The 115343-nt window shown below is 34.3% G+C and carries 105 protein-coding genes (1 of these 105 running past the window's edge); 61 read left to right on the top strand and 44 right to left on the bottom strand.

Going from position 1 to position 115343, the window contains the following annotated elements; genetic code table 11:
- From G3A47_RS17085 to G3A47_RS17070, 4 genes are all read left to right on the top strand, one after another.
- Positions 1–2336 carry the 3' portion of an ATP-dependent Clp protease ATP-binding subunit gene (locus G3A47_RS17085; RefSeq protein ID WP_166924560.1) on the top strand. 211 nt of this gene lie to the left of the window's left edge, so 2336 of the gene's 2547 nt are visible here — the last part of the coding sequence; the start codon falls outside the window, past its left edge; it ends in the stop codon at positions 2334–2336.
- 139 nt (positions 2337–2475) lie between these two features.
- On the top strand, positions 2476–3843 hold the full coding sequence (gene rimK, locus G3A47_RS17080) for a 30S ribosomal protein S6--L-glutamate ligase (RefSeq protein WP_166924558.1): 1368 nt from the start codon (positions 2476–2478) through the stop codon (positions 3841–3843).
- A gap of 171 nt (positions 3844–4014) precedes the next feature.
- Positions 4015–5049 (top strand): serine hydrolase domain-containing protein, encoded by a 1035-nt coding sequence (locus G3A47_RS17075; RefSeq protein WP_166924556.1) that lies wholly within the window; start codon positions 4015–4017, stop codon positions 5047–5049.
- Between the two features lie 115 nt (positions 5050–5164).
- Complete coding sequence (locus G3A47_RS17070) at positions 5165–5683, top strand: DUF421 domain-containing protein (protein WP_166924554.1); 519 nt, start codon at positions 5165–5167, stop codon at positions 5681–5683.
- Positions 5684–5898: 215 nt separating this feature from the next.
- Here G3A47_RS17070 and G3A47_RS17065 read toward each other — a convergent pair whose 3' ends face one another.
- From G3A47_RS17065 to hutH, 3 genes are read right to left on the bottom strand one after another with little or no spacing between them, the layout of a single operon-like run.
- Positions 5899–7242: an inorganic phosphate transporter gene (locus G3A47_RS17065; protein ID WP_166924552.1), complete on the bottom strand. Its 1344-nt coding sequence runs from the start codon at positions 7240–7242 to the stop codon at positions 5899–5901.
- A gap of 32 nt (positions 7243–7274) precedes the next feature.
- Positions 7275–7919, bottom strand: a complete 645-nt coding sequence (locus G3A47_RS17060) for a DUF47 domain-containing protein (RefSeq protein WP_166924550.1) — start codon at positions 7917–7919, stop codon at positions 7275–7277.
- A gap of 48 nt (positions 7920–7967) precedes the next feature.
- Positions 7968–9482, bottom strand: coding sequence for a histidine ammonia-lyase (gene hutH / locus G3A47_RS17055; protein WP_166924548.1), 1515 nt, complete (start codon positions 9480–9482; stop codon positions 7968–7970).
- Positions 9483–10129: 647 nt separating this feature from the next.
- On the opposite strand from hutH, the gene thrA reads away from it, so the two are divergent.
- From thrA to G3A47_RS17025, 6 genes are all read left to right on the top strand, one after another.
- Entirely contained in the window at positions 10130–12577 is a 2448-nt protein-coding gene (gene thrA, locus G3A47_RS17050) for a bifunctional aspartate kinase/homoserine dehydrogenase I (protein WP_166924547.1), read from the top strand.
- A gap of 79 nt (positions 12578–12656) precedes the next feature.
- Positions 12657–13580, top strand: coding sequence for a homoserine kinase (locus G3A47_RS17045; RefSeq protein WP_166924545.1), 924 nt, complete (start codon positions 12657–12659; stop codon positions 13578–13580).
- A gap of 386 nt (positions 13581–13966) precedes the next feature.
- Positions 13967–15256, top strand: a complete 1290-nt coding sequence (thrC, locus tag G3A47_RS17040; RefSeq protein WP_166924543.1) for a threonine synthase — start codon at positions 13967–13969, stop codon at positions 15254–15256.
- A 178-nt stretch (positions 15257–15434) separates the two neighbouring features.
- Positions 15435–16385 carry an SMEK domain-containing protein gene (locus tag G3A47_RS17035; protein WP_166924541.1) on the top strand — a complete coding sequence of 317 codons (951 nt, stop codon included), beginning with the start codon at positions 15435–15437 and terminating at the stop codon, positions 16383–16385.
- A complete protein-coding gene (locus G3A47_RS17030; protein ID WP_166924539.1) occupies positions 16382–16885 on the top strand; it encodes a hypothetical protein in 504 nt (167 codons plus the stop codon). The genes G3A47_RS17035 and G3A47_RS17030 overlap by 4 nt, the downstream gene beginning before the upstream one ends.
- Complete coding sequence (locus G3A47_RS17025; protein WP_166924537.1) at positions 16873–18783, top strand: hypothetical protein; 1911 nt, start codon at positions 16873–16875, stop codon at positions 18781–18783. Before G3A47_RS17030 ends, G3A47_RS17025 begins: the two co-directional genes overlap by 13 nt.
- Before the next feature lie 146 nt (positions 18784–18929).
- Here the strand turns inward: G3A47_RS17025 and G3A47_RS17020 are convergent, their stop codons facing one another.
- The gene (locus G3A47_RS17020) at positions 18930–19400 is read right to left on the bottom strand and encodes a JAB domain-containing protein (RefSeq protein WP_166924535.1); all 471 of its coding nucleotides are present in this window, start codon (positions 19398–19400) and stop codon (positions 18930–18932) included.
- Positions 19401–19666: 266 nt separating this feature from the next.
- Between G3A47_RS17020 and G3A47_RS17015 the strand changes: the two genes are divergently transcribed.
- From G3A47_RS17015 to G3A47_RS17005, 3 genes are all read left to right on the top strand, one after another.
- Positions 19667–19927 (top strand): helix-turn-helix domain-containing protein, encoded by a 261-nt coding sequence (locus G3A47_RS17015; protein WP_166924533.1) that lies wholly within the window; start codon positions 19667–19669, stop codon positions 19925–19927.
- Positions 19928–20060: 133 nt separating this feature from the next.
- Entirely contained in the window at positions 20061–21590 is a 1530-nt protein-coding gene (locus G3A47_RS17010) for a S10 family peptidase (protein ID WP_166924531.1), read from the top strand.
- Between the two features lie 182 nt (positions 21591–21772).
- Positions 21773–23245 carry an FAD-binding protein gene (locus G3A47_RS17005; RefSeq protein WP_166924529.1) on the top strand — a complete coding sequence of 491 codons (1473 nt, stop codon included), beginning with the start codon at positions 21773–21775 and terminating at the stop codon, positions 23243–23245.
- A gap of 170 nt (positions 23246–23415) precedes the next feature.
- Here the strand turns inward: G3A47_RS17005 and G3A47_RS17000 are convergent, their stop codons facing one another.
- Entirely contained in the window at positions 23416–24348 is a 933-nt protein-coding gene (locus G3A47_RS17000; RefSeq protein ID WP_166924527.1) for a hypothetical protein, read from the bottom strand.
- A 386-nt stretch (positions 24349–24734) separates the two neighbouring features.
- Between G3A47_RS17000 and G3A47_RS16995 the strand changes: the two genes are divergently transcribed.
- Together G3A47_RS16995 and G3A47_RS16990 are read left to right on the top strand one after the other, a co-directional pair.
- Positions 24735–25241 (top strand): GNAT family N-acetyltransferase, encoded by a 507-nt coding sequence (locus G3A47_RS16995; protein WP_166924525.1) that lies wholly within the window; start codon positions 24735–24737, stop codon positions 25239–25241.
- A 38-nt stretch (positions 25242–25279) separates the two neighbouring features.
- Positions 25280–25828 carry a HutD family protein gene (locus tag G3A47_RS16990; RefSeq protein WP_166924523.1) on the top strand — a complete coding sequence of 183 codons (549 nt, stop codon included), beginning with the start codon at positions 25280–25282 and terminating at the stop codon, positions 25826–25828.
- Positions 25829–25906: 78 nt separating this feature from the next.
- Here the strand turns inward: G3A47_RS16990 and G3A47_RS16985 are convergent, their stop codons facing one another.
- The 4 genes from G3A47_RS16985 to G3A47_RS16970 form a co-directional block, all read right to left on the bottom strand.
- On the bottom strand, positions 25907–26290 hold the full coding sequence (locus G3A47_RS16985; protein ID WP_166924521.1) for a DUF3037 domain-containing protein: 384 nt from the start codon (positions 26288–26290) through the stop codon (positions 25907–25909).
- Entirely contained in the window at positions 26280–27062 is a 783-nt protein-coding gene (locus G3A47_RS16980) for a HipA family kinase (protein ID WP_166924519.1), read from the bottom strand. The genes G3A47_RS16985 and G3A47_RS16980 overlap by 11 nt, the downstream gene beginning before the upstream one ends.
- Before the next feature lie 362 nt (positions 27063–27424).
- Complete coding sequence (locus tag G3A47_RS16975) at positions 27425–28270, bottom strand: NAD(P)H-hydrate dehydratase (RefSeq protein WP_166924517.1); 846 nt, start codon at positions 28268–28270, stop codon at positions 27425–27427.
- 351 nt (positions 28271–28621) lie between these two features.
- Positions 28622–29560 carry a DUF6268 family outer membrane beta-barrel protein gene (locus G3A47_RS16970; protein WP_166924515.1) on the bottom strand — a complete coding sequence of 313 codons (939 nt, stop codon included), beginning with the start codon at positions 29558–29560 and terminating at the stop codon, positions 28622–28624.
- A gap of 671 nt (positions 29561–30231) precedes the next feature.
- Here G3A47_RS16970 and gcvT point away from each other — a divergent pair.
- The 3 genes from gcvT (at position 30232) to G3A47_RS16955 (ending at position 34776) form a co-directional block, all read left to right on the top strand.
- Positions 30232–31314 carry a glycine cleavage system aminomethyltransferase GcvT gene (gcvT, locus tag G3A47_RS16965; RefSeq protein ID WP_166924513.1) on the top strand — a complete coding sequence of 361 codons (1083 nt, stop codon included), beginning with the start codon at positions 30232–30234 and terminating at the stop codon, positions 31312–31314.
- Between the two features lie 344 nt (positions 31315–31658).
- The gene (locus tag G3A47_RS16960) at positions 31659–33689 is read left to right on the top strand and encodes a S41 family peptidase (protein ID WP_166924511.1); all 2031 of its coding nucleotides are present in this window, start codon (positions 31659–31661) and stop codon (positions 33687–33689) included.
- Positions 33690–34062: 373 nt separating this feature from the next.
- Entirely contained in the window at positions 34063–34776 is a 714-nt protein-coding gene (locus tag G3A47_RS16955; protein WP_166924503.1) for a YebC/PmpR family DNA-binding transcriptional regulator, read from the top strand.
- A gap of 1260 nt (positions 34777–36036) precedes the next feature.
- Here the strand turns inward: G3A47_RS16955 and G3A47_RS16950 are convergent.
- Positions 36037–37077: a PLP-dependent cysteine synthase family protein gene (locus tag G3A47_RS16950; RefSeq protein ID WP_166924501.1), complete on the bottom strand. Its 1041-nt coding sequence runs from the start codon at positions 37075–37077 to the stop codon at positions 36037–36039.
- 70 nt (positions 37078–37147) lie between these two features.
- Entirely contained in the window at positions 37148–39283 is a 2136-nt protein-coding gene (locus G3A47_RS16945) for a S9 family peptidase (protein WP_166924499.1), read from the bottom strand.
- Positions 39284–39351: 68 nt separating this feature from the next.
- Here G3A47_RS16945 and G3A47_RS16940 point away from each other — a divergent pair, with 68 nt between their 5' ends.
- Complete coding sequence (locus G3A47_RS16940; protein WP_166924497.1) at positions 39352–39672, top strand: YbaB/EbfC family nucleoid-associated protein; 321 nt, start codon at positions 39352–39354, stop codon at positions 39670–39672.
- A 513-nt stretch (positions 39673–40185) separates the two neighbouring features.
- Here the strand turns inward: G3A47_RS16940 and G3A47_RS16935 are convergent.
- Positions 40186–41205 carry a threonine aldolase family protein gene (locus G3A47_RS16935; RefSeq protein WP_166924495.1) on the bottom strand — a complete coding sequence of 340 codons (1020 nt, stop codon included), beginning with the start codon at positions 41203–41205 and terminating at the stop codon, positions 40186–40188.
- A 150-nt stretch (positions 41206–41355) separates the two neighbouring features.
- Between G3A47_RS16935 and prfB the strand changes: the two genes are divergently transcribed.
- The 9 genes from prfB (at position 41356) to hemN (ending at position 51337) form a co-directional block, all read left to right on the top strand.
- Positions 41356–42454 (top strand): peptide chain release factor 2 gene (gene prfB, locus G3A47_RS16930; protein WP_166924493.1). Its coding sequence is split into 2 segments (ribosomal slippage): positions 41356–41418 and positions 41420–42454, totalling 1098 coding nucleotides; the frame shifts between segments, so codons are not numbered across the junction.
- Between the two features lie 100 nt (positions 42455–42554).
- Positions 42555–43001 carry a peptide-methionine (R)-S-oxide reductase MsrB gene (gene msrB, locus G3A47_RS16925; RefSeq protein WP_166924491.1) on the top strand — a complete coding sequence of 149 codons (447 nt, stop codon included), beginning with the start codon at positions 42555–42557 and terminating at the stop codon, positions 42999–43001.
- Between the two features lie 1122 nt (positions 43002–44123).
- Positions 44124–45122: a UDP-3-O-(3-hydroxymyristoyl)glucosamine N-acyltransferase gene (gene lpxD, locus G3A47_RS16920; protein WP_166924489.1), complete on the top strand. Its 999-nt coding sequence runs from the start codon at positions 44124–44126 to the stop codon at positions 45120–45122.
- A 158-nt stretch (positions 45123–45280) separates the two neighbouring features.
- Positions 45281–46279, top strand: coding sequence for a UDP-3-O-(3-hydroxymyristoyl)glucosamine N-acyltransferase (gene lpxD / locus G3A47_RS16915; RefSeq protein WP_166924470.1), 999 nt, complete (start codon positions 45281–45283; stop codon positions 46277–46279).
- 338 nt (positions 46280–46617) lie between these two features.
- Complete coding sequence (locus G3A47_RS16910) at positions 46618–48246, top strand: acyl-CoA carboxylase subunit beta (RefSeq protein ID WP_166924468.1); 1629 nt, start codon at positions 46618–46620, stop codon at positions 48244–48246.
- 121 nt (positions 48247–48367) lie between these two features.
- Entirely contained in the window at positions 48368–48790 is a 423-nt protein-coding gene (locus G3A47_RS16905) for a DoxX family protein (protein ID WP_166924466.1), read from the top strand.
- A gap of 121 nt (positions 48791–48911) precedes the next feature.
- Positions 48912–49259 carry a hypothetical protein gene (locus G3A47_RS16900; RefSeq protein WP_166924464.1) on the top strand — a complete coding sequence of 116 codons (348 nt, stop codon included), beginning with the start codon at positions 48912–48914 and terminating at the stop codon, positions 49257–49259.
- 108 nt (positions 49260–49367) lie between these two features.
- Positions 49368–49838, top strand: coding sequence for a hypothetical protein (locus tag G3A47_RS16895; protein ID WP_166924462.1), 471 nt, complete (start codon positions 49368–49370; stop codon positions 49836–49838).
- 134 nt (positions 49839–49972) lie between these two features.
- Positions 49973–51337 carry an oxygen-independent coproporphyrinogen III oxidase gene (gene hemN, locus G3A47_RS16890; protein WP_166924460.1) on the top strand — a complete coding sequence of 455 codons (1365 nt, stop codon included), beginning with the start codon at positions 49973–49975 and terminating at the stop codon, positions 51335–51337.
- A gap of 2 nt (positions 51338–51339) precedes the next feature.
- Here hemN and G3A47_RS16885 read toward each other — a convergent pair whose 3' ends face one another.
- The 8 genes from G3A47_RS16885 to G3A47_RS16850 all read right to left on the bottom strand — a co-directional run bounded on the left by G3A47_RS16885 (position 51340) and on the right by G3A47_RS16850 (position 60218).
- Positions 51340–52041, bottom strand: a complete 702-nt coding sequence (locus tag G3A47_RS16885) for a sulfite exporter TauE/SafE family protein (protein WP_166924458.1) — start codon at positions 52039–52041, stop codon at positions 51340–51342.
- A 256-nt stretch (positions 52042–52297) separates the two neighbouring features.
- Positions 52298–52747, bottom strand: coding sequence for a FixH family protein (locus G3A47_RS16880; RefSeq protein WP_166924456.1), 450 nt, complete (start codon positions 52745–52747; stop codon positions 52298–52300).
- A gap of 12 nt (positions 52748–52759) precedes the next feature.
- Positions 52760–54178, bottom strand: a complete 1419-nt coding sequence (gene ccoG, locus G3A47_RS16875; RefSeq protein WP_166924454.1) for a cytochrome c oxidase accessory protein CcoG — start codon at positions 54176–54178, stop codon at positions 52760–52762.
- A 14-nt stretch (positions 54179–54192) separates the two neighbouring features.
- Complete coding sequence (locus tag G3A47_RS16870; protein ID WP_166924452.1) at positions 54193–55128, bottom strand: cbb3-type cytochrome c oxidase N-terminal domain-containing protein; 936 nt, start codon at positions 55126–55128, stop codon at positions 54193–54195.
- A 1-nt stretch (position 55129) separates the two neighbouring features.
- Entirely contained in the window at positions 55130–55324 is a 195-nt protein-coding gene (locus G3A47_RS16865; protein ID WP_166924450.1) for a CcoQ/FixQ family Cbb3-type cytochrome c oxidase assembly chaperone, read from the bottom strand.
- Between the two features lie 5 nt (positions 55325–55329).
- Complete coding sequence (gene ccoN / locus G3A47_RS16860) at positions 55330–57519, bottom strand: cytochrome-c oxidase, cbb3-type subunit I (RefSeq protein ID WP_166924448.1); 2190 nt, start codon at positions 57517–57519, stop codon at positions 55330–55332.
- 2 nt (positions 57520–57521) lie between these two features.
- A complete protein-coding gene (gene ccoS / locus G3A47_RS16855; RefSeq protein ID WP_047776152.1) occupies positions 57522–57713 on the bottom strand; it encodes a cbb3-type cytochrome oxidase assembly protein CcoS in 192 nt (63 codons plus the stop codon).
- A gap of 117 nt (positions 57714–57830) precedes the next feature.
- Positions 57831–60218 carry a heavy metal translocating P-type ATPase gene (locus G3A47_RS16850; protein WP_166924446.1) on the bottom strand — a complete coding sequence of 796 codons (2388 nt, stop codon included), beginning with the start codon at positions 60216–60218 and terminating at the stop codon, positions 57831–57833.
- A 208-nt stretch (positions 60219–60426) separates the two neighbouring features.
- On the opposite strand from G3A47_RS16850, the gene G3A47_RS16845 reads away from it, so the two are divergent.
- Positions 60427–61107: a Crp/Fnr family transcriptional regulator gene (locus G3A47_RS16845; RefSeq protein ID WP_166924444.1), complete on the top strand. Its 681-nt coding sequence runs from the start codon at positions 60427–60429 to the stop codon at positions 61105–61107.
- A gap of 248 nt (positions 61108–61355) precedes the next feature.
- On the opposite strand, the gene mazG is transcribed toward G3A47_RS16845, so the two are convergent.
- From mazG to def, 3 genes are all read right to left on the bottom strand, one after another.
- Entirely contained in the window at positions 61356–62126 is a 771-nt protein-coding gene (gene mazG, locus G3A47_RS16840; protein ID WP_166924443.1) for a nucleoside triphosphate pyrophosphohydrolase, read from the bottom strand.
- A 101-nt stretch (positions 62127–62227) separates the two neighbouring features.
- Positions 62228–62713: a DUF5606 family protein gene (locus G3A47_RS16835; RefSeq protein ID WP_166924441.1), complete on the bottom strand. Its 486-nt coding sequence runs from the start codon at positions 62711–62713 to the stop codon at positions 62228–62230.
- Between the two features lie 64 nt (positions 62714–62777).
- Entirely contained in the window at positions 62778–63368 is a 591-nt protein-coding gene (def, locus tag G3A47_RS16830; protein WP_166924439.1) for a peptide deformylase, read from the bottom strand.
- Positions 63369–63566: 198 nt separating this feature from the next.
- Here def and G3A47_RS16825 point away from each other — a divergent pair, with 198 nt between their 5' ends.
- Positions 63567–65789: an FUSC family protein gene (locus G3A47_RS16825; RefSeq protein WP_166924437.1), complete on the top strand. Its 2223-nt coding sequence runs from the start codon at positions 63567–63569 to the stop codon at positions 65787–65789.
- Between the two features lie 377 nt (positions 65790–66166).
- Here G3A47_RS16825 and G3A47_RS16820 read toward each other — a convergent pair whose 3' ends face one another.
- The 3 genes from G3A47_RS16820 to G3A47_RS16810 all read right to left on the bottom strand — a co-directional run bounded on the left by G3A47_RS16820 (position 66167) and on the right by G3A47_RS16810 (position 68954).
- The gene (locus tag G3A47_RS16820; protein ID WP_166924435.1) at positions 66167–67663 is read right to left on the bottom strand and encodes a malate:quinone oxidoreductase; all 1497 of its coding nucleotides are present in this window, start codon (positions 67661–67663) and stop codon (positions 66167–66169) included.
- A gap of 111 nt (positions 67664–67774) precedes the next feature.
- Positions 67775–68191, bottom strand: a complete 417-nt coding sequence (gene ruvX / locus G3A47_RS16815; RefSeq protein ID WP_166924433.1) for a Holliday junction resolvase RuvX — start codon at positions 68189–68191, stop codon at positions 67775–67777.
- A 136-nt stretch (positions 68192–68327) separates the two neighbouring features.
- Positions 68328–68954, bottom strand: a complete 627-nt coding sequence (locus G3A47_RS16810; RefSeq protein ID WP_166924431.1) for a PAS domain-containing protein — start codon at positions 68952–68954, stop codon at positions 68328–68330.
- A 556-nt stretch (positions 68955–69510) separates the two neighbouring features.
- Here G3A47_RS16810 and G3A47_RS16805 point away from each other — a divergent pair.
- Together G3A47_RS16805 and G3A47_RS16800 are read left to right on the top strand one after the other, a co-directional pair.
- Entirely contained in the window at positions 69511–71337 is a 1827-nt protein-coding gene (locus tag G3A47_RS16805; RefSeq protein ID WP_243860494.1) for an LTA synthase family protein, read from the top strand.
- A 127-nt stretch (positions 71338–71464) separates the two neighbouring features.
- Positions 71465–72205: a glycosyltransferase family 2 protein gene (locus G3A47_RS16800; protein WP_166924427.1), complete on the top strand. Its 741-nt coding sequence runs from the start codon at positions 71465–71467 to the stop codon at positions 72203–72205.
- On the opposite strand, the gene G3A47_RS16795 is transcribed toward G3A47_RS16800, so the two are convergent.
- A complete protein-coding gene (locus G3A47_RS16795) occupies positions 72197–72922 on the bottom strand; it encodes a polysaccharide deacetylase family protein (RefSeq protein WP_166924425.1) in 726 nt (241 codons plus the stop codon). The two genes, G3A47_RS16800 and G3A47_RS16795, sit on opposite strands and share 9 nt — an antisense overlap.
- A gap of 56 nt (positions 72923–72978) precedes the next feature.
- Here G3A47_RS16795 and G3A47_RS16790 point away from each other — a divergent pair, with 56 nt between their 5' ends.
- Complete coding sequence (locus G3A47_RS16790; RefSeq protein WP_166924423.1) at positions 72979–73755, top strand: glycosyltransferase family protein; 777 nt, start codon at positions 72979–72981, stop codon at positions 73753–73755.
- A gap of 155 nt (positions 73756–73910) precedes the next feature.
- On the opposite strand, the gene G3A47_RS16785 is transcribed toward G3A47_RS16790, so the two are convergent.
- Complete coding sequence (locus G3A47_RS16785) at positions 73911–74795, bottom strand: hypothetical protein (RefSeq protein WP_166924421.1); 885 nt, start codon at positions 74793–74795, stop codon at positions 73911–73913.
- Positions 74796–75304: 509 nt separating this feature from the next.
- On the opposite strand from G3A47_RS16785, the gene G3A47_RS16780 reads away from it, so the two are divergent.
- From G3A47_RS16780 to G3A47_RS16765, 4 genes are all read left to right on the top strand, one after another.
- Positions 75305–76120 (top strand): 2,3,4,5-tetrahydropyridine-2,6-dicarboxylate N-succinyltransferase, encoded by an 816-nt coding sequence (locus G3A47_RS16780; protein WP_166924419.1) that lies wholly within the window; start codon positions 75305–75307, stop codon positions 76118–76120.
- A gap of 110 nt (positions 76121–76230) precedes the next feature.
- Positions 76231–78120 (top strand): LTA synthase family protein, encoded by a 1890-nt coding sequence (locus G3A47_RS16775; protein WP_166924417.1) that lies wholly within the window; start codon positions 76231–76233, stop codon positions 78118–78120.
- Between the two features lie 87 nt (positions 78121–78207).
- On the top strand, positions 78208–79275 hold the full coding sequence (locus G3A47_RS16770; protein ID WP_243860492.1) for a glycosyltransferase family 9 protein: 1068 nt from the start codon (positions 78208–78210) through the stop codon (positions 79273–79275).
- Between the two features lie 4 nt (positions 79276–79279).
- Entirely contained in the window at positions 79280–80068 is a 789-nt protein-coding gene (locus G3A47_RS16765) for a glycosyltransferase family 2 protein (RefSeq protein ID WP_166924415.1), read from the top strand.
- Here the strand turns inward: G3A47_RS16765 and G3A47_RS16760 are convergent.
- Entirely contained in the window at positions 80049–80816 is a 768-nt protein-coding gene (locus G3A47_RS16760) for a Kdo domain containing protein (protein WP_166924413.1), read from the bottom strand. The two genes, G3A47_RS16765 and G3A47_RS16760, sit on opposite strands and share 20 nt — an antisense overlap.
- Before the next feature lie 83 nt (positions 80817–80899).
- On the opposite strand from G3A47_RS16760, the gene G3A47_RS16755 reads away from it, so the two are divergent.
- On the top strand, positions 80900–81976 hold the full coding sequence (locus G3A47_RS16755) for a glycosyltransferase family 4 protein (RefSeq protein ID WP_166924411.1): 1077 nt from the start codon (positions 80900–80902) through the stop codon (positions 81974–81976).
- A 193-nt stretch (positions 81977–82169) separates the two neighbouring features.
- On the opposite strand, the gene G3A47_RS16750 is transcribed toward G3A47_RS16755, so the two are convergent.
- Positions 82170–83033 (bottom strand): hypothetical protein, encoded by an 864-nt coding sequence (locus G3A47_RS16750; RefSeq protein ID WP_166924410.1) that lies wholly within the window; start codon positions 83031–83033, stop codon positions 82170–82172.
- 126 nt (positions 83034–83159) lie between these two features.
- Between G3A47_RS16750 and G3A47_RS16745 the strand changes: the two genes are divergently transcribed.
- Positions 83160–84176, top strand: coding sequence for a glycosyltransferase family 2 protein (locus tag G3A47_RS16745; RefSeq protein WP_166924408.1), 1017 nt, complete (start codon positions 83160–83162; stop codon positions 84174–84176).
- An 8-nt stretch (positions 84177–84184) separates the two neighbouring features.
- Here G3A47_RS16745 and G3A47_RS16740 read toward each other — a convergent pair whose 3' ends face one another.
- From G3A47_RS16740 to G3A47_RS16710, 7 genes are read right to left on the bottom strand one after another with little or no spacing between them, the layout of a single operon-like run.
- Complete coding sequence (locus G3A47_RS16740) at positions 84185–85153, bottom strand: glycosyltransferase family 2 protein (RefSeq protein ID WP_166924406.1); 969 nt, start codon at positions 85151–85153, stop codon at positions 84185–84187.
- Positions 85154–85189: 36 nt separating this feature from the next.
- Entirely contained in the window at positions 85190–85825 is a 636-nt protein-coding gene (locus G3A47_RS16735; RefSeq protein ID WP_166924404.1) for an acetyltransferase, read from the bottom strand.
- Positions 85825–86835, bottom strand: coding sequence for a ketoacyl-ACP synthase III (locus G3A47_RS16730; protein ID WP_166924402.1), 1011 nt, complete (start codon positions 86833–86835; stop codon positions 85825–85827). Before G3A47_RS16730 ends, G3A47_RS16735 begins: the two co-directional genes overlap by 1 nt.
- Positions 86836–86841: 6 nt before the next feature.
- Complete coding sequence (locus G3A47_RS16725) at positions 86842–87585, bottom strand: SDR family NAD(P)-dependent oxidoreductase (RefSeq protein ID WP_166924400.1); 744 nt, start codon at positions 87583–87585, stop codon at positions 86842–86844.
- Entirely contained in the window at positions 87585–88670 is a 1086-nt protein-coding gene (locus G3A47_RS16720; RefSeq protein WP_166924399.1) for an aromatic ring-hydroxylating oxygenase subunit alpha, read from the bottom strand. The genes G3A47_RS16725 and G3A47_RS16720 overlap by 1 nt, the downstream gene beginning before the upstream one ends.
- On the bottom strand, positions 88667–89722 hold the full coding sequence (locus G3A47_RS16715; RefSeq protein WP_166924398.1) for a ketoacyl-ACP synthase III: 1056 nt from the start codon (positions 89720–89722) through the stop codon (positions 88667–88669). Before G3A47_RS16715 ends, G3A47_RS16720 begins: the two co-directional genes overlap by 4 nt.
- A 6-nt stretch (positions 89723–89728) precedes the next feature.
- Positions 89729–89959, bottom strand: coding sequence for an acyl carrier protein (locus tag G3A47_RS16710; protein ID WP_166924397.1), 231 nt, complete (start codon positions 89957–89959; stop codon positions 89729–89731).
- A gap of 256 nt (positions 89960–90215) precedes the next feature.
- Between G3A47_RS16710 and G3A47_RS16705 the strand changes: the two genes are divergently transcribed.
- Both G3A47_RS16705 and G3A47_RS16700 read left to right on the top strand, forming a co-directional pair.
- The gene (locus G3A47_RS16705; protein ID WP_166924395.1) at positions 90216–91292 is read left to right on the top strand and encodes a DegT/DnrJ/EryC1/StrS family aminotransferase; all 1077 of its coding nucleotides are present in this window, start codon (positions 90216–90218) and stop codon (positions 91290–91292) included.
- 52 nt (positions 91293–91344) lie between these two features.
- On the top strand, positions 91345–91917 hold the full coding sequence (locus tag G3A47_RS16700) for an L-threonylcarbamoyladenylate synthase (RefSeq protein ID WP_166924393.1): 573 nt from the start codon (positions 91345–91347) through the stop codon (positions 91915–91917).
- A 305-nt stretch (positions 91918–92222) separates the two neighbouring features.
- Here G3A47_RS16700 and G3A47_RS16695 read toward each other — a convergent pair whose 3' ends face one another.
- Positions 92223–93347, bottom strand: coding sequence for a cysteine desulfurase family protein (locus G3A47_RS16695; RefSeq protein ID WP_166924391.1), 1125 nt, complete (start codon positions 93345–93347; stop codon positions 92223–92225).
- An 86-nt stretch (positions 93348–93433) separates the two neighbouring features.
- Between G3A47_RS16695 and G3A47_RS16690 the strand changes: the two genes are divergently transcribed.
- On the top strand, positions 93434–94411 hold the full coding sequence (locus G3A47_RS16690) for a hypothetical protein (protein ID WP_166924389.1): 978 nt from the start codon (positions 93434–93436) through the stop codon (positions 94409–94411).
- A 159-nt stretch (positions 94412–94570) separates the two neighbouring features.
- Here G3A47_RS16690 and G3A47_RS16685 read toward each other — a convergent pair whose 3' ends face one another.
- Together G3A47_RS16685 and G3A47_RS16680 are read right to left on the bottom strand one after the other, a co-directional pair.
- Positions 94571–95122 carry a Smr/MutS family protein gene (locus tag G3A47_RS16685; protein WP_166924387.1) on the bottom strand — a complete coding sequence of 184 codons (552 nt, stop codon included), beginning with the start codon at positions 95120–95122 and terminating at the stop codon, positions 94571–94573.
- Positions 95112–95297, bottom strand: a complete 186-nt coding sequence (locus G3A47_RS16680; protein WP_166924577.1) for a hypothetical protein — start codon at positions 95295–95297, stop codon at positions 95112–95114. Before G3A47_RS16680 ends, G3A47_RS16685 begins: the two co-directional genes overlap by 11 nt.
- 105 nt (positions 95298–95402) lie before the next feature.
- Between G3A47_RS16680 and G3A47_RS16675 the strand changes: the two genes are divergently transcribed.
- A complete protein-coding gene (locus G3A47_RS16675) occupies positions 95403–95681 on the top strand; it encodes a DUF2752 domain-containing protein (RefSeq protein ID WP_166924386.1) in 279 nt (92 codons plus the stop codon).
- Positions 95682–95701: 20 nt separating this feature from the next.
- On the opposite strand, the gene G3A47_RS16670 is transcribed toward G3A47_RS16675, so the two are convergent.
- Positions 95702–96403: a DUF1003 domain-containing protein gene (locus tag G3A47_RS16670; protein WP_166924384.1), complete on the bottom strand. Its 702-nt coding sequence runs from the start codon at positions 96401–96403 to the stop codon at positions 95702–95704.
- A 332-nt stretch (positions 96404–96735) separates the two neighbouring features.
- Here G3A47_RS16670 and epsC point away from each other — a divergent pair, with 332 nt between their 5' ends.
- The 3 genes from epsC (at position 96736) to G3A47_RS16655 (ending at position 99099) form a co-directional block, all read left to right on the top strand.
- Positions 96736–97527: a serine O-acetyltransferase EpsC gene (epsC, locus tag G3A47_RS16665; RefSeq protein ID WP_166924575.1), complete on the top strand. Its 792-nt coding sequence runs from the start codon at positions 96736–96738 to the stop codon at positions 97525–97527.
- A 1-nt stretch (position 97528) separates the two neighbouring features.
- Positions 97529–98416: a cysteine synthase CysM gene (gene cysM, locus G3A47_RS16660; protein ID WP_166924382.1), complete on the top strand. Its 888-nt coding sequence runs from the start codon at positions 97529–97531 to the stop codon at positions 98414–98416.
- Positions 98417–98655: 239 nt separating this feature from the next.
- Positions 98656–99099 carry a hypothetical protein gene (locus tag G3A47_RS16655; protein ID WP_166924380.1) on the top strand — a complete coding sequence of 148 codons (444 nt, stop codon included), beginning with the start codon at positions 98656–98658 and terminating at the stop codon, positions 99097–99099.
- On the opposite strand, the gene G3A47_RS16650 is transcribed toward G3A47_RS16655, so the two are convergent.
- Positions 99100–100149, bottom strand: coding sequence for a sensor histidine kinase (locus G3A47_RS16650; RefSeq protein ID WP_166924378.1), 1050 nt, complete (start codon positions 100147–100149; stop codon positions 99100–99102).
- A gap of 157 nt (positions 100150–100306) precedes the next feature.
- Here G3A47_RS16650 and rlmD point away from each other — a divergent pair, with 157 nt between their 5' ends.
- The 3 genes from rlmD to G3A47_RS16635 are packed head-to-tail and all read left to right on the top strand — an operon-like array spanning position 100307 to position 103052.
- Positions 100307–101719, top strand: coding sequence for a 23S rRNA (uracil(1939)-C(5))-methyltransferase RlmD (rlmD, locus tag G3A47_RS16645; RefSeq protein WP_166924376.1), 1413 nt, complete (start codon positions 100307–100309; stop codon positions 101717–101719).
- A 12-nt stretch (positions 101720–101731) separates the two neighbouring features.
- Positions 101732–102274 (top strand): DUF6452 family protein, encoded by a 543-nt coding sequence (locus G3A47_RS16640; protein WP_166924374.1) that lies wholly within the window; start codon positions 101732–101734, stop codon positions 102272–102274.
- Complete coding sequence (locus G3A47_RS16635; protein ID WP_166924372.1) at positions 102246–103052, top strand: DUF6048 family protein; 807 nt, start codon at positions 102246–102248, stop codon at positions 103050–103052. The genes G3A47_RS16640 and G3A47_RS16635 overlap by 29 nt, the downstream gene beginning before the upstream one ends.
- A gap of 362 nt (positions 103053–103414) precedes the next feature.
- Here the strand turns inward: G3A47_RS16635 and G3A47_RS16630 are convergent, their stop codons facing one another.
- Together G3A47_RS16630 and G3A47_RS16625 are read right to left on the bottom strand one after the other, a co-directional pair.
- On the bottom strand, positions 103415–103651 hold the full coding sequence (locus tag G3A47_RS16630) for a hypothetical protein (protein WP_166924370.1): 237 nt from the start codon (positions 103649–103651) through the stop codon (positions 103415–103417).
- A gap of 360 nt (positions 103652–104011) precedes the next feature.
- Positions 104012–105175 carry a THUMP domain-containing class I SAM-dependent RNA methyltransferase gene (locus tag G3A47_RS16625; protein ID WP_166924368.1) on the bottom strand — a complete coding sequence of 388 codons (1164 nt, stop codon included), beginning with the start codon at positions 105173–105175 and terminating at the stop codon, positions 104012–104014.
- 158 nt (positions 105176–105333) lie between these two features.
- On the opposite strand from G3A47_RS16625, the gene G3A47_RS16620 reads away from it, so the two are divergent.
- The 12 genes from G3A47_RS16620 (at position 105334) to G3A47_RS16565 (ending at position 114853) form a co-directional block, all read left to right on the top strand.
- A complete protein-coding gene (locus G3A47_RS16620) occupies positions 105334–106098 on the top strand; it encodes a class I SAM-dependent methyltransferase (protein ID WP_166924366.1) in 765 nt (254 codons plus the stop codon).
- A 71-nt stretch (positions 106099–106169) separates the two neighbouring features.
- On the top strand, positions 106170–106838 hold the full coding sequence (locus tag G3A47_RS16615; protein ID WP_166924364.1) for a ZIP family metal transporter: 669 nt from the start codon (positions 106170–106172) through the stop codon (positions 106836–106838).
- Between the two features lie 195 nt (positions 106839–107033).
- Positions 107034–107846, top strand: a complete 813-nt coding sequence (gene murQ / locus G3A47_RS16610) for an N-acetylmuramic acid 6-phosphate etherase (RefSeq protein ID WP_166924362.1) — start codon at positions 107034–107036, stop codon at positions 107844–107846.
- Positions 107847–108024: 178 nt separating this feature from the next.
- Entirely contained in the window at positions 108025–108246 is a 222-nt protein-coding gene (locus G3A47_RS16605; RefSeq protein ID WP_166924360.1) for a DUF6095 family protein, read from the top strand.
- Between the two features lie 27 nt (positions 108247–108273).
- Positions 108274–108504: a hypothetical protein gene (locus G3A47_RS16600; RefSeq protein WP_166924358.1), complete on the top strand. Its 231-nt coding sequence runs from the start codon at positions 108274–108276 to the stop codon at positions 108502–108504.
- Positions 108489–108803, top strand: coding sequence for a type II toxin-antitoxin system RelE/ParE family toxin (locus tag G3A47_RS16595; protein WP_166924356.1), 315 nt, complete (start codon positions 108489–108491; stop codon positions 108801–108803). The genes G3A47_RS16600 and G3A47_RS16595 overlap by 16 nt, the downstream gene beginning before the upstream one ends.
- A complete protein-coding gene (locus G3A47_RS16590; RefSeq protein ID WP_166924354.1) occupies positions 108791–109363 on the top strand; it encodes a pentapeptide repeat-containing protein in 573 nt (190 codons plus the stop codon). Before G3A47_RS16595 ends, G3A47_RS16590 begins: the two co-directional genes overlap by 13 nt.
- A 2-nt stretch (positions 109364–109365) precedes the next feature.
- A complete protein-coding gene (locus G3A47_RS16585; RefSeq protein ID WP_166924353.1) occupies positions 109366–109941 on the top strand; it encodes a DUF1572 family protein in 576 nt (191 codons plus the stop codon).
- Between the two features lie 66 nt (positions 109942–110007).
- The gene (locus G3A47_RS16580; protein ID WP_166924351.1) at positions 110008–110379 is read left to right on the top strand and encodes a DNA topoisomerase IV; all 372 of its coding nucleotides are present in this window, start codon (positions 110008–110010) and stop codon (positions 110377–110379) included.
- A gap of 18 nt (positions 110380–110397) precedes the next feature.
- Entirely contained in the window at positions 110398–111168 is a 771-nt protein-coding gene (locus G3A47_RS16575) for a TerC family protein (RefSeq protein WP_166924349.1), read from the top strand.
- A gap of 346 nt (positions 111169–111514) precedes the next feature.
- Complete coding sequence (locus G3A47_RS16570) at positions 111515–112996, top strand: alkaline phosphatase PhoX (RefSeq protein WP_166924347.1); 1482 nt, start codon at positions 111515–111517, stop codon at positions 112994–112996.
- A 69-nt stretch (positions 112997–113065) separates the two neighbouring features.
- Positions 113066–114853: a cytochrome-c peroxidase gene (locus G3A47_RS16565; protein ID WP_166924345.1), complete on the top strand. Its 1788-nt coding sequence runs from the start codon at positions 113066–113068 to the stop codon at positions 114851–114853.
- Positions 114854–115343 lie beyond the last annotated feature (490 nt).

The following is a 115343-nucleotide window of genomic DNA, read 5'->3' as shown; positions in this document are numbered from 1 at the left end:
AAAGCGTTGAAATCAATGCAGAAAAGAAAAATCTTCACCTTACCCGACAAGCTGAAAGAGCTCTGAAGACCACCTTTCTCGAAGCAAAAGTATTTCAAAGCTCCTCGATAAGCACGGCGCATCTGCTGTTATGCATCTTACGAAACGAAAACGATCCAACAACCAAGCTATTGAATAAACTAAAAATAGATTATGACATAGCTAAAGAACAATATTTAAATATGACTCCAAACGAAGAAGAATTCTTAGAAAACTTGCCAAGAAACGAATCATACAACGATGATTCAGGACAAGATGACAGTCTTAAAGAAAGTAGTTTTAACAATCCCGCCAATAAGTCAAACAAAAAATCAAAAACACCGGTTTTAGATAATTTTGGGAGAGATTTAACAGAAATGGCTGAGGAAGGAAAACTGGACCCGGTGGTAGGACGCGAAAAAGAAATCGAACGCGTTTCTCAAATCCTAAGCCGTAGAAAAAAGAACAACCCGCTTCTTATTGGAGAGCCCGGAGTTGGTAAATCTGCTATTGCAGAAGGTCTGGCGTTGCGCATCATCCAGAAAAAAGTATCTCGTATCTTATTCAACAAACGTGTAGTAACTCTTGATTTGGCGAGTCTGGTAGCCGGAACAAAATACCGCGGACAGTTTGAAGAAAGAATGAAAGCCGTGATGAACGAGCTTGAAAAAAACGATGATATCATTCTTTTTATTGACGAGATCCACACTATAGTAGGTGCCGGTGGAGCAACTGGATCATTAGACGCTTCCAACATGTTCAAACCTGCTTTAGCAAGAGGCGAAATTCAATGTATTGGAGCAACTACTCTTGATGAGTACAGACAATACATCGAGAAAGACGGAGCTCTGGAAAGACGTTTCCAAAAAGTTATTGTAGAACCAACTTCTGTTGAGGAAACAATTGCTATTTTGAATAATGTAAAAGACAAATACGAAGACCACCATAATGTTACGTATACGCAAGAAGCCATTGAAGCCTGTGTTAAACTAACCAACAGATATATGTCTGAACGTTTTTTACCGGACAAAGCTATTGATGCTCTTGACGAAGCAGGATCTCGTGTACACATTACCAATATTGATGTCCCTAAACAAATTTTAGATCTGGAACGTCAGTTGGAAGAAGTACGTGAGCTTAAAAATATGGTTGTTAAAAAACAAAAATATGAAGAAGCAGCCAAACTTCGCGATGATGAAAAACGCATCGAAAAAGATCTGGCTGTAGCTCAGGAACAATGGGAAGAAGACTCTAAAAACAACCGTATTGAAGTTACAGAAGACAATGTAGCCGATGTTGTTTCTATGATGACCGGAATCCCTGTAAACAGAATTGCACAAACAGAGAGTAATAAATTAGCCCAATTACCGGAATTAATTCAAAATAAAGTAATTGGTCAAAACGAAGCTGTTTTAAAAATTGCCCGTTCTATTCAGCGTAACAGAGCTGGACTTAAAGACCCGAACAAACCAATCGGTTCGTTTATTTTCTTAGGTCAGACCGGAGTTGGTAAAACACAATTAGCCAAAGTTCTGGCAAAAGAATTATTCGACTCTGAAGATGCCTTAATTCGTATCGACATGAGTGAATACATGGAGAAATTTGCTATTTCCCGTTTAGTTGGAGCGCCTCCGGGATACGTAGGATACGAAGAAGGTGGTCAATTAACAGAAAAAGTACGTAGAAAACCATACTGTGTTGTTCTTTTAGATGAGATCGAAAAAGCACATCCGGATGTATTCAACATGATGCTACAAGTATTAGATGATGGATATTTAACGGATAGTTTGGGTCGTAAAATCGATTTTAAAAACACGATCATCATCATGACTTCTAATGTTGGTGCCCGTCAGTTAAAAGACTTTGGACAAGGTGTTGGATTTGGAACTGCTGCAAAAATCGCTCAGGCAGACGATAACTCGAAAAGTATTATCGAAAACGCATTGAAGAAAACTTTTGCTCCTGAATTCTTAAACAGAATTGACGATGTAATTGTATTCAACAGTTTAGAAAAAGCAGATATCGATATCATTATCGAAATTGAACTTAAAAAACTGTACTCTCGCGTTGCCGAATTAGGATACCGTTTAAATCTTACTGATAAAGCGAAAGCATTTATCGCCGACAAAGGCTTTGACAAACAGTTTGGAGCAAGACCTCTAAAAAGAGCGATCCAGAAATATGTTGAAGATTTACTGGCAGAAGAAATCATCACTTCAAAAATACATTCCGGTGATGAGATCTTAATGGACTTAAAAGATGACTCTCAGGAACTTTCTGTAGAAATACACAAAGCCGAAGAGCCAACCAATCAATAACATACTTTTTTTTATAACAGAAATAACAAACCCGTTACGTTTTTATAACATAACGGGTTTATTCTTTAGCCCGAATCCTCGATTTATTAAAAGCAAATAGCTATTTTTGACTCTTAAATTCTATAACAAAAAACAACGTATGCTTCAAAACAAAGTCATTTTAGGTAGCGAAGAATGGTGCTCATTTCCTGAGTTGGGAATCCCGACAATTAAAGCTCGTGTGGATTCCGGTGCCAAGACATCGGCCCTGCATGCTATAAACATAGCACCCTTTATTAAAAATGATACTAATTGGGTAAAATTTGACATTAACCCGATACAAAACAACATCAAAACCATTATACATTGTGAAGCACCGTTGATTGACAAAAGAATTGTAAAAAGTTCCAGCGGCTTCAGAGAACATCGCTATGTAATCCAGACGCATCTTAAAATTGGCGATGCCAAGTGGCCTATCGAAATGACATTGACCAACAGAGATTCAATGGGTTTCAGAATGCTTTTAGGCCGCGAAGCCATGAGCGGACGCGTATTGGTAGACCCTGAAGAAAAATACATGTTAGGGCAACCCACACCGGAATCATTAAAAGAACTATATCAAAATTCAGAAAAAGCAACCTCAGGTCTACGAATTGGACTTCTGGCCAGCAATCCTGAACTCTACAGCAATAAAAGAATCATGGAGGCCGGCGAAATGCGCGGTCACGAAATGCATTTTTTGAACATCAAAGAATGTTACATGAAACTGGATGCCAAAACTCCTGAAATTCATTACAGAGGAGGAAAAATCCTCAATCAATTTGATGCTATTATTCCACGAATCCGACCAAGCATTACATTCTATGGCTGTGCTTTGACACGTCAGTTTGAAGCCTTGAAGGTTTTCTGTTTAAACTCAGCTACCGCCATCACTCAATCCCGTGATAAATTATACTCCCTTCAGTTATTATTAAACAGTGGAATCGACATTCCGACCACCGGTTTTGCCAATTCTCCATTAGATACTGACAACCTGATTAAAATGGTTGGAGGATCTCCGTTGATCGTAAAATTACTGGAAGGCACACAAGGAAAAGGAGTTGTTTTGGCTGAAACCAAAAAAGCGGCAGAAAGTGTTATCAATGCTTTCAAAAGTTTAAATGCCAATATCCTGGTTCAGGAATTCATTAAAGAAGCCAACGGAAAAGACATTCGTTGTTTTGTTATTGACGGAAAAGTAGTTGCTGCAATCCAACGCGAGGCTATGCCGGGCGAATTCAGAGCTAATATCCACCTTGGCGGAACCGCTTCTGTTATAAAAGTAACAGCCGAAGAGAAAAAAATCGCGATAAAAGCCGCCAAAGCAATGGATTTAAAAGTAGCCGGAGTCGATATTATTCGTTCTTCTAAGGGTCCATTATTACTTGAAGTAAACTCTTCACCGGGTCTTGAAGGAATAGAGGGTGCTACAAATAAAGATATTGCCGGAGAAATGATTAAAGCAATTGAAAAGAATTTTAAACTATAACGCTGTGAATTTTTAAAAATTCACTTCAAACTTACCGTAAACCTAACAGATTTTTAAAACCTGTTAGGTTTTTCCGGTGAAGTACTAAACTGATTTTTCACAAACATTAGCTTCGCGTTAGGTTCAAATTAATTTTAATTCTAATCCAACAAAATGTAAAAAAAACAGCATATGAGACTTCACCTATCCTTATTTTTATTATTTCCTTTATTTCTTTCCGCACAAAACAATCTTCAAAAAACAATCACCCAAGAATATAAAAAGGGGCATTTCAATGGAAGCATTTTATTTTTTGACGGAAAACAAACGCAAAAAATCAACAAAGGGTTTTCTAACATTCAGTTTGATGTAGAAATTAACAACAACACCCGATTTCCAATTGCATCCATAACAAAACTTTTTACATCACTCGCCATTTTACAACTTCAGGAAAAAGATTTAATCGACATCAAGGATGCAGTGGGAAAGTTTATTCCTGAATTACCGGAAAATTGCCAAAATATATCCATTAAAGATTTATTAACTCATCATTCAGGATTGGAAAACGAACCAATAAAGGCCGTTGTAAATAAATATACAATCGACAATTATATAAAAGAGTTTGTAAAAAAGTCGTCAAAGGATACTTTGAAATTCAATTATAACAACGTAGACTTTATCCTCCTTTCTAAAGTAATCGAAAAGATTACTAAAAAAGATTTTTCAAAATCAATAGAAGATTTGATTACCAAACCTCTAAAAATGACAAACACCGGATTTGTAAAAGAAAGTGAAGTTATCAAACATTTAGCATACGGTTATCATAACTATTCCTTTGGCAAAGGAGAAAAGAACAAACCTCTTTTTAACGACAGAAGATTTATTTCCAACTATTATGGAGCTGGCGCGCTTTACTCCACTACCGAAGATTTATACAAGCTCTTAATTGCCCTTAGAAATAATGAGCTAATTTCTGAGAAATCAAAAAACAACTTCCTACTAAAGCCACAAAACGACGAATTTGTAGATTGGATTTCAGGAAAACCTACATTTGGATTTTACTATGATGATAAGGCAAATGTCTATAGGAGAAGTGGTAATATTGACGGTTTTAATTCTGAAATAATTACAAACAAGGATTTCGACAAAATTTTGATCATTCTTTGCAACACCGACACCGCTGACTTACAAAACTTAGCAAACAACATATACTTCGAAAAACAATAAAAAACACTACTACTGACATCGTTACCAGATAATGACCTCGTTCTTTTTTTGATAATCATCATGACAATTTAATATTTAGCCGATACCGTTTTTTTCTTAACTTTAAAATAAAAACATGCTACTATTCCCTTACTCCGATATTATATTTAGAAGCATTGCAGTCTATTTTTTCATGACCATTGCCCTACGCATCTTTGGAAAAAAAGAGCTTTCCCAATTAAATACAGCCGATATTATCCTGATCCTGCTAATCAGTAATTCAGTACAAAACGCCATGGTTGGCCCCGACACAAGTCTTTCAGGAGGGCTGGTTGCCGCTTTGGTATTGTTTGCAATCAATTTTATTATTAAAAAACTAACACACAAATATAAAACCCTTAACGATCTGTTATTAGACAAACCTGAGATTCTAATCCACGACGGGAAATTAGACTTTAAAGCCTTAAGCAAACTGGATATTTCTGATGATGAACTAAAAGAAGCAATGCGGGAACACGGCGTAGAATTCTTTAAAAATGTAAAATTGGCCATGCTAGAAATTGACGGCACCATTAGCATTATCTCAAAAGATCAGAACAAATTAAAACAGACGCATTATAAACGAAAACACAATCATAAGAATTTTAGAAAATAAACGGTTTTGTTTCAGGTTTCAGGTTTAAACTGGCGTGTTTTTGGATCATGAAAAATACCTGCAAACTCAGTTTTAACCGCAAAGTGAGATACTTTTCACAGTGAGTTTAGCCGATTTATACAATACAAAAAGAAGCTGCTACAATCTGCAACAGCTTCTTTTTTATAAGTATTAAAATGTGACTTAACATCTCACATTTCACAAAAATCATCTCATTACGAAATAAAAAGACTCAATACGAAATACACTAAACCTGCTAAAAGGGCTGAAATAGGAATCGTTAATATCCAAGCCCAGATCAAACTTACGGTTACCCCCCAACGAACGGCAGATACACGTTTTGTTAATCCAACTCCGATGATAGAACCTGTAATCGTATGTGTGGTACTTACCGGAATTTTTAAATGCTCTGTAAAGTAAAGTGTCAAAGCACCGGCTGTTTCAGCAGCAACACCTTCAAACGAACTTACTTTTGTGATTTTAGACCCCATTGTTTTTACAATTTTCCATCCACCACTCAAAGTTCCCGCAGCAATTGCAGAATAACACGCTAATGGAATCCATCCCGGCATTACTCCTTTTATTCCCTTATCATCATTTGGTAAAACAACATCTAACCAAGCATCCAAATGAACCCCCGGATTGGTATTGATATAAACCGCTACAGCTGCAGCGATAATACCCATTACTTTTTGAGAATCATTTCCTCCATGTCCCAAACTGAAAGCAGCAGAAGACAATAATTGCATTTTTTTCAAAGCAGCATCGGCCTGATGCAAATTCAGACTACTGAATATCAAACAAAAAGCACTTACTGTTAAGATAATAAAAGCAACTAAAAACCATTTAATATTATGTGGATCAAAAGCTACACTCCAAAAATGAGACTCAAATCTTGGTTTACCGTGCTCCACAATTTCTTCGTAAGGAACCATTAAACTGCTTACTACCCATACTGTTCCAATCATTAAGGCTACAGTAAATATTTTAGGTCCAATACTTTTACGAGAAGCATTCAATAACCAAATCGATATTAAATAAGAGGCTAATACTCCCAATAATGGTGCTAAAACAATAAAGGCAATAATAATAAGAACTCCCGAAGGCATTCCACCATCTTTTCCTGCCTTGTACCAGCTTACAATTTCATACCAGTAATGTGTTGTTCCATCTTCACCTGCGTAACCCGAAAAACCATGAACTGCAATAGCATGTGCAATAGCCGCTCCTGCAAAACCACCAATCAAAGTGTGTGATGAACTTGAAGGTATTCCAAGCCACCAGGTCAATAAATTCCAACAAATCGCTGCAATAACACCCGCCAAAATTACAACCAGGTTAATCTCCATGGTGTGCGCTGTTTTTGCAACGGTATCTGCTACACCGAATCCGAAAACCCAATAAGCCAGAAAATTAAAAAATGCTGCCCAAACTACGGCCTGGAAAGGTGTTAATACCTTTGTGGCAACAACTGTAGCAATAGCATTTGCCGCATCATGAAAACCATTGATGTAATCAAAAATTAAAGCTAATACTATAATAATTATAAGTAGCGTCATAAATTATAACTTCAGAATGAAATAAATTGAATTTAAGAATGTTTTACAGAAATCGATTCCAATATGTTCGCAACGCTCTTACATTTGTCTGTAGCTGATTCTAAAACAGATAAAACTTCTTTATACTTAATAATGTTTTTAGCATCTGTTTCGTTTTCAAAAATTTCAAAAACCGCTTTGTTGTAAACGTTATCTGATTTGTTTTCCAGTTTGTTAATTCTGGCACAAGCATCTTTAATAACATTCATGTTTTTCAAGTTACTCAATTCTTTTACTGCACTATCAATATTCTGACAAGCTTCAAGATTGATTTCTGTCATCTTTCTGATTGATTTTGTAATTTTATCAACCTGATATAATTTCATTCTGCTTGCAGCTCCGTGAAGGTAATCTGCTACGTTATCAATAGACGTAATTAACGTATGAATATCTTCTCTGTCAAACGGAGTAATAAAATTTCTACTCAATTCAAGATTGGTCTGACGTGTAATGTCTTCTCCTCTTTGCTCTAATTCATCAATTTTTTGAAAAAGAACTTCTCTTTCTTTCAACGGAAGGTTTACAGCCTCATGTAAATTAGAAGCTAATTCAATTAAATTACTTGAAGCCTCTTCAAAAAGTGGAAAGAATTTCTTGTCTTTCGGCACTAAAAATTGGAAAATACTGTTTATTGACATTTTTATATTTTTGATAGTGCAAAATTACTTCAATATTATTTTGCAATGTTAAGCCATTGTTAACAAATCATTTTCAATTTGGAAACTATTAAGAAATGTCACTGTCTTTTCGATATCATAGTGTAAAATTCTGTCTTCTTTTACCAAAGGTACCACCTCTCTGTAGCTTGTCAGGAACATTTCGATAAAATCACTTGATTTTAAGGGCTCTCTGTACGCAATAGCCTGTGAAGCATTTAACAACTCAATTGCCAGAATACGCTCCAGATTGTCCATAACACGTAATGCTTTGGTAGCACCATTTGCCCCCATACTTACGTGATCTTCCTGTCCGTTACTCGAAACAATACTGTCAATACTTGATGGAGTTGCCAATTGTTTATTTTGACTTGCAATACTTGCAGCTGTATATTGTGGAATCATAAAACCGGAATTCAACCCAGGATTATCAACCAAAAACGCCGGAAGATTACGTAATCCTGAAATCAATTGATAGGTTCTTCTTTCTGAAATACTTCCTAATTCAGCCAAAGCAATTGCCATAAAATCTAATGCTAATGCTAAAGGTTGTCCGTGGAAATTCCCACCGGAAATAATCTGATCGGATTCAACAAAAATATTTGGATTGTCCGTAACAGAATTGATTTCTGTTTTGAATACTTTTCTAACATAATCAATCGCATCTTTTGAAGCTCCGTGAACCTGAGGAATACAACGGAAGGAATATGGATCCTGAACATGTTTCTTTTCCTGAGCTATGATTTCGCTTCCTTCCAAAAATTCACTGACACGTTGCGCGGTCACAATTTGCCCTTTGTGAGGACGTATAAAATGGATCAATTCGTTAAAAGGCTCTATTCTTCCGTCAAAACCTTCCAGTGAAATGGCTCCGATTAAATCTGCCAAATATGAATACTTATAAGCTTTAATTAAAATGTGAGCTCCATACGCACTCATAAACTGAGTTCCGTTTAACAATGCCAAACCTTCTTTAGATTTTAAAACGATTGGTTCCCAGTTAAAATGTTTCAAAACATCAGCAGAAGCCATTCTTTTACCTTCAAAAAGCACTTCACCTTCTCCCAATAACGGCAAAGATAAATGCGCCAAAGGAGCTAAATCTCCTGAAGCCCCTAAAGAACCTTGCGTATAAATAACTGGTAAAATATCATTATTATAAAAAGCAACTAAACGATCTAAAGTCTGCAATTGAACTCCTGAATGTCCGTAACTTAAAGATTGAATCTTAAGCAACAACATCATCTTTACAATTTCTGCCGGCACTTCTTCTCCTGTTCCGCAAGCGTGTGATTTTACAAGGTTTTCCTGAAGTTTTGACAGATTTTCATTTGAAATTTTCACATTACAAAGCGATCCAAAACCAGTGTTGATTCCGTAAATAGGCTCAGAATGTGACGCCATCTTTTTATCTAAATAATCGCGACATTTCTGAACGTTTACCTTTGCTTCTTCTGATAATTCAAGTGTTTTTTGATTTACGATTATTTCCTGTAAATCTTCTAAAGTTATGGTTTCAGTACTTATATAATGAATCTCTCTCATGTTGTTTAAATATTTTAAGATGTCAAAATTCCGCAAATCAATATTAAAAAGCAACATTTGTTCATAATAATTAAAATTGTAATGGTCTAAAATTATCTATTCTAATCATTTCACAACATTAACCATACAAATCTCATGTTTTTATGTTACTTAAACAGCCTCATTTTTAGTAGCACACAGAAAATCAAAAAACTAAAAAGTCTATTAAATTCATAGACTAATCGCCTTTTTTAACCGTATTTACCATTAAGGATAAGCATTTTATAACTTAATGGCCTCAATAAAAAGCAAATAATTATATGAATAACCTTATTTTATTTATTGAATTTTATAAAATACTCAATATTGAATTTTATATTTTTGAAAAAATGAAATATTCGTAAAAAGAGAACAAAGATTTTTAACTCTTATAAAAAACTGTACTTTTGAAAAACGAAAATGAAAAGTAACAGCACTACATATCAATCTTCTATGACAACTCCAATCGGAGTTGCAATTGCTGTTACCATTATTTCTACTACAACTACTACTACCCCTTAGGGGTATACACTTTTACATATAATCCTGATTGTTCCTACTTTTTTCTAAAAAGAAGAAAGCTATTGGATAGATAAAAATATTTGCATAAAAGAAAAAAATCATCAAAAATGAAAGTATTAAAATTTGGCGGAACTTCGGTTGCCAATGCACAAAATATAAGACTCGTACTCGACATTATAAATCAAAATTCTAAACAGGAAAAAATAGCAGTAGTTGTTTCTGCCTTAAGTAAAGTAACAGACCTATTGCAATTGGCAGCTGCAAAAGCGGCAGCCAATGACGAAAATTTCAGAGAAATTATCGCCGAAATAGAGAAAAAACACCTCGACACTTTAAAAGAACTAATTCCCGTAAGCGAACAAAGTAGCTTGTTAAGTCATATTAAAAGAATTATCAATCATTTAGAAACATTATTAGACGGTTGTTTCTTATTGGGAGAATTATCCCCGAGAACAGCGGATACTATTTTAAGTTTCGGTGAATTGCTTTCGTCCTTTATCATTGCACAAGCCTACGCACAGATTGATAAAAACGCAGCCTACAAAGACAGCCGTGAGCTTATTAAAACCAACAATAACTTCGGAAAAGCTGCTGTTAACTTTGAAGTTTCCAATCAATTGACGCAAGAATATTTTGCTGAAAACGCATCACAAATCACTATTTTACCGGGATTCATTGCTTCAACTCCTGATGGAATTACTACCACTTTAGGTCGTGGTGGCTCGGATTATACTGCTGCTATCATTGCAGGAGCTGTAAATGCTACTCAATTAGAAATCTGGACTGACGTAAACGGAATGTTTACAGCAAATCCTAAAATTGTTAAACAAGCCCGACCAATTGCGACGATCTCTTATCAGGAAGCTATGGAGTTATCTCATTTTGGAGCAAAAGTGCTTTACCCGCCAACTATTCAGCCTGTTTTAAGAAAAAACATTCCAATTTTAATCAAAAATACTTTTGAACCCGAAGCCGAAGGAACTTTAATTTCAGATCAAGTCTCCTCAAAAGATACAGTTGTAAAAGGAATCAGCCATATTGATCACATCTCTTTGTTGACACTGGAAGGTTCCGGAATGATTGGTGTCTCAGGTTCGTCAAAACGTTTGTTTGAAGTACTGTCTCAGGAAAAAATAAATGTTATTTTCATTACACAGGCCTCTTCAGAGCATTCTATCTGTATCGGAATCCTAAATTCAGATGCCGAAAATGCGGAAGCTGCGATCAACAGAGCTTTTGAAATTGAAATCCTTCAAAACAAAATTGATCCCTGCATTGTAGAAAAAGACCTTTGCATTATTGCTTTGGTTGGCGAAAACATGAAAAATCACCAAGGTTTAAGCGGTAGAATGTTCAGCACACTGGGTAAAAACAATGTGAACATCCGTGCTATTGCGCAAGGAGCTTCTGAGCGTAATATCTCTACTGTAATCAACGAAAGAGATGTAAAAAAAGCATTGAATACTTTGCATGAAAATTTCTTCGAAGAAAACACCAAACAGCTTAACTTATTTGTAATGGGTGTTGGAAATGTTGGAGAAAAATTCATCGAACAAATCCACAATCAAAAGAAATTCTTAAAAGATAATCTTAAGATTAATGTTCGTGTTATCGCTTTGTCCAATTCAAGAAAAATGCTTTTTGACGAAGACGGAATTTCTCTAAAAGAATGGCAAAATGACTTAGACAAAGGAGAACCTGCAAACAAAGAAGCCTTTATCGAACGTGCTAAAGAAATGAATTTACGTAACAGTATTTTTGTAGATATTACAGCAAACGCAAGTGTATCTGACACCTACGAGCAGTTTTTAAAACAAAGTATGGCCGTTGTAACTTGCAACAAAATTGCCTGTTCCTCTGCGTATGCTAACTATAAAAAGCTAAAAAGTTTATCACGCCAATACAATGCTCCATTTTTGTTTGAGACCAACGTTGGGGCAGGATTACCTATTATTGATACCGTAAAAAACTTAATCGCTTCCGGTGATAAAGTGCATAAAATTCAGGCGGTTCTGTCCGGAAGTTTGAACTTTATCTTCAATAATTTCGACAAAAACAATTCTTTTCACGATGTGGTAAAAGAAGCGGGGGTACAAGGATTTACAGAACCTGATCCAAAAATTGACTTAAGCGGAATCGACGTTGCGCGTAAAATCCTGATTCTAATTCGCGAAAGCGGTTACGAAATGGATATTGAAGCCATCGCCAACGAGTCCTTTTTGCCTACCGAATGTTTGGATACCAATACAAATGATGCCTTTTTTACTTCATTAATCCAACACGCTCCACATTTCGATAAAATCTATGAAGAAGCTTTAAGCAAAGATTCAAGATTAAAATATGTAGCACAATTCGAAAACGGCAAAGCAAGCGTTGGTTTACAATTTATTCCAAAAGACCATCCTTTTTATAACTTAGAAGGAAAAGACAACATCGTTTTGTTCTACACCGATCGTTACGTAGATCAGCCTTTGCTTATAAAAGGTGCCGGAGCCGGAGCAGCGGTTACCGCTTCAGGAATTTTTGCAGATGTAATTAGAATTGGAAATAACTAAATAGAGGGACAAAGGTTCAAAGGGACAGAGGGACAAAGCCTTTGCACCTTTGTGCCTTTGAGCCTCTGAACCTATAAACATGGAACAAATAAAACTATTTTGCCCGGCGACTATTGCGAATCTTTCGTGCGGATTTGACGTACTTGGACTTTGCTTAGACAATGCGGGTGACGAAATGATCATTCGAAAATCGGATCAGAAAGGAATTCGAATTACTAAAATTGTGGGGGCTGATTTACCTCTGGAAACAGAAAAAAATGTTTCTGGAGTGGCTGCTTTGGCCATGTTGGAAACTTTAGGTGATCTGGATTTTGGTTTTGAAATTGAAATCTACAAACACATCAAAGCCGGAAGCGGAATCGGAAGCAGTGCTGCAAGTTCTGCCGGAGCGGTTTTCGGAATCAACGAATTGCTCGGAAGACCTTATTCCAGAAAAGATTTGGTGCAGTTTGCCATGCAAGGCGAAAAATTAGCCAGCGGAAATGCACATGCAGACAACGTTGCTCCTGCTCTGTTGGGCGGTTTTACTTTGGTAAGAAGTTACAGTCCACTGGACATTATCCGAATTGACAGCCCGGAAGAATTGTTTGCTACGGTGGTTCATCCTCAAATCGAGTTAAAAACCTCTGACGCCCGTTCGGTATTAAAACAAAACGTTTCCTTAAAAAGCGCCATCATGCAATGGGGAAATGTGGGCGGATTAGTCGCCGGATTGTACACCAAAGATTACGATTTAATCGGAAGATCACTTCATGATGAAATCGTAGAGCCTTTACGAAGTGTTTTAATCCCCGGGTTTGATCAAATCAAACAAACAGCTTACGAAAATGGAGCTTTAGGCTCAGGAATTTCAGGTTCCGGTCCTTCGATCTTCGCTTTAAGCCGTGGAGAAAAAACTGCAGACCAAATTGCAAAAGCCATGAGCGACGTTTACGAAAAAATGAATTTACCGTATGAAATTCACGTTTCGAAGATTAATCCGGATGGGGTTAGGATTTTGTGAAATGTTAGTTGTGAAATGTGAAATGTATTAAGTACGAAGAATTAAGTATTAAGACAAAACGTGTCAGGTTGAGCGAAGTCGAAGCTCGCCGCAAAGTAGATCACGCCCAGTTTGTCACGCCTAGTTTGTCACGTCCAGTTTGTCATTCCGACGAAGGAGGAATCACACAAGATATGACTTACTATTGTCGAGTTCCGATTGTAATTTACTTCGTCTATTCGCTATCGCTCGGGTCTCCTTCGTCGAAATGACAAGAAAACCGAATAATAAGTATTGAAACTAAAAAAAACAACACTTGAATAACCACAAAGCTTTGCGAACACTGCGTTTTTAAAAGGAACAATTTCTTTGCGCTCTTTGCGGTTAAATAAAATCTAAAATTAGAAATGAAATACTACAGTTTAAACCATAATGCCCCGAAAGTTTCTTTTCAGGAGGCTGTAATACAAGGATTAGCAAGTGATAAAGGATTATATTTCCCGGAAAATATAACCGCTTTAGATCCTTCTTTTTTTGATACAATCGAAAGTTTAAGCCATCAAGAAATTGCTTTTGAAGCCATCAAACAATTCGTTGGAGACGAAATTCCGGCAGAAAAATTGAAAGAAATCATTGCAGAAACATTGTGCTTTGATTTTCCTGTAGTGAAAGTCGAAAACGGAATTTACTCGTTAGAGCTGTTCCACGGTCCTACAATGGCTTTTAAAGATGTTGGAGCACGATTTATGTCTCGTTGCTTGGGTTATTTCAATAAAGACAAAAAGGACGCTAAAAATACCGTTTTAGTTGCCACTTCCGGAGACACCGGTGGTGCTGTGGCAAGCGGATTTCTTGGTGTGGACGGTGTTGAGGTTGTGATTTTATACCCATCAGGAAAAGTAAGCGACATTCAGGAAAAACAATTGACTACTTTAGGGCAAAATATAAAAGCACTAGAAGTCGATGGCGTTTTTGATGATTGCCAGGATATGGTTAAAAAGGCGTTTTTAGACGAGACTTTAGCGCACAAAAACCTGACTTCTGCAAATTCTATCAATATCGCACGTTGGTTACCGCAAATGTTCTATTTTTTCTTTGCTTACAAAGCACTGAAAAGCCAAAACAAACCTTTGATTTTCTCCTGTCCAAGTGGTAATTTCGGGAATATCTGTGCCGGAATCATGGCGAAAAAATTAGGTCTGCCAATTGAACATTTTGTAGCTTCTACGAATGTAAATGATACGGTACCAAGATTTTTAGAAAACGGAAAATACGATCCGAAACCATCTAGAGCAACGATTTCTAATGCCATGGATGTCGGAAACCCAAGTAATTTTATTAGAATTCAGGAATTGTATAATAATGATTTAAAGACTTTTGAGAAAGATTTCTCTTCTTACAGTTACACCGATGAGGAAACACTGGAAGCCATGAAACAAATCTACAAAACCGATGGTTATATTGCAGAGCCTCATGGTGCTGTTGGTTACCTTGGCTTGAAAAAAGAATTAAAAAAACACGAAAATGCAATTGGTATTTTCTTAGAAACCGCGCATCCTATTAAGTTTCTCGATGTGGTTGAACCTGCATTGGAAATTACGCTTCCGATTCCGGCACAGATTGAGAGTGTTATTAATGAGGAGAAAATTAGTGTGAAGATTGGGAGTTATGAGGAGTTGAAGGATTTTCTGGGGTAATCTATTTATCTTTTATCGATCTTTAAACCACAATTTACATTAATTATTTTTTAATGTAAATTGTGGTTTTTTATTTTTTATACACACTAGTTATTTATAAGGAAAATTATTATGTTTGAAATCAATTCAAATCATAAGAAATTAAAAATCAGTTCGAGTAAATTGCAAATAAAAAACAATGGCAAGAGCACATTTAGATAATATAACAACGGCTTTCGGGTTGCTAGAAAAAAAAATAATTCAGTATAGCCATTTAAATTTACACGATATAAATATTCATATTGAAAATATTTTTAGAGATATATTGAATATTCTTTATTCTGATCGAAATTTCGTAAACCTAAACACACTAGAAGCTAACTTTTCTGCAATTGATTTAGGAGATGATATTAATGATATAGCATTTCAAATTACTTCAACAACTTCAAAAAAGAAAGTTCTTAATACAATTACCAAATACAAAGATGATTACAACTATGAAAAGGTAATTATGCTTTATCCCTCCTTAAAAAAACCAAAGAGGGCTAAGGGATTTGAAGACGAAATTAATGATAGGTTTATATTTGAAGAATGGGATTTAAAAGATTTATTATCTAAAATAAATGATGCAAATACTGAACAAATTAGAAATATTCAACAAATACTATTGCACGAAGTAACCCCCAATTTATATCAAAATAGTTTTGAGAAAAATGAAGATGATTCAGCATTAGATCAATGGGATTCATTAGAAAAAAAAGATGTACGAAATTTTAAAGACAAAATTTTAGCCGTAAATAAAGAAATAAGGGATATTAGAATTGAAAAATACTGTCGAGATATTGCATCTGGAAAAGCGGAACTGATAAATTATTCTGAAAGATTAATTAGTTCAATGAAATACAGAATTTTTGAAGTTTGTCAAGATGAACTTTTGGAATTTTGTGAAGAAGTCGAAGAAAAAACTCTTACAAAGGGACAGATTAGTTCTTTAATTGAAAGATATACTGAACGAGCATGTAAAATAATAGAGGAAAAATCACAAGACTACTCTTACCCTCTTAAAAACAAAGATTTACTGCGAAAACTTGTTTTAGCACTTATAGATGAATGCTACTTGTCCTTTGACGAAATAGGTATATACACATGATGGAAAATAGAAATATTGCTAAAAAAAGGATGATGTTTATACAAAAAGAAGACTATAACTTCTTGACATACAACATCCTGCTCATACTAAAAGAATTAGACGCAAATACAGAGCAAACTAAATTTAAGGATTTTAGAAAAATCGCCTACTTAATTCATTTTGTAAGTTTTAATCATGATTTCAATAAATATGATAAAAATGAACTATCAAGAATATATTCAAAATCTCAATTAAAAAAACAGTTAATTTCTCACTTATTAGTTATATTAAAAAATAGTAACTACATCGGGGTAAGTATCAATAGAACTCATCAATCTTTTGATTTGTGGTTAAAATCTGAAAATATCCCTGATGGGTTTTTAAATTCGAATTTGTTCGAGAAGGAAATTAAAAACATTAATTTACTGAGATCAATTATTCCGAGATTGAAAGGTATCACAGTAAAAAAAATGGTAGAAAGTATATTTACTAATAACAATGTTATTACATGGGAAATCTAAAAATAAATAAAGTCACATATTCTGGCACTAATTATCACTATGAATCTCCAACATTGCAAAATGGAATTAATATTATTACAGGAGATAATGGTTCAGGAAAAAGTACATTTACTTACTTTATTGAATATGGTCTAGGAAGTAATTTAAAATATTTTAATCCCGATAGTAAAAAAGAAAAATATCAAGAAATAATTAACGATAAAAATAATTATGTTGAACTTGATATAAACATAAACAACGAAAACTATAGACTGAAAAGATTTATAAACAGTAATGATATATTTATAAATTTTGAAGACGAATATTTTTCATTCCCAATAAACCGACAATCAGGTGAAGAAATATTCTCTGATTGGTTATTAACTAAACTAGAAATAAATATTTCTGAATTAAATCTAGGAACTAGAACATGGAAAATTAATTTTTCTGATTTATTAAGATTAATTATTTATGACCAAGAAACGGAATCAAAAAAAATATTTAAAGAACCCGCTAATTTAAATTTCATAACCGATTCTTTAATTATAAGAAAAACAATTTTTGAAATTTTACTGGGAATTTCATCTGATGATTTTTTTAAAAAGCACGACGAATTTAAGGAAACTACTAAAAAAAGAGACTTAGAAATTTCGAAATTAAATGATTTCAATACTAAATTTAGTGGAATAGATTTAGATATAATTACTTTAAATAAATCCCTAGATGAATATAATTCGCAATTAGAAAGTCTTTATTCAGAAAGGAGTCTATACTTAAGTTCAAATACAAAAGTAGATGAAAAAGCTGATTTTATAAATCAAATTCAAAATGAATTAATTTTGACTGACTTAAAAATTTCTGAAGTAAATATTTCTTTAAATAATTACAAAATAGAGTATGACAAAATATCAAAACTTTTTGAAAATCAATCTAATGAAATAAGTGAAATTGAAAAAATAATATTCACTAACGACAAACTAAATCTTTTTTCTTTTAAAATATGTCCTTTTTGCATGAAAAAACATGAGCCAAAAGAAAATTTTTGTTTATGTGGTGAAGAAATTTTAGATGAGGATTACGAAAAATTCGTTTATAATTCTAACGAATATAAAAGCATATTAAATCATAAGAAGAAAAGCTTAGAAACTATTCAAATAGCGTTAGATTCTTATTCGAGAGACATTAATATACATGCATTTGAGCTAGATAAATTGAATCTAAAGTCAAATGATCTTACAAAAAAAATAACGCAATTAATTAGCTCTCTAGAATTCTCTGGAAACTCGGAACTTATTGATAATTTAAATGATAAAATTCTAGAAACAAAGAAAGAAATTGACAAATATTCTCTCATCAAAAAAATTGCGCAAGAAAAAATTGATTTGGACGAAAGTTATAATTCTATTGATAGAACATACAAAACTGTAAAAAAAGAATTTGAAGATCTTCAAAGAGAATTTGACAGCAATAACAAAAGTATGATAACTGACTTCAATTCTATCTATGAATTTTTACTTCAGAAATCATCAGCAAAGATTTCATATGCAGAAATTGATGAAGATTACATGCCTGTTCTTGATGGTGGAATATATAAAAATAAAAGTACTGACGTACCTGTCAGATTACTATACTATTTTACAATATTAACTTTAGCATTAAAATACAATAATGTAAAACATCCAAAATTACTTATTATTGATACTCCTGAGGACTCTGGTATTGATGATAATCATTTAAAAAATGATTTAAACCTTTTGACTACTGCATTAAATTTAATAGAATCAGAAGAAGATAAACAATATCAAGTTATTTTAACAACTGGTTTAGAGAAATATCCTGATGAATTTAGACCTTACATTCTCGATAGTTTTGATAAAGAAAATGGAAAATTTATTTTAAATAAAAGAGACCTCATCTAAAGGTCACTTTTATTTAAAATATATCTTCAAAAACGGTTATTTCCCGTTCAATAATTTTTATAAATACTCAACTTTATCTTTTTCAACCTGAACTAAACGTTCGTAAACTCAAAAATTTACTCCCCTATCCAAAACCCTCAAATTGCTTAAATAAGCCCATTATCCGCAAAAGAGTAATAACCTTCTGAACAAATAATCAAATGATCTACTACTTCTATATCCAAAATAATACCTGCTTCTTTAGCTAGTTTAGTAATTCGTTTATCGATAGTAGAAGGAAGTGTTTTTCCTGACGGATGATTGTGTACCATAATAAGAGCGGTTGCATTTGCTTTGAGTGCCGCTGAAAATAATAATCTAAGATCAACAACAGTTCCCGTTATGCCTCCTGTAGACATTTCATAAATCCCCAGTACTATATTTGACTTGTTAAGGAGAAGAATTTTAAACTGCTCCATAAACTCTATTTTATTTAGATCCCATGATTTTAAAGCCAGTTTATAAGCTGCTCCCGAAGAAGTAATCTTAGGTCGCTCTGAGAGTTTTACTTTGGTTTTGTAAATCAATTCAATTTCTGATGCGATTCTCCAATCTTGTTTTTCTTGTACCGTTTCCATAATAATTAAAGATTTACGTAAAAATAAAGCAGTCAATCGGACTGATATTTTGTGAATAAACGATTCTATCTAAGTAATGCGAGCGTTTTTTTTATTATCGCATTCATTTAAAAATTTCAAATTTTGAAATCAAACCCTAAGCGGACAACTCGAACTTTTAAAACTAGAAGAAGCTGAATTCAAATATAGTAAAAAAAATCATTTGTGGTATTATAATACCACGAATTTCTTATTTGTAATATCCAAATTGCTTAAAAATGTTGATTATGATAAATGAAGAAATAAAAGATAGTTTTTTATTACTATTTGGTAAAAACTTAGAGGATAATAGAAAGAAAAAAAAGCTGAGCTACAGGGAACTTGCGCAAAATTGTGATCTTGATCATAGTTATATTAGTAAAATTGAAAAGGGAGAGATTAATTTAACTTTAGAGACGTTACTCGAATTGATGAAAGCATTGAATATTAGTGCAAAAGATTTATTTGACTTTGATTTCGATGTAAACAAACTTAATCGTTCAGAATAGAGATAATAATTGCGAGAGGGATCAGTTAAAAATAAGATGATGACTAATTTTTTATATCTTTAAAAACTATAATAAAAACAACTTAATTAAACCATTGAAATTTCATCATCAAAACAACACCCCCTCTATTTCTATGAAAAAAGCAATACTCTCATTCCTCTTAGTCAGTTTTTTTACTTCCTATGCTCAGGAATCAAAATCAAAAACCTCTTCTACGCCTCCTGCAAAAGAAGAAAGTTCTGTTGCTAATCTTACTTTCAATCCCGATTCTCAAGTTATCACGAATCATATTACTACCATAAAAGGACAGAAAGTTCCTTATAAAGCAACAACAGGTACTATGCCCGTCTGGGACGAAGACGGAAAAGCAATTGCCGGATTATTCTACACTTATTATGAGCGTTCTGACGTAAAAGATCGTGCTTCACGTCCTCTGGTTATTTCCTTTAATGGTGGTCCGGGCTCTGCTTCGGTTTGGATGCAGATTGCTTACACGGGACCAAGTTTGTTGAATATTGATGATGAAGGATACCCTTTGCAGCCTTACGGGATAAAAGAAAATCCATATTCGATTCTGGATGTTGCGGATATCGTTTTTGTAAACCCTGTCAATACCGCTTATTCAAGACCTGTAAATAAAGAAATACCCACTACAAAATTCTTTGGCGTAAATGCCGACATTAAATATTTGGCCGATTGGATCAATGGTTTTGTAACCCGCTCTAATCGCTGGGCTTCCCCTAAATACCTGATAGGCGAAAGTTATGGTACTACCCGCGTTTCGGGATTAGCACTTCAATTGCAAAACAATCAATGGATGTATCTTAACGGAGTGATTTTGGTATCTCCAACTGATTTGGGAATAACTCGTGGCGTTGTTTCTGATGCGGCTCTTAAATTACCTTATTTTGCAGCTACTGCCTGGTATCACAAAATGCTTACTTCCGATCTGCAAAACAAAGATTTAACCGATATGCTACCCGAGGTTGAAAATTTTACCATAAACGAACTTCTTCCTGCCATGAGCAAAGGAGGATTTTTGGAAGAACAAAAAAGAAAAGAAATTGCCTCTAAAATGGCACACTATTCTGGTATTTCGGAGAAAGTTATACTGGAAAACAACTTAGACGTTCCCCTTGATTATTTTTGGAAAGAACTGTTAAGAGACAAAGGATATACGGTAGGAAGACTTGATTCCAGATATAAAGGAATTGACCGCAAAGCCTCCGGTGAAAGTCCTGACTTTAATGCGGAGCTAACTTCCTGGCTGCATTCGTTTACGCCTGCCATCAATATGTATGTACGCAATAATCTCAATTACAAAACCGACTTTAAATACAATATGTTTGGTTCCGTGCATCCTTGGGACAAATCCAATAATAAAACAGGCGAAAACCTGAGACAGGCCATGGCACAAAATCCGTATTTACACATAATGGTGCAATCAGGCTACTATGACGGTGCCTGTGACTACTTTAATTCTAAATACAATTTATGGCAACTGGATCCAAGTGGAAAACTTACTAATAGAATGTCATGGAAAGGTTATAGAAGCGGTCATATGATGTATTTAAGAAAAGCCGATTTAGAGACCGCAAATGAAGATATCAGAACATTCATAAAACAATCATTGCCTAAGGCCGGAGAAGCTGCAAAATATTAAATTGAATAGCTGATTCTAAATTTCTTTTTTCAATTGCCTCCAACTAAAGTTGGAGGCAATTCAATTTATTAAATCTGGCCCATAAAGCTTAAGCCACGCTAGCACGAGCGTCCCGCTAGCACGCTTTCCAACTTAAATTTAATTTGTAAAATATTAAAAAAAACACTTCCAAAGGCTCAATAATGAAGAAAAAACATTTCTATCTTTTACTATTAATTCTATTAACCGTTATTTTCATATCGGTTCCCATTATTCATGTATTAAAAACAAAATGGAATGAAACCGACCATAAAACCGAAATTCCACAAGGTTATACAAACGATGCTAGTAAGCTTAATCTAACAAAAGTCGATACAATCCTTAAGGTACCTAATAATAAAGATTCAATAGTAGGGCAACTTCAAAAGATATTAAAGTATGCGCAACAGAATAATCTAAAAATTGCTGTTGCCGGCGCACAACACAGCATGGGTGGACACAGTATTTACCCTGATGGGATTGAAATAAATATGCTTCCATACAAACATATGGAATTAGATTCGACAACTAATATTCTAACTATTGGTTCCGGTGCACTATGGCAGGATGCTATCGAATATTTAGATCAATACGACAGATCGATTGCGGTAATGCAAGCCTTCAGTTCTTTTTCGATTGGGGGTTCTATGAGTGTCAACGGCCATGGCTGGCAAAAGGACTCTCCTCCTATTTCGTCCAGTATTGTTTCTTTTACACTCCTGAATTATCAAGGTAAAATCCTTAACTGTAGCAGAATCGAAAATCAGGAATTGTTTAAACTGGTTATTGGCGGTTATGGTCTTTTCGGGATTATTCTGGATGTAAAACTTCAAGTTGTAACTAACTCCTCATTACGGTTTAAATACGTTCGGCTGAGTGCAGAAAATTATGTCTCAAATTATAAGAAATATGTATCTGAGAATCCAAATGTGGAGCTTGTCTTTGGAAGATTAAGAATCTCTAAAAAACACTTTTTGGAGGATGCTACTTTAAACTTTTTCGAAAGAGTAAAAGACAAACCTTTACACTTACAACAGCAAAATAAGAATAATGCGGAAACCAAACGATTGGTCTTTAGAAGTACCGTAAACAGTGAATATGGTAAAAGACTCCGTTGGGATCTGGAAACTGAAATGAATAGGGTTACAAGAAATGAAATTTTCTCCCGAAACGAATTATTAAATGATCATGTGTCATTAATCGAAAATAAGGATCCAAATTCAACAGATATTCTGCAGGAGTATTTTATTCCGGAGAGAAATTTTAATCAGTTCCTTAAAGAAATGAAACCTATTTTAGAAAAATCAAATATTGATTTAATTAATATTACAATTCGTGGTGTTTACAAAGACAATGATAGTTTCATGAATTATGCGGGAGAAAATGTGTTTGGCTTTGTGTTTTTATTCAATCAGAAAAAAACAGAGCAACAGGAAAATCAAATGAGGGCTTTAACGAATGATTTAGTTGATATCACCTTAAAAAATAAGGGAACTTTTTATCTGCCGTACCGATTACACATTGATAAAGAAAAAATGAGAAAAGCATATCCACAAGCTGATGCTTTTTTTCGATTCAAAAGAAAATATGATCCGAAAGAGATTTTCAACAATAAATTTTATCTGCATTATAAATAAAATTCTCATTATTTACAATTGCCTCCAGCTTTAGTTGGAGGTTAATGGATGAATGGCAACAAGGCTTTAGCCAAAATCAGATCATTTTTACAAAAGTAAAAGTCTTATACGTTTTAGAAAACCAAAACATATAAGACTTACATTCAAAAATATATTTTTTGTATCTGTTTCTATTTGTAAATAAAACTCATTTTTTCATTAATGAAATTTCCTGCAGGAGTTTCGTTAATGTCTTTAATCGTTGTTCCTGACAACAAAATTTCAGTTAACCTGCCATGTTTATCAACATTTCTACTGAAATTAATCGTTTTGTAAGCAAAATAACCCGGTAAGGATTTCTCATATGATAATTCCGCTTTAGTTATATTGTTGACATTATTTTTACCTAGTTTATCCTTAAAGAAAATATGTAACCCTTCAACACTACCATAGTACAAAGGCGTTTCATATACCATATCCCCCATATTCATGTATGGACTGGCATCATGAGTATAATTAACCACAGTTCCTATTCCTGACTTCACTTCCGTTATTTTGGCCTGAGTAATATTTCCATTAACCTGCTGAAAATCTACTTGTTTATTTAAACTATAAGAATTTCCCCAGTTAACCGATTTGCGATAAAACTGAACCTTCGAAAGGTATTTATTAGTATAACTAAATAGTGTAGAATCTGTTTGTGAATTGCGAACTTCATTAGCAGCTGCATATACATCAAATTTTCTATCAACAATCAATACAACATTTCCATCTTTCAAAGTGATTGTTTTTTTTGATTGCATTTTTATTCCTTCAATAGGATCATCCAATAAATTAATCTCTATTAAATCCGGGTTCACATAGGTTATCCCATGTACAAAACCACCAAGTGCAATTTTGCTGATTCTTTTTAAATTATCATATTCAAAATCTTGTTTATCCATCATGTAAGGAATATTACTGCTAAACGGATAAACAACAGAAACTAATTTTTCATTTGCAGGATTAACGACTTCAGGGAGCACAGGATCAGGAGTCGAAGGCGAATCTGTATCAGAAGAACAAGAAGTAATAGTCGATAAAATTAGAAATGGAAAAATAAATGGTAATTTTAAAAATCTCATGTTTTTGGTATTTTAAATTAGGGCAATGGTTGTTTTTAAACAGCCGCAAACATAAAACTTATATTACTAAAAATCATTACATAAAATTCAAGTTTTTTACTTTTTTATTTTGCAAATAATTCCACTTTTAGAGGCTGTTCAATCCTTTTTGCGACTAAACGAAATCCGGTTTTCGCTTCATCCCACTTAAAACAATGTTAGCCAACAGCTTATATATTTCTTTTCCAATTGTCTCCAACTTTAGTTGGAGGTCAATAGATGAATGTCAACAAGACTTTAGCCAAAATCAACACGTTTCTGATTAAAGCCATTTCTAAATTTTTTACTTTTGTTTCTCCAGCCCAGGCTGCAGACTCTTTGACTTTTAAAATTTAGTACCATTCTCAATGATCACAAAAGCAACAATAGCAGACATTCCTGCATTAAACCTACTAATCAATTCAGCTTACAGAGGCGAATCCTCTAAAAAAGGCTGGACAACAGAAGCTAATCTTTTAGAAGGAAAAAGAACCAACGAATCCGAATTGGGGGAAATCATTAACAATCCAAAAAATACGATTCTGAAATTTACAGAGAACGATAGGATCATCGGCTCTGTTTTACTCGTAAAAAAAGAACAGCAATTGTATTTAGGAATGTTAACCGTCTCTCCTGAATTACAAAACAGCGGAATTGGCAAAAAGATGTTGGCCGAAGCTGAAAATCATGCTAAGTCTTTAGGCTTGTCTTCAATTATTATGACCGTAATTTCAGTACGTGAAGAATTAATTGCCTGGTACAAACGCCATGGATACATAGACACAGGCGAAAGAGAAGCTTTTCCGGAAAGTGAAATTCACGTTACAATTTCTGAAGAACCTTTGGAATTTATATTTTTAGAGAAAAAAATTTAGAGAGAACATCGATAATTTCTTATTCCTAATAATAAAAAATGAACATACATCTTTTACCTAAAGAAAATAGTACAGCCTCAATTTGGAGTAGTGGATTGACATATGAGTATATGATATATCCGAAAACCGCAAGTTATAGCGATAGAGATTTTGTATTCAGAATCAGCAGTGCCACAATAGAGCAAGAACCTTCCGCATTCACCAAATTTAAAGGCTATCACCGTTATTTGGTGATGCTCGATAACCTATTAGATATTGAGGTGAATAAAGAAAATAAGGTATATAAGAAGCATGAAATCATGGAATTTAGTTCGGATGACGAAGTGACTTCTTATACAAAAGGCATGGATTTTAACTGGATGGTTTCTGAAAAAATACGTAATCACAAACTGAAATTAGCGAATGGTGACCAAGATTGTAATGCTCAAATAGTATTTTTATTTTCTTTAGATACAACAGTTCTAAAAATCAATGAGAAGCCATACGCCTTAAAACCTTATGATTTATTGCTCATTGAAAATCAAAAAAAGGAAAATATAACGCTTCAATTTTCCAATGAATGCCTGTATGGGATATTAGATTTTTAATCCCGTGACTTGGCAAAACTACTTTTATTTCAGAAAAAAACTTGATCACTGTGAACCTCTGTACCTTTGCACCTTCTTCTAAAGAACTAACTCCTCAAACAATCTCTCAATAGTCTTCTCTAAATCTCTACACAAGCCCGGATGCGGTCTTGAGGTTTGAATTGCCGAACTTCTTATCGCTGTTAACCATCTAAAGCGTTCAGGAATATCAAATTGGGCTATTGGTCCACCGTCTTTGACTCCTTTTACAATTTTCTCTAATGAGGTCAAATTACATTCTAACTGTTCGATATCAAAATCCGCAGAAAGAGCTTGTATTCTTTCTTTATTAAGATGAAAAAGTACTTTTATAAATTTGGCTTTTTTGCAAAACAAAATGATTCCGATGTTTAGGAATTCTTCGCGTTCTACTCTTGGTACCACACGAATTACGGCATACTCATATAAGTGATTATCTTGCATTTTGGGCCTGGTTTACAAAGTTCTCGGAATGATTTAATCTCGTTTTCAGAAACTGAAGATACACGTTTCGCAAAGCTTCAGGAGTTTCGTCAGTATCTTCCCATTGCAACCATTCTAATGGAATTGTATTGGTAATTTCCTCCAGAATTTCAGGAGTCAAAAGCGCTTTAAATTCAGCATCAACTTCTTTCAAAAGAGAAGCCTGAGGCAACAAAACATGATCTTTTATCAGCGCAAACGGACTTTTAGCATGTTGTTCCCAATTGTTCCAGGAATGATGAAAATACAGACAGGCACCATGATCAATAAGCCATAGTTCTTTATGCCAGATTAACATATTGGTGTTTTTAAAAGTACGATCAACATTGGTGATATAAGCGTCAAGCCACACGATTTGGGAAGCCAGTTTAGCATCTACAGTAGTCACAACGGGATCAAAAGTAATGGCTCCCGACAAGAAGTGAAGTGCCAGATTAAGTCCTTGGCTTCCTTGTAACAGATCCTGAATTTCTTCGTCAGCCTCTGTTCTCCCAAATGCTTCGTCAAGATGAGCGAAAACCAGTTCGGGAAGCTGCAATTTTAAAGCTTTCGCTATCTGACCGCCAACCAATTCGGCAATTAAGGCTTTTACACCATGCCCTGCGCCCTTAAATTTTAATACATATTTAAAATCGTCATCGGCTTCTGCCAAAGCGGGTAAAGAACCGCCTTCGCGCAAAGGTGTAATATAACGTGTAACATTTACCGTTCTAAGATCGAAATTGTTTTCCATAAGCAGTATTTACTGGAATACAAACTTACGAATTTTGATTTTAGCGTTCCGAATTTAAAATTCCAAGTTTTTAAAATTGCTTCATCAGTTTGTCTGCGACCTCTTTAAATTGCAATATTTAACTCAAGTTGTTGGTTGTGAGATGTGAGATGTGAAAAGCAATAAGTTTTGTTTAATTTATTGACATCTTACCTTTTACAAACATATCGTTACTCCGGATCAGTGAAATATAGTAACAATTCATCTAAATTCTATCGCTTCGTCTGAAGGCAAGAAAATCTGCTAAATAAATCATATGCCTTTTCAGGTTATCATGTCACATTTTACATCTCACATTTCACATTTCACAGCCATCAAAAAAACTAATCTAAAGACATAAATGCTCTTCCTAAGTTCCTTATAATGTCTGACGCAATAAAAGACTGATAACCTGTTTTTTGCACTCCAATATCTGCTGTTAATCCATGAATAAAAACACCAAGTCTTGCCGCTTGATCCGGTAAATAGCCTTGTGCTAACAGGCTTGTAATGATTCCTGTTAAGACATCCCCGCTTCCGGCAGTAGCCAATGCGGCATTACCAGTTGTATTTTGATAAATTTTATTTTGGTTAATAATAAAAGTAGGAGCCCCCTTCATTACAATTATCACTTTATAATACTCCGAAAAAGCAATTGTCTTTTCAAATTTATCAATCTCTGAGCTCCACTTTCCTACTATTCGTTCGAGTTCTTTCGGGTGAGGTGTCAGAATAGTGTTTTCAGGTAAAAGATCCAGCCAGGATTTATTTCTTGATAAGATATTTAAAGCATCAGCATCAAGAACCAAAGGGCTTTTATTAGTCTTTAAAAATTCGAAAAGTGCCATTTGTGTACTCTGCTCCTGTCCGACTCCGGGACCAATTCCGATTGCTTGTGGTACTAACGAAAAATTAATTTTGGTAATGCAATTTTCATTTTCATCTGTTATGACCATCACTTCCGGATTACTAATTTGCATAATCTGATAACCACATTTTGGAGTAAAAGCCGTTACCAGTCCACAACCCGCTTTTAAACAAGCTTTTGAAGCCAAAACCGCCGCACCAATTTTCCCATAACTTCCTCCAATAATTATAGCATGCCCCTGAATGCCTTTATGAGTTAAAGGATTCAGAGGTTTATAAAAGCTTAGGATTTCTTGTTTGGTTATCTGAAGCGGAACTTTCATTATGGAAAATTTTACAAACCTAAAATTATAAAAAATATTGAATACGAAGAATTTTCTTGTTACTAAAAAATACAATTCTATTTATTCTTTGCATTCACTTTAATAATAAGCGCACGATGTTTTAATGTTTATTATTATGGAATCCCTTTGCTTTTTATTTTAAAACAAACATTTCAAACCCATTATGACACTACCAATCCTCTTTCTTGTGATCTGGTTGTTTATAAGATTAGAATTTTGTTCCATTTGATTTTAGTTAGGTGAATTGAAATATTAGATTTTGAAGAAATATATTAAGTTGTCAATACGCAAATGCAGTTCAGCCATTGCAAAATAGATGTTGCATTTTTATCAAAACTTATAATTGAGACCTACTCCAATTGCAACACTGGCTTTTTGAGAGAGAGCTAAAGGGGTTCTTTTATCTATATCTCTGAAAGGTATCAAATCTACTTTTTGATTCTTGTCATAGTAACCCAGCTTCTGTATGTAATTATATCCTGCATTTGCTTCTATCGAAAGATTTTTAGTGAATGCATAAATATAGAACAATTGCACTTTAGATTGCTGAGCCTGAAAATAGGCCGGATTTATTTTGTTCGATAGGCCATATGCACCGCCAATCAACCTGTATTCATGGCCAATGCCGACTACCCCATTCTCCGAAAGCTTGTATTTTACTTTTGCAAAAACCGGCAGTGTTCCCGAGAAATTTAATTTTTTATTCGGACTCCAATCTATTCCGACCAGAGGTAACAGTACTGTTCCGAAGAATTGCCCGGAAAAGGCCGCGCCAAATGAATACGAAAACATTTCTGATCTTCTGATCTTTAACATAGCGGCAGCAGTATAGGTCATATCCTCTGCGCTGATCACTTTTAAATCAGATGCTAACATTGGTATGAAACTGATGATTAGAGCGTATTTGGGCGAGAATGCTTTTTGAAAAGTTAAAGGGACCGAAACTGAATGAAAATTACCCTCGGCCAAACTGGAAGAATTGGAAAGGAAAAAACCACTATACCCAAATCCAATCACAAGAAAATCAAGCTTCCCTTTTTCCAACTTACTATATAAAGGCAATGTAAGAGCTGTATTAACCTGCTGTATATTTACATTCTCGTCATTAATTTTAAATGGAGAATAACTATAATCAATTTTAAATGAAGACAGACCAGGTACCGGCGATAATGCCTTGATCTTCTCTTGTGCGGGAACAGCTTGTGCCAGTACTGTTAATTGGATAAAACTAAAGGCAATAGCAAATAGAAATAATACTTTTGTTTTCATTAATTGTGTTTTTGTTTTTTTAGAAAATTTAAAAAAATGACAAAAAGACCTGAAATAGGCATAAAAAAACACTGCCTATCAGCTCTTTACATCTAAAATTGGAGTTTTGTTTTTGGAAAATTTAAGTAACTGTCTAAAAATTCGAAATAGACACTTAAAACACTACTAGTCAATTGTTTATTTATCGAATATTTTTCGCAATTTGTTTAGTACTAAGTAATTGTAAGCTATACAAAGGAAAAACTATTCGGGTAATCTGACAGTTAGCCCGTGGAAATACAATATTACATCTTATTGAAGATAAAAACAAGAAAAATACGAGTTATCTGATATTTTTATACCGTTTATTCTTCTAAAAAAAGTCATCAATAACGTTTTGAATTATTCTGGATGCCCTCATACACTAGTAGGCAAACGGGCATTCCCTCCTTACTAATAGCACTATCCAAAACTAATAAGACCAAAAAACTTTTCATTTATTATACATTTTGAGGTATTCAATTAGGTATTATTAAAATTGAGTAAAGATTTCGCATTTTATCTAAAATAAGATAAAAAAGATAACGACTAGCACAAAATCAGTATCAATCTTTTAAGGATTTTATAATTTAGACTGTTTTATTCTAATATTTTTTAAATAAATTTGCGACTCAATTATATAAAACAACACAATGAAAAATACTGCGCTTACGCACATACATGAAGGTTTGGGAGCAAAAATGCTACCATTTGCCGGCTATAATATGCCAATTACATACGAAGGGGTCAATGCAGAACACGAAACGGTTCGTAACAGTGTGGGCGTTTTTGACGTTTCACACATGGGTGAGTTCTTACTTACAGGACCAAATGCTTTAGCTTTGATTCAAAAAGTAACATCAAATGATGCTTCAACTTTAACTATCGGAAGAGCACAATATTCTTGTTTGCCAAATAATGATGGCGGAATTGTAGACGATTTAATTGTATACAAAATGAAAGAAGAAGAGTATTTACTGGTTGTAAATGCTTCGAATATCGATAAAGACTGGAATTGGATTTCATCACACAATGATTTGGGTGTTGAAATGAAAAATCTTTCAGATGAGTATTCTCTATTGGCCATTCAGGGACCAAAAGCGGTTGAGGCCATGCAATCTTTGTCTTCTATCGATTTATCTGCAATTGCTTACTATCATTTTGAAGTAGCTGATTTTGCAGGTCTTAATGACGTAATCATTTCTGCTACCGGTTACACGGGTTCAGGTGGATTTGAAATTTATTGCAAAAATGCCGATGCAGAAGCCATCTGGAACAAAGTTTTTGAAGCCGGTGCCCCTTTTGGTATCAAGCCAATTGGTCTTGCAGCTCGTGATACTTTACGTCTTGAGATGGGATTCTGTTTGTACGGAAATGATATCAACGATACTACTTCTCCATTAGAAGCAGGTTTGGGATGGATCACTAAATTCACAAAAGAATTTACAAATTCTGATAGCCTGAAAAAACAAAAAGAAGAAGGCGTTACCAGAAAACTAATTGCTTTTGAAATGCAGGAACGTGCGGTACCAAGACACGATTACGAAATTGTTGACGCAACAGGTGCCGTAATTGGTGTAGTTACTTCGGGAACGATGTCACCTTCAATGAATAAAGGAATTGGTTTAGGATATGTAACAGTAAGCAATAGTGCTGTTGATAGCGATATCTTTATCAGAATCAGAAAAAATGATGTTCCTGCAAAAGTGGTTAAATTGCCATTCTACAAGAAATAACATTTTTAAACTTATAGTTCAGATGCGTTACAATAAAAATTGTAACGCATTTTTTTTGCCACGACCCGAGCGATAGCGAACAGACGAAGCAATTACACTAATTTTCACTAATTTTTTAATGTTTTTATTTTTTGGCAACACTAAAAAAATCTTCCTAATCTGTGAAATCTGTGGCAGTAAAACTTAAAGAAAACAATTCGTGGAAATTCGTGCAATTTGTGGCAGAAAACCTTCTCTGTGTAATTTGACCCAATTAATACTTCCTTTACCGATATTTTAAAGAATTTACTGTCTTTTATCGAAAAATAACCGTAATTTTAGTCTGAACGATCACTTTCAGATTTATGAAAAAAATAATCTTTGTATTTGTATTAACTACCGGAACTCTATTTAGTCAGAATAGCGATAAAACCTGTGAAATACTAAATAAGATAAATACACTAATTCAGGCGGAGCACATTCGTCCGAAACCGGTGGACGATAGTTTGTCTGTATTTGTTTTTGATAATCTGATCAATGAATTAGATCCTTCCCGAAATATATTTTTTCAGAGTGAATATGAAGAAATAGCTCAAAAATATCGTTCTAATTTAGACGATTTGATTCTTCAGAACAATTGTAGCTTTTTAGAAGATATTACCTCTAAATACAGGAATGGACTCCTTAGAACTAAAGCCGTTCTGGAGAAAATCCAAAGCGAACCAATTGATTATAACAAAAATGACACAATACGGTTTTACAAAAAATCATTTGCTTTTTACCTTAATAAAGAAAATCTGGAAAAAGTCTGGCTCAAAAAACTGCGCTATCAGATTCTGGATGATGTCGCAGAAACCAGCAACAATTTAGATTCTCTAAAAACCAATTTCAAATCGATTGAAGCTGTTTCAAAAAAGTCGATTTTATCTAATGAAATTTGCCGAATCAATACATTGCTCGAAACAAAAAGCAAGCAGGATGAAAAGTTGTACAATTTCTTCTGTACCTATTTCGACCCGCATACAGCTTATTTTAGCGATGATTCCAAATCAAGTTTTGTTGCTTCCTTATCAAAGGAGCATTTATCGTTGGGAATGACAGTAAATCTCAATGAGAAAAACGAAATAATAGTCGAGGAAATAGATCCGAATGGCCCCGCTTTTAAAACCGGGCAAATAAAAAAAGGAGATCAGATTGTCTCTGTTTCCAATCAGAAAGAAACTCTAAAAGTTTCCTGTGCCTCTTTAGAATCCATTTCGACCATGATTTTATCCGAGTCGAACAAAAGAATTGTCTTTACCTTAAAACGAAACTCGGGTAAAAACTTTGAAGTAGCCATTGAAAAACAAGTCATGAAAGATGAGGAAAACTCTGTTTTTAGCTTTATCGTTGGTAAAGAAAACAAAATTGGCTATATCAAAATCCCAAGTTTTTATGCTGACTTAGACGGAAACAGCAGAAAAGGCTGTGCTGATGATGTCGCTCGTGAAGTAATAAAATTGGAAAAAGACGATATCGAAGGCCTCGTCATCGATTTGATTGACAATGGCGGAGGTTCAATGGAAGAAGCTATAAAACTGGCAGGTATGTTTATTGATTATGGCCCGCTTTCTATTGTGGTGGACAACAAACAGAATCAATCTGTGATAAATGATCCCTTTAAAGGACTTATTTACAAAGGCCCGATTGTGGTTTTAGTCAACAGTAATACTGCTTCAGCAAGTGAGTTTTTCTCTTCCATTTTACAAGATTACAATCGCGCCTTATTATTAGGCAGCAATACTCTGGGTAAAGCAACTATGCAAACAATTCTTTCGCTGGACGAAAACAAAAATACTGACTTCCTAAAAATCACGATAAATAAGTTTTACAGAGTTACAGGCAAAAGTCATCAATACGTTGGCGTTGTTCCTGATGTGATACTTCCGGAGTTTTATGAAGATGTTTATCAAAAAGAAAGTGATTTCCCTACTGCAATTAAAAACGATAGTATTAAACCTTTTTTAAGGTACAAAACATACGTAAAACGAAACCTCATCACTAAAATAGCGCAAAACAGCACCAGCAGATTAGCTGATAATTATTATTTCAACGATATTAAAAAAATCAATCTGAAAATCGATAAGTTAGTCAATGTTCCAAAATCAGAAATCCTCATGACACTGGATGCCGTTTTTGAGCAAAAAAAACGAATAGGCGCTCTTTGGACAGAAATTCATACTTTTAATGATGACAACAATCCCCTTGACGTTTATAACTCAACCGTAAACCAATTTCTACTAGGTGTATATCCTACTGAAAAAACAATTAATCAATACCAGATTGACAATCTTAAAACAAATCCGTACTTAAATGAAGCAGTGAACATTATTACGGAATTTAATGGTTCGAAGTAGAAGTAGGTTTGTTTCAGGTTTCAGGTTTCAGGTTTCAAGTTTTTGTACGAAGGGGCTTCGACTTCGCTCAGCCTGACAGCATAATGCGACCACTGAGCGAAGTCGAAGGACACCCTGAGCGAAGTCAAAACAACGCATTGCGAACTTTGCGCAAAATCTTTGCGCCCTTTGCGGTTAAACCACAGTCACAATATTCAGTCACGGTACAAAATATATCATTTTTAAACCAGGCTTTATTGTCCTGTCACGAAGTCTTAGAGCAATTGTTTTTAAATACAATAACTTATAAAAACATTATACAAAAAAGAATCCTTTTGTTTTTGGAAAAATAAGGAATAACCGTATTTTTGCGTCACAAAATAAAAAATTAGTAATGGGAAGAGCGTTCGAATTTAGAAAAGGAAGAAAAATGAAACGTTGGTCTGCAATGGCCAAAACATTTACCCGAATTGGTAAAGATATCGTTATGGCTGTCAAAGAAGGTGGTCCTAACCCAGAAGCCAATTCTAGATTAAGAGCTGTAATACAAAATGCAAAAGCGGCCAACATGCCTAAAGACAATGTTGAGCGCGCTATAAAAAATGCCAGTAATAAAGATACTGCCAATTATAAAGAAATCTTGTTTGAAGGATATGCTCCTCACGGAATTGCTATATTAATTGAAACAGCATCTGACAATAATAACAGAACTGTAGCTAATATTCGCAGTTACTTCAACAAATGCAACGGAACAATGGGAACTCAGGGCTCTGTTGAGTTCATGTTTGATCATACTTGTAATTTCCGCATTGCAAAAGGGGAAATTGATGCTGAAGAATTAGAACTGGAATTAATTGATTTCGGTGCAGAAGAAGTTTTTGAAGATGAGGACGGAATCTTAATCTATGCTCCTTTTGGAAGCTTTGGAGCTTTACAAAAAGAATTAGAGAACAGAGGTCTGGAAATTTTATCTTCAGGTTTTGAGCGTATTCCGCAAATCACAAAAGAACTTAACGAAGCTCAAATTGCTGATGTAGAAAAATTAATCGAAAAGATTGAAGAAGACGATGACGTGATGAACGTTTATCACACCATGAAAGAAGAATAAAACCTTTTTCATATACTCTTATCAAAGCTCTGAATTTTCAGGGCTTTTTTTTTGCACACTAAGTATAATGTTCACAACCCGAGTAAAGCGAATTGACGAAGTAATTGCGTCAACGGATTATATTCTTTTTATTTTAATTATGAAAAAACAGATAAACTATTATATTTGCAGCAATCAATATTTTATTAAAATCTAAAAACTAATCTCATGAAAACATCAAAATACACCAAATTTGCCGTAATTATCCTGGTTATTTTATTCGTAGTACTAAGTGTAATAGGCAACTAAAAAACAGTAAAAACAAAAAGCCAACTGATGATGCAACTCAGGAGGCTTTTTCACTATTCAAAACTTAACAACTAAAAACTAATCAACCAATAATTATAAAAGCTTTGTATTCAATTTAAGGTTGTTTCCCGAGGAAACATTTTTTATTTACAACAAACTAATTCCCTCCGCTAAGTTCATTTATATCCCTATCCTTTCTATCACCTCCCGCCACACTTTAAGTCAGTCTGAGAATACTCCGTTTCTTAAACCGGATAATTTTACTTATCAATACCAATAACTTACTATTACTGTGTCTTTTTTTTTAACGAATAACCAATAAATAATTTAAAAACAGCACATTAGTTCATTACTACTAAGCTATACTATAATATTGTAGGAAGGAAATTTTTCCGTTGACTTACTTAAATAATCGGCAAAACATTCAAAATTGATAATTTAACGCATTTAAAACTATTATAAATCAATTATTTTAAGATTTATATCCTAGCTCAACAAAAGTTTCTTTGCGGAGTTTCGTGTGCGTTTTCTCCTTACGTCGAAAAGACAAACTAATTCAATTCAAAAATTTTAAGCAATTTGAGTTCTTTTTATTCCTAGTTTACGGAAAAATCAGGTCAATAATTTTGCATTTTTACGTCTCCTATGTTCACAATAAAATTATTTCACGCAGATTTAGTAGATTTATTCAGATTGTTTTTATCGAAATAACTTAACAAAAAAATCTGCTAAATCTGCGTGCAAAAAGCTTTTTTTCTTTGCGTAAATTTTAACCGCAAAGAGAAAAAAATTAGCAGAACAGCTCTTTTATCTTAGCGAACATTGCGTAAAACCTTTGCGAACCTTGCGGTTAAGCAAACTCAAAATATCCTAAGATTCTTCCAGTAGATCCATTAAAAGCAGCCTGATTTTAGCGCAAAAAAAACTCCATTCACTGTTGCGAATGGAGTTCTATCTTTAAAAGTATTTAACCTACTTTACAAATTCAATTTTTTGAGCTTCTTCCTCATTGACACTGTCAAAGAATCCTTGTTCGTTCATCCAGTCATCACTAAATACTTTACTCATATAACGTGATCCGTGATCCGGAAAAATAGCAATAACATTACTGTCTTTGCTAAATTCTCCCTCTTCAGCATATTGTTTGATAGCCTGCATTACAGCTCCTGAAGTGTATCCTACAAACAAACCTTCTTTGCGGGTGATCTCTCTTGCTGAGTGGGCACTTTCTTCGTCGGTTACCTTCATGAATTTATCAATAATATCAAAATCAGTAGCAGACGGAATCAGGTTTTTACCTAACCCTTCAATACGATACGGATAAATCTCTTTATTATCGAACTCTTTTGTTTCGTGGTATTTCTTTAATACCGATCCAAAAGCGTCAACACCTAAAATTCTAATATTTGGATTTTGTTCTTTTAAGAATTTTGCAGTTCCGGAGATCGTTCCTCCTGTTCCGCTACACGCAATAAGATGTGTAATTTTTCCTTTTGTCTGTTCCCAGATTTCAGGACCTGTAGTATTGTAATGAGCATCAATATTTAACTGATTGAAATATTGATTAATATAAACTGAACCTTTAGTTTCTTCGTGTAATCTTTTGGCAACGTTGTAATATGATCTTTCATCATCTGCAGAAACGTGAGCCGGACAGACATATACTTTAGCTCCTAAACTTCTTAACATGTCAATTTTATCTTTCGATGATTTTGAACTTACAGCTAAAATACAATTGTACCCTTTTATAATGCTGACCATTGCTAAACTAAAACCGGTATTTCCTGATGTAGTTTCGATTATGGTATCTCCCGGAGACAGAATTCCTCTCTTCTCGGCTTCTTCAATAATATATAATGCTATTCTATCTTTTGAGGAATGTCCCGGATTAAAAGCTTCTACCTTTGCGTAGAACTTTCCTTCTAACTCTTCGGTGACTTTATTTAGCTTAATAAGTGGGGTGTTACCTATTAACTCTAAAACATTATTATAAGCATTTATTTCTTCTTTCATAAAAAAATAGTTAATCAAAGGCATTTTTAAATAACCTTGATAGGTTGCAAATTTAACAAAAAAAATCTAATTAGCTTTTAATTTTTTCTAAATCTAATAAAAAACTAAATTCCTTTGCTAAGTCTTTTAGCGCTTCAAACCTTCCTGAAGCACCGCCATGTCCGGCATCCATATTGGTATCTAAAAACAAAAAGTTATTATTTGTTTTCATTTCTCGCAATTTGGCTACCCATTTGGCCGGTTCCCAATATTGCACTTGTGAATCATGTAATCCTGTTGAAACATAAATGTTAGGATATTGTTGTGCTTTTACATTATCATAAGGCGAATAAGACAACATATAATCGTAATATTTTTTATTGTTTGGGTTCCCCCATTCGTCATACTCTCCCGTCGTTAATGGGATACTATCGTCTAACATTGTAGTGACAACATCAACAAAAGGCACCTGAGCAATAACTCCGTTGTATAATTCCGGGGCTTCATTTACAATTACCCCCATCAATAATCCTCCAGCTGATCCTCCTTCTGCATATAAATGTTTCGAAGAAGTAAACTTTTCGTTAATTACAAATTTAGAGCAATCGATGAAATCTGTAAAGGTATTTTTCTTTTTTAACAGTTTTCCGTCTTCATACCATTGTCTTCCTAAATCCTCACCTCCTCTAATATGAGCAATAGCGTATACAAATCCGCGATCTAACAAAGAAAGCCTTGTAGACGAAAAATAGGCATCCATTGTCATTCCATACGAACCATACGCATATAACAACAAAGGATTTTTACCATTTTTCTCAAGTCCTTTCTTGTAAACCATAGAAATCGGAACTTTCACACCATCTCTGGCAGTTGCCCAAATGCGTTCTTCAACATAATTTTCTTTATCAAACTTTCCACCTAAAACCGCTTGCTCTTTTAGAATTTCTTTGGTTTTAGTTTTCATATTAAAATCAATAACAGAAGATGGTGTAGCAAGCGATTGATAGCTATAGCGCAAAAGATCCGTATCAAAATCAATATTCGTTGTGGTGTAAGCACTGTAAGTTTCGCTTCCGAAAGGCAAATAATAATCCGGCTCGCCATTCCAAGGCATGATACGAATATGATTTAATCCGTTAGAGCGCTCTTCGACAACCAGATAATTTTTAAAAATCTCGATATCTTCCAATAAAACATCCTCACGATGCGGAATAAGATCTACCCAGTTTCTCTTTTCTGTTCTGTTTTCAGGCGTTTTCATCAACTTAAAGTTCGTTGCTTTATCTTTATTAGTTAAGATATAAAACGAGTCTTCATAATGCGAAATACTATACTCCAAGCCACGTACACGGTGCTGAAAAACCTCAAACTCCCCATCCGGATTATCAGAATTCAGGATTCTGTATTCTGTAGTAAGTGTACTTCCCGATCCTATTACGATATATTTTCTTGATTTTTCTTTACTAATCGAAACATTAAAAGTATCATCGGTTTCATTAAAAACCAAGACATCTTTTTCAGAACTTGTATTCAGTTTATGTCTGAATACTTTATCGGCTCTTAAGGTAACCTCATCTTGTTTGGTATAAAAAATCGTATGATTGTCGTTTGCCCAAACAGAACCACCTGTCGCATTTTCGATTTTATCCGCCAGAATTTTTCCGGTTTCTAAGTTTTTAATCTGAATGGTGTAAATTCTTCTTCCAACAATATCAACACCAAAACTGGCAAATTTGTTGTCGGGACTTATACTTAAACCTCCCAATTTGAAGTAAGCGTGACCCTCTGCTAATTCATTACAATTGAATAAAATTTCCTCATCGGCAGAAAGGCATCCTTTTTTTCTTGAGAAAATAGGATAGTTCTGTCCTGTTTCGAAACGGGTAATATAATAGTATCCATTATAAAAATAAGGAACCGACGAATCGTCTTCTTTAATTCTTCCTTTCATTTCTTCATACAAAGAATTCTGAATTTCCTTTGTATGTGCTGTCATATTTTCGTAATACGCATTTTCCTGATTCAGGTAATCAATAACCTCCGGATTCTCGCGATTATTCAACCAAAAATAGTTGTCGATTCGGGTTTCTTTATGCTTTTTTAATTTTTTTTCAATTATTTTGGCCTTTGGAGCCGTTATATCATTTGGCATAGATTGAGCATTAGTTTTTAAATAAGAAGGAGCAAAAGTAGCACAAACACAATAGAAGAGAATTAATTTTTTCATAAAATATTGCATTGAAATACTAGAGCAATATACTAATTTTGTACGGAATAATTTAAAAATCAACAAAAATGGATTTAATGGGAATGATGGGCAAACTTAAAGAAACCCAACAAAAAATTGAAGATACAAAAAAGCGCCTGGATACTGTTTTAATCGACGAACAGAGTGCTGATGGATTATTGAAAGTAACATTAACCGCCAATAGAAAAATAACTGCAATCTCAATTGATGACTCTTTATTAGAAGACAAAGAACAATTGGAAGATTACTTAATTGTAACCATCAATAAAGCTATTGAAAAAGCTACATCCGTGAACGAAAGAGAACTTGACGCCGTTGCAAAAATGGACATGCCAATGATTCCGGGAATGGACAATTTGTTTAAATAATTGAGGGACAAAGGTTCAGAGGGGCAAAGGCGCAAAGGTTACTTTTATGGTAAAACCTTTGCGCCTTTGTCTTTTTTTTAACCGCAGAGGGCGCAAGGAATTTTTGCTTGTCTTAATCGCTAAGTCCGCAAGGCTTTATCAAAAAATTATTTTCTTTACTAAGCGAGTTCTTATGCTTGCTTAGTTTTTTTTTCACGCAGATTTGGCAGATTTATTCAGATTTTTTTATTGGAAAATAAAAGTCTAATTTATTACATATAAGCTAGGAACTTTTGTGCCTCTGCAAGCGAAAATAGCACCCTATGTGTAAAAACTTTGCGAACTCTTTGCGTGAATCTTTGCGCACCTTGCGGTTAATAAAGACAAAGCTAAAAATTTTATTTCTCCTCAGTTTTTCATGTTAATCCACTTTAATTCTCAGATTACTTATTTAAATAAAGAGACAAAGGTTCAAAGGTTTCTGCATAAAAAAACCTTTGAACCTCTGAACCTTTGCCACTTTGAACCTCTTTCCTAAAACTTCGAAAGTGTCTCCAGCACATACGTATGCATCACCTCTCTATAATCCAGATGTGTTACGATTCGGAGTTTATTATGTCCCATTAAACTTATTGAAATATTTTTTTGCTTTAATTTTTCTACCAGAAGTTGATCGCTGTAATTTTCGGCCAGGGAAAAAATCAAAATATTAGTTTCTACCGGTTCTATTGATGCAATCCAGGGTTTCGTACTTAAAACAGCTGCAATTTCTTTAGCTCTTCTGTGGTCTTCTGCCAGTCTTTCAATATTATGAGCCAAAGCATAGAGTCCGGCCGCAGCCAAATACCCCACCTGACGCATTCCTCCACCAAGTATTTTCCTGATTCTCAACGCTCTATGAATATCAGTTTTAGATCCCAGCAATACAGATCCGATTGGAGCACCTAATCCTTTGGACAAACAAACGGAAATAGTATCGAAAATAGCCCCGAATTCTTTTGGATTTTGTCTTTTTGCAACCAGCGCATTCCAAATTCTGGCACCATCCAAATGAAACTTCAGATTATTAGCCGCACAGACTTTTTTTATTTCTCTTAGATCTTCTAATTCGTAACAAGCACCACCACCTTTATTGGTTGTATTTTCAACACAAACCAAACTCGTTAAAGGGCTATGATAAAATTCCGGATCATTGATCGCTGCTGCTACCTGAGCGGCATTAATCATTCCGCGATGTCCGTCAATCAAACAACAGGAAACACCACTATTAAAAGAGACTCCTCCTCCTTCATAGTGATACACATGTGCGTATTTATCTGCAATTAATTGCTCTCCCGGTTGGGTATGTAATTTAATTGCAGTTTGGTTAGCCATAGTTCCGGACGGAAAAAAAAGTCCCGCCTCCATTCCAAAAAACTCCGCTACTCTAGTCTCAAGTTCAATAACTGTCGGATCTTGTTTGTATACATCATCGCCAACCTGGGCATTAAACATATACTGCAACATTTCAAGAGAAGGTTTGGTAATGGTATCGCTAATTAAATTTATTTCCATATTCTAAAAACTATGTCTTATTTTTGTACAACAAAATTACGTATTACTGACAGTTATTCGAGATAAGTTTTAAGAAACTTTAACTAGTGAATATCCAAGAACCAAATTAACGTAATATTTATAAAAAACATATAAAACTAGTATTAATTTATGACAACTACCGAACAAATTAAAGGTATTGTGGAACGCCTTGGTGCGTTGAGGAGGTATCTTTGACGTTGATGCCAAACTAATCGAAATTGCCAACGAAGAAGAAAAAACCTTCGCACCCGACTTCTGGAACAATCCGAAAGATGCCGAAATCATTGTAAAAAATCTCCGAAACAAGAAAAAATGGATCGAAGATTATGATAAAGCTACTGAACTTACGGATGAATTACAGCTTGCTTACGATTTCTACAAAGAAGGGGAACTTTCTGCCGAAGAATTAGACGAGCATTACAACACAACGCAGTCGCATATTGAAAACATAGAATTCAAAAACATGCTTTCTGACGAAGGTGATAGTTTGAGTGCTGTTGTTCAGATAACGGCCGGTGCCGGTGGAACCGAAAGTTGTGACTGGGCCGGAATGCTTATGCGTATGTACATGATGTGGGGAGAAAGTTATGGCTTTAAAATTAAAGAACTAAACTTTCAGGCCGGTGACGTTGCAGGTATCAAAACGGTTACTTTAGAATTTGAAGGAGATTATTCCTTTGGCTATTTAAAAGGAGAAAACGGTGTACATCGTTTAGTTCGAATTTCACCTTTTGACAGTAATGCCAAACGCCATACTTCATTTGCATCTGTTTATGTGTATCCGCTTGTAGACGATAGTATCGAAATTGACATTAACCCTGCCGATATCGAGATTACAACTTCCCGTTCAAGTGGTGCCGGAGGACAAAATGTGAATAAAGTAGAAACCAAAGTACAATTGGTTCACAAACCAACAGGAATTCAGATTCAATGTTCTGAAACCCGTTCTCAACAAGATAACAGGCAACGTGCCATGCAGATGTTACGTTCTCAGTTGTATGAAATTGAGTTAAAAAAACAACAAGCTCAGCGCGCTGATATTGAAGCCGGAAAAATGAAAATCGAATGGGGCTCGCAAATACGTAATTACGTTATGCAACCTTATAAATTAGTAAAAGATGTTCGTACAGGTTACGAAACCAGCGATGTTGATGGCGTAATGAACGGAAATATTGACCCTTTCCTTAAAGCATTTTTAATGATGATGGGACAACGAGAGGAGGAATAATCCTCTGTCACAGTTTTCAGTCTCGTTATATACTTAATTGGATGAATTAAAAAAAGAGGAGACTGAAACTGAGACTAAAAACTATAAAAAAACACTACTTATGATCAAATGGGCAGATGTAATTCGTTTTACAAATAAAGGAAATCCGACTCCTGAAAAGAGAGTAGAAAAAACAGCAGAAGAATGGAAACAACTTCTAACGGCTGAAGAGTATCAGGTAACACGCTTAAAAGGAACAGAAAGATCTTTCAGTTCTGAGTTATGCAGTTTGTTTGATCCCGGAATTTATGAATGTAAATGTTGTGGCACTCTACTTTTTGATGCCAGCGAAAAGTTTGAATCAGGAACAGGCTGGCCCTCATTTACACAACCAATTAAAGAGAATGCAATTGCATATCATGCCGACAAATCATACGGAATGATTCGCGTTGAGGTTGTTTGTAATACCTGTGATGCACATTTAGGACACGTTTTTCCGGATGGCCCTGAACCAAGCGGATTGCGTTATTGCATCAATGCTGTTTCTCTTTCTAAAATAAAAGAGTAAAATTCAGCTAATCTGTTGCGTGTAGTTTTTCTAACACATGGAAACATCGTTTTTGAAAACGAAAGAAAAGGCGTTTCACTTATTTAAAATTTCAATTATCACTCTGAGCGAAGTCGAAGACTTCATAGTTTTACTATGTAATAAAAAGTGTATTTCTTTTTCAAACCCTTTTTTTAAATAAAATCTATAATTTTCCTATGTGAAAAATATAATTTTTATGCCCAAAGTGAAGCTAATTGATGAAGGAATTACACCCGACACGTTAATTAATTCAAGTTGCTGGTTAGTAGTTGTAAAATGTATGCTGTAAGATGTAAAATGTATAGTGTGATATGCTAGTCTGAAAGGGTGTATGCTTTAATTAACAGATTTTCTTACCTTTAAGCGAATCGCTAGATTTAGGTATATCGTTATTCTATTTCAGTGATCGGACATAATTATATGTTTGTATAATGTAAAATAGTAATCAGTTAAACAAAACTTATTACTTTTTACAATATACACCTTACAGTATACATTAGTATTCAACTGGCATCTTAAGTTAATTAAACTAATTATTCAGAAAAGCGATTTCGTACTATAGGTGAATCGCTTTTTTATTTTGTCTTTTTTTTTAAATCATCATATTTTTACTATTATTTTTTAAAAAATCTCTCTCTCAGGACAAAAAAATATCATTTTACCTCCAAAACCCGTTTTACACTCATTACTAACGAGTTACAAAAAACAAAAAAGTAAAATTCTCTTTAAGTCAAAAAAAACAGGAAATTGTTCTTTTTTATGTTCTCTTTTCCTCAAAAAAAGAAGCAACAAAGCATACATTACGGCATAAAACATCCAAAAACGACTTTTAATAAAAGTATGATAACCAACAAAATAAAACCTCATTCTCCCTTTATGTTTTACTAAAATTTAAAACACAAAATCTGCACTAATCTCTAATTTTTACAAGCTCAAAAATTACAAAACAATCAAAAAATTAGTAGTTATTATACTAAATTTGTAATATTTAAGCTATTATTTAGTGAGTAATTTAAAAAACTTAAAAAGAAGATTAGGTAATTCGAATCTAATTGATTTTATTTGGCAAAAAATAACCCCAAAAATCAATTTAATTCATTCATGAAATCCTATTCAATCCAAGAAATTAACGAAGTCATAAAAGGTGAAATTTATGGCAATACTTCACAAAGCATAACTGCAACAGAGCAACTAGAAAAAGCAACAACTTCTGAAATTTCTTTCATAGGAAATAAAAAGTACGAAAAATTCTGGGAATCTTCTAAAGCATCAATAGCAGTTGTTAACGAAGACATTTCGATTGAACCCGGAGATAATCGCGCTTTTATTAAGGTAAAAAATGCCGATTTAGCCATGTCTCAAATTCTGGCCCTTTTTGCCCCGCCTACTCCATTGTTTCATAATGAAATTCACAAAACTGCGGTTATTGACGAAACTGCTATTATTGGCGAAGGAAGTAAAATTGGTGCCGGTTGTTATATTGGTCCAAAAGTAGAAATTGCTGCCAATGTAACCATCTATCCCAATGTGACTATCTTAGACGAATGTACTATTGGAAAAAACACCGTTATCTGGTCAGGAACAGTGGTACGCGAACGTTGTCATATTGGTAGCGATTGTATTATTCACCCAAATGCAACCATTGGCGCTGATGGTTTCGGATTCCGTCCTTGTAATGAGAAAGGATTAGTTAAAATTCCACAAATCGGAAATGTAATTATCGGAAACGGAGTTGAAATTGGAGCAAACTCTTGTGTAGACCGTGGAAAATTCAGTTCAACCATTCTTGGTGATGGTTGTAAAATTGATAATTTAGTGCAAATCGGACATAACAGCAAATTAGGTAAGTTTTGTATTATGGCCGGAAACAGTGGTTTAGCAGGTTCTGTTACCCTTGGAAATGGCGTTATAATTGGTGGTAGCGCCTCTATAAAAGACCACACCACTATTGGTGACGGAGCGATTGTAGGTGCCGGTTCCGGTGTTGTTGGTGATATTCCTGCCGGAAAAACAATGCTGGGTTATCCTGCTGTAGAAGCTCGTGATGCTTTAAAACAATGGGCAATACTAAAACGATTGGTTTGCGATTCTAAAAAATAATTCAACGATATACAAAAACAGAAGCTTGCTTCTGTTTTTTTTTGCCTTAAGCGACAAATATATTTTTAATTACAACACCTATAAAAAGAAGAATATTAAATACAACGCAATAAGATAACTTACTTAAAATAAAAGAATAGCTATATCAAATTGTATTTATGAAATCTTACTCCATTCAAGAAATAAACGAAGTTCTAAAAGGTGAAATTTATGGCTTCACTTCGCAAAATATAACCGCAACAGAACAATTGGAAAAAGCATCAACTTCTGACATTTCTTTCATAGGAAGCAAAAAATATGAAAAATTATGGGGATCTTCTAAAGCGTCAATAGCAGTTGTCAATAAAGATATTTCGATTGAACCCGGAAATAATCGCGCCTTTATTAAAGTAAAAAATGCCGATTTGGCAATGTCACAAATCCTTGCCCTTTTTGCCCCGCCTCCTCCATTGTTTCATAATCAAATACACAGAACAGCGGTCATTGATGAAACTGCCGTTATTGGAGAAGGAAGTAAAATTGGTGCCGGTTGTTATGTAGGTCCAAAAGTAGAAATTGCGGCCAATGTAATCCTTTACCCCAATGTCACTATTCTCGACGAATGTATCATTGGCAAAAACACCATAATTTGGTCAGGAACCGTAATTCGTGAACGTTGTCAGATCGGTAGCGATTGTATTATTCATCCGAATGCAACAATAGGTGCAGATGGTTTCGGATTCCGCCCTTGTAATGAAAGAGGGGTAGTCAAAATTCCGCAGATTGGAAATGTAATTATCGGAAACGGAGTTGAAATTGGAGCAAGCACCTGTGTAGATCGTGCAAAATTCAGCTCAACAATTATTGGTGACGGCTGTAAAATTGATAATTTAGTTCAAATCGGACACAATTGCAAACTTGGCAAATTTTGCATCATTGCCGGAAACAGTGGTTTATCAGGTTCTGTCACTTTAGGAAACGGTGTTGTTCTTGCCGGTGGAGCTGGGATAAAAGACCATGTTAGTGTTGGGGATGGTACTAGTATTGGTATTGCCAGTGTCGTTGTCACTGATATTCCCGCCGGAAAAAAAATACTGGGCTATCCAGCCATTGAATCCCGTGATTCCCTAAAACAATGGGTTCTTTTAAAAAAAATGGTCAGCGATTCTAAAAGATGATTTTAGATTTTGTGTAATAAAAAGAGACTGTTTCAGAACTAAAAAAACGGAAATGTGACTAGTTATTCTTCAAGTAAATTGACATTAAAAGCAACTTTAGAACCTAAAATAGTATTATTTCTAACGAATCTCTGTTAAAGCAAAAAAAGGAAGAAGGAATCTCATGGTATTGAGACTCCCACTTTTTATTACAATACTTCGCGCATTGAAAGCCGGAGATTTTAGAATTGCTGTCAAAAAAATAACAGAAAGCTTTTATTAAAAATTTACAGAATCCCATTTATTTCAATTGATTTTGTAAATTAGCGCAGACTATTTTGTAAAAACATCAATTTCTTATGGATTTAAACTTCAATAAAAACGAAGATCACAATAAATTATTACTTTCTGATTTAAAACATAGATTTGCCAAAATCAAATTGGGCGGAGGCGAAAAGCGAATCGCAAAACTTCATGCAGAAGGCAAAATGACAGCCCGCGAACGTATCGATTATCTGTTGGACGAAAATACTAAAAGTATCGAAATCGGAGGATTTGTCGGAGACGGAATGTATGCTGAACATGGTGGCTGCCCATCGGGTGGTGTGGTTATAAAAATAGGATACATAAAAGGAAAACAATGTATAGTAGTAGCCAATGATGCCACTGTTAAAGCCGGAGCATGGTTTCCTATTACGGGAAAGAAAAACTTACGTGCGCAGGAAATTGCAATGGAAAACAGATTGCCTATTATCTATTTGGTTGACAGCGCCGGTGTGTATCTGCCACTACAAGATGAAATTTTCCCCGATAAAGAACACTTTGGACGTATTTTCAGAAATAATGCTCAAATGAGCAGTATGGGAATTACTCAAATAGCTGCTGTAATGGGCAGTTGTGTTGCCGGTGGTGCTTATCTTCCAATTATGAGCGATGAAGCTTTAATTGTAGATAAAACCGGGAGTATTTTTCTTGCGGGAAGTTATCTGGTAAAAGCAGCTATTGGCGAAACAATCGACAATGAAACTTTAGGAGGAGCAACAACACATTGCGAAATTTCCGGTGTAACCGATTATAAAGCCAAAGACGATAAAGATGCTTTAGATAAAATAAAAAATATAGTAGATAAAATAGGTGATTTTGATAAAGCCGGATTCAGCCGAATCAAAGCCGAAAAACCGGCGTTAGAGCCTAAAGATATCTACGGAATCCTGCCAAAAGCCAGAAACGAACAATACGATATGATGGAAATCATCAATCGTCTGGTTGACAATTCTGAATTTGAAGCTTACAAGGATGGCTACGGGCAGTCTTTGATTACCGGTTATGCCAGAATCGATGGTTGGGCGGTTGGTATCATAGCCAATCAAAGAAAAGTAGTTAAAACCAAAAAGGGAGAAATGCAATTTGGAGGTGTTATTTACTCTGATAGTGCCGATAAAGCAACCCGTTTTATTGCCAATTGCAACCAGAAGAAAATTCCTTTGGTCTTTTTACAAGATGTGACCGGTTTTATGGTCGGATCTAAATCGGAACATGGCGGAATCATAAAAGACGGGGCCAAAATGGTAAATGCCGTGAGTAATTCGGTAGTTCCCAAGTTTACTGTAATTGTTGGTAATTCTTATGGAGCCGGAAATTATGCGATGTGCGGAAAAGCATACGACCCAAGATTGATTTTTGCCTGGCCAAGTGCAGAACTTGCTGTTATGGGTGGAACTCAGGCTGCAAAAGTATTGGCTCAAATTGAAGCCTCGTCACTTAAAGCCAAAGGAGAAATTGTAGACGAAGCCAAAGAAACAGAACTATTCACCAAAATAAAAGCACGTTACGACGAACAGACCTCACCTTATTACGCTGCTTCGAGATTATGGACAGACGCCATTATTGACCCTCTAGACACCCGTACCTGGATTTCTATGGGAATTGAGGCAGCCAATCATGCTCCGATCCAAAAGCCATTTAATTTGGGCGTAATTCAGGTGTAATTTTTAAGGGATTCTTAAAATACGTTAAATTAAAAGCAAAAAACTTATTTTCAGGCACTTAAAAATAATTATATGATTAAAAATTATTAACTTAGTATGTAATTTATAATCACGTAACATCATGGAAAATGTAAAAAGTTTGAATAAATGGGCTAATTCGCACACTTATTTGCCAGTAGATTTAGTACGTATTGTATTGGGTGTATTTTTATTTATGAAAGGAGTTTCATTTGTAACCAACATTCAATATCTGCATGATTTAATTTCTCCAATAGACCAATATGGCGGTGGAATGTTTCTCTTACATTATATTGCGCCTGCACATATGATTGGAGGAATCATGATTTTCTTTGGATTACTTACCCGTTGGGCAATTGCAGCACAATTACCCATACTATTTGGAGCCGTTCTCGTAAATTCCATGGGACATATGCATTCTGAAAACCTAATCGTAGCGATAGTGGTTTTATTGGTTTGTATTTTCTTCTTGTTCTATGGAGGTGGAAAACATTCAGCTGATTATTATTTCAAAATGCAAAAATAATATTGTTTTATCCTCAATCGTATTAACAAACTATTGAGGATAAAATAATAACATCCTTTTTTAGCGTTAATTAATTCTTTAAAATTTCTTTAATTGTGTTTAATGAATTAAATTCGCTGCTATGAACTGGATTCGTCGAACCCTTATTTTTGTTTCACTCTTGATTGTTAGTTTCTTTGCCTGCCAGGCGAATGAAATGGCTGTAGAAAAAACTGAAACAAAAAAAAGGGATACGACGTTCTCTATTGAATTATCCGATTCTTTAGCTTTCATACAACCTCAATCCAGTTATCATTTTGTTGCAAATGTCAAAACCAGCTATCCAAACCTAGCGAAATGGTTTGACGCTATAGTGATGACAATTCCCAGTCATCAGACAGTAAAATCTGCATCAAATTTTGCTAATCAACATTTAAATCAGAGTAAAAGAATATTACTTCTGCTCTATCCTTCCCATTATTTTTGGTAATTCGTTTTTGAAATTTCAGTCGGAAGAAATTCTTTCTTCCAAAGTCATTAAACAGTTTTCCTTGCGAAAACGGTTTACTATTTCATTCAATTAAACTTCAAAAACAAAATGGATACAACTGTAACTATTATGGGTATTGTGATTGCGATCATAGTAGCCATCCCTGTATATTTTTCTGCAAGAACAAATGCAGTAAACAAAGCAAAAATTTTAGACATCAAAAAAAGATTCAACCCAAATCATCCACAGGATTTTGATTTAACAGAATCACAAAGCAATAAAACACTTACTATTGATCAGAAAAACAAGAAATTCATTTTGATGAATTTCAATCAAAATCAACAGGAATCTACCTATGTAGATTTAAAAACGATTTCCTCCTGTAAATTGGTACCGACTTCTGAATCCGGTTCAGACACCATTCTAAAAATCGATTTCGAGTTTCAGGAAAAAGAAACCTCAAAAAAAATTACAATTCCATTCTATGATTTCGATGATGACCGTATCAAACAAATAAGCGCTTATCAAGATCATCAATTTGCAAAAAAATGGCTTAAGATAATTCAGGATTCTATTTAATTTAATGTTGGTTAATTATTTAATTCTGTAAAGAGACTCAATTGAGTCTCTTTTTTTTGTGTTGTTAGCATGATATTTATCATTTTATAGATTAGCCTCAATACCTAATTTTGATACATTCAAAATCCATTTTTATGAAAATTTCCCTAACACAGAAATACAATGTTCCCGGTCCAAGATATACAAGTTATCCAACTGTTCCGTACTGGAATGTGACCACTTTTACAGATCAAAAATGGATTGAATCATTCCAAAAAGCATTTTCAGAAAGCAACGCTCAGAACGGGATTAGTTTGTACATCCATCTTCCGTTTTGCGAAAGCATGTGTACCTTTTGCGGTTGCAACAAACGAATTACAAAAAATCATACTGTAGAAGAAACTTATATCAAAGCGGTGCTAAAAGAATGGAGTTTGTATTGTAAACTTTTCACAGAAAAACCGCTTATAAAAGAAATACATTTAGGAGGAGGTACACCCACTTTTTTTTCTGTAAACAATTTGGAGCATCTTATCAATGGGATTTTCTCCTTTGCCAATAAAGCGGAAAATTATGAATTTAGCTTTGAAGGGCATCCCAACAATACCACTTACGAACAACTCAAAAAATTATACGAATTAGGTTTTCGCCGGGTTAGTTTTGGCGTTCAGGATTATGCTGAAAAAGTTCAAAAAGCCATTCACCGAATTCAACCCTTCCATAACGTGGCAAAAGTATCGTTTTGGGCAAAAGAAATTGGCTATACCTCTATCAGCCACGATTTGATATTCGGACTGCCTTTTCAGAATATTGAAAACATAATTGATACCGTTGAAAAGACAAATTCTTTAAAACCGGATCGATTGGCTTTTTACAGCTACGCTCACGTGCCCTGGATAAAAGGAAATGGCCAGCGTGGTTTTAATGACGAAAACCTGCCAAAAGACGCCGAAAAACGAAAACTGTATGAAATTGGAAAACAATTACTTTCTCAAAATGGCTATCATGAAATTGGTATGGATCATTTTGCCTTAACAACAGATAGTTTATATAAAGCTTCACAAAACAATATGCTACACCGAAATTTTATGGGTTACAGTGCCTCTAAAACACAACTTATGATCGGATTGGGTGTTTCTTCTATTAGCGACAGTTGGTACAGTTTTGCTCAAAACACTAAGAATCTCGAAGATTATTACCAACTATTAGAATGGGATAAATTGCCTGTTGTAAAAGGTCACGTGCTTACCGACGAGGACCTGATCATTAGAAAACACATTTTAAATCTTAGCTGTGGATTTGAAACTTCCTGGAACGATAGCGCTCTTTATTTTAATGAGCTTCCCGCTGTTTTAGTTGATTTGAAAGAAATGGAAAATGATAACTTAATCGTGATTGAAGCGCATAAAATAAAAATTACCGAAGCCGGAAGACCATTTGTCCGTAACGTTTGTATGGCTTTCGATTTACATTTAAAAAGAAAATCACCGGAAACAAACTTGTTTTCGATGACCGTTTAAGTTTAATGACAATTGGGAGTCTGCTGTACAAATAAACTCATATTTGAGGGTGACAGGTATGGAATTCCAAGCCCTAGCCCTCTTAATATAAACAAAACCCCAATAAGTACCGCTACATACGGAATCGCTTTCTGAATTCTATTTCTAAATGTTACCGTAATTATCGAATTGAAATACACTACAATGGTCATTAATGGCACAGTTCCCAAACCAAATAAAAGCATATACAAAACGCCAAAACCGGCACTTTGCATAGCTATTGCGCCAAATAATGCGACATACACCATTCCGCATGGGAGAAATCCATTTAATAAGCCGATTATAAAAAGTGATTTGTAACTCTTGCTTTTAAAATGACTCCCTAAACTAGATTTTATTTTTGAAATGATTTTGTAAACGGGTTTTGAGAAGTTGTATTTTGAAACTGTTTTTTCAGGAATCAAAACAATCAATATCATTGCCACACCAATAAAAATGGACATTTTTTGCTGCAATCCTGCCAGAAAAAAAACACGCCCCAACAGTCCGAAAATTAGTCCTATTGCTGCGTAAGCCGTTAATCGCCCTAAATGATAAGTAATAATCTGAGTTATCTTTTTGGCTTCATTCTTACGATCCACAGGCAACATCATCGCAATTGGACCGCACATTCCTACACAGTGAAAACTACTGATAAGCCCGAATATAAAAGCGGAGTATAACATTTTTGTTTTTTTTAGGGTTTTGAGTTCTGGGTTGTGGGTTGTGAGTTGTGAGTTGCGTGAAAAGTGAGTTTAAATATTTCAAAGTTTGTCAATCTTAACGAGAGGGGGCTTCGACTACGCTCAGCCTGACAGAAGAGGTTTAACCGAAGCGGTAAGCTATCAATTAGAAATCAAATTAAGGTCACAGTTCGCATCACACATTTCACATTTCACATTTCGCATTTCGCATAACTCACAACCCACAACCCACAACAATTTAATTCACATAAATCACTTCTTTCGACAAGTATTTTGTTCCCTCATATTGCCATTCCATCTTGACATCCCAGCGTCCTTTGATTAATTTTTTCTGCGGAATCAATAGTGAATTATCGGTTAATGTTATTTGGGTATCAAAATCAAACTTCTTGTTTGATGGTCGGTACAACACTATATTTCCTTTTATTTTTTTGCTTTCAAATGTGTTCGGAAAAGCTATTCTTAAACCTTCAGTTGTATAAATCATAGCAGGTTTGTTCTTTAGATCATGTGCATTTTGAACTCTTGCCATTTCGTCCTGAAAATGCGAATCGTGTTTGTAATATTCCTCGACAACCAGGTCGTTATCGTATTTACTATTCGATTGTACTTCAAAAACAAAATATAAAATAAAGGTCATAAATAATCCGAACGCGATTACTATTCCTGTTCCCCAGTTAATTTTCATAGCAGTATTATTTTAATTAAAACTTCGTGGTCCTAAAAAATTTGTCGTGGATGTTTCCAACAACTGATTTCCGTTATAAATTCCGATTTTGATTTTGGTTTTGTCACTTTCTAACAAAACCTTATCTATTTCTATAAAAAGAGTTCCTTGCGAGATTCCTTCTTTCACTACTTTAAAATGTTGGTTTCCGACGTTTTTAATCTCTCCTTTTTGGTCTATCAGCACAAAATGGATATCCGGATAATCCTTCATTGTTTTGTTGACAATCTTGTAGGTGTACACATTGCTTATCTTATCACCTTTGTGTTGAAAAAGCTGTCCCGGCAGTCGTAAAATAATTGCCTGAACATCTGTTCTTAAAAACAGCATTCCAACAAAAACACTCAACAGTATAAGCAAAACGGCTGTATATCCTTTCATTCTGGTTGTAAATTGAAATGGTGCTTTTTTCTCAATTTCATCTTCAGAAGCATAGCGAATAAGACCTTTTGGCAAACCTACCGTTTCCATTATCGTATCACATTCATCAATACAGGCTGTGCAATTGGTACATTCCAGTTGGGTTCCGTTTCTGATATCAATTCCCATTGGGCAAACATGTACGCATTGATGACAATCGATACAATCACCTTTTCCGGTTGTAGCTCTGTCCTCTTTTTTGTTAAATTTTGCTCTGCCGACTTCTTTTTCGCCACGAACAAAATCGTATGTCACATTTATTGATTTATTATCTAAAAGCACTCCTTGCAAACGACCATAAGGGCAGGCGATTATGCAAACCTGTTCGCGAAACCACACAAAAACAAAATAAAACACGGCTGTAAAAATAAGCAACGCAATAAAGTTACTTGCTTGTTCAACAGGTCCTTGTTCAATCATCAGAAACAGAGCATCACTACCCACTAAATAAGCCAGAAAAACATTCGCAATACCAAAAGAGATTAGAAAAAAGGCACTCCATTTTAAAACTCTTTTTCGAATTTTTTCCGCATTCCATTCTTGTTTGGACAATCGCAACTGAGCACCGCGGTCTCCATCAATCCAATATTCAATTCTGCGGAAAACCATTTCGAGAAATATGGTTTGTGGACAAATCCAACCGCAAAAAATTCTTCCGAAGACTACGGTAAACAGAATAATAAAAACGATCCCTACCAGCATGGATATCACAAAAAGATAAAAATCCTGAGGCCAAAATGGGAATCCGAAAATATTAAACCGACGTTCTAAAATATTGAACATCATAAACTGATTTCCGTTTACTTTTATAAATGGGTTCGCAATTAAAATCGCCAATAAGACATAGCTAACCCATTTCCTGTAATCGTAAAACTTACCGGACGGTTTTTTCGGAAAAATAAACTTCCTTTTACCACCTTCATCAATAGTTCCAATGGTATCTCTAAATGCTTCGTCCGGTAAATTTGACATGGTATTTTTTTTTATTATTTAACTTGCGTACTATCTGTTGCTTTAGCAGCTGCTGCATCTTTACTGGGAGCAGCTTCATCAACCCAAATTTCGCCTTCAGACTCTTTCGGATCTTTTGGATTTGTTCCTTGTAAAGACAAAATATAACTGGCAACTTTTTGAATTTCTTTGGGTTTTAGAGTTCCTTTCCAGGCAATCATCCCTTTTCCATCACGTCCTCCATTGTTTATGGTGTGAAATAAATTCTTAATTCCACCACCAAGTATCCAACGATCATCCGTCAGGTTTGGTCCGATTTGTCCACCGCCATCTGCACGGTGACATGCAGCACAATTTGTTGCAAAAATTTCTTTTCCGGCTTCTAAACTTGGTGCGTCCGTTAATAAAACGACTATTTTTTCATCCATTAAATCCGGAGCGGTCTTTAGATATTCTTCTACGTCGATTTTTGCCTGAGCCATTTCTATTTTTAGCTCTGCTTCCTGATCGGTACCGCCAAACAATTCGTAATGAACTACATATACTACTCCAAAAATGATACAGATATAGAATAAATAGACCCACCATGGCGGCAAATTATTGTCAAGCTCTTTGATTCCGTCGTAATCATGATCCATCAATAAATCACCTTCCTTTTCTATTGGCTGCGTCTTGGTCAGTTTTTGCATTAACTCTTTATACCAATTGCTTTCTGTTAGAGGAAGACTTTGTTGATACTCGAGCTTTGCCTTTTCTTCAGGAGACATTAATTGATACATGACCCTGTTTACAGCACTTAGTGTAATTTCTATTGCAATTAAAACGAATAGAAAAACAAACAGAAAAACGGCAACCATAGGATATTTTACAAAAGCCGGCCGATCACCTGAATCAATAAAATACTCCATTAAACCAAAAACGATAAAGAAAATCGCGGGCACTCTTACATATACAGGGAAAAACTTTTTCATTTTATTTATCATTTGAGATTACACAAAGTCCTTCGTCTAAAGGAATTTCACTCATTTCTCTAATTTTATCTTTTTTATAAGAGAATACCCAAAAGGCTAAACCCACAAAGAAGAAAAAGAATATCAGGAGGGAAAGTATCGGGTAAATTTCTATACCCGCAATGGTTTCCATATTGTGTTTAATTTGTTCGAACATAATGCTTAGTTTTTAGCCGTTTCTTTTACTTTAATATCTGTACCAAGTCTTTGTATATAAGCAATCAGTGCTACAATTTCTCTTTCATTCATTGGGACAAATTTTTCGCCTTTAGCAGCTGCTTTCTTCTTACTTTCCTCATAACTTTTTACAAAATCAGGATCGCTTTCTAAATTTTTCTCTATCACTAATGCCTGAGCTCGCAATGTCTTTTGGGCATTTGCCACATCGGCATCGGTATAAGGAACTCCCAGCGAAACCATTGCTTTCATTTTCTTTTCTATCAAAGAAGTGTCCATCGGTTTGTTATCAAACAACCATTTATAACCCGGCATAATTGATCCTGCTGAGGTACTTTGAGGATTCCAAAAGTGATTAAAATGCCAGTTGTCGTTGTATTTCCCTCCTACTCTTAACAAATCAGGACCTGTACGTTTTGAGCCCCAAAGGAATGGATGATCATAAACAAACTCACCGGCTTTAGCTTGTGGCCCGTAACGTTCTACTTCACTTCTAAACGGACGAACAGATTGAGAGTGACAACCCACACAACCTTCACGAATGTATAAATCACGTCCTTCAAGTTCCAGTGGACTGTAAGGTTTAACACTGCTAATTGTAGGGATATTAGATTTCACCATAATGGTTGGCACAATTTGAATAATACCTCCAATTAAGATAGCGATTGTCGCTAAAATGGTTAATTGGATTGGTTTTCTTTCTAACCAGGAATGGAACTTTTCTCCTCTAACCCTATTGCTGATGATTACTTGTAAAGCGGGAGCCTGAGCCAATTCGTCTTCTACCGGCTGACCGGCTCTCACTGTCATTATGATATTATAAACCAATATCAGCATACCAATCAGATACAATGTACCTCCAATAGCTCTCATCCAGTACATTGGCATAATTTGCGTAACGGTTTCAAGGAAATTTCCATAGGTTAAGGTACCGTCCGGATTAAATTGTTTCCACATTGAAGCCTGAAGAAAACCGGCAACATACATGGGCACGGTGTACAGGATAATTCCTAAAGTGCCAATCCAGAAATGAAAGTTTGCTAATTTTTTGGAGAACAAATCACTTTTTGTCATTCTTGGAATTAACCAATAAATAATACCAAATGACATAAATCCATTCCAGGCTAAAGCTCCAACGTGTACGTGGGCAATAATCCAGTCTGTATAATGCGCAATAGCATTTACATTTTTGAATGATAACATCGGTCCTTCAAAAGTTGCCATACCATATCCTGTAATGGCCACTACGAAAAATTTTAAAACCGGTTCTTCACGAACTTTATCCCATGCTCCTCTTAAAGTTAAAAGTCCGTTGATCATACCTCCCCAAGATGGGGCAATAAGCATTACCGAAAATGCAACTCCTAAATTCTGAGCCCAGTTTGGCAACGCAGAATACAACAAGTGATGTGGTCCGGCCCAAATATAGATAAAGATTAAAGACCAGAAATGTATGATAGACAAACGATACGAGTAAACAGGTCTGTTGGCTACTTTTGGAACGAAATAGTACATTAATCCTAAAAATGGTGTTGTAAGGAAAAATGCAACAGCATTATGCCCGTACCACCACTGTACTAAAGCATCCTGAACGCCTGCGTAAACAGAATAACTTTTTAATGCTGAAACCGGGATTTCGATATTGTTGAAAATATGCAATACGGCAACTGTAACAAATGTGGCCAGATAAAACCAAATTGCTACATAGAGATGACGTTCTCTACGACGCAACATAGTACCAATCATGTTAATTCCCATTACTACCCAAATAAGTGCAATGGCAATATCAATAGGCCATTCAAGCTCTGCATATTCTTTTGAAGAAGTATATCCTAAAGGCAAAGTGATGGCGGCGGCTACGATAATAAGCTGCCAGCCCCAGAAATGAAGATTACTCAAAAAATCGCTAAACATTCTGGCTTTTAGCAATCGTTGCAGCGAATAATACATCCCTGCAAAAAAGGCGTTACCAACAAAGGCAAAAATAACCGCATTGGTGTGCAAAGGTCTTAATCTTCCATAACTCAGCCAGGACACCCCGTCGGTTATATTGGGAAAGAGGTACATAACCGCCAGGGTCAGTCCCACTAACATCCCTACTACTCCAAAAAGGATCGTAGCGTAAATGAACTTCTTTACAATTTTGTTGTCGTAATAAAACTGTTCCATTTCCATAATTATACTTGTTTTTCTTCTGTATTTGATTTATTCTTTTTGGGGGTAATATTCGTTTCATCGTCAAAAAGCATTCTGACCGAGGGGGTATAATCATCATCGTACTGTCCGGATTTGACAGCAACGATAAAAGCAATAAAGAATCCGATTGCTACGAAAATACTGACTGTAATTAGTAGATAAATGACACTCATACTCTAAATTTTATGTAAACAAAATTATTGCGTAAGCCGCGCATAAAAAATGATATTTATCATGATCAGGGAGAAATGTTAAATTCGCAAAAAGGAAACCTTAGCAGCCATTCACACTCATTTCAAATCGCTATTGCTGAAATAATTAGACATAAAAGTCACAAAACTTACAATTGTAATTGTGCTTAAAGGCATAATAATGGCAGCCACTAAAGGAAGAAGATTACCCGTAACAGCAAATGATAAACCAACAATATTATAGAGTAAGGACAGAGCAAAACTCATCTTTATAATAACTATTGATTTTTGTGAAAGTTTTAAAAAGTAATCCAGGCGAGAGAATTCCGTTGCATCTAAAATAGCATCACAGGCGGGCGAGAAAACATTTACATTCTCGGAGATTGAAATTCCGATATTACTTTGCACCAAAGCTCCCGCATCATTCAAACCATCTCCAACCATCATAACATTCTGTCCTTTTTCCTGGAGCTGTTTGATGAATTCTAATTTTTGCTCGGGTTTTTGATTAAAAACCAATTCCGTATTTTCCGGAAGTATCGCTTCTAAATTTGCTCTTTCGCCATCATTATCACCGGAAAGCACTTTAATTTGATACTTTTTGCTTAGCGATAAAAATAGTTTTTCCAGCCCCTCACGATATTGATTCTGAAACGTAAATCTGCCGTAATAAGCGCCGTCAATTTCAATATGTAACGAAGTTTTTTCTGTTTCTGACACTCCTGAAAACGGCGCTTCCAGAAATTCAGCAGAGCCAATCCTCACAGTTTTATTAGCAACTGAAGCCTGAATTCCTTTTCCGGTTATTTCACGAAAATCATCGATTTTTATTTTCTCCTTTTCAGGTAAAAAATCATACAACATTCTGCTTAGCGGGTGATTGGATCCGCGAAGTACATTTTTTATAACTGCCTTATTTTCTTCCGAAATTACGGTTCCGTCATACTTAATATTGGCCTTTTTACTGGTTGTTATTGTACCTGTTTTATCAAAAACTATCGTATCTACTTTTGCCAGTTGTTCGATTACCAGGGCATTTTTAAGATAAAATTTTTGCTTCCCTAAAATCCTCAGGATATTCCCAAAAGTAAAAGGAGCTGTTAATGCCAGGGCACAAGGACAGGCTACAATAAGTACCGCAGTAAAAGCATTAAAAGCCGTAGTGGCATCAATAAATATCCAATATCCGAAACCTGCAAAAGCGATTAATAATAACAGCGGCGTGAAATAACGACTTATAGTATCTGTAATCGTTTTATGTTGCTGCTGTACTTTTTTCTGAAAAATCTCATTGCTCCATAATTGCGTCAGATAACTTTGTGAGACCGAATGCAAAACTTCCATTTCGATTACTTTACCAATTTGTTTTCCTCCTGCAAAAACTTTATCTCCAGATTTTTTAGTAATCGGAACGGCTTCACCGGTCACAAAACTGTAATCAATCTCCGCTTTTTCACTAATTAAAATACCATCAACAGCTATCAACTCCTGATTTCTAATGATTAATCTATCTCCTTCTACTATGTCATAGACCGGAACACTCTCTTCTGACTTCCCTGAATTAATTCGGGTAACCGCAATGGGAAAATAGGATTTAAAGTCTCTTTCAAAACTCAGGAAGCTATAGGTTTTAATTTGAAACATTTTCCCCAGCAGCATAAAGAAAACAAGGCCGGTTAAACTATCAAAAAAACCGGGACCATAATCCATTACGATATCAAAAGTACTTCGGATAAACATTACAATAATCCCCAAAGCAATCGGAATGTCAATATTCAACATTCCGGCTTTTATGCTCTTGTAAGCCGAAACATAATAACCACTTGCCGAATATAAAAAACTGGGAAGCGATAAAATCAAAATCAAGGCCCTGAAGAAAGGTTTGTAATTGTCCAGCCAAAACTCTTTTATTTCAAAATATTCAGGAAATGACAGTAACATAATATTTCCAAAACAGAAAAAGGCAACTCCTAACTTGTAAGTCAGACTTCTGTCTACATTATTTTTCCCTGTTTCGTAATTTTCTAAACTTATATAAGGTTCATATCCTATTGAGCTCAACATATACACAATAGTTTTGAGCGTGACAAGATCAGAATTAAAGGTTATCCTAACTTTTTTATCCGGAAAATTTACTTGTGAATTACTGATTCCGGATTGTATTCTGTTGAGGTTTTCCAGAATCCAAATACAGGAACTGCAATGAATATGCGGAATATTTAAAGATACAATCGCCGTGTTTCCTTCCTGAAATTCCAGCAACTTAGACAATAGGGTTTCATGATCTAAAAAATCATACTTACCGTGAATATCTTGCGGTGTAGCACCGGGTGCCTTTTCGAAATCATAATAAGAGGTTAAATCATGAAGGCTAAAAATTTCATAAACTGTTTTACAGCCTTTACAACAAAACTTTTTTTCATCAAAATTGATCTCTTCGCTTTTAGAAATGGTTAACCCACAATGAAAACAACCCTGCTCGCTCATAATTTATTCTTTTTAACTTATGCAAAGTTTATAAATCATAAAAGACTTTTAATATGATAATTATCATCCGGAAGTAACATACAATTACAATTCAAAATTTAGAGAAATAAAAAAATTAAAGACCGTATTATCTTTTTCCTTTTATTTTCCGGAATAATTGCGGTTTTGAATGCGAATAATCGCTAATTTTGCAATAAATTTTTTTGCTATGAACAAATGTGACCAATGCATCGTAAGGCAGCTTACTTCTTTAAAAGCACTGAGCAAAGAGGAGGTTATTAAATTGGCTAATAGTAAAACAACTTTAAGTATAAAAAGAGGCGATGCTATTTTTGAAGAAGGTGATATTACAAATGGTGTTTTTTGTGTAAAAGACGGTATCGGAAAACTTTCTAAGTTAAGTGCTAACGGTAAAGATCAGATTGTAAAGCTTGTTAAATCGGGCGAGCTACTGGGGCAACGCTCTATGATTAGTAACGAACCCGCAAATTTAACCGCAAAAGCGGTTGCTGACATGGAAGTTTGTTTTATTCCAAAAACAGAAATCATAAACTTTTTTAATAATAACAATCAGTTCTCTATGAACCTGATGCAGTCGGTGTGTGAAGATTTAAAAGAATCTGAAAACGACAAAATTGCATTGGCACAAAAGACCGTAAAACAAAGGCTCGCCGAAACTTTATTGTATCTGCATGCTACTTTTGGTGAAGATACCGACCACACCTTAAAAGTACAACTTACCCGTGAAGAACTGGCCGGAATGATTGGTACTGCAACAGAAAGCTGTATTCGTTTATTATCCGATTTTAATAAGCTTGGACTTATCGAATTAGTTGGTAAAAAGATTGTACTTAAAAATACAACTGCTTTAAAGCGATTAGCGGAATAATTTATTTCGATAAATGTTGGTAACATACAATATGTAACTACTAGTGCGACTCCTCCTTCGTCGGAGTGACGGTTCACCGGTAAATTCAGAAATAAGAGCCAGAATCCTAAATCATCTTTTACTTTTTCTTATTCTGAATGTGCCGAAAAGAATCCATCAAATAAAACATGTACTCTTTCAGACCATCATGTCACATCTCACATTTTACATTATACATTTTACATTTCACAACTAGCCCCTTGAACGAATTACTGCTTTTTAGCTTCATTCCAAAACACATCCATTTCTGCTAAGGTCATATCCATTAAGGGTTTTCCCAGTTCGCTTGCTTTGCTTTCTAAATATTGAAAACGCTTAATGAATTTTTTATTGGTGCGTTCTAAGGCGTCTTCGGGGTTAACATTTAGAAATCGGGCATAATTAATCATTGAGAATAAAACATCCCCAAATTCGGCTTCTATTTTATCCTGATCGCCTGCTTTTACTTCTGCTTGCAACTCTTCTAACTCCTCCTGTACTTTATCCCAAACCTGATGTGGCTCTTCCCAGTCAAAACCTACTCCTTTTACTTTATCCTGGATTCTGCTTGCTTTTACCAAGGCCGGTAAACTTCTCGGAACGCCTTCCAGAACCGATTTTTTACCTTCTTTAAGTTTTAGCTTTTCCCAATTTTGTTTTACTTCTTCCTCGTCTTTTACAACTGTATCGCTATAAATATGAGGATGACGATGAATTAGCTTATCACAAATTTCATTGCACACATCAGCCATATCAAAATCATTGGTCTCGCTTCCTATTTTAGCATAAAAAACAATGTGCAACAGCAGATCTCCAAGCTCTTTTTTAACTTCATTCAAATCATTATCCAAAATGGCATCACCTAATTCATAGGTTTCTTCAATAGTAAGATGACGCAGCGTTTGCAAAGTCTGTTTTTTATCCCACGGACATTGCTCACGAAGTTCATCCATAATAACTAATAATCTCTCGAAAGCCTGAAGTTGAAGTTCTTTGCTCATTTTTTGATGTTTTTTTTATTGTATAACCTAGTGATGTAAAAGTAAAAAATCCTGTCAAGAAAACATCTTAACAGGATTATTATATTTGAATGTAAAATTTACTATTCTTCTTTTTTAGCTTTTGCTTTTTTGGGAGCTGCAGCTTTTTTTGGTTTTTCCTCAGCAACAGGAGCTTCTTCTTTAGTTTCAGTTGGAGCCGGAGCTAAATCTGTTACTAAACCTTTTCCCTGAAGTGTATTGTACCAGTTTAATACTTTTTTAATATCAGACGGGTAAACTCTTTCTTCATCATAATCCGGCAACACTTCTTTAAAATAAGCCGTTAAAGTTGCATTATCTTCTTTGTGAGAAATCGCCTGACCTTTGTTTTCTTTAACTGCAATGCGTTGCATTACTTCTGTCAACGGTTTTTCACCTTCTTGTGTATAAATTGAAATTTCAGACAATAAACTTACATTACTTTTTAAGCTTACAGTGATTTTTTTTCCATCGATTAATGATTCAGCTACAAATCCTGTACGAGTCTGTACTTTTAAAGCATATAAACCTGGTTTACCAGAAACGGCTAATATTTTTTCTAAATTCATGTTTATTATAATTTGTATTAAGAATTTCGTTTGTTTTTTATGGTCTATTTTATATCAAAAATAATTATCTGCCTTTTTTGGCGGCAGCAAATTTCATTTTATACTCCTGAAAAGTCTTGCCTTCTGTAATATTTTTCAATTTCTTCTGAATCAAACGTTTTTTCAAAGAAGATATTTTATCCGTAAAAAGAACTCCTTCAATATGATCGTATTCGTGTTGAATTACTCTGGCGATCAAACCGTCAAAAACTTCTGTTTTTACAACAAAATCTTCTTCACAATACTCTATTGTTACGGTTGGTTTTCTGTAAACGTCTTCACGAACATCAGGAATACTCAGACAGCCTTCATTAAAACTCCACTCCTCACCTTCTTCTTTAATAATTTTGGCATTGATAAAAGTTCTTTTGAAACCCTTCATTTTATTTTGCTCCTCTGATGATAAATCTTCATCATCACTAAAAGGACTCGTATCAATTACAAACAAACGAATTGCCATTCCAACCTGTGGCGCAGCAAGCCCAACACCATAAGCGTTGTACATGGTTTCATACATGTTTGCTAATATCTCTTTTAAGTTTGGATAGTCCGGCGTAATTGCCTCACCCACTTTTCTTAAAACTGGATCACCGTATCCTACAATTGGTAAAATCATTTGTATTAATTTATGTATTATCTACTGAAAACACTGAATTTTATTCTTCTAATTCAGCTGGCAAAAATAGTAAAAAATAGTCAATGAATAATTTTAAACAAGATATTAATCTCAATTTTGCATGCTTATCGAAAACTCAGCTATAATTGTGCCAAAATAATTCGTACAATTCTTACCTTTGCCGGTAAACCATTATCTATGTTTAATCGTATCTCAAAATTCACCAATAGCACCTCTTTTCTGAATGCTTCTAAAGTAACTATTGCTTCTGTTGTTCCGGTCTTGGTTTTGAATTTTCTGGGGCATTTTGAAATTGGTTTTACTATTGCCTTAGGTGCCTTTTATACCTATCCCAGTGATATTCCGAGTACTTTAGCTCATAAGATAAAAGGTCTTATTGTTGCTTCCCTGATCGTTTCGGGTGTGAACCTACTGGTAAATCTTGCCTATCCTTACCCAGTATTATTTTATCCGTTCTTAGGGGCGTTGCTTTTTTTATGCTGCATGATTTCTGTTTATGGACAACGCGCTACATTGGTTTCGTTTTCTGCATTACTTTCTATTTCTTTATCATTTGGACATTTGCATGAAGGTTGGGATGCTTTTGAATATTCGGGTTTTATTTTTATTGGTGGTATTTTATATCTCATTGTCTCACTTGTATTTCATTTTGTACAACCGTATAAGTTTGTTGAACTGGAAATTGCTGAGGGCATAAAACTAACCGCTAAGTATTTAAAACTAAGAGGTGATTTATGGAGTCCGGAAGCCAATCGTGAGAAAATCACTCAAAAACAACTAGCCGTTCAGGTTGAGTTAAATCAGATCAATGAAGACCTTAGAAAAGTATTAATCGGGAATCAAAGCACTTCGGCTGCCAACAGTCAGAACCGTAAAATGTTACTTGTTTTTATAACGCTTGTTGAAATTCAGGAATTGGCCTTATACACTTCTTTTGATCATGATAAACTTCACGAAAAGTTTGACAAACATCCGGATGTTTTAAGAACGTACCAAAATGTCGCTTATAAATTGGCTTCGACTTTAAAAAAACTATCCAAAAATGTGCATCATATTGCGGCTTATGTAGACAAGAATGATTTGAAGAACGAACTGGATGCCCTGGAATTTGCCATTTTTGATTATGAAAAAAGCTTAGGAAGAGACGAAGCCAGCGAAGGTGTACTGATGTTGACCAATATGCTGAAATATGCTAAAAATCAGGTTGGAAAAATCAAAATTATACAGCGTGCTTTTTCGCTTGCGATGCAATCTTATAAATTGAAAGACAAAGACAAGGAGCTCGAAAAATTCCTAACCCCTCAGTATTATCCGCTCCGCACCCTTATTGAAAATATGAGTTTTTCTTCTTCTATTTTCAGGCATTCGCTGCGGTTAACGATCACAATTCTAATAGGTCTTGTGGTTGGAAATTTTCTTCCTTTTCAGAATGTGTACTGGATTTTACTAACCATTGTGGTCATTATGCGCCCGGGTTACGGATTGACAAAAGAACGTTCCTATAATCGAATTTTCGGAACTGTACTAGGCGGATTACTGGCATTCGGGATTGTATCCTTTATTCAGAATCATGTCGCATTAAGTATTTTCTCAATTGTCTGCATGTTACTTGGAATCTCTTTTACACAGATTAATTATAAAATTAGTGCGACTTTCGTAACCATGTACGTGGTTTTTATTTACGGAATTCTAACCCCTAATGTTGTAGAAGTAATTCAATTCAGAATATTAGATTCGCTTGCCGGAGCTATTTTAGCTTTTATAGCAAATCAGTTTTTATGGCCAGCCTGGGAGTTTATCAATACTCCTATACATATTGAAAATTCGATTCGGGCCAATCGAAATTATCTGAAAGAAATTGCTGATTTTTACAATAAAAAAGGAGAAATCCCGACCTCTTACCGACTGGCAAGAAAACATGCTTTTGTTGAAATTGGTAATTTAACAACTTCTTTTCAGCGCATGATGCAGGAACCTAAATCAAAGCAAAAAACGCTCCCATTGGTTAATAAACTGGTGGTTTTGAACCATTCTTTGCTTTCGGCTCTGGCTTCCTTATCGACTTATATTCAATCTCACCAGACGACATCAGCATCAGAGTCTTTTAACTATATTATTAAAACAATATTGTTAAACTTAGAGCATTCGATCTCGGTTCTGAAAAATGAGACTATTATAACCGACACCTTTTTTGACAAAGAAGATGTGACCTTGCAATTTGAAGAGCTTAAACGTATTAATTTTACACGTCTGGCGGCTGATGACGAGTTGGATAAAGAAACCCGTCAGGCTAAAATGCAGGAAGCACAGATGGTTATCGAGCAATTGATCTGGATGAGCAATCTGGCAGAAAAAATACTAAAAATTACGAAAGAGCTAAAAGCAACAAATCCGGATTAATTCATCCGGATTTGTTTTTTTATATATGGTGTGTTTTATTTTTAAACACATAGAAACATAGTTTTTGAAAACGGGTAAAGGCGTTTCACTTAATTTTAATCCTCATAGTTTGGCTTTGTAGTACAAAAAAGATTAATAACCATGATGTCACCCTGAGCGAAGTCGAAGGCTTATAGAACTGAAAGGGGCTTCGACTCCGCTCAGCCTGACAGTTGTAGTCAAAGTAAAGTTAGACTGTTTTTTTTGCGTTCTTACTTCTAAATTTACCAAAACACTCCTTCTTACAATAAAAATATACTATCAAAGGCTGAGTATAATTTACACAAATCATACCCAACTTTTTACATTTTACATTTCACACAATTACGTGTCCAAATCTAATTTTTTAACTGTAAAACTTCAGAAGTAAATTTTCTCATTTCTTCTAAAAGCTCGGGTGTTTCATTCAGGCTTTTACCGTAGGAAGGAATCATGATTTTCATTTTCTCTTCCCATTCAGGAGTTTTAATTTGATCTGTAAAACATCTGCTAATTAAATCCACCATAATAGAAACGGCTGTAGAAGCTCCTGGTGAAGCTCCCAATAAAACTGCCAAAGTTCCATCGTGTGTATTGATTACTTCTGTTCCAAATTCTAAAACACCACCACCATTTTCATCTTTTTTAATCACCTGAACACGTTGCCCGGCTCTTTCCAGTTTCCAGTCTTTAGATCGTGCGGTTGGCAAATACTCACGAAGTGCTTTCATTCTGTCTTTTGGTGACTGACGTACTTGCTCGATTAAATATTTGGTTAATGGAATATTATGAAATCCGGCAGATAACATCGGAATTAAGTTGTTTGCTTTTATAGACAACGGCAGGTCCAGATAAGATCCGTTTTTCAGGAATCGTGTAGAGAATCCGGCGAAAGGACCAAAAAGAAGTGCTTTCTCGCCATCAATTACACGTGTATCGATATGAGGAACCGACATTGGAGGTGCTCCAACGCTCGCTTTTCCGTATACTTTTGCCTGGTGTTTTGCAATCACTTCGGGATTGGTACATTTTAGCCATTGACCGCTTACCGGAAAACCTCCGTACCCGTTTCCTTCAGGTACATTTGCTTTCTCTAATAAAGGCAATGAACCTCCACCTGCTCCAATAAAAACAAATTTAGTGTAGGATTTTCGTTTTTGTCCCGTAGCTAAATCGGTAATTTTAATTCTCCATGATTTATCTTCACGCTGTCTCATCTTTTTAACCTCATGATTAAAATGCAAAGACACCCCATCTAATTTTTCCAGATAATTAAACATACTTCTGGTCAATGCACCAAAGTTTACATCTGTACCGATTGGCATAAAGGTAGCGGCTAATTTTTCATTATTTTCTCTGCCTTCCATTACAAGTGGCATCCATTGTTTCAATTGCTCAAAATCGGTACTAAACGTCATTTGAGAAAAAATAGGATTGCTTTGTAAAGCTTCAAAACGTGTTTTAAGATAGTCAACGTTTTTATCTCCCCATACAAAACTCATATGCGGAACGCTTTTTATAAAATTGTCAGGAGAGGGAACTTTATTTTGTTGCACTAAGTAAGCCCAAAACTGACGGGAAACCTCAAAGGATTCTGCTATACTTATTGCTTTTTTAGGATCAATACTTCCGTCTGCCTTTTCCGGAGTGTAGTTTAATTCACAAAAGGCAGAGTGACCGGTTCCTGCATTATTCCAAGCATCGGAGCTTTCGGCTGCAGCAACATCTAATCTTTCGTATATCTCAATTTTAATATCAGGTTGTAACTCTTTCAAAATTACTCCAAGAGTGGCACTCATAATTCCAGCTCCAATGAGAACTACTTCACTATTTGAACGTATTGTTTCGTCAGGCATAACAGTATTATTTTAAAATGCAAAGGTACTTTTTATAATTGCAAAAAAAAACTAATTTCATATGATAAAAGTTAGGAAATTTCAAACCGAAAATTACGTAGTGCTTTCGCCTTAAAATCGTTTGGATGAAAGATAATCCTGTAGCATGATTGTAGCCGAAATTTCATCAATCAATCCTTTATTCTGGCGTTGTTTTTTACTTAATCCACTATCTATCATGGTCTGAAATGCCATTTTTGAAGTAAAGCGTTCGTCTACGCGAACTACTTTCATATCGGGAAAGAGGTTTGAAAAGTGCGTTACAAATCCTTTAATTATCGAAGCACTTTCAGACGGAAGTCCGTTCATTTGTTTGGGCTCCCCTATCAGGACTGCTTCTACTTTTTCTTTGGCAAAATATTCCTTCAAAAAGTCTATTAAAGTGCTGGTCGGAATCGTTGTTAAACCGGAAGCGATAATCTGCATTTCGTCTGTAACCGCAATTCCGGTACGTTTCTGTCCGTAGTCTATAGAGAGAATTCTAGGCATTTTCAGTAATTTTTATCAAAGATAGAAAGGAAAATTCACAAACCCGAAAAAAAAGAATTCTTTCATTTATAAAAAAAGCCCGTCTTGATTGCTCAAAACGGACCCTATCCAACATTAAAACTTAAAAAAAATGCGATTATCTACCAAATAAACGACTAAAAAAACCTCTCTCGTCTTCTTCCTCCTCTTCTTGTTGTTCATATTGAAAAGACTTTGATTGTGTCTTTTCATGGTCTAAAATTAACTCTTTGATATACTCTACATACGACCTCTTTTTTTCTTCTAAAAATCCGATAAGGTATTTTTCGCTAAACTCCACTCCGCTGGCATTTTCTATTTGCAACAACTTTTTATACAATGGCTCAATATGCAAGGCAATAACTTCCTGAGGAACGGCTTGTCTTCTTCCAAAATAATTTACGATAACACCATTTTCATCTTTGGCAATTTCAAAATCTGTAATTACCCAATAGTATCTTCCGGATTTAGCCAGATTTTTTACAACAGCATGAAAATTTTTACCTGCTTTTAGATTTTCCCACAACACTTTAAAAATTACTTTAGGCATATCGGGGTGCCTGACAATATTGTGCGGTTGTCCCATAAGTTCATAATCTTCATAACCGCAAACATCAATAAAAATTTCATTTGCATATTCTATTATACCAAATGCATTGGTTTTACTCATAATAACCTGGGTTTTATCCCACGAGACTTCTTTATCTATAATAGTTCGGTTTTGAAGCTGATTTTCGCTATTCATATCTTAGTAGATTAATTTATTTTTAGATTGGCACTGATAATTCCCACTGTATATTTTCGGAATTATCATACAAAACTAACGAGAAGTAAAAACACAAAATCTGATTTTTATCATGTTTTAGCAGCAAAAAACGTTTACAGACTATTGCTGTGATTATTATTTTACTGCTAAATAAATAATAATAAGCAGCAAAACTCCCCATTTATCCACAGAATAGAATTACAAAAAAACTACAAAGCAGCACTTTACCAATTCAGGGGACTACAAATGACACTTTTAAGAATTTAGCAAACAACCAAGTCCAGAAGAATCGCACTAAAAATTTCATACTGCAAGAGTTCTGTTATACTAATTATATACACTTTCAACTTTTTTTACCGCTGCAAAAAATTTGATAAAATCATATATTCTACGAATATGATACAAATACATACGGATATCATTTTAACTCCTCCATACAGCATTAATTAAAATACTTTAGACTTGTTTTTAATGTAAAATAACTACAAAAGAAATGAGCAATTACCAACAAAGCATTATTTTACTTTTAAAGAAAATGCTACTACTTTTAATAATATACCAACTTACCAGAGCGCTCTTTTTTTACTTTAATAATGACCTGTTCACAAAATTTACCTTTCAGACCTTTTTGGGAGGACTACGTTTTGATCTTTCAGCCATCGTATACTTAAACAGTCTCTTTATAATTGGTCTTTTAATCCCGGGCAACTTTAAATACAATAGAGTCTATCAAACTATTCTAAAAATCACATTTTATACAGTAAACCTGACTTTTATTGCCACAAACTTTATTGATATTGTCTACTACAGATTTACGGGAAGAAGAAGCTCCTTTACCATGATTACTGCAAAAGGAATGGAAAATGAAACATTAGGACTAATCCCTTCTTTTTTAAAACAGTTCTGGTACATTGCTCTTCTCTTTCTCGTTCTTAGCCTTTTATTTTGGAAATTAATACCCCAATTAAAAAAGAATATAACTGCTGAACATCAAAACAACAAAGTCTACTTTAAACAATCCATTTATTTTATTATTTCGCTGCTCACAATTGTAATTATAGGAAGAGGAGGACTTCAAAAGAAACCAATTGGGATTGTAGACGCCATTAAATATGGTGCTCTAGATATTACTACCGGTTTAGTTCTGAACACACCTTTTACAATTATCACCACTCTTTTTAAAAAAGATGATATTGACAAAACCAATTACTTTTGCGCAAAAAAATTAGCATCAATTTACAACCCGAAAATTTCATTAAAACCCAACCAACCAACTACAAAGAAAAATGTGATTATTTTAATTTTGGAAAGTTTTGGCAATGAAAATATAGGTCGAGGGCAAACACCTTTTTTAGATTCACTCCTTACAAAATCATATTATTTTAAAAATGGATTTGCGAATGGAAGGCTTTCGATAGATGCGGTTCCTTCTATATTTTCCAGCTTACCAAGTTTAATGAATAATTCCTTCCTATCCTCCAGCTATTCATTAAACAAAACAACCAGTCTGGCAAAAATTCTTAAAAAACAAGGATATAAAACCTCTTTTTTTCATGGAGCCTTTAATGGTAGCCAAAACTTTGATCGGTATACACAAGCAGCAGGTTTCGACCAATACTTTGGTAAAGACCAGTACGTGGGAGAAAATGCTTTTGACGGAAAATGGGGAGTTTTTGATGAAGAGTTTTTGCAATTTTTCGCTCATAAATTAAACACCTTTAAAAAGCCATTTTTTAGTTCATTATTTACAATCTCTTCTCATAATCCTTATACTATTCCTGAAAAATATCAAGGAAAATTTCCAAAAGGAACTACTCAGATACAAGAAAGCATAGCGTATACCGATTATTCACTACGAAAATTTTTTAATACTGTAAAAAAGGAAGCATGGTATAAAAATACACTATTTGTTATTTCATCTGATCATACTTCAGGCGGAGATAGAGATATAGATAAAACAAATATTGGGAAGTACAGAATTCCGATCTTATTTTTTGATCCCTCAAACCCTGAATTAATAAGTGTTAATGAGAAAAATTTTCAACAAATTGATATCATGCCCAGCGTCTTAGATTATTTAAATATTGAAACTGACATGATTTGCTTTGGAAAAAGTTACAAATCAAAAGACAATTTTGTAGTCAACTATCTTGAAGGAACTTATCACTTTATTCAAGACGATTATTATCTGGCATTTACCAATAACCAGTCAATTGGCTTATACAACTGGAAGAAAGATGTTTTATTAAAAAAAAATTTAATGAACATAGACAAGTCCAGAACTAAAAAAGCCGAAAAATTCTTAAAAGCCTATATTCAGTCGTTTAACGAAAGAGTCATTGCTAATAAATTGGCAATTTAAATCTACTTTCTCTTCTTAATTGAAGGTAACCAATACCGTTAGTCACACAAAAACTTTAAATCCTTCTGACAAACAATCGTTTGCAACAAAATACAGCATCAACTATTAATTATCAAAATAATTAATCATGCCATTTAAATTATCCGTTATTATACTTACTTATAATGAAGAGCTTTATATCAATGATGCTATAAAATCAGTTTCATTTGCTGACGAAATCATTGTTTTAGATTCCTACAGCGATGACAGAACCCCGGAAATTGTTTCTCAACTGGGAATCAAATTAATTTTTAGAGCATTCGACAATTACTGCAATCAAAGAAATTATGCAATCTCTCTAGCTACCGGAGATTGGATTTTATTTTTAGATGCTGATGAAAGAGTCTCTGAAAACCTAAAAGCTGAAATACTCAGTAGTATCGAATCAAATAAATTTACTGCTTACAAAATTTGGTTTCCGCATTTTTTTATGAATCGCTTTTTGTTTCATTATACAGATAAAAATGTTCGTTTAATGAAAAACTGCGATCTTCTTTTTAAAAATGAGGTTCATGAGAAATTAGTCCTTAAATCAAAACCGGGTGTTTTAAAAAACTATATGATACACTATACCTATAGAGGACTCCTTCATTTTATAAGTAAAAAAGATAAATATGCCTGGTTTCAAGCAAAAATGTATACAGACAAGGCAAAAAAAGTGACTTTGTTTTTGTTATTTTTCAAACCCTTTTATCGCTTTTTTCATACCTATTTTGTAAAAAGAGTATATCTTGATGGTGTTCCTGGTTTTGCCGCCGCCGCAATAGATGCCTATGGAGTTTTCTCAAGATATGCTAAAATGATGCTAATTCAAAAAGGCTCAAAATAGTTTTAACTTACCAAATATAATTTTTAATCTAAAAACCAGTAATGAATCCTGTCCTTCAATACTAATTCGTTTCACCTCAAATTTGTCTTTAAAAGGAAAACGATTGGGACGATTGCCAATTTTCAAACCAAATTTTATTCTATTTTCAACAATTATGTTCTTAAATTTTATTTTTTTTTGTCTTTCCCTTGGATAATTACCATATGGATATGCTAAAACAGGAGAAATCTTTAGATTATTGTTCTTAATTACTTCTTCGCATTTTAAAAAGTCCTTTTCTACCTCTAGAGGGAGTAAAGAACTATATTTTCTATGCTCATAAGAATGATAACCCAATTCTATTTTATCACTATTAAGTAGCTTCAACTGCTCTATAGTCATTATTTTTTCTGCAGAAAATTTCGAATTTTCATTCCATAAATCCAGTTTTCCGATATAAGCGAATGGAACAAAAAAGCTAGCCTTTAAATTAAATCTCTCCAATAAAGGAACTGCGTATGTAAATTGATTCTCAGTAACATCATCAAAGGTAAGCACGATACTCTTCTTAGGGATAAAATGCATTTTTTCCAATTCTGAAAAATGAAATGTTTTATAGTTATTGTCTTTTAAAAACTGAAATTGCTTTTCTAAATTTCGCACTGAGATTGCTAATTTATTGCTTTCATTTTCAGACCGACAAACGTTATGATACATTAAAATGGAGAGTTTAGGCATTTTATATTTTTTCTTACAAATATAAAATAAAAAATACGTAATTTAATACAAAAAAAATGATTCCTTCTATAACAACTTCTAAAATTAGTGTTTTGGCATTTTTCTGCAGCGAAGCCTGTACTATAACAGAACTTATTAAAAATGTGTCATTTGCGCATGAAATTATTCTAATCAATACTGGCACTGACAGTGAAGCTACAACAGCCAAAGAAAAACCCGGGGTAACTATTGTACAACAAACCATCTCAGATAAAACCCTACAACAAAATGTACTGATTAACGAAGCGCAAAACGACTGGATACTACTATTGGATCAAAATGAATATATTTCTCCCGAACTTAGAGATGAGATACTAACCAAAATTTCAAAACCAGAATCAGATAGTATTTTTTACATAAAACAAACCCTTCATTTTTTTGAAAAAAAATTAAGGTATGGTGAATTTAATCATCGAAAAAAGGTTTTTCTTTTTAATAAAAAAAAGCAGCACTTTTTAAATCATCAAAAAAGCAAGCCTTTTTTAACAACCCTCTTTAGAAAATCAAGTGTTCTAAAAAATAGAATAGATTCCTATGGGTACAAAAATTTCGATGAATACAACCATCAATTAAGCTTAAAAAGTAAAGAAGAAGCTATAATTTTGTTTAAGAAAAATATGAAACCAAATATTTACCACTTTTTTTTAAAACCTTTTTTAAATTTTATAAATCAATATTTTAAAAAACTGGGCTTTCTTGATGGAAAAGAAGGATATGTTCTTGCTTACATAAATTCATTCGCCGTTCTTAAACGCTACTTAATTCTTTGGCTTTTGCACCATAAAATGGAATAAATTTTATGATATTTTGTAGCTTAAAAACCTATCAAGGAAACATTTGAAATACAACAACAAAATAAAAATATACTAAACGTACTGTTAAGCTAAAATAATTTAACTGCCAATATCTCTCTTTTAGTAAGATTTATTAAAATCGTTTTTAATTGCCTCTACAACAAAAGATAAACTTTTTTGCAGAAAAATTTAATCCGTTGTTCAAAATTTTTAAACCAGAGCAACGTACCGGACATATTAAGCTTTTTTTCCCTTCGAATTATATCATTTATTTCACCAATCTCCTTAGTTGGAAAAAAACCTAAATTTTTACATCTTTTAGGCTTTGAATAGTGAAAGTCCTTATACTCTGTATAATTGTTTTCATTTACTGTCAACCATTTTGTTAAGAAGTCTTCAGCAACTTCTGTATTATGCCCCCAATTTTCAAGTTTAAAACGCAAATCCTCTTCCGTTCTGGATAAAGACTCATGTAAAATAATACTATTAGTATATATTTGACGTCCACAAGTCCTACGTCCTAACATATAATTTGGATAATTTGTAGCAAAAATTGCTTTCTGAGGCTTATCTATATACAAAATTCCATTCTCTGTGTATTTGTAAAGCATAACCAAAAAGACACAAATCTGTACTTGTTTCTCTTCCGGATTCTCAAGATAAGAGTCATATTTTCTTAAATCGGATACAAACTGTTCAAAATTGACAAAATATTCATCACTATCAATCTGGATTAACCAGTTTCCTATCCCCATTTTATCAGAAAGCATTTTTCTTTCTCTAATCTCGCATTCCATTGTAGTTAAGGTAGGAACATAAAAATCATCTTCATAAATCACAATTTTTTTCTCTACGTCAAAATCAGCAATCCATTGAAAAAAAGACTCTTCTATACAAAAAGATTCCCCTTTCCAAGTAAGTCTTTTTTTATCAATCGCAAAAAAGATAGTATCGGCCTTCTGATAGATAATTGGTATCGATTTTTTTAATAATTCATAATCATATGACACTAAACAACCAACTTGTATTTTCCCCTTCATTATCGCAATATTAATTTATTGTAAGATACTAATTAATAGTGCATAGTTAATCAAAAAAAAGTGTTTTTTCTTACGAATAAATTTCTTTTTACGCTTCAATACCAACCCGATCACTACTGCAAATCGTATAAAATCGAATTTCCCAACAAAGCCTAACCGCCTGACACTGATTTTGAGAATTTCAATACAAATAGTACCCTAAAACAAAAAAATGGCATTGGAAATGGGTCTGATCGCTATTTAATTTTTCAAACACTGTGTACTTCCATATATGAAACAGTATCAACTTTACTTTATTCTTTTACTACTACTTAATTATTATTAAAAAGTAAATCAAAAGCTTAATTTCAGTCCTGATTTTGTACAGCAAAACGCGATTAGAGCCCCAATTTTTGTCATTAATTTTTCACTCCAAATTAAAAACAAAATGTTACACCTGTAACATTTTCAGACGGTTTTACCTTTTTGCTTTTGGTCAAATACGTTATCTTTGCCAAAAATTAAAACTTATGAATTCTTTACAGACGATAATCGAACAAGCTTGGGAAAACAGAGCTTTACTACAAGAAACTACTACAACTGATGCCATTAGAGAGGTTATAGAATTATTAGACGCAGGAAAATTACGTGTTGCTGAACCGGTTGGTGAAGGATGGCAGGTAAACGAATGGATAAAAAAAGCTGTTGTAATGTATTTCCCTATTCAAAAAATGGAAACATTAGAAGCCGGTATTTTCGAATACCATGATAAAATGTTACTTAAGAGAGGTTATGCTGAAAAAGGAATTCGTGTAGTACCAAATGCTGTGGCGCGTTATGGAGCTTACATCTCAAGTGGTGTTATTTTGATGCCAAGTTATGTAAACATTGGAGCTTATGTTGATGAGGGAACTATGGTAGATACCTGGGCAACTGTTGGTAGTTGTGCACAGATCGGTAAAAACGTTCACCTAAGTGGTGGTGTTGGTATTGGTGGAGTTTTAGAGCCTTTACAAGCTGCTCCGGTAATTATTGAAGATGGTGCTTTTATTGGTTCTCGTTGTATTGTTGTAGAAGGAGTACATGTTGGTAAAGAAGCCGTTCTTGGAGCTAATGTTTGTCTTACTGCATCAACCAAAATTATAGATGTTACCGGTGATGAGCCTGTTGAAATGAAAGGTTATGTTCCTGCACGTTCTGTTGTAATCCCGGGAAGTTATACTAAAAAGTTTGCTGCAGGAGAATTTCAGGTTCCTTGTGCCTTAATCATTGGTACTCGTAAACCATCTACAGATTTAAAAACTTCATTGAATAATGCACTTCGCGAATACGATGTGGCTGTTTAATTTTCATTGTTAAGCTAATGTTAAAAATACATTAAAAATTTTAGGTTTTCTTTGTTGAGATTTATATTTTCGCGGAAAAATAATCCCCAAAAAAAACCTAAAATTTTTAAATGCCTAACATTAACCAAAACGTACTTCTATTTCTAAAAAGATTTGTTTTAGTACTAGTAACCTACCAACTTAGCCGAATTCTGTTTTTCGTTCTGAACATGGAATTGTTCGAAGGCTTTACTTTTAAAATTTTTATAGGTGGCGTAGTTTTTGACTTAGCCGTTATTTCCTACATAAATGCCATTTTTCTGTTTTTTCATGTAGTTCCCCGGAATTTCAAATACAAACCGATATATCAGACAGTATTAAAAATTGCATTTTATACGGTCAACCTTATCTTTCTGTCTACCAACTTTATTGATATTATTTATTATCGCTTTACAGGCAGAAGAAGTACTTTTGCACTAATTACTGCCAGAGGTATGGAAAACGACACCATAAGATTAATTCCTTCCTTCTTAAAAGATTTCTGGTATGTTGCTCTTTTATTCATAATTATCAGCATTATATTTTGGAAATTAATACCAAATCAAAAGGAGACAATTGTCATTAACAAGCTGACTAAAAAAGATTATTTTAAAAAAGGCATTTATGTAGTTCTTTTACTTCTTGGAATATTACTTATTGCTCGCGGCGGATTTAGAAAAAAACCAATTAGAATTGTTGATGCTGTAGAATATGGCGAAGCAAATAATGCAGGATTGATCTTAAATACACCTTTTTCTATTTTAAAAACATTGTTTAAAAAAGAAGACATTGATAACACTCCTTATTTTGACAGTAAAGAATTAAGCAAAACCTACAATCCAATAATTTCGCTAAAATCAGGTAAGGCTCCTATCAAGAAAAATGTAGTGATTATAATTTTGGAAAGTTTTGGGAATGAAAATGTCGGACGAGGGCAAACTCCATTTTTAGATTCGCTAATTACAAAATCGTGTTATTTCAAGAATGGTTTTGCAAATGGTAAAGTCTCAATTGATGCCGTTCCTTCCATAATTTCAAGTATTCCGAGTCTTATGAATAACTCATTTATCTCGTCAAGTTATGCTTTAAATAAAGTTCATAGTCTTCCAAAAATCTTCAAAGAGCAAGGCTACACGACCTCTTTTTTTCATGGTGCATTCAATGGCAGTCAAAATTTTGATGAATACGCAAAAGTGGCAGGATTTGATCATTATTTTGGAAAAAATGAATACGTAGGAAAAGAGTCGTATGATGGTAAATGGGGAATTTTTGATGAGGAGTTTTTACAATTCTACGCTAATAAACTTAGCACTTTCAAAAAACCGTTCTTTAGCTCCGTTTTCACTATTTCTTCTCACGTTCCGTATATTATACCTGCGAAATATCATAACAAATTTCCAAAAGGAACAACTGACATACATGAAAGTGTAGCATATGCAGATTACGCACTTCGAAAGTTCTTTGAAACAGCAAAAAAACAGAATTGGTATAAAAATACTTTATTTGTCCTTTCGGCAGATCATACTTCGTCTGGTGGTGATCAGGAGGGCGACCAAACAAATATTGGAAAGTTTAGAATTCCGATCTTATTTTTTGACCCATCTAATCCGAAATTAGCCGGTGTCAATGAAAAAAACTTCCAACAGATCGACATTATGCCAAGTATCTTAGATTATCTGCATATTGATACCGATATAGTAAGTTTCGGTAAAAGCTACAAATCAAAAGAAAATTTTGTAGTGTATTATCTTCAGGGAACTTATCACTACATTCAGGACGATTATTATGTTTCGTTTACAGACAATAAACTAACTGGTTTATACAATTGGAAAAAAGATACTTTATTAAAAAACAACTTAATAAAAATAGATAAACCACGAGCTCAAAGAGCAGAGAAATTTATTAAAGCCTACATTCAGTCGTTTAATGAAAGAGTAATGAACAACCAATTGCTTATCTCAGATAAAAAAAACTTATCTTAAAATTAAAAAACCAAATTCCAATCAATAAACAATTGGAATTTGGTTTTTTTTTACTTCCCTTTGTAGTTTAAAACAAAAGATCCCTACATGAAGATACTTGTAATCCAACAAAAGATGATTGGTGATGTATTGGTTAGCAGCATTATTTGCAACAATCTGCGTATTGCTTATCCGAACGCTCAAATTGATTATCTGGTTTATAGTTCAACAACTCCTGTTCTGGAAGGCAATTCAAGTATCGACAATATTATCCTGTTTGAAGAAAAACATCGAAAAAGCAAAAAAGAACTGTTTCGTCTTGGTTTTCAGATTAGAAATGAAAAATACGATTTGCTAATTGATGCTTATTCTAAATTAGAAAGCTGGGTATTAGTACTGTTAAGCAATGCCAAGCGAAAGATATCCTACAAAAAACCGGGCAGGACTTTTCTTTATACAGACAATATTCCGTTTGCATCTTACCCGAAAACCAATCTTGGTCTGGCTATAGAAAGACGTCTTTCTTTACTGGAACCTCTAGCCTTACAGATAAAAACAGATCCTATTCCGAAATTATTTGTATCAGACAAAGAAAACAAAGAAGCCATCGCTCTTTTTGAAAAACACCAGGTACAAAAGGATCGAAAAACGGTTATGATCAGTCTTTTGGGCAGTGAAGAACTCAAAACCTATCCTTTAGCATTTATGTCTAAAGTGGTTGATTATATTGCCGATCAGGAGGATGTAAACATTCTGTTTAATTATTTCCCAAAACAACTTGAAAGCGCAAAAACAGTATTTGATGCTTGCAAACCTTCTACTCAGGAAAAAATTTATTTTGATTTATTAGGCGGTGATTTAAGATCCTTTATTGCCATTATGAACCAATGCGATCTGATTATCGGAAACGATGGGGGTGCCATTAATATGGCCAAAGCATTAGAAAAACCATCCTTTATCATTTTCTCTCCCTGGATTGAGAAAAAAATATGGGCTACTTTTGAAGACGGAGTTCATCATCTCTCTGTGCATCTGGCCGATTTTCTACCCGATTTATTTGTGGGTAAAACTGAAAAAATGCTCAAAAAAGAAGCATTATCTTTATATCAGGAATTCAAACCTGAATTTTTCAGCGATAAAATCAAATTGTTTTTAAATCAAAACATAAGCAATTAGTAAAATGATTTTGTCTGAAAAACAACTTTTATCGGCCTTACTTATTACGTATAACGAGGAGTCAAATATAAAAGAAGCGCTTCTCAATCTGTCTTTTGCAGATGAAATAATCGTGGTTGATTCTTTTAGCACAGACCGGACAGTAGCAATTGCGTCAACGTTTAAAAACGTAAAAGTCTTTCAACATGTGTTTGATAATTTTGCTTTGCAACGCAATTATGCGTTGAGCCTTGCTTCCAATCCATGGATTCTCTTTATTGATGCTGATGAAAGAATAACTCCCGAACTCCAACAGGAAATTGACTTTGTAATCAATGACGCAAACAGTTATCCTGCCTATTTTATGTATCGAAATTTTATATTCGAAAACAGAAAATTACGTTTTAGTGGCTGGCAAACAGATAAAATCATTCGCCTTTTCAAAAAAGAAGATGCGATTTACAATATCGAGAAAATTGTTCATGAGAAATTAATTATAAACGGAAAAGCCGGAAAATTAAAAAACAAGCTTACACATCATTCGTATTCGAATTTTGAAGATTACAAACAAAAAATGATTTTTTACGGAAAGTTAAAAGCACAGGAGGAATTATTTAAAAAAACCAATCCAAACTTTTTCCATTTTTATGTTCGACCACTTTACCAGTTTCTGAATCAATACCTGCTTCGTTTAGGTATTTTAGACGGCAAAAAAGGAATTATAATTTGTTACCTTAACGCCTTGAGCGTGGCAATACGTTTTCAGGAGCTTAAAAAAATCAGAACGGAATTGCTTAAGACCTCCAAAATTTAAGTTTCTTTTTAAGTCTTTTCTTTTTAGCAAACTCTTCCTGAAACTGAGTGGTATCCCTCCACATTTGCTCAAAAATCTCGGCTTCGGATTTATCAGTATAAAATTTTGAGTATTCGTTACTCATAACCGCTATCATTTCTTTCTTAGGAGTTAAACGTCTGAAATTACTCATACGTTCCTCAAAATTCATGTTTTCATGAAAATTCATTCGATTTAAATCTACCAGAAAAAAATCATATTGATCCGCTTCCTTTTTCTTGATTAAAGTATTTCCGGGTGAATGATCTAAAAACTCCACTCCTTTTTGGTGTAAGTCAAAAGTAAATTGGGTAAACTGTCTCAAAATATTCTCATTATCCGGATAATCAGGAATTTCTACCAGTTCTCTATAAGTCAATTCTGTTACCAAATGCTGGCTTACGTAATAGCTGTCTTTTAATCCTATCAAACTAAAGTTCTCCAGAAATGCGATCGGAACAGGGGTTCCAATATTTTTCTCCAGTAAAATGGTAGCAAATTCAAAAGAGCGTCTGGCTTTTGATTTTCTAAAATATTTATAGGCAATTTTATTAACGATGTTGGGTATTTTAAATGATTTGATATTAATCGTTTGCTCATTTAAACTAAAAAGTTTTATTTTATTTCTGTCCCCATTACCAAAAAGAGTTCCTGATGTATTAAATGTCTCAATATTTTCACGTATTGAGGCGGCATTATTTTCAAAAATTGGGTTGATCTTAAAATTCATTCAGTGGCTCTTTTTAAACAAACAAAAATACATATAGAATTTTAGACTTCAAATTATTATTGTATTTTCGTAAAAAAAATTTAATGTCCGAGACAAAAAGTGTGTTTTTAGAAACCCATAATATTAACAATAGAGCAACTGGGTTAGGCACTTTTAATTATGAATTGATTAAAGGTTTGCAACATCTTAACTTTGAGAATTTAGAACTGCACCTCAACGCAGGAAAACCTAAATTATTAAAAAGCGAATTTGGTGATTCATTCAAGTATCATAAATACATGTCGTTTCATAGGTACAAAACCTTTAGACCTCTGCATAAATTTGATTTATGGCATTCTGTAAATCAGAATTCTAAACTAGAGCCACGAAAGTATTCAAAATATCTTTTAACGATTCATGACGTCAATTTTGTCGAAGAGGTATCTTCAGACATGAATCATAAAAGAAACAGGCTTTTTATCGAAAAACTCAATAAAGCTACAGCCATTACTTATATTTCTGAATTTGCCAAAAAGCAAACTCATGATTATTTTAATGTACCAAATGTTCCTGAGCATGTTATTTACAACGGAAATCCGATTTCGACTTTATTGGACACCTCCGGTTTTGTAAGCGCTGTTCCTGTAGACAAGCCTTTTTTCTATACGATTGGCGATTTTATCGAAAGAAAAAATTACACGTCTATTATTAACATGATGAAGTTAATGAAGGATTTTAATCTGATTATTTCCGGAAATAACAACAGAAGCTACGGACAGGTAATTAAAGACCTTATCGAAGAAAACGGGTTGCAAAATCAGGTTTTTTTAACCGGTAAAATTAGCAATGAAGGGAAGCAATTTTACATGAAAAATTGTGCCGCTTTTCTTTTTCCGTCTATAAGAGAAGGATTCGGCTTACCTCCTATTGAAGCTATGAGCTTTGGAAAACCGGTCTTTTTATCGGACAAAACTTCCTTACCTGAAATTGGTGGAGAAATGGCTAATTACTGGTCTGATTTTGATCCGGAATACATGAAAGAGGTACTCCTAAACGGACTAGATAATTTTGAGAATAACAAAAGTATCATTGAAACAGAAATGAAAAAAAGAGCAGCAAGTTTCGATTGGAAAATTGCCGCTGCTGATTATTTGAAAATTTATAAGGATATTCTAAAATAACCCATTGGGTGTACTTGTTTTTTCAAAACATAGAAATATCATTTTTAAAAACGAAAAAGGAACATACTTTGTTTATTTAAATCCTCATAGTTAGGTTATGTAAACAAAGCATGTTCCTTTTTTTTATTCTTAAAATCTACTTCTCTATGTATTAGTGCTTTTTTTAGAAAGCATTCAACTGATTAAGACAAGATTACTTAAAAAGATATTTAAACCATTGTCCGAAGTTTTTCTTGGCTATATAAGATGATGTCGGAAGCACTTCCTGAAGATCCAGGTTTTCCTCTATTTCTTTAAATGTAGTTCCTTTTACAAAAGCTAATTTTTTCCATTTTTCGGGCTCCATATAAAAGAAATCACGCATTTCTTTATAATTACTCTCGTTTACGGCTTCCCATTTTTTCAAAAATTCGTTTTTATTGATATCTGTATCGTGTCCCCAATTACTAAATTTCATTTCCAGCTCTTCTTTTGTTCTGGAAAGGCATTCATGAAGCACGGCTCCTTTACAATAAATAATTCTTTTGCGGGTCTGTCTCCCTACTCTGTAACTTGGAAAATTGGTAGCAACCATAATTTTTGTTGGTTTCTCTACATATAATACTCCATTCTCAACCCATTTGTACATATTGATCAAATAAGGAGAGATCTGTACTTGCTGTTTTTCAGGATTGTCCAGATAATGATTTTTAGATCTCAGAAAAGAGACAAATTCTTTAAAATCTAAAAAATATTCGTCTGCGTCTAATTGGATTAACCAATTTCCTATACCCATTTTTTCGGCGAGAATTTTTCGCTCCCGAACCTCACATTCCATACTTGTTAACTCAGGACAATAAAAATTATCTTCTACAATCTGAATTTTTGAATCGACATCAATTGATTTTAACCATTGAAAAAAAGTATCATCAATAGCAAAAGACTCTCCTTTCCAAGTCTTTCTTTCTTTATCAATTGCCAAGAAAATCGAGTCGGATTCCTTATATACCTGGGGGATAGCGTTTTTAAGTAATTCGTAATCATAAGAGACCAAAAAACCAACCTGAATTCTTTTCATTATAAAATTTTGTTAAAAAAACAAAGATAATAACATTAACAAACTATCCTGCAAAATTACTTTTGAATTACATAAAATAGACTAAGTTTATATTATATATTTGTCAATTTATTAAAAACCACGTTTATGACAACTCCCGAAATTTCTGTTATAATGCCCGTTTACAATGCTGCGGACTTTTTAACTGAAAGTATCGAAAGCATTCTGAAGCAAACTTTCGCCAATTTTGAATTAATTATTCTTAACGATAAATCAACTGACAATAGTTTGGAGATTATCTCTAAACTCCAACGAAACGATTCCAGAATTATTATAATCAATAAAGAGATTAACGTTGGCCCGGCCAATCTTAGAAATGAAGGACTTACCCTTGCAAAAGGAGATTTTATTGCCTTAATGGATGCTGATGATATTGCGCTTCCAACCCGTTTTGAAAAACAAATTGCAGTTTTAAAAAACAATCCGGAGATTGGTGTTTGCGGAACCTGGTTTACTTTTTTCGGATCTAAAAAGAATAAACTTATAAAACACAGCGAAAAACCCGATGCAGTAAAAATCGCATTTCTGCACAGTTGCGCTATAGGAAACCCAACGGTCATGCTACGCAAAAAGGTATTAGGCAACGCTAAATTCGAGCATGAGTACGTACCTGCAGAAGATTATGATCTATGGAGCAGATTATCTGCCAGAACCGCTTTTTACAACATCCCTGAATCTTTATTAGACTACAGACAACACGATAATAATATCAGTAAAACTAAAATCGACAATGTAAACCGATCTGTTAGAAAAATTAAAATAAATCAAATGAGTCAATTTGGAATCGAAAGCTCCGATCCAAAAATGGATTCTTACCTAAATACTGTATCGCTAAAAAAAGGATTGTCTTCAGAAGAAGTACTCGACGTTATTGCGGCATCAAAATATTTGATTGAGCAAAATAAAAAATTGAACAATTACAATCCCAAATTACTGGAGAACCACATTACAAAAACTTTATTGCGAACTATCAGGAATGCCCGCAATTATAATTTAACCTTTTATAATCAGTTAAAAGAAACCGACAAAAAGTTATTCCAAAAAATAAATGCACTTGACAAAGTCATTTTATTTTTCAAATCCTTAATGGGCTGGAAAAAATAATCTTTTTTCTATTTCGACATTTTAATCTTCACAGAACGCATAAAAAATTTGATTCTGGTACCAATTGATGCCTGATTTAAAAATTCTTTAATAGCGTTCTTTTGATTTGTAGTATCTATTGTATTATCATGAACCGATTTTAAAGCTTCATAGGCTGAGGCTTTCAATAATGATTTCATAACACGTTTAACATTTGCTGTTTGCGACTGAGGAATACAATCGTGAATCTCTCTTATATTCAGATAGGAAGAATATCGCTGAATGAATGGTTTCTGCAAGGAATATATTCCCCCGGCATGCCATCTGTAAACAGCACTCTGAAAATTCATATAAGCCCCTTTCCCATTGCACAATACCAATGCATAAAGCGTATTGTCTTTACCGTAAGTAAATTTTTTATAATCAAGAGGGTCAACAGCCGTTTTTCTGAAAACTGATGTTAAAGTATACGTACAATAAGGGTCAAATAAATTATTAAAGTCAATTGTATAAATATCCGGCAGCGTGTCTTTAAAATCATTTGGAACCATCTCACTTTCTTTTTTCATAAAAAAGTCGGTCCATGTTATGGCATACTCTGCATTATTTTCTAAAAAATCAACTTGTTTTTGCAGTTTTAAAACATCAATCCAGTAATCGTCTCCTTCACAGAGCGCGATGTATTTTCCTTTTGCTTTTGGGAAAGTAACATCACTCCAGAAATTGATTTTTTGAGAATATTGATTTACTGTTTGAAAAACCGGCTTTATAATTAGCGGATATTGATCGGCAAATTCCTTTACAATTGCTGCGGTTGTATCGGTAGAAGCATCATCATGCACGATTATTTCAAAAGGAAAATTAGTTTCCTGACTTAAAAATCCCTGTAAAGTTTCACGAATAAAATTTTCATGATTGTAGGTATCGCATAAAATACTTACCAATGGTTGTTCGGGATTTCCTATCCAATTTAAAATAACACTATTTTGATCTTTCATTCAATTGTACTTTCAATATTATGCGTTAAGGTTTTTCTAGAAACTCAACACTTTCGCCGGAACGCCAAAAACGGTAGTTCCTTCTTTTACATTTTTAATCACTAAACTTGCCGCCCCAACCGTGGCTCCTTTACGAACAGTTATGTTTGGTAAAACGGTCGCTCTGGTATTCAAACAAACTTCTTCTTCTAAAACAGCAAAACCTCCGGTAAAACTATACGTATTCAGATGTGACCATTTGCCTATTTTGGTATCATGTCCCAAACCTACAAAACCCTGTATGGTAACAAAATCCTCAATAATACAATCGTTACTGATATTAGAGTACATAAAAATTAAAACACCATTACCGATAACAGCATTTGTATTTAGAGCACTAGACGGGTGAATCAGATTAATAAATTCCCCTCCTTTAGAAAGAATAAGCTCTACGTAATGTTTTTTCCATTGTACGCTTCCAAGGGCACAGACAAAAACATCATTGTTTTGAATTTCGTATTCTTCAACACCTGAAATAATTTCGGGATAATTCTCAAAACCATCTAATGCTTCTGATTTATCATCCAAAAACCCTTTTATAGTATATTCTGTATTATATCCGGAGCATTGTTTTGCCAGATCATGCACCTCACGCCCATATCCTCTTGCTCCTATTATAATTAAGTTTTTCATTATTCTACGATTAAATTACAAGCCGCCCAAGAGTAACCAACACCAAATCCTGCTAAAACTATATTTTTACTGCTGGCGACTTTTCCTTGTTTTTGAGCTTCGTATAACGCTATCGGGATAGTTGATGATACTGTATTTCCACAATCTCCCATAGCAATAAAAAATTTCTCCTCAGCGATCTTTATTTTTTTCCTTAAATGATTCAGCATGTATTTATTAGCCTGATGAAAGACAAATAAATCAATATCCTCTTTGGCTAAATTCGATTTTTCTAAAATAGCTTCTGTAAGCTTTGGAACAAATTCTCCTGTAAAATTAAAAATTTCAGTTCCGTTCATGAACAAATTTTTATCATTGCGAACATTTCTGAACTCATCCTCAACATCTTCACTAGCACTCGAAACCGGAAAACGCATTCCGCCTTGTTTTACAATCAGGTTTTCTGCTCCTTTTCCATCTGTTCCAAAAATAAAATTTTCAATAGAACAGAATCCTCTTTCACTGGTCACAAGAGTAGCAGCTGCTGCATCACCAAAAATCGTCTTATTGCTTTTGTCTTTTGGGTGAATAAATTTTGAATAGGTTTCTGAAGTAATCAATAAAACATTTTTAGCCATTTGCCCGGCTATTAGTCCTTTTGCTAAACTCAAACCATATACAAAACCGGAGCATCCCAAATTAAAATCTAATGCACCAGTAGTTGTTTCCAATCCTAATTTTTCCTGAATTATACAGGCGGTTGTCGGCAAAAAATAATCCGGACTTTGGGTACAAAACAACAAAAAATCAATTTCTGATTTATCAATGTTATGTTCTGCGAATAATTTTTCGGCTGCCTTAACGGCCATATCTGATGAAAACTCTTCAGGAGCACTTATATGTCGGGCATTAATCCCGGTTTTAGAACTGATTTTTTCAATACCCCATTCCGGAAACTCCTGATGTATCAACTCATTTGACAGAACTCCTTCAGGTAGATAATACGAAATGGCTTTTATACTCGCTTTCATTGTCAATTATATCGTTGAAGTTCTTCCGCCGTCTAAAACTAAATTTTGCCCCGTAATCCAGCTACTAGCTTCAGATAATAAAAACACAATCGGGTTTGCAACCTGAACCGGGTCACCATATCCCAAAGGGTATTTTTTTTCATCTTGCTGAATCACTTCTAAAGACAAATCTTCAATAGATTTTGAGGTTATTTCCGTTTTTACCATTCCCGGTGAAACGCAATTTACTCGTGTTTTACTGTTAGCAAATTCGTTTGCCCACACCTTTGAAATTGCAATTAATGCGCCTTTACTGGCTGCATAAATTCCGTTTCCTTTCATACCGAATAAACCTGCTATCGACGAAACTAAAACAATTGAACTTCCTTTATTTATTTTTTTCTTCTTAAAAATCAAATTAATCAGATAAGCAATAGAGTCAAAATTGATCGATCTCATTTCATTCATTAACTCTTCAGAATAAAATTTAACGGGTGCCAATGATACAACCCCTGCGGAATGCACAACACCGTCGATATTTTCAATCGTATCTACAATTGTTTTAATATCCTCCATTTTAGATAAATCAGCGGCGATAAAACTATTTTCACCTCCACATTCCTCAATCAATTTTTCGAGAAAATCCTGACGTCTGGCAATCGCTATAAATGTCCCGCCCTGTCTTACTATTGCTAAACAAGTTTCGTAACCAATGCCCGAAGACGCTCCTGTTACTACTATTTTTTTTCCTGATAAATCAAATGGATTCATTATATATCTTTTAATTCTTTCTTATTAAAATATTCGTAGAATTTTAAAATTCTAAATTCTTCATCACCAAATAAAGGCGAACTGTCTTTAAAATTTACCAAATTGGTTTGAATATTTTCTACTATTTTTTTATCTTCATTTAAAACAAGATCCAACGAATCATTTGAACTGTTATTAATAAAATCAATAATGTTCTGTTGGGATTCGTTTAATTCTTTTTCAAATTTAGGAGCAAAATAACGCACTCGTAAATTTGTTTTGGAAGGAGATTCCGGAAACATAAATCCAAAATAAAATCCTTTTCCTTCTACTGAACTTATAAAGGCATTGGGGTAACTGTAAAAATGTAAATATCCCTGTATTTTTAAAGTTCGGTCTGCTAATGATTTCTCAATAATTTTGCTTGGCTTGGCACTTTCTCCTTTTGGGAACTCACACCAACTGTGCGCGTCAAAAAAATCAAATTTCTCAGGAGCTACAGACCCGAATCCCATTTTTGCAAATGAATTTTCATGAACTGAAGTACAGTGATAACATTCTAAAACATTTTCGACCAAAAGTTTCCAATTGACTTTGTGCTCTATGGTATAATCAATTGTTTTGGCACCAAAATGTTTGCTTATATCTTCTAATGGGCTAAATATGCTTCCTAAATAATCACTTAAACTTTTATCCAGTTGATCATTTAATTTTATGAAAATAAAATCACCACAATAATCAACTTCATATTCTTTGAGTCTTAGCTCATTGATATGGTCTTTCTCAAATGAATTACGGCACATTAACCCAACTACGTTTCCTTTTTTTCCATAAGTCCAATTATGATACAAGCAGGAAGAAACTCTATTACCATAAGGCTCTTCATGTATCGTATTAAACCTGTGCAAACAAACATTCTGGAAAGATTTTATTGTACCATTATAGTTCTGGATATAAATCTTATTTCCAAAATAATCTAAAGTAACAAAATCATTATTGTTTAATAATTCATTTTTGTGTGCAACTAATATCCAGGATTCATTAAAAAACAAAGATTTTTCTTTTAGATAAATGTCTTCATCTATGTAATTTAAGTTTTTTATCATATTTCGATTAAATCTGAAATTATAGCATTTTCCAGTCTTACTTTAACTGTTCCCCAAGATAAACCTACTCCAAATCCACAAAGAATTAAATCCTGTGTAGCATTAGTCAGATTGTCTTTTAATTCGCTCACAATGGTTAATGGAATTGTTGTAGAAGAAGTATTCCCGAATTCTTTTAAAGAATACGGAACTTTCTCAACCGGTAATTTTAATTTTTTAACAATCATTTTATTCATCATCAAATTAGCCTGATGAAATACAAAATGATCAACAGTGTCCTTATTGATTTCAAATTTTTCAATAAGTTTATTTACCGTTTTTGGCGCTTGTGAAATTCCGAAACTAAAAACATCCATTCCGTCAAGGATCAACTGACAAGCATTTCTCTCAATTCCGGGAGAAATGGTATGGTAAATTAACGAATCCGAATTTGCTCTGTTTCTGGATCCGCCATCATTTATAATAATCGTTTTATATCCGGAACCATCCGTCCCCAGATCAAAAAGTAAATCCGCGGCATTTTCGTCAAATTCAAATGCGGTGGCGCTACCTCCGTCTCCAAAAAGCGGAACTGTACTCTTATCTGATTTAGACAACAATTTACTGCTGGTATCTCCTGCAAGAAGCAATCCTTTTTTTAGTCCGGTTGCTTTCATCATACCCGCAATTATAGACATTCCGTAAACATATCCGGAACATCCTAAAGGAACATCAAAAGCAATACAGTTTGTTGACAATCCTAATCTGTCCTGAAGTATGGCAGCAGAAACAGGTAAAATATAATCGGCCGTTTGTGAAACAAAAACCAAGATTTCTATTTCTTCTTTTTGCCAATTCAGGTCTTTGATTAATTTTTCAGCAGCTTCAGTACATAAATCAGAAGTACAGATTTCCTTAGTTGCAATACGTCTTTCTTCAACTCCGGTTGCATCAATAAACTTCTGAATTTCTTCCTGTGTCAGGATATCTAAATCGATATTGCGCTCCGTATTTTTCGGAACGCAACATGATATACCTTTTATTGCAATATTATTTACTGAAAAAGTAGCCATTTTTAATTACCCTTTATTTTTGATTATTTCGAAGATATCATTTAATGAATTTGAAGATTTGATATCATCTCCCGTCAATTTTACTCCGTATTCTTCATCAGCCATTGCTATTAACGACAAAGCGGTCAACGAATCCCATTCTTCTAAATCTCTAAAAACAGTTTCTTGTTTAATTAATATTGCATCTGTATCATCTAAAAGATCTGCAAAATTTTGCAAAAAAGCGCTGATTTCCATAGTATTCCTAAATTTATTTTGTTTTTATTCTATTCTATAATTTTGTAAAAGCGCAAAAGACAGCTATTTATTTTATCTTAAGAAAACCATTCTTAAAATCTTGTTTTTCAGAGAATCCGGGACTACTTCTAATTACTCTGTTTTTTATAATTCCCACTTATGCTGATAAATCAGCATTCTTTTGTTATTTTTACCCCGCAAATATAACAATAGTTTACCCTTAAAGGTTAATTAAACTTACTAAATCCATAATAAAATGATTCCTGTTACCAAAACTTTTCTACCTCCACAAGAAGAATACAATTCTTATCTAAAGCGTGCCTGGGATAAAGTTTGGCTCACAAATCGTGGTGAACTGACATTAGAACTTGAAGATACACTGAAAAAATATCTCGATGTTCCTCATATTACCATTACCAACAACGGTACAATACCACTACAAATTGCCTTAAAACTATTTGGCAAAGGAGGGGAAATAATCACAACTCCTTTTTCGTATGTCGCTACTTCAGCAGCAATTGTGTGGGAAAATTGCACACCCGTTTTTGTGGATATACATCCGGAATACCTAACCATAGACGAAACTAAAATTGAAGCAGCTATAACTTCAAAAACAACAGCAATTCTGGCAACTCACGTTTTTGGGAACCCATGTCATATTGAGGCCATAGAAGCTATAGCAAAAAAACACAATCTGAAAGTCATTTATGATGCCGCACATTGTTTTGGCGTTACATACAACAACCAATCAGTATTTAATTTTGGAGATGTGAGCACTTGTAGCTTTCATGCTACCAAATTGTTTCATACCGGAGAAGGTGGCGCCATGTTCTGTAATGACGACGCCACACAGCATCAATTGTTTTACAGCCATAATTTTGGACATAATGGACCATTAGCCTTTCACGGACTTGGAATTAATGCTAAAATCTCAGAATTGCAATCCGCAATGGGACTAGCACTTTTTCCGTATATGGAGCATATTATCGCCGAAAGAAAAAAGGTAACTGATTTTTACACCAGCCATTTGAACTTCAAAAATCTTAAAAGCATAAAAATCAGAGAAAATACAGTATGGAATCATAGTTATTACCCTTTACTTTTTGAATCTGAAGCAGTCTTATTAAATGTTCAGGAAGCATTAGCACAGGAAGACATTATACCAAGACGTTATTTCTATCCTTCCTTAAACACCATTACGTATACTGATGGCGCTATAATGCCGATATCAGAATCTATCGCTTCACGAGTAGTTTGCCTGCCTTTATATGTTGGTCTTTCTACCCTTGAGCTCGAAAAGATTGTTGCTATTATTAATAAACTAACCGCTTAAAACAATAGTGCTTTTAAGCAATACCTAAGTTACCACGTAAAATTCTTCTATTATGAGTCAGGATATAAATCAGGAAATAATCAACGCTTACGAAGTTATTAAAGAAGGCGGAATCATCCTTTACCCTACCGATACGGTTTGGGGAATTGGTTGTGATGCAACAAATCCGGAAGCAGTTGCCAAAATATACAAACTCAAACAACGTGCAGAAACGCAAAGTATGATTGTTTTGATGAATGGCGAAAAAATGATGTACAACGTTTTTAAAAATATTCCCGAAGTGGCCTGGCAGCTTTTGGATTTGTCTGAAAAACCAACTACATTAATTTTAGACGAACCAAGAAATGTTGCGCCAAATATAATTGCAGCCGATAATTCGCTTGGAATTCGTCTGGTAAAAGAGCCATTTTGCTTCAAATTATTAGAGCGAATGAAAAAACCATTGGTGTCTACTTCTGCAAATATCTCAGGACAGCCAACACCAATTGCTTTCAAAGACATCAATCCCGAAATTGTAAACGGTGTTGACTATGTGGTAAAATTAAATCAGGATAAAGTTGCCGGAAAACCTTCTACCATTATCAAACTAACAAATGATTCTCAGGTAAAAGTGATTCGTAAATAGCACCTTTACTGCGATTTAACCGCAAGGATCACAAGGATTTCTGCTTATGCTGATCGCAAAGTTCGCAAAGTTTTACGCATAATCTTTGCGGGATCCTATATTTAGCAAGTATTTTTTCACGTAGATTTAGCTGATATGTTTGTTTAGCTGTTGCGATAAAACAATCTAAATAAATCTGCCAAATCTGCGTGAAAAACTTTGCGATTCCTTGCGTAAAACTTAGCTCACCTTGCGTTTAAACCTTTAAACCTTTGCCGCTCTGAACCTCTGAACCTAAAAACTCAGAAACTTAACACCTCAGAAACTTAAATAGCCCCCAAACTCTCAATCAACCAATCAATATCTTCTTTAGTATTGTAATGACTAAATGAAATTCGAAGATTAGGCAATTTTAAATCTTCCTCCGAAAGCATTTCTTTCAGAACATGAGAAGGTTTAATACTTCCCGATTGACAGGCACTTCCTCTGGAAACTGCAATTCCTTTCATATCTAAGTTAAACAGTAGCATTGCCGTTTTATCTGAAGAAAAAGGAAGAATAATATTGATGATATTATAAAAATCATCTTTTTTACCATTGATTCTAAAGCCCTGGAAATGAATTCCAAGCTGTTCAATAAGGTACGTTTTTAAGTCTGTAATGTATTTTCTTTCCTGATCCAGGTTTTCATAGGAGAGCGCTAAAGCTTTTGCCATTCCGGCTATTTGATGTACCGCTTCTGTCCCTGCCCGAAGCCCCTTTTCCTGTTCTCCCCCAAAAATAGAAGGTTGCAATCCCGAATTTCTTCGAATAAAAGCAAATCCAACTCCTTTGGGTCCGTGAAATTTATGCGCACTTGCTAAAATAAAATCAACAGGCGTTTTTTGCAGGTCTATTTCAGTTTTACTTATAGATTGCACCGTATCAGAATGAAACAAAGCGTTGTATTGCTTGCAAATAACACTTACCCTATCCAGATCCAGGATTGTTCCGGTTTCATTATTTACATGCATTAAACTTACGATTGTCTTTTTTTCTTCAGCTAATAAATTGGACAAATGAGTCAAATCAATACTACCATCCGGATTGACTTTTACATAATCAACCTGAATAGTATACTCTGCCTGTAAAGCCAAGGCAGTATGCAAAACAGCATGGTGCTCTATTTTGGTCGTAATGATACGCTCCATCTTAAGATCCTTCACTGCAGAACGCAGGATCCAATTATTAGCCTCAGTTCCTCCTGAGGTAAAAATGATTTCCTGTGCAGAGCAGTTTAGGTATTTGGCAATACTTTTTCTGGAAAGCTCCAGAATTGTTTTACCGTTTCGTCCAAAGCTGTGAGTTGAAGAAGGATTACCAAAATCATCGGACATAACTTTTGTCATTTCCTGAATAACTTCAGCGCGCATTGCGGTTGTAGAGGCGTTATCGAGATATACTTTTTTCATTAGGACAAAGTTATGAAATATCAATTGTGAAATCTTAAATATCAATTGCCAATTTTTTCACTATTTTTGACCCAAATAAAATTACGATGAAAAAATATGCATGCCTTCTCTTATTCGCTCTTTTATTAAATGGCTGCGATGATGGCGATATAACTGTTGAGACATTAGACTTTAAGAATATTAAGTCTGCTACTTGTGACGCAACTACTAATAAACTGCTTTATAAAATTAAAAGCCAGGAATCCTTATTATTACAACTGGATCCCAACACTTTGCAAAATGAGCCTACACTTGAAGGTTCTCCAAGAACGTACAACATTGATAACAGCCGTTACAAATTCTTTTACAGAAGTTACAACGGACCTGTAGCGGTATCAAACATTTGTGATCTCATCCCTCCAACAACACCAAATGTTATTAACGAGTGGTTTGCAAAATCCGGAATTATCGAAATTGCAACTACAGCTCAGGTATCACCACCAAACGCGACCACTGGCGCGACCACAATTACAGGATACACACACAGTATTACCGTTAAAAACATTACTTATAATGTATCCAGTTTAGACATTACACAACCGGAAGTCTTTTTTGGTGAATACATAGTGACTGTTTCGGCACCGAATTTAGTCTTTTCCAAAGAGGTTAAGCAATGTACTGATTCAAAACAAGTTTATACGTACAATGATAATTCAACCATGACAATTGACGCTATTGAATCTAACTTAATTAAAAATGAAGTAACTCCCTTAAATGCCCCAAGAACAGGATTAATCGGCACGGATAAAAACAAACTGCTATATAGAGTTTTTAGTGGTAGTGCTGTTACTGATGCCTATTTTTGTCAAACAACTATCCCTACTACTCCGATACTAAAAGAAACCTGGGCAGGTGTTACCGGTGTACCTGACAAAAGCGGTATTATAGAAGTAACAACCACTACTTTTGGAGAGAATAAATTCAAACATACTATCAGACTAAAAAATACTACATTAAAAAAATTAAACAACGAGTTTAATTTAGGCACCAGTTATTTAATAGGTGAAATGTATACTAACAAATAATAACCCGCTTTAATTTCAGCTTTTTTTCAAGTTTTATAAAAGCTATTTTATCCTACAAAAAAACACCCATTCTCAGAACTAATTTAATTATTGAATTAGAGTGAGAATGGGTGTTTTTTTTATGCTTAAATCAAAGCTGTTTTCGTTCAAAAAAATACCTTATTTGTTATTTTGCTTAAAATAAACTTCTGTTGCTCCTAAGCCATATTTTTGATAATTGGCATCCTTAAAATCTATTCCGTCATATCGACCCAACAAAAAATCAAGTTCGGATTTCAGAATTCCTTCGCCAACTCCGTGAATAAAAACAATCTTCGGAATTCGATTTCTAATCGCAAACTCAATGTGTCTTTTTGCTGTCTCCGTTTGCAAAGTTAAAATATCATAATTCGACATCCCACGTTTGTTTGGAACCAGTTTTTCGATATGCAAATCAAATTCAGGAGCTGCAATTTCACGTTTATCTTTGCGTTCTTTCACAAAACTCCTCGGTTTTGGCTCCGTTTTCTCTTTCACAACTTCATCTAAATTAATTCTTTTAATAGAATTCATTAAATTACTGGAATCCTGAATTTTAAGTAATTCATTGACAAAAAAAGTCATCATAAAACCATCCTCTGTTTCAATCAAAACCTCTTTGTTTTTAACCGAAACCACTACTCCGTTTATGGCTTCATCCAAAACGGAAACCTTATCTCCTTTAACTAACATCTTCTTCTTCTTTATCCTGGTTTTTACTTGGTGTTTTTGCGCTCAACTGCATCATTCCATACATGAAAACCACAATGGCAATTATCATGATATAGATATTTTTCTCTGCCGAAACCTGCTCATATAAGGCAACCGAAATGGCGAGTATCATTATTAAAATTTTAAAAGCTTTCATATTTTCAAATAATAAGAAATCAAAAGTAAGAAACTTTAAAATAGCAGTTCTCACCTCCGGAAACATTATCATATATTTTTTGTAAAATTGTAAAAATTAAAACCCATGAATTTAGAACAATTTATGTTACCCTGCCCCTTTAAAACTTTTTTTGGAATTGACTGTTTGGGCTGTGGTTTTCAACGTGCTTTATTCTTACTTTTTAAGGGTGAGTTTTTAGCCGCTTTTGAGATGTATCCGGCACTCTATTCTACCCTTCTTTTTTTAGGTTTTGTACTTTTATATTTTCTGAACAAATCAAAAAACTACACTAAACTGCTTTGGATTTCTGGAATCCTAAATGCACTTTTCATGGTTATCGGATATTGGTACAAACACTTTTAATTCGATCTTCCTGAACTAAATTATTTTTTAATCTGACTCAGAATATCATCCATCATTTCGATTTGCACTTTCTGAATTTCGATCAACTCTTGTTGCTGATGCATAATCAAATGATCAATTTTGTCGTGGATCATTCTAATTTCCAATTCCGATTTTAAATTAATCATATAATCTTTTTTGGCACGATTTCTATCTTTCTCCTCCTGACGATTCTGACTCATCATAATTACCGGAGCCTGCAATGCTGCAATACAAGACAAAATCAAATTGAGCAAAATAAATGGATAAGGATCAAAACCTTTATTCACCAGTATCCAAACATTCAACCCAATCCAAATGATGATGAAAAGCAAAAACGAGATTATAAACGTCCAACTACCCCCAAAATCAGCCACTTTATCAGCTATTTTTTGACCAAAGTTTCTCGTCTCATCCTCATCTTCAACGGTACTCACTATCGATTTATCATCTTTTAGCGATTCAAAAACATTCTTTTCAAGATCAGAAAGCGCTCCAATTTCAGTAGATAAATAGTTCGATATGTATTTCTGGCGGTACGCATTCAACTCTTTAACCGCTATAAAATCACTGTCGCAAAAAGAAGGATGATCTTTTACAATAAGCCCTAAAATAGGGTCATGAATCGATTTTCCAGAGATTTTTTCCTTCACCGGAAAAGACAAATTAGAAATAGCACTTTTAAAAGTCGGATTGTTTTTCATTTTAATGAGTTTTACCTGCTAATTTAAGCATTTAACTCATTAATATAAAACCGATTGCTAAGCAGCAACAAGAAAACTAAAGGAAATCTTTTTAATCTGTGAAATCTGTGGCTAAAACTTTTTATCATAGATGAAAGGGATTATTTAGAAGTTAAAAAAAAATAATTCGTGAAAATTCGGGCAATTCGTGGCAAAAAATCTCAGTTGCTCCTTTTCTTTATTTATCACAAATAGACGCCGCGAAACGAAATTTCTTTAGTTAAATCATGCCTTTGTTTCCAAAAAACACCTTACTTTTAAGCCTTCAAAAATATTCATTCAATTTTACAGTTGTGCCAAAAGAACGTATCATACAAAATATAAGAGCGCTAAAAAGCCATTTGAATATCAATTACGGGATCAAAACCAAAACAGAAGACTTTACAGAAAAGCTTTTTTATACTCTTTTTGATTCTAATGCTCCTTTAGACCAAAGCATCAAGGAACTGGAAATACGATTTAAGGAAATTGCAATTCTGGCCTGCAAAAAGCCCGAAAACTTATGCGAATCGATTTGGGAACGTTTTCTGGAAAAACTTCCCCATGTATTAGAAAAGCTAAATCAGGACGCGGAATATATTTTAGAAAACGATCCTGCGTCAAATAGTATCGATGAGGTTTATCTGGCATATCCCGGCTTTTATGCCATTGCAATTTATCGATTAAGCCACGAATTGTATCTTATGGACCTACTGCTCTTCTCGAGATTAATGAGTGAATATGCGCATCGTATTACCGGAACCGACATTCATGCCGGTGCCACTATTGCTTCACCATTTTTTATCGATCATGCTACCGGTATTGTTATTGGTGAGACCACCGTTATCGAAAAACATGTAAAAATTTATCAGGGCGTTACTTTAGGAGCCTTGAGCGTGAGCAAAGAAATGAAAAACGCCAAACGACATCCTACGGTTGAGAAAAATGTTTGCATTTATGCAAATGCTACCATTTTAGGAGGAGAAACCGTTATTGGTAAAAACAGTATCGTAGGAGGAAATGCCTGGATTACCAAATCGATTCCTGCCGATTCTATCGTAACAAATACCACCACTACAGAAATTAAAATAAAAGAAAAAAGATAATATGGGTCCACAGAAACTGCTAAACCTAATTGGAAATACACCATTGATGGAAACAGTCAATTTGGTTAAGAATAAAAATGTAAAACTGCTATTAAAATTAGAAGGAAATAATCCGGGCGGAAGCGTAAAAGACAGAGCCGCTTACAATATGATCGCATCGGCACTTGAGAGAGGCGATATCAAAAAAGGGGACAAACTAATTGAAGCCACGAGTGGCAATACCGGAATTGCGTTAGCGATGATTGCCCAATTATTTCAAATAGAAATTGAATTAATACTACCGGAAGATTCTACAAAAGAACGAACTCAAACCATGCGTGCATATGGCGCTACAGTAATTTTAACACCCGCCAGCGAAGGAATTATCGGTTCACGTGACTATGCCGACAAAAAAGTCGCAGAAGGCGGTTATTTGATGTTAAATCAATTTGCTAACGACGACAACTGGAAAGCACATTATAAAACCACAGGGCCTGAAATCTGGAATGATACGGAAGGAACAGTAACTCATTTCGTTTCTGCAATGGGAACAACCGGAACAATCATTGGAACTTCGACTTATCTCAAAGAAAAGAACCAAGCCATTCAGATTATAGGTGCACAACCAAGCGACGGATCGCAAATTCCGGGTATTCGTAAATGGCCGGAAGAATACTTACCTAAAATTTTTGATGCTTCAAAAGTAGATACCGTTATTGATGTAAGTGAAGAAGAAGCCCGTCAAATGACCAAACGTCTAGCTCTTGAAGAAGGTGTTTTTGCAGGAATGAGCAGCGGAGGTTCTGTGGCCGTAGCTTTAAAAATTGCAGAACAATTAGAATCCGGAGTAGTTGTAGCTGTAATCTGTGATCGCGGTGATCGCTATCTTTCTTCTGATTTATTTGATTGAAAAAGGTTCTAAGGTCCTGAGGAGCTAAGGCACTAAGTCGAAAAATACTTGTTTAAAAAGATCTACACCTCTTGCTTTTATTCACCAATCAATAAATTAACACCTTTCTTCTGATTTATTTAGCGAATAAAAAAGGTACTGAATTTCTGAGAGGCCAAAGTGTTAAGTCAAAAAAGTAATTTCTATTACAATTTTAAACTTAGTACCTTAGCTCCTCAGAAACTTAGTCACTTCAAAAAATGCTCACAAAATCAAATTTCAAAGAATGGTTTAACAGATATAAATACGGTGAATTAGCAAGTACAACAGCAGCACTTCTAGCCTCTTTATTCAGTAAAATCTACAGCGGATTAACTACAGCTTACCTTATTACTTTTGCTGAATACCTGTCCTTTTACGGGACTATTCTGTTTTCGTCCTACCGAAAAATGGTACAACAGCATAAACTTCAAAACAAAAAAACAACGTTTGGTGAGGTTTTATCTCTTGTAAAAAATTTGGTTCTGGAATTTGGATATCCGGCGTTTTTAGACTTTCTGGTCGTTCGCCCTTTTTGCATGTATTGGATGCCAATCTTATGCGGAAATTATTTTTTCGGAATTATTCTGGGAAAAATAACTGCCGATTCTTGTTTCTATTTTTTCACCATCATCAATTATGAGATCATAAAAAGAAGATCCTGATCAAAGCTCAAAAACAATTTTAAACACTGCCCCTTTATTTTTCCCTTCGCTTACAGCACTTAGCTCCCCTTTGTTTCTCTCAATGATTTTTTTACACAAATACAGACCAATCCCGGTTGAGGATTCTTTTGCTGTCCCCAATCGGCTCATTGTTGTGAATTTTTTAAACAATTCATCAATCTGATGTTTGTCAAAACCTATCCCTTTGTCCGTAACAGTAATCACTAAATTTTCGTCCTCAAAGTAAATCCTTACTTTAATCTCACTATCAAAATAAGAGAATTTAATAGCATTGCTTATCAGGTTAACTAAAACCTGAACCAATAAACCTTCTTCAATTCTTAGTTTGGCTTCGGTTAGCTCCAAACTCAAAGACAATTTTATATTTTTATCGATCAGTCGTTGCTCAACCTGTTCATTAATAAAAGGCAAAATACCAGGAAACACTATCGTTTTTACTTCCTGATTTATTTTCACGATCTGATCCTGCTCATTCAATAATTTTATAAAATTATCGATATATCTGAATTGCAAATTAGTCGATTCACAAATTAAACCGGCCAAATGTTTCACAGAGTCCGACGGATTTTCGCTTATGATCAGATTGGCTAGCCCCTGCGGATTTCCGGCAAAATTTTTTAAATCATGCGAAAGCATATAGATCAAATCCTGCTTTTCGTTAATATAACTTTCTGTTTCATAAATAGATTCCTGTATATTACACATTAGCAAACCCGCCTCATCACTATATTCGGTTGGCAAAACAGACAGCCTTCTACTATTCCTGTAATCATCCAAAGATTTTGAGGCCATTGCTATTGGTTCAATTAAATTCTTTAAAACCAAAAGCGTTATTGCAGTAGCTAACAAGGTCATTACTAAAGAAAAAATCAAAACAGAGCCCGGCGAAATAGAAGTATCAAAATATAGTACAAAAAACAAAATACCGATCAAAGGAATATGTATACCTATAAAAGCTACAAACAAGAACTTGAATGCATAACTCTTTTTTAAAAAGCTAATTTGTGAAAGATTGTGATACAACTTCATAAAAAAATAACAAAACTATAGGTTAAAAATGCAGCTTGAGGGATTATTGCTAAAACAAAGTTACTTTTTAAACTTGATTAAACTAACAAATTAAAAAAAATGGTAAAATATTTTAAAATTTAATTTATAAAAGTTTACAAACACTTATTTTTGCGCTATGGGAAGAAAAAATACAGACAAAGTTGTCTTTCATCAAATTCAAGTTCTTGATGCTGGAGCAAAGGGAGTATCAGTAGCAAAGGCTCCTGACGGAAAAGTAATCTTTATTCCGAATGTGGTACCTGGTGATGTAGTTGATGTACAAACTTTTAAGAAAAGAAAAGCCTATTATGAAGGCAAAGCAGTAAAATTTCATGAATTATCAGAGCATCGCATTGAACCGATTTGCGATCATTTTGGAGTTTGTGGAGGATGCAAATGGCAAAACATGAAATACAGTCAACAGCTGTACTACAAACAAAACGAAGTAAAAAATCATTTACAACGTATCGGAAAAGTTGAACTTCCGGAATTCGAAACTATTTTGGGTTCAGACAAACAATTTTTCTATAGAAATAAAATGGAATTTTCGTTTTCTAACAGTCGTTGGTTAACTGAAAAAGAAATTGGAAGTACGGAAGATTTAGGAAACAGAAATGCCTTAGGATTCCATATTCCGAAAATGTGGGACAAAATCCTTGACATCACCAAATGTCATTTACAGGAAGACCCTTCTAATGCAATCAGAAATGAAGTAAGAGCTTTTGCCAACGAAAATAATCTGGCATTCTTTAATCCAAGAGAGCATTCCGGTTTACTAAGAACTTTAATGATCCGTACCGCATCTACAGGGGAAATCATGGTCTTGATTCAATTTTTTGAAAATGATAAAGAAAATCGTGAACTTATCTTAGATCATTTATACGAGAAATTTCCACAAATAACCTCTTTGCAATATGTCGTAAACGCTAAGCAAAACGATACTATTTACGATCAGGATATTAAACTATATAAAGGAAGAGATTATATCCTTGAAGAAATGGAAGGTTTAAAATTCAGCATTAATGCAAAATCTTTTTACCAGACCAATTCAGATCAGGCTTATGAACTTTATAAAATAACGCGTGATTTTGCCGGTCTTTCGGGTGACGAAACCGTTTATGACTTATATACAGGAACAGGTACTATTGCACAGTTCGTTTCTAAAAAAGCAAAAAAAGTAATTGGTGTTGAAAGTGTACCTGAAGCAATTTTAGATGCTAAAGCCAATGCAGAACGCAATAATATTACCAATTGTGAGTTTTTCGTTGGAGACATGAAAGTCGTATTTAATGAAAGCTTTATTGCACAACACGGAAAACCTGATGTTATTATCACAGATCCGCCAAGAGACGGAATGCATGCTGCCGTTATTGATCAGATTTTGAAAATCTCACCAAAAAAAGTCGTTTATGTGAGTTGTAATTCAGCCACACAGGCGCGTGATTTAGCTTTGATGGATGAGAAATACAAAGTAACACGTGTTCGTCCGGTAGATATGTTCCCGCAAACGCATCATGTAGAAAATGTTGTACTTTTAGAACTTAGATAACAAAAATTATACATGAAAAAAATAATCTCTTTTTTATTACTTTTTGCTTTTGGCTTATCCGGTTGCGAGAAAGATGATATCTGTGATGCAGATACACCAACAACTCCGCGATTAGTAATTACTTTTTATGACATAAACAATGCAACAATAAAAAAAAGAGTAACTGATCTAAGGGTAATTGGTCAGGTTGACGGTAAAGACAAGGACGCAGGTATTATTTTCAATAAATCTGCTACCGGTAATGCAATGTATTTAACCAGTGGCGACTCGATAGCTATTCCCTTAAGAACAGATGCTGAGGTAACCACCTACAAGTTTATTTTATTCTCCGGCAACCCAAATCCAGGTTTTGTTAATGAAGACATCGTAAGTTTTTCTTACAACCGTCAAAATCAATACGTTTCAAGAGCTTGTGGCTTTAAAACGATTTTTAACTTAAACACCCCTCTTGCTCCAACAGTCCAGGGAACTGACGGATTGTGGATGAGGGAAATTTCTGTACAAAAAACTAACATTGAATTCGAAAATGAAACACATATTAAAGTATATTTTTAGTATTCCTTTATTGTTTTCAATGTTTTTGGCTCACGCTCAGGAAACAACCAAAGCAAAAGAAACTATTCAGGAAAAACCAAAATCAGAAATCAAAAAACCGGCTGCTCAGCAAGCTAAAACGGATACTATCCCTCCGAAAACAGATCGATATGGTCTGCGGGTTGGTGTTGATTTATACAAACTAACACGCGGTTTTTACGATAAAGATTACAAAGGTGTTGAATTTACAGGTGATTTTCGTCTGACAAAAAAGTACTTTTTAGCAGCAGAACTTGGTTTTGAAGACAAAACCACCGATGACGCCAGATTAAACTCAACTACAACAGGAACTTATATAAAGGGTGGTTTTGATTACAACACGTATCAAAACTGGCTTGATATGGAAAACCTTATAACGATTGGGTTACGTGGTGGTTTTAGTACCTTTAGCCAACAACTCAATACGTATAAAATCTATAATCGAAACCCTTATTGGGGATCACAGGAATCAATAGCTTCAGGAGAAAAATACAACGGTCTTACGGCGGCCTGGCTTGAAGTTGCCATGGGCGTTAAAGCAAAAGTTTTTAATAATATATTTGTTGGTTTTGCCATTCAGCTAAAACTTTTGGCCAGCAACAAAGAACCGGGGAATTTTGAAAATCTTTATATCCCGGGTTTCAACAGAACCTATGACGGAAATTTTGGAGTAGGTTTCAATTATACCGTTTCCTACTTTATTCCACTCTACAAGAAAAAAGTAATTCTTCCGGAAATTCCTGAAATACCTAAGAAATAGATTTTTTTAAAAGTTGCTAAGTTTCTGAGGTACTGAGTTTCTGAGTCTTTTAGATTGATATACGATAAAATAATGAGCCACGAAATCTTGAATTATTAATTCTTGAATTCGTGGTTTTTTCTTTGAGCATATTTAGAATATTTCTTTGACCAACCTGACTCACTGTTACATTTCTTAAGCTTCAGAGAAGCGACATGTTTATAGCAAATATTTTCAACACAAAGGGAGCTCCGGAGGAGCGACATATAAATTGAATATACACAAAAAAACAAGCCTCGAAATCAAGAATTAATAGTAATTCACGATTTCGAGGCGTTATTCCAAGCACCTTAGGCACTTAGGACCTTAGCAACTTTAACAAGTTACCCTATTTCTCTAATTCCTTTTATAAAAATCCATTTCATAAAAAGCTTTTCACCGTCTTTGGTTTTGACTGCCTGAAATTTAGGCGAAATCAACGTTGCGGCGATAAAAGCCGTAATCGGAATCCAAAGTCCCGTTAATCCGGTATATGTTGCTACCAAATACCTCCCTGCTATAAACAAAATAGCGAAACATCCTAACTGGTATAAAAAACCTCTTACTTGTAGTTTTGTCATTTTTCTTTTTTTTTAAGGTTCAGAGCTACAAAGGTTCAAAGGAACAAAGGCTAATCATTAACAAAATTCAGTGCTAAAACTAAACCTCCGTCCCATTGAACCTCTCAGCCTTTGCAACTTTCTTTCTTTTTTTTTAAGGTTCAGAGCTACAAAGGAACAAAGGAACAAAGTTTAATCATTAACAAAATTCAGCGCTAAAACTAAACCTTTGTCCCTTTGAACCTCTCAGCCTTTGCAACTTTCTTTCTTTTTTTAAAGGTTCAGAGCTACAAAGGCGCAAAGGAACAAAGGCTAATCATTAACAAAATTCAGCGCTAAAACTAAACCTTTGTCCCTTTGAACCTCTGAGCCTATGCCACTCTATTCATTAACTTGAAACTTCGTTCTCTTACTCCCCTCGTACATTTCATATTTAACCAAACGAGCTTCTAAACTTCCGTTGAAAAGTTTAATTTTACGGGAAGGTTTTAACCCAACAAATTTCAATGCTTCCAGATTTGCTGTAATAAACCAGGCGTTTGTTCCCGGGTAGCTTTTCTTTAAAGTATCTCCAATATTTTTATAGAATTCTTCCATATGAATGTCCAAACGTTCATCATAAGGAGGATTGAAAACCATATGCAATTTGCCTTCTACCGCTTTTTCCGTATCAAAGAAATTATCCTCCTGAACGGTAACATAATCCTCTAAATTAGCATTTCTAATATTGTCTTTAGCTTTGTTTACCGCACTTGGCGCTTTATCAAAACCTTTTATGGTATAATGAAATTCTTTTGTCTTTTTCATTAAACTATTTACAATCTGATCAAACAAATCATTGTCCCAGTCTTTCCACTTCTCAAAAGCAAACTCTTTACGATTTATGTTTGCCGGAATATTACAGGCAATCATAGCCGCTTCTGCCAAAAATGTTCCGGAGCCACACATCGGATCAAGAAAATGGCTCTGCCCTTCCCAACCTGACAGCAATAAAACCCCCGCTGCCAGCACCTCGTTGATCGGTGCGATATTCGTAGCCGTTCGATACCCACGTTGATGTAATGAATTCCCCGAAGTATCTAACGCAACCGAAACCTGATCTTTATCTATATGAATATTAATTCTCAAATCAGGAAAAGCTTTATCAATACTCGGACGCTGTCCTGTTCTTTCTCTAAACTGATCTACAATAGCATCTTTACATTTTTGAGAAACAAATTCAGAATGATTAAAATAAGTAGAATGTACGGTAGCATCAATAACAAAAGTCTGATTGGCATTCAATAATTTAGACCAATTCACACCTGAAATTCCTTTATACAATGCCTGTTCATTATTAGCTCTGAAAGAATAAATAGGTTTTAAAACCTTAAGGGCGGTACGCAACGACAAATTGGCTTTGTACATAAATCCTTTGTCACCTTTAAAACTAACCATTCGCACTCCTTTTTCTACATCCTGAGCACCTAGGACACGCAATTCATTCTCTAATATTTCTTCAAAACCAAAAAAACATTTGGCTATCATTCTAAAATTTTCTTCCATTTTTTCTCTAAATTAAAACAGATTTCTTATCAAATTCAAATCTGCATTAAAAACTTCACTTTACACACAACGATTCACGAGGTATACTTGCGAAATAGTTATTTTTCGGCAAAAATACACTAAATTTGCGGGACTTTGAATTAATTGAAATAGAATAAATGTCTGACGCATCGAACTCATCAACACCGAATCAGGAACGTAACACCGAAAATTGGTTTACTTCATGGTTTGACACTCCCTATTATCATATTCTTTATAAGGATAGAAACTATCGTGAAGCCCAGATTTTTATGGATAATCTTACCCATTATCTAAACTTGCCTGAAAAAGCAAAAGTACTTGATCTTGCCTGCGGGAAAGGCCGCCACTCTATTTACTTAAACCAGTTGGGCTTTAATGTTACCGGAGCCGATTTATCTGAAAACAGTATTGCCGAAGCAAGTAAAAATAGTAATGAAACACTTCATTTTAAGGTACACGATATGCGTGAATCATTTGAAGAAAAATTTGACGCGATATTCAATTTGTTTACCAGTTTTGGCTATTTTGAAAGTGATGATGACAATCTCACCACTTTAAAAGCCATAAAAGAAAGCTTATCCGAATATGGTTTTGCTGTAATTGATTTCATGAATGTGACTCAGGTAATTGAAACTTTGGTTCCTGAAGAAGTCAAAACCGTAGACGATATCGATTTTAAAATCAAAAGATATGTACAAGACGGGCATATTTTTAAAGAAATAGATTTTGAAGACAAGGGACAACATTTTCATTTTACCGAAAAAGTAAAAGCCCTAACATTAAAAGATTTTGAAGAATTAATGGCCGAGGCAGGTATTTTTCTTTTAGATACTTTTGGAGATTATAAACTTAAAAAGTTTCATAAGACTGAGAGTGAACGATTAATCATGATTTTTAAATAAACCGGTAAATCGTTATAGGTTTAGCGATTCAATTACCGATTAAACAGATCAACGATTAAACAAAAAAGCAAATGAATTATCTACTACCCTTATTTTCTGTACTTTTGGGCTATATTGTAGCTTTGTTTTTAAAGCCAAAAAACAAATCCAATCTAAAGCTTTTACTGGCTTTTAGCGGTTCGTTTTTGCTATCCTTAACCGTAATGCATTTGTTACCGGAAGTTTATGCATCACACAATCACAATATTGGTCTGTTTATAATGGTAGGAATCTTATTCCAGATCATTTTGGAATTTTTCTCACAAGGGGCAGAACACGGCCATGTGCATGGGCACGCCAAAATGAACCAAATTCCGTGGCTGCTTTTCATCAGTCTGTGTATGCATGCTTTTCTGGAAGGTTTTCCGGTGAGTCATCATCATGATCTAGCAATCGGAATTGCGATTCACCACTTGCCAATTGCCATAATCTTAACAACATTTTTCTTAAACGCGAGTTTAAACAAAAAAGCCATTTTTGTTTTTATGCTAAGCTTTGCTGTGATGACCCCATTGGGTACAATCGCATCAGAATATCTGCCTGTTTTAAGCAAGTATTACACAGAGATCACCGCAGTTGTAATTGGTATTTTATTTCACATCTCCTCTACTATTATTTTTGAAAGTAGCGAAGGTCACAAATTTAATGTAGCTAAAGTGTCGATGATCGTTTTGGGAGTCCTTCTAGCTTTTTTCTTATAATCTGAACCCGATTAATAATTGACATCATTGTGTCAGGCTGAGCGAAGTCGAAGCCCTCTTCTAAATTATAAATCCATTCGTAACGTTATCATTTTTTTCACACAAAAAAACTAACTGACGTAAATATATTTCGTTGTTATAAGCCTTAAAACTTTGTAACTTTGAGGCTTTGTAACACAGCACATAAAAAACATCATGATTTTTACAAAAACAACAGAACAAGCATCAAAATACGAACATTTAGAGAAAATGTCTGTTCATGAATTGCTTACTAATATCAATAACGAAGACAAAACGGTTCCTCACGCAGTCGAAAAAGCGTTGCCACAAATTGAAGCTCTCGTTGCACAAGTTGTCGCTAAATTAAAACTGGGCGGAAGACTATTTTACATCGGAGCCGGTACATCCGGACGTCTGGGCGTTGTTGATGCTTCTGAGTGCCCTCCTACTTTTGGAGTTCCGTTTGATTTAGTAAACGGAATCATTGCCGGTGGCGATACCGCTATTCGTCGCGCTGTAGAAAATGCCGAAGACAATGCAACACAAGCCTGGGTTGATTTACAAGAAAACAATATCGGAAAGAATGATGTCGTAATTGGTGTTGCTGCTTCAGGAACAACTCCTTATGTTATTGGAGGATTAGAAACCTGCAATCAAAATAATATCACTACCGGTTGCATTACCTGCAATACGGGAAGTCCTTTAGCTTTAACAGCACAATTTCCAATTGAAGTAGTTGTAGGACCAGAATTTGTTACCGGAAGCTCCAGAATGAAAGCCGGAACAGCTCAAAAATTAGTTCTAAATATGATTTCGACTGCCGCCATGATCCAACTTGGAAAAGTAAAAGGAAATAAAATGGTCGATATGCAGCTCAGCAATATCAAATTGGTTGATCGTGGCGTTAAAATGATTATGGGAGAAATTCCTGTTTCGTATGAAACCGCTTCTGATTTGCTTAAGAAATATGGTAGCGTTCGTAAAGCAGTAGATAATTATAAAGCATAAATACAAACTGTTTTGTTTAACCGCGAAGTTCGCAAAGGGTTTACGCAAAGGTCGCGAATGTGAGATGTAAGATGTGAGATGTAAAATGTGACATGTGAAACTTTAGAGTTGAAATCTTAACAAAAGAAAACCTGAAACCTGAAACTTGAAACTTTTCACCCCAATAAAACTAAAAACAATGGCAACAAATAAAGAACTACTGGGAAAAGGCATTAAATATGTAACAGGATCATTACCACTTTTATTCATTGGACCTTCCTTAATTTACAACGCCTTTATGAATCAGCATACCAACTGGCATTATTTGGTGTTAGGCATTGGAATAGTAGCTTGTTTAAGCGCTATGTTTTTAATATTTTATGGTTTGAAAATCATTATGAAAGGTTTGTTTAACGACTAATTTGTATCTTTACTAAAATTCTATATCATGGATATTCAGGCAGAAATAAATTGGATTCATCAAGAAATCGACAAAGTAAAAGACCCTTCTTTTGTTGAAAAACTGAAAACACTTCTACAATCAATTAATAATTCCGATATTGATTCTGATGCTGCTTACAATTTAGATATAGAAAATGCTTTGGAAGATATAGCAAAAGGTAATTTTTATTCTGAAGAGGAGGCCAAAGAAATAGCAAAGAAATGGGGTCGAAAATAATTTGGTCGCAAAATGCTTTAAAACAATTAGAAGGCATCCATTTTTATATTTTCTTTGAAAGTAAATCAATCCAAATTGCAGATAAAGTAGTCAACACTATCTTTGAAAGTACCGAAATATTAAAGAAACAACCCGAAATTTATAAGCTTGACAAACAAAAGAGCAACAATGACGGTAGTTTTAGAGTTTACAATGTTTATAATTATAGTATTTCCTATCAAGTTACTCTTCAATCAATCCTAATTTTACGAGTGCGACATAACGCTCGAAAATCAAAAAAACATTCATGGAAAGTTTAATACACATTCAAAAAACATTTGACAAAGTTATTTATATCGATAAAAAGATAAACAATCGTGAATTTGAGGATTGTGTTTTTAGGAACTGTGATTTTTCTAACAGTAATTTTGCTTACAACACCTTTTTAGACTGCGAATTTATCGACTGCAATTTGTCGATGACAAGTTTAGCAGGAACGAGTTTAAAAAATGTAGCTTTTAGGAACTGTAAGCTTTTAGGAATTGCATTTAATGAGTGTGATGACTTTTTGTTTCAGGTTTACTTTGAAGAAAGTACCTTAGACTATGCCATATTTTCGAACAAGAAGATGCCCAAAACGAAGTTTATCAATTGTTCTGTGAAAGAAGTAACTTTTATTGGAACAAACCTCACGAACTCTTCTTTTGACAATTGCAATTTGGAAGGAGCCATTTTTAATGAAACTCAATTGGCAGCTGTTGACTTCAGAACGGCTTTTAATTACAAAATTGACCCCGAGTTTAATCCGATGCGAAAAGCACAATTTTCAACTCAGGGAATTGAAGGACTTTTAGATAAATATGATATTAAAATTATATAATCATGGAAGCAACCGAATCTTATCTCGAAAGCGTTAAAAAGCAATTTCTCTATTATAAAATGTTAAGCGAAAAAGCAATGGGACAATTAGAACCGGAACAGCTTTTTATTGCAATAAATGAAGACACTAATAGTATTGCTACCATTGTAAAACACATTTCAGGTAATATGTTGTCCCGTTGGACCGATTTCTTAACTACCGATGGTGAAAAAGAATGGCGCAATCGCGATGCTGAATTTGAAAATGATTTACAATCAAAAGAAGAAGTTCTGGCAGTTTGGAATAAAGGCTGGGATTGCTTTCTAAATGCTTTAGAAATCTTAAAACCGGAACAGCTTTCTCAAATAATTTACATCAGAAATGAAGGCCATACGGTCATTGAAGCTATCAATCGGCAATTGGCACATTACCCGTATCATGTCGGACAGATTGTTTTTTATGCCAAACAATTAAAAAAAGGCGATTGGGAAAGTTTATCGATTCCAAAAAATAAATCGGGAAATTACAATGCTGAAAAGTTTGCCAAAGAAAAAGAAATTAAGAACTTTACGGATGACGAGTTAAAGAAACTGAAATAACCCCAACAACATCCTCTTTGGAACAACAATTACCGACTCCTTAAAAAAAACAGCTTACATTACATTATGAAAAAAATTATATTCTTACTTCCGTTATTGGCATTAGTATCCTGCTATAATGCAGAACACAATTGCAAAGACTTCAAAAACGGGAAATTTAAATTTGAATTTGAGGTAAATGGCGTAAAAAAAACTACTTTTTTTGAACGCAAAGACGACATAGAAATCGAAACTTTTGATGGTAAAACAGACACATCGACCGTGCGTTGGGTAAGTGATTGCGAATATATCCTGCAAAAAAAACATCCTAAAAACATGGCAGAAGAAAAAGCCATCAGCATGAAAATCTTAAACACAACAAAAGACTCTTATACATTTGAGTTTGGAATGGTAGGTTCTGAAGAAAAACAACGAGGAACAGTTTACAAAGTGGACTAATTAAAAAGCTCTTAAAAAATGGAAGTATTCTTAAACCCCGATGCCTGGATTGCGCTTTTAACGCTTACTTTTCTTGAAATTGTTCTGGGAATTGACAACATCATTTTTATCTCGATCGTAACGGGTAAACTACCCGAAGAAAATCGTAAAAGAGCTACCCGAATTGGTCTGTTTTTAGCTATGTTCATGCGTATTGCATTGTTAATGGGTATTTCTTACCTAATTGCAATGAAGGCCATTTTATTTAGCATAAACTGGGGTTGGTTAAATGCTGATTTTACAGGACAGGCACTGATTTTGTTTTTCGGAGGATTGTTCCTCATCTATAAAAGTACCAAAGAAATCAGCGAAAAAGTAGATCATAAAGGCGAAGAAGAAAAAAACATCAAAACGGCTGCAAAGAAATCCTTCACTAATGTCATCCTGCAAATTTTATTAATCGATTTGATTTTTTCTGTGGACTCTATTCTAACCGCGGTTGGAATGACCAATGGCGTACATGGAGCATTAACTATTATGGTAACTGCAGTTATTATTTCGGTTGCGGTAATGATGCTTTTTGCTGTTCCGGTTGGAAATTTTGTCAATCAGAATCCTTCGATCCAGATATTAGGACTGTCATTTTTAATCCTGATTGGTTTTATGTTAATTACCGAAAGTATGCACTTATCTGATGCAACACTGGCAGGAGAACACATTGGTGCAATTCCGAAAGGCTACCTATACTTTGCCATTACGTTCTCACTGGCCGTTGAATTTATCAATATGAAAATTCGAAAGAAAAATTGAAAAGGGAGGTACTAAGTTACTAAGTCGATAAGATTCTGAGTTTTTTTTAAAACACGGAGATTTGTAAAAATTTAACATTTCAGAACCTTACCCGAATCTCAAAACCGCTAAACCTTTGTGCCTTTGTATCTCTCTATAGAGAAATATAAATTCAACATCATTCTTTCAAATTACTTCTCACATTTAACTCCTCACATTTAACTTTTAATTAAGAGCTTAAAATTTACACTATTTACCATTTCATAATATAAACCTTATTATTTATTAGCAATTATAAAAAACTGACGTAACATGTATTTTGTTTTTGAAGGATAGCTTTGCTCAAAATAAAAAAACAAAAAATATTATGAAATTCACTTTTTTAAGATCGCTAGCATTGCTTGGTATTACTGGTCTTTCTGCAATCAGTTGCCAGGATGATGACAACAAAAATCCTTCTAACGAGGTAAACTCATCGATCGATTTCACATCACACTCAAAAGTCCCTGCTTTTGTTTTTCCGATGACAGGTTTCGAGAACCTTCAGATCAGTACCTTAATCAGTAGTGCAGACGTTTTACCGGATTCTCCTAAATTTGTTTACGGAGCGCAGCCTGATGGAGCGGGATTCATGAAAAACCCAAATGGAGAAGGTTATATATTGATTACAAATCACGAAATATTACAATCGGTTTCAAGAGTATATCTTGATAAAACCTTTAAACCTGTAAAAGGAGACTACCTTGTTGATGGAGTTGGTGGTTTAACCCGCTTGTGTTCGGCAACTTTAGCAACTCCGGAAATTCACGGATTTGGTCCAATCTTTTTAACTGCCGGAGAAAGCGGACAGGAAAGTATGGTTCACGGAATTAACCCATTAGGATTATCTTCAGACAAAAGCAAAACCGACAGAGTACTACCAGCTTTAGGAAAAGCAAGTATGGAAAATGCTGTTCCACTTCCAAAAGAAGCATACCCGGGGAAAACTATTATCTTGATTGGAGAAGATCAATCGTATTCAACTTCACATGCAAGTGCGGGACAATTGATCATGTACATGAGTACTACCGGTGACTTATCAAACGGAAAATTATACGCATTAAAAAGAAATGACGGAAATCAGGTAGAAACTGCCATGACTTTAAACAATTCTTATCCTGTTTCATTTGTTGAAATTCCAAATGCAAAAAACCTGACTGGTGCTGTAATCAATACTACTGTAAATGCATTAGGTGCAATTCGTTTTTCAAGAGTAGAAGATGTTGATTACAGAAAAGGAAGTGCCAGCAATAACAGAGAAGTTTACTTTACAGCAACGGGACAAGCGACTTCAAATGCTCCTGTTGAAGGTTACACTATGTGGGGAAGGGTTTACAAACTAAAAATGGACGCTGCTGACCCATTAAAAGGAACTTTAGAATTGGCCGTTGAAGGTGACAGTACTCCAGGAACAGGAATCATCAACCCGGATAACCTTTGTGTTACTGAAAATTACGTTTACATTCAGGAAGATGGTGACAGTTATTATGCCGATGCAAAACATGATTCTTACATCTGGCAATATAATATCGCATCAAAAGCAAACAAACCTTGGTTAAACATGAACCACAAAAGAACAGACACGGCTTGGAATGCTTTATACAATCAAGCAGGAGAGACAAGATTTGGTAGCTGGGAATTTGGTGCAATGCAAGATATTTCAGATTTAATTGGTGTACCAAATACTTTTACAGTAAATATTCACTCGCACACTTGGCAACTTGATGCATTCAAAAATGCTGATGGCTCAGGTACAAGCACCAATAAAGAAGGTGGACAAACTGTTATTATTAGAAACGTACAACGCTAATAATTTCAACCAAAATAATTTACAACCCTTATTTTTTTCTAATAAGGGTTGTTTATCTTTTTAAGTACTATGACAAAATTAAAATACTTTATTCTTCTGTTTATACTTCTTTGTCTGGCTATTTCATGCAAAGAAAATCAAGTTTCTTCAACTACAGTCAATCAGGATTTGATTATTGATTTAAATAAATTAAACAATGAAATTACACAATTTCAAAAATTAGTAGCCACAGACAAATCCCAAAAAGAAATTGTCGAACAGTTTAAAAAATCGCGCTTAGCCTATAAAAAAATAGAATGGGCCATCGAATATTTTATTCCCGAAACTGCCCGATTTATGAATGGTCCTGCATTGGACGAAATGGAACTGGAAGAAAACAAATCGTTTGAGCCACATGGCTTTCAGGTCATGGAAGAACTTATTTATCCGGAGTATCCAGTCGAAAACAAGGAAGATTTAGTTCGCGAATTAAACATTTTTGCGTCCAACATCAAACAGCTAAAAAGCAATTTTGAAGTTATTACCATTAGCAACGATTATGTTTTAGACGCTATTCAGCAAAATGTTTTCAGAGTAATTGCCTTGGGAATTACCGGTTTTGACAGCCCGATCCTGCAAACTTCAATTCCGGAAGCCAGCGAGAGTTTGATTGGAATTCCAAACCTACTCGAAAAAATAAAGGCTGATGGCAAAACATTAGCAGATTTAAAAAAGCTAACACAACAAGCTCAAAAATACTGCAACGAAAATAATAACTTCAACTCCTTTAATCGCGCTCTTTTTATAACACAATATCTAAATCCGATTTCTAAAAAAATAAAAACATTCCAGAAAGAAGAAAAGATTCAAAATGTACAAAAAAGCAGTCCGCTAAAACCTACTGCCGCTACTTTTTTCGATAAAGAAGCCTTTGACGTAAACGGTTTTGTGCTTTCTGACGCTCATAATTTCACTGCTGATAAAGCTGCATTGGGAGAAAAATTATTTTATGATAAAACGCTTTCCAAAAACAACGACAGAAGCTGCGCCACTTGTCATCATCCTGAAAAAGCGTTTACTGATGGTCTGAAAACAAATCTCTCGCTAAATGGTGGTAATTTAAAGAGAAACACTCCTACACTCACCTATGCTTCCTTACAAAACGCACAATTTTGGGATATGCGTCAGTTAGATTTAGAAAAACAAAGTGTAGATGTAATTGAAAATAAAGACGAGATGCATGGTTCGCTAAAAGACATTCACACTCAGATTTCACAAGATGCAGAATACATTAAGCTCTTCAAAAAAGCCTATCCAAAAACCACAAAACCGGAAGCCTGGCAAATTCAAAATGCGATAGCCAGTTACGTAAGATCCCTAAACGCTTTCGATTCTAAATTTGATGTTTATATGAGAGGCGAAACAAATGCATTAACCAATCAGGAAATAGAAGGAATGAATCTTTTTATGGGCAAGGCAAAATGTGCCACCTGTCACTTTACTCCTTTGTTTAACGGAACAGTTCCGCCAAATTATTCCAAAACCGAACACGAAGTTATCGGAACTCCGAAAGATGTCTCAGGAAAAGCATTGAGCCCCGATACCGGCAGGTATTTGTACAACAAAATGCCTCAGTTGGTTGGCGCTTTCAAAACACCAACCGTTCGAAACATCGCTGTCACAGGGCCTTATATGCACAATGGTGTTTTTAAAACTTTAGAAGAAGTAGTTGACTTTTACAATAAAGGAGGCGGAAAAGGACTGGGTTACGCCGTAGACAACCAAACATTACCTTTTGATGCCTTAAAACTGACTAAAAAAGAGGAACAATCACTGGTAGCGTTCATGAAAACGCTAACAGATAAAAAGTACCAATAGAAACCAAAATAACACTTTATTACAAATAAAAAAGGATGTTTCATTAGTTATGAGACATCCTTTTTTGTCTGTATAATAATTAGGCACATTCAAAATAAGACAAAGTCAAAAATGTCGTAGATTTTAGGTTCTCACTTCTGAATTTCCCTATGAATTGTCACTCCGACGAAGGAGAAGTCACACCAGGAAATCCATGCTGTATACTACTAAAAACTTTCCGAATTGCGTGTGCGATTTACTTCGTCTATTCGCTATCGCTCGAGTCTCATACCTAAATGACAAATCGCACTTAATTCGTCTATCGTGTCATTTCGACGCAGAAGAAGTCACACACGAAACTCCATAAAGATCAGTGCCAATCTTTGTCGTATTACTAGTGCGATTCCTCGTACCTCGGAATTGTAAATGTTAGATATTTCGGTAACAAAATTTAATTTTAATAAATTTTGTTACGATGAGAAATAATAGTCAGGATTCCACTTTAGAGCGA

The sequence above is a fragment of the Flavobacterium poyangense genome (assembly GCF_011751075.1).
GTDB classification, from domain to species: Bacteria; Bacteroidota; Bacteroidia; order Flavobacteriales; family Flavobacteriaceae; genus Flavobacterium; species Flavobacterium poyangense.
This window is presented reverse-complemented; position numbering and strand designations above follow the sequence as displayed.

Excerpts from the sequence above, each read along its gene's own strand:
- G3A47_RS16845 (WP_166924444.1), top strand. The coding sequence starts at position 60,427 with ATGAACAAATGTGACCAATGCATCGTAAGGCAGCTTACTTCTTTAAAA.
- G3A47_RS16730 (WP_166924402.1), bottom strand. The coding sequence starts at position 86,835 with ATGAAAGCGAGTATAAAAGCCATTTCGTATTATCTACCTGAAGGAGTT.
- G3A47_RS16940 (WP_166924497.1), top strand. The coding sequence starts at position 39,352 with ATGGATTTAATGGGAATGATGGGCAAACTTAAAGAAACCCAACAAAAA.
- G3A47_RS16900 (WP_166924464.1), top strand. The coding sequence starts at position 48,912 with ATGAACTGGATTCGTCGAACCCTTATTTTTGTTTCACTCTTGATTGTT.
- G3A47_RS17015 (WP_166924533.1), top strand. The coding sequence starts at position 19,667 with ATGATAAATGAAGAAATAAAAGATAGTTTTTTATTACTATTTGGTAAA.
- G3A47_RS16880 (WP_166924456.1), bottom strand. The coding sequence starts at position 52,747 with ATGAAAATTAACTGGGGAACAGGAATAGTAATCGCGTTCGGATTATTT.
- G3A47_RS16595 (WP_166924356.1), top strand. The coding sequence starts at position 108,489 with ATGGGGTCGAAAATAATTTGGTCGCAAAATGCTTTAAAACAATTAGAA.
- G3A47_RS16745 (WP_166924408.1), top strand. The coding sequence starts at position 83,160 with ATGACAACTCCCGAAATTTCTGTTATAATGCCCGTTTACAATGCTGCG.
- G3A47_RS16870 (WP_166924452.1), bottom strand. The coding sequence starts at position 55,128 with ATGAAAAAGTTTTTCCCTGTATATGTAAGAGTGCCCGCGATTTTCTTT.
- G3A47_RS17075 (WP_166924556.1), top strand. The coding sequence starts at position 4,015 with ATGAGACTTCACCTATCCTTATTTTTATTATTTCCTTTATTTCTTTCC.
- rimK (WP_166924558.1), top strand. The coding sequence starts at position 2,476 with ATGCTTCAAAACAAAGTCATTTTAGGTAGCGAAGAATGGTGCTCATTT.
- G3A47_RS17070 (WP_166924554.1), top strand. The coding sequence starts at position 5,165 with ATGCTACTATTCCCTTACTCCGATATTATATTTAGAAGCATTGCAGTC.
- G3A47_RS17060 (WP_166924550.1), bottom strand. The coding sequence starts at position 7,919 with ATGTCAATAAACAGTATTTTCCAATTTTTAGTGCCGAAAGACAAGAAA.
- G3A47_RS16670 (WP_166924384.1), bottom strand. The coding sequence starts at position 96,403 with ATGAAAAACAATCCGACTTTTAAAAGTGCTATTTCTAATTTGTCTTTT.
- G3A47_RS16615 (WP_166924364.1), top strand. The coding sequence starts at position 106,170 with ATGAATTATCTACTACCCTTATTTTCTGTACTTTTGGGCTATATTGTA.
- G3A47_RS16605 (WP_166924360.1), top strand. The coding sequence starts at position 108,025 with ATGGCAACAAATAAAGAACTACTGGGAAAAGGCATTAAATATGTAACA.
- G3A47_RS17030 (WP_166924539.1), top strand. The coding sequence starts at position 16,382 with ATGATGGAAAATAGAAATATTGCTAAAAAAAGGATGATGTTTATACAA.
- G3A47_RS16735 (WP_166924404.1), bottom strand. The coding sequence starts at position 85,825 with ATGAAAAACTTAATTATAATAGGAGCAAGAGGATATGGGCGTGAGGTG.
- msrB (WP_166924491.1), top strand. The coding sequence starts at position 42,555 with ATGATCAAATGGGCAGATGTAATTCGTTTTACAAATAAAGGAAATCCG.
- G3A47_RS16690 (WP_166924389.1), top strand. The coding sequence starts at position 93,434 with ATGAAAAAATATGCATGCCTTCTCTTATTCGCTCTTTTATTAAATGGC.
- G3A47_RS16620 (WP_166924366.1), top strand. The coding sequence starts at position 105,334 with ATGTCTGACGCATCGAACTCATCAACACCGAATCAGGAACGTAACACC.
- G3A47_RS16640 (WP_166924374.1), top strand. The coding sequence starts at position 101,732 with ATGAAAAAAATAATCTCTTTTTTATTACTTTTTGCTTTTGGCTTATCC.
- hutH (WP_166924548.1), bottom strand. The coding sequence starts at position 9,482 with ATGAGAGAGATTCATTATATAAGTACTGAAACCATAACTTTAGAAGAT.
- G3A47_RS16805 (WP_243860494.1), top strand. The coding sequence starts at position 69,511 with ATGCTACTACTTTTAATAATATACCAACTTACCAGAGCGCTCTTTTTT.
- G3A47_RS16960 (WP_166924511.1), top strand. The coding sequence starts at position 31,659 with ATGAAAAAAATAATCTTTGTATTTGTATTAACTACCGGAACTCTATTT.
- G3A47_RS16950 (WP_166924501.1), bottom strand. The coding sequence starts at position 37,077 with ATGAAAGAAGAAATAAATGCTTATAATAATGTTTTAGAGTTAATAGGT.
- ccoS (WP_047776152.1), bottom strand. The coding sequence starts at position 57,713 with ATGAGTGTCATTTATCTACTAATTACAGTCAGTATTTTCGTAGCAATC.
- G3A47_RS16700 (WP_166924393.1), top strand. The coding sequence starts at position 91,345 with ATGAGTCAGGATATAAATCAGGAAATAATCAACGCTTACGAAGTTATT.
- mazG (WP_166924443.1), bottom strand. The coding sequence starts at position 62,126 with ATGAGCAAAGAACTTCAACTTCAGGCTTTCGAGAGATTATTAGTTATT.
- G3A47_RS16835 (WP_166924441.1), bottom strand. The coding sequence starts at position 62,713 with ATGAATTTAGAAAAAATATTAGCCGTTTCTGGTAAACCAGGTTTATAT.
- G3A47_RS16800 (WP_166924427.1), top strand. The coding sequence starts at position 71,465 with ATGCCATTTAAATTATCCGTTATTATACTTACTTATAATGAAGAGCTT.
- G3A47_RS16985 (WP_166924521.1), bottom strand. The coding sequence starts at position 26,290 with ATGCAAGATAATCACTTATATGAGTATGCCGTAATTCGTGTGGTACCA.
- G3A47_RS16675 (WP_166924386.1), top strand. The coding sequence starts at position 95,403 with ATGAATTTAGAACAATTTATGTTACCCTGCCCCTTTAAAACTTTTTTT.
- ccoG (WP_166924454.1), bottom strand. The coding sequence starts at position 54,178 with ATGTCAAATTTACCGGACGAAGCATTTAGAGATACCATTGGAACTATT.
- G3A47_RS16895 (WP_166924462.1), top strand. The coding sequence starts at position 49,368 with ATGGATACAACTGTAACTATTATGGGTATTGTGATTGCGATCATAGTA.
- G3A47_RS16785 (WP_166924421.1), bottom strand. The coding sequence starts at position 74,795 with ATGAAGGGGAAAATACAAGTTGGTTGTTTAGTGTCATATGATTATGAA.
- G3A47_RS16905 (WP_166924466.1), top strand. The coding sequence starts at position 48,368 with ATGGAAAATGTAAAAAGTTTGAATAAATGGGCTAATTCGCACACTTAT.
- G3A47_RS16935 (WP_166924495.1), bottom strand. The coding sequence starts at position 41,205 with ATGGAAATAAATTTAATTAGCGATACCATTACCAAACCTTCTCTTGAA.
- G3A47_RS16755 (WP_166924411.1), top strand. The coding sequence starts at position 80,900 with ATGTCCGAGACAAAAAGTGTGTTTTTAGAAACCCATAATATTAACAAT.
- G3A47_RS16970 (WP_166924515.1), bottom strand. The coding sequence starts at position 29,560 with ATGAAAACAAAAGTATTATTTCTATTTGCTATTGCCTTTAGTTTTATC.
- G3A47_RS16705 (WP_166924395.1), top strand. The coding sequence starts at position 90,216 with ATGATTCCTGTTACCAAAACTTTTCTACCTCCACAAGAAGAATACAAT.
- G3A47_RS16720 (WP_166924399.1), bottom strand. The coding sequence starts at position 88,670 with ATGATAAAAAACTTAAATTACATAGATGAAGACATTTATCTAAAAGAA.
- G3A47_RS16995 (WP_166924525.1), top strand. The coding sequence starts at position 24,735 with ATGATCACAAAAGCAACAATAGCAGACATTCCTGCATTAAACCTACTA.
- G3A47_RS16955 (WP_166924503.1), top strand. The coding sequence starts at position 34,063 with ATGGGAAGAGCGTTCGAATTTAGAAAAGGAAGAAAAATGAAACGTTGG.
- G3A47_RS16575 (WP_166924349.1), top strand. The coding sequence starts at position 110,398 with ATGGAAGTATTCTTAAACCCCGATGCCTGGATTGCGCTTTTAACGCTT.
- G3A47_RS16780 (WP_166924419.1), top strand. The coding sequence starts at position 75,305 with ATGAATTCTTTACAGACGATAATCGAACAAGCTTGGGAAAACAGAGCT.
- G3A47_RS16765 (WP_166924415.1), top strand. The coding sequence starts at position 79,280 with ATGATTTTGTCTGAAAAACAACTTTTATCGGCCTTACTTATTACGTAT.
- G3A47_RS17025 (WP_166924537.1), top strand. The coding sequence starts at position 16,873 with ATGGGAAATCTAAAAATAAATAAAGTCACATATTCTGGCACTAATTAT.
- G3A47_RS16635 (WP_166924372.1), top strand. The coding sequence starts at position 102,246 with ATGAAACACATATTAAAGTATATTTTTAGTATTCCTTTATTGTTTTCA.
- G3A47_RS16600 (WP_166924358.1), top strand. The coding sequence starts at position 108,274 with ATGGATATTCAGGCAGAAATAAATTGGATTCATCAAGAAATCGACAAA.
- cysM (WP_166924382.1), top strand. The coding sequence starts at position 97,529 with ATGGGTCCACAGAAACTGCTAAACCTAATTGGAAATACACCATTGATG.
- ruvX (WP_166924433.1), bottom strand. The coding sequence starts at position 68,191 with ATGCCTAGAATTCTCTCTATAGACTACGGACAGAAACGTACCGGAATT.
- G3A47_RS16685 (WP_166924387.1), bottom strand. The coding sequence starts at position 95,122 with ATGTTAGTTAAAGGAGATAAGGTTTCCGTTTTGGATGAAGCCATAAAC.
- hemN (WP_166924460.1), top strand. The coding sequence starts at position 49,973 with ATGAAAATTTCCCTAACACAGAAATACAATGTTCCCGGTCCAAGATAT.
- thrC (WP_166924543.1), top strand. The coding sequence starts at position 13,967 with ATGAAATACTACAGTTTAAACCATAATGCCCCGAAAGTTTCTTTTCAG.
- lpxD (WP_166924470.1), top strand. The coding sequence starts at position 45,281 with ATGAAATCTTACTCCATTCAAGAAATAAACGAAGTTCTAAAAGGTGAA.
- G3A47_RS16725 (WP_166924400.1), bottom strand. The coding sequence starts at position 87,585 with ATGAATCCATTTGATTTATCAGGAAAAAAAATAGTAGTAACAGGAGCG.
- G3A47_RS16820 (WP_166924435.1), bottom strand. The coding sequence starts at position 67,663 with ATGCCTGACGAAACAATACGTTCAAATAGTGAAGTAGTTCTCATTGGA.
- G3A47_RS16585 (WP_166924353.1), top strand. The coding sequence starts at position 109,366 with ATGGAAGCAACCGAATCTTATCTCGAAAGCGTTAAAAAGCAATTTCTC.
- rlmD (WP_166924376.1), top strand. The coding sequence starts at position 100,307 with ATGGGAAGAAAAAATACAGACAAAGTTGTCTTTCATCAAATTCAAGTT.
- def (WP_166924439.1), bottom strand. The coding sequence starts at position 63,368 with ATGATTTTACCAATTGTAGGATACGGTGATCCAGTTTTAAGAAAAGTG.
- G3A47_RS16715 (WP_166924398.1), bottom strand. The coding sequence starts at position 89,722 with ATGGCTACTTTTTCAGTAAATAATATTGCAATAAAAGGTATATCATGT.
- G3A47_RS16680 (WP_166924577.1), bottom strand. The coding sequence starts at position 95,297 with ATGAAAGCTTTTAAAATTTTAATAATGATACTCGCCATTTCGGTTGCC.
- G3A47_RS16630 (WP_166924370.1), bottom strand. The coding sequence starts at position 103,651 with ATGACAAAACTACAAGTAAGAGGTTTTTTATACCAGTTAGGATGTTTC.
- G3A47_RS17000 (WP_166924527.1), bottom strand. The coding sequence starts at position 24,348 with ATGAGATTTTTAAAATTACCATTTATTTTTCCATTTCTAATTTTATCG.
- lpxD (WP_166924489.1), top strand. The coding sequence starts at position 44,124 with ATGAAATCCTATTCAATCCAAGAAATTAACGAAGTCATAAAAGGTGAA.
- G3A47_RS16590 (WP_166924354.1), top strand. The coding sequence starts at position 108,791 with ATGGAAAGTTTAATACACATTCAAAAAACATTTGACAAAGTTATTTAT.
- G3A47_RS17065 (WP_166924552.1), bottom strand. The coding sequence starts at position 7,242 with ATGACGCTACTTATAATTATTATAGTATTAGCTTTAATTTTTGATTAC.
- G3A47_RS16710 (WP_166924397.1), bottom strand. The coding sequence starts at position 89,959 with ATGGAAATCAGCGCTTTTTTGCAAAATTTTGCAGATCTTTTAGATGAT.
- G3A47_RS17005 (WP_166924529.1), top strand. The coding sequence starts at position 21,773 with ATGAAGAAAAAACATTTCTATCTTTTACTATTAATTCTATTAACCGTT.
- G3A47_RS16790 (WP_166924423.1), top strand. The coding sequence starts at position 72,979 with ATGATTCCTTCTATAACAACTTCTAAAATTAGTGTTTTGGCATTTTTC.
- G3A47_RS16580 (WP_166924351.1), top strand. The coding sequence starts at position 110,008 with ATGAAAAAAATTATATTCTTACTTCCGTTATTGGCATTAGTATCCTGC.
- G3A47_RS16695 (WP_166924391.1), bottom strand. The coding sequence starts at position 93,347 with ATGAAAAAAGTATATCTCGATAACGCCTCTACAACCGCAATGCGCGCT.
- G3A47_RS16795 (WP_166924425.1), bottom strand. The coding sequence starts at position 72,922 with ATGCCTAAACTCTCCATTTTAATGTATCATAACGTTTGTCGGTCTGAA.
- G3A47_RS17020 (WP_166924535.1), bottom strand. The coding sequence starts at position 19,400 with ATGGAAACGGTACAAGAAAAACAAGATTGGAGAATCGCATCAGAAATT.
- G3A47_RS16770 (WP_243860492.1), top strand. The coding sequence starts at position 78,208 with ATGAAGATACTTGTAATCCAACAAAAGATGATTGGTGATGTATTGGTT.
- G3A47_RS16655 (WP_166924380.1), top strand. The coding sequence starts at position 98,656 with ATGCTCACAAAATCAAATTTCAAAGAATGGTTTAACAGATATAAATAC.
- G3A47_RS16865 (WP_166924450.1), bottom strand. The coding sequence starts at position 55,324 with ATGTTCGAACAAATTAAACACAATATGGAAACCATTGCGGGTATAGAA.
- G3A47_RS16740 (WP_166924406.1), bottom strand. The coding sequence starts at position 85,153 with ATGAAAGATCAAAATAGTGTTATTTTAAATTGGATAGGAAATCCCGAA.
- G3A47_RS16565 (WP_166924345.1), top strand. The coding sequence starts at position 113,066 with ATGACAAAATTAAAATACTTTATTCTTCTGTTTATACTTCTTTGTCTG.
- G3A47_RS16980 (WP_166924519.1), bottom strand. The coding sequence starts at position 27,062 with ATGGAAAACAATTTCGATCTTAGAACGGTAAATGTTACACGTTATATT.
- G3A47_RS17045 (WP_166924545.1), top strand. The coding sequence starts at position 12,657 with ATGGAACAAATAAAACTATTTTGCCCGGCGACTATTGCGAATCTTTCG.
- G3A47_RS16975 (WP_166924517.1), bottom strand. The coding sequence starts at position 28,270 with ATGAAAGTTCCGCTTCAGATAACCAAACAAGAAATCCTAAGCTTTTAT.
- G3A47_RS16990 (WP_166924523.1), top strand. The coding sequence starts at position 25,280 with ATGAACATACATCTTTTACCTAAAGAAAATAGTACAGCCTCAATTTGG.
- G3A47_RS17010 (WP_166924531.1), top strand. The coding sequence starts at position 20,061 with ATGAAAAAAGCAATACTCTCATTCCTCTTAGTCAGTTTTTTTACTTCC.
- ccoN (WP_166924448.1), bottom strand. The coding sequence starts at position 57,519 with ATGGAAATGGAACAGTTTTATTACGACAACAAAATTGTAAAGAAGTTC.
- G3A47_RS16650 (WP_166924378.1), bottom strand. The coding sequence starts at position 100,149 with ATGAAGTTGTATCACAATCTTTCACAAATTAGCTTTTTAAAAAAGAGT.
- G3A47_RS16625 (WP_166924368.1), bottom strand. The coding sequence starts at position 105,175 with ATGGAAGAAAATTTTAGAATGATAGCCAAATGTTTTTTTGGTTTTGAA.
- gcvT (WP_166924513.1), top strand. The coding sequence starts at position 30,232 with ATGAAAAATACTGCGCTTACGCACATACATGAAGGTTTGGGAGCAAAA.
- G3A47_RS16775 (WP_166924417.1), top strand. The coding sequence starts at position 76,231 with ATGCCTAACATTAACCAAAACGTACTTCTATTTCTAAAAAGATTTGTT.
- G3A47_RS16810 (WP_166924431.1), bottom strand. The coding sequence starts at position 68,954 with ATGAATAGCGAAAATCAGCTTCAAAACCGAACTATTATAGATAAAGAA.
- G3A47_RS17035 (WP_166924541.1), top strand. The coding sequence starts at position 15,435 with ATGGCAAGAGCACATTTAGATAATATAACAACGGCTTTCGGGTTGCTA.
- murQ (WP_166924362.1), top strand. The coding sequence starts at position 107,034 with ATGATTTTTACAAAAACAACAGAACAAGCATCAAAATACGAACATTTA.
- G3A47_RS16825 (WP_166924437.1), top strand. The coding sequence starts at position 63,567 with ATGTTTAATCGTATCTCAAAATTCACCAATAGCACCTCTTTTCTGAAT.
- G3A47_RS16570 (WP_166924347.1), top strand. The coding sequence starts at position 111,515 with ATGAAATTCACTTTTTTAAGATCGCTAGCATTGCTTGGTATTACTGGT.
- G3A47_RS16750 (WP_166924410.1), bottom strand. The coding sequence starts at position 83,033 with ATGAAAAGAATTCAGGTTGGTTTTTTGGTCTCTTATGATTACGAATTA.
- G3A47_RS16910 (WP_166924468.1), top strand. The coding sequence starts at position 46,618 with ATGGATTTAAACTTCAATAAAAACGAAGATCACAATAAATTATTACTT.
- G3A47_RS16850 (WP_166924446.1), bottom strand. The coding sequence starts at position 60,218 with ATGAGCGAGCAGGGTTGTTTTCATTGTGGGTTAACCATTTCTAAAAGC.
- G3A47_RS16885 (WP_166924458.1), bottom strand. The coding sequence starts at position 52,041 with ATGTTATACTCCGCTTTTATATTCGGGCTTATCAGTAGTTTTCACTGT.
- G3A47_RS16945 (WP_166924499.1), bottom strand. The coding sequence starts at position 39,283 with ATGAAAAAATTAATTCTCTTCTATTGTGTTTGTGCTACTTTTGCTCCT.
- G3A47_RS16760 (WP_166924413.1), bottom strand. The coding sequence starts at position 80,816 with ATGAATTTTAAGATCAACCCAATTTTTGAAAATAATGCCGCCTCAATA.
- thrA (WP_166924547.1), top strand. The coding sequence starts at position 10,130 with ATGAAAGTATTAAAATTTGGCGGAACTTCGGTTGCCAATGCACAAAAT.